The sequence below is a fragment of the Halomonas aquatica genome, from assembly GCF_040196335.1.
Taxonomy (GTDB): Bacteria; Pseudomonadota; Gammaproteobacteria; order Pseudomonadales; family Halomonadaceae; genus Halomonas; species Halomonas aquatica.
The window spans coordinates 340,082-453,512 of the sequence record NZ_JBEGCJ010000002.1 but is presented as its reverse complement, the minus strand read 5'-3'; the positions used below and the strand labels follow the sequence as shown (position 1 = coordinate 453,512).

The window sequence follows — 113,431 nt, the reverse complement described above, 5'->3', positions numbered from 1 at the left end:
ATCGCGTCTAGCGTGAACCAGCCGGAAACGAAAGACCCCGCCGGAATCGATGTCCGGCGGGGTCTTTCATGTTGAACAGGTCGACAGGCAACCGCCCGCGCTGGCGCGACAGCCCCCGGCCGTGCTGGCGTCTACGCCTCGACGACGGTGTAGGAGTGGGTGATCTTCACGCCGCCCTTGACCAGCATGATCGAGGCGCTGCAGTACTTGTCGGCGGAGAGCTCCACGGCGCGGGCGACCTGCTTCTCCTTGAGGCCGCGGCCGCTGACGGTGAAGTGCACGTGGATCTTGGTGAAGACGCTGGGCACCTCGTCGGCGCGCTCGGCCTCGATGCTGGCCACGCAGTCGGTAACGTCGGCACGGGCCTTGTCCAGGATGTTGAGGATGTCGAAGGCGGTGCAGCCGCCCATGCCCATCAGCATCAGCTCCATGGGCCGCGGGCCGGTGTTGCGGCCGCCATTGTCGGGCGAGCCGTCGATGACCACGCTGTGACCGCTGCCGCTCTCGGTGACAAATTGACGACCGTCGGTCCATTTCACGCTGGCTTTCATGGGATCGGCTTCCTTGGGTTGAATTCGATGACAGCAGGCCTGGCAGCATACCAGCTGCCGAGCGGCGGCTCAGCCCCCCCCCGGCGGTGATGACCGTTACTGGCGAAGTCGGCGGTCGAGTTCGGCCAGACGCTGGGGGGTGCCCACGTCGATCCAGGCGCCTCGGTGGTGGGTGCCTCCGATACGATCTTCGGCCATGGCGCGCCTGAGCAGCGGGGCGAGGGGAAAGGCCCCGGGGGATTCACCGGCCACCAGGGCCGGGTCGATCACGCTAAACCCGGTGAAGGTCAGTCTCGGCTCGCCGGACTCCCGGACCCGTCCCTGGGCGTCAAGGTGGAAGTCGCCGCCCGGATGGTGGTCGGGATTGTCCACCAGCACCAGATGCGCCAGGTCGTCGCCCAGGTCGGGCAGCCTCGACGGATCCAGGTCACACCAGATGTCGCCGTTGACCAGCAGGAAGGGGGCGTCGCCCAGCAGCGAAAGGGCCTGGTGGATGCCGCCGCCGGTCTCCAGGGGAGCCTCCTCGCGACTCCAGGCGATGGACACGCCATGGGCCGAACCGTCGCCCAGCGCCGCGATGATCTGCTGTGCCCGGTAGCTGACGTTGATCACCACCTCGGTGATGCCCGCCGCGCGCAGGCGGTCGAGGTGGTGGACGATCAGCGGGCGACCCGCCACCTCGAGCAGTGGCTTGGGGCAGTGGTCAGTGAGCGGGCGCATGCGGGTGCCGAGCCCCGCGGCCAGGATCATCGCCTTCATGCGCTTTCCTCCAGGCGCGCCATCAGCGCCGGGCGGAAGGTATCGGCGAGCCAGCTGCGCAGGCCCTGGTGGCCGGGCAGGTCGACGAGGCTGTCCTCCAGGTGGTCGAGGAAGTGCGGCAGGCGCTCGAGGTAGCCCCGGCGAGCATCGCGCAGGGTCAGCCGGCAGAAGATGCCCAGTACCTTGAGCGAGCGCTGGGCGGCCATGGCCTGCACCCGGGTAAGGAAGGTCGCGGCGTCGACGCTCGCGGGCAGCCTTCCGTCGACGACGGCCCGGGCACGGAAGGCTTCGGTCCAGGCGGCGAAACGCGCCTTGGAGAAGCGGCAGTAGCGCCCGCGCAGCAGCGAGATCAGGTCATAGCTGAGGGGGCCCGCCACGGCGTCCTGGAAGTCGATCAGGTGCAGGGCGTCGTCCTTCACCATCAGGTTCATTGCGTCAAAGTCACGATGCACCGCGACCACCGGCTGCTCCAGGGCCTCGGCGATCAGCGCCTCGCGCAGTGCCGCCCAGTCCGGCGGCGGGGCCATGTCCAGCCACTCCCCCAGGCACCAGTCGGGGAAGAGGTCCAGCTCGCGGCCCAGCAGGGCGGCGTCATAGGCGGGCAGGCCATCGACGGGGGCGCGATTCTGCAGCCCGTGAATCAGCGCCATGGCCCGCTCGTGCCAGGCCAGGGTGGCGGGGTCGTCCTCGTCCTTCAAGCAGTCCTGAAGTGGCGTGTCGCCCAGGTCGTCGAGCTCGATGAAGCCTGCTGCCAGGTCCACGCCGTGCAGGGCCGGAACCGGCAGGCCGGCCGCGCGCCACTGTTCGGCGATGGCCACGAAGGGGTGGCTGTCTTCCCGGTCGGGAGGGGCGTCCATCAGCATGCGGGTCGTGCCATCGGGCAGTTGCAGGCGAAAGTAGCGCCGGAAGCTGGCATCGCCGGCGGCCAGCCGCAGGTCGATGGCCTCTCGAGAGAGCCCGTGACGTTCGGCCGCCCAGGCATGCAGGCGCTGCGTTCGCGTGGGGTCGTTGGCCTCTGGCATCGTCGTCTGGCTCCTTGGTGAGGGTGCGGATGCGGTTGACGGCCTCGTGGGGTCCCCGCATGCTGAGTTCCCGACATCGTCGGCGATGGCAGGACACACGCCGGCGGCACAGGCCGGGTGCGGCCTGTATAATACCGATTCACCCCGCCAAGGACATCGTGAGCATGGGCAAGCGACTCTCGTGGACATGGAAGGCCCTGGCAGGCCTGGCTGGCGCCGGCCTGGCGAGCGGGCCACTTTCGGCGGCACCTCCCGAATCGCTGCCGGCGGACCAGCTGGACTGGCAGCCCTGGGGCGAGGCACGCCCCGTCGGCGAACTGTGTCGCGGCCGCTACGTGATGCCGGACTACCTTCTGCCGCCGCCCTCCGGCGAGAAGGTCGCGAGCGAGTCCGACAACGTCGATTACGGTGCGGATGGCGAGACCCGGCTCGGCGGTGAGGTGCTCCTGCGTCGCGGCGACGCTCAGCTCGAGGCCCCTCGAGTGCGGGTGCCCGACAGCCGCGAGACCGCCTATGCCGAGGGCCCGCTCACGCTGCGCGACCGTGGCCTGCTGGTGCGTGGGGCATCCGCCGAGCTCTCCCTCAACAGCGACGCCGCGAGCATCGACACGGCCCACTATGTGGCGCATCAGCAGCGCCTGCGTGGCGACGCCGTTCGCCTGGCCCGCCTCGAGGACGGCCGCTATCGTCTCACCGAGGCGAGCTTCACCACTTGCGAGCCGGGCAGCGACGTCTGGCGCCTGGTGGGCAACGACATCCTGCTCGACCGTGAGCGCGGCGTCGGCACCGCCAAGCACGCTCGTCTGGAGGTGGGCAAGGTGCCGGTCTTCTACTGGCCCTGGTTGCGCTTTCCCCTCGACGATCGGCGTCAGACCGGCTTCCTGTGGCCGCTGCTGGGGCTCTCCGCGGACTCGCTCGACTATGCCCAGCCTTTCTACTGGAACATCGCACCGGATCAGGACGCCACCCTGACGCCGCGCTGGATCAGCGACCGCGGCCTGCTGCTGGGTGGCGAGTATCGCTACCTTTTCGAGGATGATGCCGGCCAGGTCGAGGGTGCCTACCTGGCCGATGACGACGGCGATCCCGATGGCGACCCGAGCTACGCGGGCGAGGATCGCTGGTACCTCGATTACCGGCACGCCGGGCGCCTGGATGCCCGCACCCCCTACCGGCTGCGCTATGGGGCGGCCAGCGACGGCAGCTACTTCGATGATTTCGGCCAAGGCTTCGGTGAGGGTGAAGTCTCCAGCATGCCGCGCCTGGCCCAGATCGACCACCATGGCGACGTCTGGCAACTGCAGGCCAAGGCCCAGGGCTACCAGAAGCTCGACGACCCACTGCTGCAGCGCGACAAGCCGTTCTATCGCCTGCCCAGCCTGACCGCCGATGCCGGCTGGTCCCAGGGCAGCGGCTTCTACCAGCAATGGCGCTCCAATGTCACCTACTTCTGGCGTGACGTGGACGAAACCACATTGCCGGGAAAGGAGCGCTACGACCGAGAATCGGCGGTGGGAACCCGCCTGCACCTCGCGCCGGCCACGGGCTGGCGCATGGACGAGAGCTGGGGCCACCTGGAGCCGCGAGTCGAGTGGCTCGCCACCGCCTACCGGCTGGATTACGGCGAGCGAGAGACCGATAGGGATGAGAGTCTCACCCGCAACGTGCCGGTGAGCACCGTCGACGGGGGGCTGGTCTTCGAACGGGAGTTGGCGCTGGGGGGACGCGAGTACCGCCAGACCCTGGAGCCGCGTGCCAACTACGCCTACGTGCCGGCGCGGGACCAGACCGACTTCCCGGACTTCGACACCGCCGAGCGCGCCTTCTCCTGGAACCAGCTCTGGTCGCCCTACCGCTTCTCCGGAAGCGACCGGGTGGGCGACCTCAACCGCGTCTCTTTAGGCCTCGAGTCACGGTTGCTGTCGGACGCGACCGGGCGCGAACAGCTCTCTTTGGGCGTGGGGCAGGCCTACTACCTGGAGGATCGCTCTATCGGCATGGACGGGGATCCTGACAAGTATGATCGCGATGATTATGCGAATTTCAACGACTACTATCGCGCCACTCGCGAGCGCTCGCCGCTGGTTGCCCGGGCCGACTGGCGGATCACCGACCAGTGGCGGACCCGCTGGCAATGGATCTATGACGACAACTTCGAGCAGACCGAGAGCACCTCGCTGGGCCTTCAGTACCTGGCACCGGCCGGCCACGTGGTGAACCTCGGCTATCGCTGGCAGCTCCAGGACTTCGATCCCTCCTTTGAGGACGAGGACCGGCTGACCTACAACCGCGAGGAATACGATCTGTCCTTCGCCTGGAAGGCCAGCCGGCAGGTGGACCTGATAGGTCGCTTCACCTATGACAACACCAAGGACCGGGCCCTGGACCAGCTGGCGGGTGTCCAGTGGAACGACTGCTGCTATGGTCTGCAGCTGGTCTGGCGCGAGTGGATCGACGATAACGGCACCGCCAACACCACCGAGGATGATCTCACCGACCGGGGGGTCTTCCTGCGCTTCGTGTTCAAGGGGCTGGGAGGCCTCGGCGGCGAGGCCGAAAGCTACTTCGAGCAGGCGGTGCCGGGCTACCGAGCCGCCGCCCTGGGCCGGCCCTGAAACATTCGACAATGACGAGAGGAAAGAGAGACATGCGCAGCCGACGTATCGCCACCCTGGCGCTGGCCCTGTGCCTGGCCAGCCTCCCCCTGGTGGGGCAGGCACAGGAGTCAGCTTCCACGGAGCGACAGCAGCTGGATCGCATCGTGGCGGTGGTCAATGATGGTGCCATCATGGCAAGCGAGCTCGAGGAGCGTGTCGCCCAGGTCAGCAACCAGTTGGACGACCGGGGGCAGGGGGTGCCGCCCGACGATGTCCTGCGCCAGCAGGTCCTGGATCGCATGGTCGTCGAGGAGATCCAGCTGCAGATGGCCCGTGAGGCCAACCTGAGCGTCGATGACACCGAACTCAATCGTCAGGTGCGGGCCATCGCCGAGGGCAACCGCATGACGCTGGAGCAGTTTGCCGATGCGCTCGAGGCTGACGGCCTGTCACTGGGCGTGGTTCGCGACCAGGTGCGCCGGGAACTGCTGATGCGCCAGCTGCAGCAGCGCCGGGTCGCCAGCCGGGTCGATATCTCCGAACGCGAGGTGGATCGCTTCGTGGAGCAGCAGGGCGCCAGCCGTGACCAGGCCCGCCAGGCCCTGTTCCAGCGCAAGGTCAACGCCGAGATGGAGGAATGGATCCAGGAGATCCGCAGCCAGGCCTTCGTCGACGATCGCCTCATGGAGCGTTGATGTCGCCGGCTGATGCGCCCGTGCTGGCCCTGACCTGCGGCGAGCCGGCGGGTATCGGGCCGGAGCTGGCCGTGATGCTGGCCGACGACGGGGTGATCCCGGCCCGGGTGGTGGCGGTGGGTGACCCGGCCCTGCTAGCCGAGCGAGCCGCCATGATCGGACGTGAGGTCCGGGTCCTGGAGCTCGATCGTGACGAGCCTCCCCCCGCGGCGCGTCAGGGCGTGCTGCCGGTGTGGCCCGTGACGCTGCGGGCCGCGTCGCGCCCCGGCGAGCTCGATACCGCCAACGCCGACCATGTGCTCGAGACCCTGGATGTGGCGCTTGCCGCCTGCCGGACCGGCCAGGCGGCCGGCATGGTCACCGCCCCGTTGCACAAGGGGGTGATCCTGGAAGCCGGCCATGCGGGCTTTACCGGCCACACCGAGTACCTGCGAGATGCCTGCGGGGTCGACGAGGTAGTGATGATGCTGGCCACCGACAGCGCCCTGCATGCCCGCGAGGCGAACTGGCAGGGTAATGCCGCATTGCGGGTGGCGCTGGCCACCACCCACCTGCCGCTGCGCGAGGTGGCGGATGCCATTACCGGTACCCGGCTCAAGCGTCTGCTGCACATCCTTCATGCCGACCTGCGTCGCTGGTTCGGCGTGGAGCAACCGCGTATCGCCGTCTGCGGCCTCAATCCTCACGCGGGGGAGGGCGGCCACCTGGGTCGCGAGGAGATCGATGTCATCGTTCCGGCCCTCGCGGCACTGCGCGCCGAGGGGCTGACCCTTGACGGCCCCCTGCCTGCCGATACTCTGTTCACCCCGCGACACCTCGAGGGCGTCGACGCGGTGCTGGCCATGTATCATGACCAGGGCCTGCCGGTGCTCAAGTATGCCGGCTTCGGTCGTGCCGCCAACATCACCCTGGGCCTGCCGCTGGTGCGTACCTCGGTGGACCACGGCACGGCCCTCGACCTGGCCGGCACGGGGCGTGCCGACCTCGGGAGCTTGCGTGTGGCGGTGGCCCTGGCCGCCGAGATGGCGCGGCGTGCTTAAAGGGGCGTCGGGGATAGAACGAAGCGGAGGTCCTGTTCCTGTGATGGAATCGGCAGTGCCAAGGGTTTAGCTTACAGCGCTTCCGCGATGGACCGGCACCCCGGTGTTTCTCGCCGTATCAGCCCCGAACAAGATTCAGAAGAAGATCACAGCGACAGAAGGACGACCCTGAATGGCATCCCCCTCCCCGGTTCACCGGGCTCGCAAACGCTTCGGCCAGAACTTCCTGCGCGACCCCGGCGTCATTTCGCGGATCGTGCGCGCCATCGGCCCCCGGCCCGGCGACCGGATGGTGGAGATCGGGCCCGGTCAGGGCGCCCTGACTGAGCCGCTGCTAGATGCCGCCGGCGGCCACCTCGAGGTGATCGAGCTCGACCGTGACCTGATTCCAGGACTGCGGGTGCAGTTCTTCGACAAGCCCGGCTTCATCATCCACGAGGGCGACGCCCTGAAGGTGGACTTCCGGGCCCTGAGAGGCGACGGGCCGGCGCTGCGGGTTGTGGGCAACCTGCCCTACAACATCTCCACGCCGCTGATCGCCCACCTCCTCGAGGCCGGCGATGCCGTGGCCGACATGCACTTCATGCTGCAGAAGGAAGTGGTCGAGCGCCTGGCCGCGACTCCGGGCGGTCCCGACTGGGGGCGGCTGTCGGTGATGGCCCAGTACTACTGTCGAGTCTACTCGCTGTTCACGGTGCCGCCGGAGGCCTTCGTGCCCCGCCCCAAGGTGTATTCGGCCATCGTTCGCCTGACCCCTCACGAGGCCCTGCCACATCCGGCCCTCGATGAGGGGCTACTTTTCAACCTGGTGCGCGAGTCCTTTGGTCAGCGGCGCAAGACGCTGCGCAATAACCTCAAGGGACGCATCGACGCCGCCGCCCTCGAGGCGCTCGACATCGATCCGGGCCGCCGCCCCCAGACGCTCGGCGTCGAGGAGTTCGTGCGTATCGCCAACCACCTGGCCGCGGCCGGAGAAGGAGAGGCCTCATGACCCAGACGGCTCCCGAAGGGCTCGACAGTGCCATTCGCGTCGACGTATCGCCGGACTTCCGCCTGGACGAGTCCGCCCCCGATGAACAGCGCTTCGTGTTCAGCTATTCCGTCACCGTGCACAACGACTCCGGGCACAGCGTTCAGCTGCTCGCCCGTTACTGGAAGATCACCCAGGGCAGCGGCAAGGTGCAGGAGGTGCGTGGCAAGGGCGTGGTGGGCCAGCAACCGCTGATCGGCCCCGGAGAGAGCTTTCGCTACACCAGCCGAGCGATCCTCGACGGCCCGGTGGGGGTGATGGAAGGCGCCTATACCTGCGTCGACACCGCCAGCCAGCGTCCCTTCGAGGTGGCCATCGCCCCCTTTCGGCTGGCCGGGCCCAACCAGGTGCACTAGGGTCGATGACACGCATCGCCAAGGAGCCGACATGACCACCTATGCCATCGGCGATCTTCAGGGTTGCCACGAGGAGTTCGTCGCCCTGCTCGAGCGGCTCGACTTCGATCCGCGTCGTGACCGGCTGTGGCTCGCCGGCGATCTGGTCAACCGTGGCCCCGGCTCTCTTGATTGCCTGCGCGAGGTGATGGCACTGGGCGAAACCGCCATCACGGTGCTGGGCAACCACGACCTCCACCTGCTGGCGGTGGCGCGGGGAGGTGCCCGAGAGAACCGCAAGGACACCCTCTCGACGATCCTCTCCGCCCCGGACCGCGAGCGCCTGCTTGACTGGCTGCAGTCGCGGCCGCTGCTGGTGCGTCGGGAATCGCCGGAGCATGGCGACATCGTCATGATCCATGCCGGCCTGCTGCCGCAATGGTCGGTCGAGCAGGCCGCGAGGCGCGCCGAGGAGGCCGAGGCCCGGCTCGCGGGCGAGGGGGCCGGTGCCTTCCTCGAGCAGATGTACGGCAACGAGCCGGCCTGCTGGCGCGACGACCTCGACGGCATCGAGCGGCTGAGGATGATCATCAACGCCTTCACCCGCATGCGCTTCATCGATGCCGCCGGTTGTCTCGATTTCGCCGCCAAGGAGGGGCTCGACAGCGCGCCGCCGGGTTTTGCCCCCTGGTTCCAGTATCCCCGCCACGACGACCCCTGGCTGCTGTTCGGCCACTGGGCCGCGCTGCAGGGCGAGACGCCGGCGAGCAGGGTGCGCGCCGAGGCGCTGGACACCGGCTGCGTCTGGGGCAGCCGCCTGACCGCCCTGGACCTCGAGAGCGGCCAGCGCGTCAGCGTGCCCAGCCGCCAGGGTTGAGCCCCACTCATTATCTACCATGAGGCTTCCATGACGACCTTCCAGCATCTCGATATCCCGACCCTGACCGGCTGGCTAGAGGGAGACCAGGCCCTCACCCTGGTCGATATCCGCGACCCGCAGAGCTTCGCCCAGGGCCATATACCCGGCAGCCGACGCCTGGACAACGACACGGTCGGCGCCTTCATCGAGGGCGCCTCACGCGAGGCGCCCCTGGTGGTGGTCTGCTATCACGGCCACTCCAGCCAGCAGGCGGCGGCCTGGCTTGCCGGCCAGGGCTTCGACGAGGTCTACAGCCTCGATGGCGGCTTCACCGACTGGCAGCTTCGCCATCCCGATCGTGTGGAGCACTGAGACATGAGCCCCAGCGAGGATCCCCATCTGCAGGGACTCGAGGTCTACCGGGTCGGCGGGGCGGTGCGTGATGCCCGCCTGGGATGGCCCGTCAAGGACACCGACTGGGTCGTGGTGGGCGCCACCCCCGAGGAGATGCAGCGACGGGGCTTCAAGCCGGTCGGGCGTGACTTCCCGGTCTTCCTGCATCCCGAGAGCCATGAGGAGTTCGCCCTGGCGCGCACTGAGCGCAAGTCGGGCCATGGCTACACGGGCTTCGTGGTCCACGCGAGCCCCGAGGTGACGCTGGAGGAGGACCTGGCGCGACGCGACCTGACCATCAACGCCATGGCCGAGACCCCGATGGGTGAACTGGTCGACCCCCTCGGGGGCCTGGCCGACCTCGAGGCGCGTCGGCTGCGTCATGTCTCGCCGGCCTTCGTCGAGGATCCTCTGCGGGTGCTGCGCACGGCGCGCTTCCTGGCCCGCTATGCAGAGCTGGGCTTCGTCATCGCCGAGGAGACCCGAGCGCTGATGTGCGAGCTGGTGGAGAGCGGCGAGCTTTCGCATCTGGTGGCCGAGCGGGTCTGGGCCGAGACCGAGAAGGCGTTGGGAGAGCCCTGGCCGGAGGTCTATGTCCAGGTGCTGGATGACTGCGGGGCCCTGGTCGTGCTGATGCCGGAGCTGGCGGCCGACCACGCGGGCCTGGACGAGGCGCTTGGCCGGCTGCATCGACTCCCGGAGGACATCGAAGCCGAGGCGCAGACACGCTGGCGCTGGGCGCGTCTGGTGGAGCACCTGGATGACCGTGAGCGCGATGCCCTATCCGAGCGGCTGCGTCTGCCACGGGCTCATCGCGAGTTGGGCACTCAGGCGGCCAGTACTCGCACCCTGTGTCGTGAGGTCGCGTTGAACGGGCTCTGCGGCTCGCAGGTGATGCGCTGGCTAGATGCCATCGATGGGTGGCGCCGCAGCGATCGGGTGGCGCCCCTGGTAAGCCTGGTGAGCCTGGACGACCCGGCCCTGGCCGAGGACCTGGCCCTGGCCTGGCGGCTGGCCGTTCAGGTCCTGCCGAAGGCGCTGGTGGCCGAGGGCTATCAGGGGCGTGAGCTGGGCGATGAACTCGCCCGGCGTCGCCGGGAGGCCATCGACGGAGCGCTCGGGAGCCCGGGCGCAAGGTCGTGAGGGCTACTCCGCGGAGGAGAGCCGCCGGCCCTGCCAGCTGAAGTCCACCGGCCAGAGTCGCTGATGGCCGGCCTCGAAGCGGGCCCAGTGGTCGCTATAGGTCTCGCCGGTGAGCGGATGGCGTGCCTCGGGCAGCAGCTCCGCCAGCGGCTGCAGCACGAAGGCGTGGTGGAGGATCTCGCCGCGGGGCAGCTCGACGCCGTCATGGGTGCCACTGAGGTGGCCCACCGTGAGAAGGTCGATGTCCAGGGTCCGGGGGCCGAACTTGGGGAGGTCCTTGCGGCGGCCGTTGGCGGCCTCCAGCCGCTTGCACCAGGCCTGTAGTGCGCCCACCGAGCGGTCGCTCTCGAAGGCCACCACCAGGTTGTAGAAGTTGCGGCCATCCTCGAAGCCCACCGGCTCGCTCTCGAAGATCCGTGAGATGGAAAGCGGACCGAAGCTTTCGGCCAGCGCATCCAGGCTGGCCTGCACGTGGCGCTCGCGCTCGATGTTGCTGCCGATGCTGACGGTGACCCTGGCCATCAGGCGTCTCCCGGCCGGGTGCCGCGCTCGATGGAGACGCCCACCGCGCCGGCAGCCGACACGGCGCCGGGCTTGCGCACGGTCAGGCGCAGCCAGGCGATGCCGAAGTCGGCGCGCAGGGTCTCGGCCAGGCGCTCGGTGAAGGTCTCCACCAGGGCGAACCGGTGCTCGCCGGCGAAGGCGTTGACGCGCTCGCTGATGGCGGCGTAATCCAGGGTCAGCGCGATGTCGTCACCCGCCGCGGCGGGGCGGATGTCGGTGCCCAGCTCCAGGTCGAGGCGAAGCGTCTGGGTGATGCTGCGCTCCCAGTCGTAGACGCCGATCACGGTGTCCACCTCGAGCGCGTCGATCAGCACAAGATCCATCGTGGCTCCCTGGTCGTTGGGTGATGCGGACCCGGTGACGCCCGGTCCCGCTTGCAGGCGGCGATTGTACGCCAGCGCGTGCTCCGGCGACACCGCGCTCGTGCGGCCTGTCGTCCGAGGCCCCCGGCTGGCAGAATCGAACTATCCCCCCTGGAGGAGGCCGCCCGTGGAGGCGCCATTCGACCTCATCCTGCCGCTGATGGTGATCGGCTATCTCAGCGGTACCTGGCTCGGTGCCCTCACGGTGTGCCGGCTGGCCGGCGTGGGCGATCCGCGGCTGGCGGGCTCCTGTAATCCGGGGTTCTCCAACGTGCTGCGCCTTCACGGCTATCGGCTCGCCCTGGCCACTCTGGCGGTGGATGCCGTCAAGGGCATGCCGGTGCTGTGGCTGGCCATGTGGCTCGGCCTGCCGCCCTGGGCGCAGGGGATGGTGGGACTCAGCGTTCTGCTGGGCCACGCCTATCCGGCCTGGCACCGCTTCCGCGGCGGCAAGGCGGTGGCCAGTGCCTTCGGCGTGATGCTGGTCCTCACGCCCTGGGTGGCGCTCTGCTGTGCCGCGTTCTGGACCCTGCTCGCATGGCGGATGCGCACGGCGGCCATCGCGTCGCTTGCCAGCGCCGCCATGGCGCCGCTGGCAAGCCTCTGGCTGGCCCCGAATTTCGTGGGCGTGGTGATCGTCTTCACGCTGCTGGTGCTGGCGCGCCATGTGTTCAATATCCAGCGCCTCGGGCGCGGCGACGAGCCCGGGCTTTGAGCCGGCACGCGGCGGCTTTCACGCTCCGGCGGGTGCCTCGAGCGAGTCCATCGGCCAGCGCGGCACCGCCTTCATGATGCCGGTCTCGTCATGTTCCCCGGCCATCAGACGCTGGGCCCCCACGTAGGCAATCATGGCCCCGTTGTCGGTGCAGAAGCGTCCTCGCGGATAGTAGGCCCGGGCGTCGCGCTTGTCGCATTCACGCTCGAGTCGCTCGCGGAGCCGCACGTTGGCGCTGACACCACCGGCGACCACCAGGCGCTTGAGGCCGGTCTGGTCGAGGGCGCGGCGGCACTTGATCACCAGTGTGTCGACCACCGCCTCCTCGAAGGCGCGGGCCACGTCGGCATGGGCCTGGTCGTCCAGCTCGCCCGCCCCCTCCAGCTGGCGGATGGCGGTCAGGGTGTGGGTCTTGAGCCCCGAGAAGCTGAAGTCCAGGCCCGGTCGGTCGGTCATGGGGCGTGGGAAGCGGAAGCGGCCGGGGTCGCCCTGCTCGGCCAGTCGGGCTACATGGGGGCCACCGGGATAGTCGAGCCCCAGCATCTTGGCCGCCTTGTCGAAGGCCTCGCCCGCCGCGTCGTCCACTGACTCGCCGAGCAGTCGATACCTGCCCAGTCCCTGCACCTCGACCAGCTGGGTATGGCCGCCGGAGACCAGCAAAGCCACGAAGGGAAAGCCGGGGGGCGCGTCCTCCAACATGGGGGCCAGCAGGTGGCCCTCCATGTGGTGGACGCCAAGCACCGGGATATCCAGCGCCCGGGCCATGCCGTGGGCGGTACTGGCGCCCACCATCAGGGCCCCGACAAGGCCCGGGCCGGCGGTGTAGGCGATGGCGTCGAGTGCCGTGCGCGACAGACCGGCCTCGTCCAGCACTTGCTGGATCAATGGCAGCAGGCGCCTTGTATGGTCGCGGGAGGCGAGCTCCGGCACCACGCCGCCATACTCGGCGTGCATGGCGATCTGGCTGTAGAGGGCGTCGGCCACGAGGCCGCGCTCCGTGTCGTAGAGAGCGACGCCGGTCTCGTCGCAGGAGGTCTCGATGCCCAGTACGCGCATGATGGAGGCTCGTTGATGCGGAGATGGCGGCATTCTACGCATTTTGCCCCTCCTCGGCAGCAGGCAAACGATTTGCACGAGCTCGGCAGGACGACTAGAATACTGTCCGCTGCAAGACTGGGTCGTGCACCCAGGGGTCATGCCCTGAATTTCCTCGCATCGTTCCGGTTCGCCTGGCGAGTCCGGAGCTCTCTGCGTGGTGATCAGGTGGCCCACGGGGTGTGCGTACAAACCGAACTCAAGTTACCCAAGGTAGGTGAGTGCTTAATGCCTTCTGTCAAAGTACGTGATAACGAGCCGTTTGACGTCGCGCTGCGTCGCTTCAAGCGTTCCTGTGAAAAGGCCGGTGTCCTCTCGGAGGTGCGTCGTCGCGAGCAGTACGAGAAGCCGACCGCAGAGCGCAAGCGCAAGGCGGCGGCTGCCGTCAAGCGTCATGCCAAGAAGCTTCAGCGTGAGCGCAAGCGTTTCGAACGGCTCTATTGATCCGTACTGGAGCCGGTGAGGGCCTTCGGCCCCTGCCGTCTCAAGAGGGACGCCAAGCGGCCGCCTAACGGTGGCCGCTTGTTTTTCGTCGTCTCTTTCCCGCCGCCCGCAGGTTGCCCCCATGTCCGGTCAGATCCCTCAACGCTTCATCGATGACCTCCTGGCCCGCGTCGACGTGGTCGAGGTGGTCGGCGAGCGCGTGAAGCTGAAGAAGGCCGGCCGCAACCACTCGGGGCTGTGCCCCTTCCATCAGGAGAAGTCGCCGTCGTTCACCGTCAGCGCCGACAAGCAGTTCTATCACTGCTTCGGCTGCGGTGCCCACGGCAATGCCCTGCGCTTCCTGATGGAGTACGACAAGCTGCGCTTCCCGGAGGCCGTGGAACAGCTGGCCGGGCGACTCGGCATGGAGGTGCCCCGCGAGGGAGCCGATGATCCTCGTGCCCAGGCGCGCGAGCGCAAGCGCAAGGAGGGGGTCAACCTGCTGGAGCTCTCGGCCAGCTTCTATCGGGAGCGGCTGAAGATGCCGGAAGGGGAGGCCGCCCGCCGGTACCTGGCCGACCGAGGGCTGTCGCCGGAGGTCCAGCAGACCTTCGGCATCGGCTGTGCGCCGGTCGGCTGGGAGGCGCTCAAGCGTCACCTGTCGGAGCGCGGTATCGCCGAGGCGGTGCAGATCGAGTATGGCCTGCTGGTCCATCACGAGGACAGCGGCAGGACCTATGACCGTTTCCGCGACCGGGTGATGTTCCCGATCCGCGACATCCGCGGGCGCACCATCGCCTTCGGCGGCCGCGTGCTGGGCGATGCCAAGCCCAAGTACCTCAACTCGCCCGAGACGCCGGTGTTCCACAAGGGGCGCGAACTCTACGGCCTATTCGAGGCGCGCCAGGCCGAGGCGCGCCTCGAACGGGTGGTGATCGTCGAGGGCTACATGGATGTGGTGGCGCTGGCGCAGTTCGGCATCCGCAATGCCGTGGCCACCTTGGGCACCTCGACCAGCGAGGATCACCTGAGTCGGTTGTTTCGGATGGTCGGCGAGGTGGTGTTCTGCTTCGACGGTGATCGTGCCGGTCGTCAGGCCGCCGCCCGGGCCCTGCAGACGGTCTTGCCGCAGATGATCGATGGTCGCCAGGCGCGGTTCATGTTCCTTCCCGAGGGGGAGGATCCGGACACCCTGGTACGCCGGGAGGGGGCAGAGGCCTTCGCGGATCGCATCACCTGTGCAAGCCCTTTGTCGGAATTCCTCTTCGATCACGCGGCAGAGGGGCGCGACCTGGCAACCATCGAGGCGCGAGAGCGTTTCGCCAGTCAGGTGCTCTCGGCCATCGGCAAGTTGCCGGAGGGGGTGCTGAAGTCCCTGCTGCTGGGTGAGCTCTCGCGGCGAACCGGCGTCGACCAGTCGCGATTCGAGGCCCTGGTCAGGCCTCGCGAGGTGCCGGAGGTGGAATCATCAACACCACCGGAGGCCGAGCGTGGCGATGGGGTCGTGTCGAACCCGCAGCAGAGGCCGGGCAAGGGGCGACAGGCCCTGAGCTTGATGGCGCGTGTCCTGCAGCTGCTGGTTCATGATCCTCGGCTGGTCGAGCGTCTGCCCGAGGAGACCGACTGGTACCCCAGGGAGGATCCCGAGGCGCGACTGTGCCGCGAGGTGGAGCGTCTCCTGAGGGCTGGCGGCTATCGCAGTGCCCAGGTATTGCTGGCCCACTTTCATGGCACCCCTGAGGGAGAGTGGCTGGCCGGCTTGGCTCGCCGGGAACTGCTGATTCCTCAAGGATCGCGGGCCGCCGAACTGGACGGTCTGGTCGAGCATTTCCGTCGGCATCGGCTGAGGCCCTCGCGTCAGGAGGAAGTCGATTCCTTGCTGTCAAAGCAGCAACGGGGGGAGCGGCTCTCGCAGGAGGACCGGCAGCGCCTGATGGTTCTTCTCGCCGATCTGAAGGGGTGAGGCGGGCCACTGGCATGGCTGAAAGGACGCGACCGTAAGAACACGGATGCGGACATCGGCGAGGGGGTTGAATTTTCTCCCGACATCACCACATACGAGTCATGTGCTGTTTCAAGGCGCAACCTGACAAACTAACACACCTGAAAGACCGCGCAAATAGACCGAACTGGCAGGAAGGTGGCCTTACCCGCTATACTTTTCTGCTTATCGAGTTTTCACCGCTTCAGGTGCTTCATTCTTCTTCGTCGAGATAGGGTTTCTATGGCTGGAAATGCGCAGCAACAGTCACGTCTGAAGGAGTTGATCGCGCGCGGCAAGGAACAGGGCTACCTGACCTATGCCGAGGTCAACGACCACCTTCCCGAGGATATCGCCGACCCGGATCAGGTGGAAGACATCATCGGCATGATCAACGACATGGGCATCAGCGTCGTCGAGGAAGCCCCCGATGAAGACACCCTGATGATGTCGGATCACTCCACCGATGAGTCGGCGGCCGAGGAGGCCGTGGCCGCCCTCGCCGCCGTGGAGAGCGACGTCGGCCGCACCACCGATCCGGTGCGCATGTACATGCGCGAGATGGGGACCGTCGAACTCCTGACTCGCGAGGGCGAGATCGAGATCGCCAAGAGGATCGAGGAGGGTACCCGCGAGGTCATGTCGGCGCTGGCCTACCTGCCCGGTGCCGTGGAGTCCATCCTTGACGCCTATGATGCCACTCAGGACGAGGAGGCTCCGGGCCGCCTCTCCGATCTCTTTTCGGGCTTCATCGACCCCGACGAGGGGATTCCCGGCGTGGCCGAGGCGGAAGTGCCCGAGGAAGACCCCAATGACGAGTCCGACGGGGATGACGACGACGATACCGAGGCGGAGGAAGAGAACGTCGGCGGTCCCGATCCCGAGGAGTCCCGAGCCCGCTTCGAGCAGATCCGCGAGCTGAACGCCTCGGCCCAGGCGGCCATCGAGGCCCACGGTCGTGCCTCGAAGGAGGCCCAGGAGGAGCTCGCGCGTCTCGCCCAGATGTTTTCGCCGATCAAGCTGGTGCCCAAGCATTTCGAGCGTCTGGTGGGCCAGGTTCGTATCAGCGTCGAGCAGGTGCGTGCCCAGGAAAAGGCGATCATGCAGCTGTGCGTGAAGAAGGCAAGGGTGCCCCGCAAGACCTTCATCAAGGCCTTTCCGGGCAGCGAGTCGCGTCTCGAGTGGCTCGACGAGTTCGGTGCCGCCTACCCGAAGTATTCCACACGCCTTGAGCCACTGCGGGTGGACATCCACCGCTCCCAGCGCAAGATCGCCTTCGAGGAGGAGATGATTCAGCTGCAGGTGCCTGAGATCAAGGAGGTCAACCGCCGTCTCTCCATCGGTGAAGCCAAGGCGCGCCGGGCCAAGAAGGAGATGGTCGAGGCCAACCTGCGCCTGGTGATCTCCATCGCCAAGAAGTACACCAACCGTGGCCTGCAGTTCCTGGACCTGATCCAGGAGGGCAACATCGGCCTGATGAAGGCCGTGGACAAGTTCGAATACCGTCGTGGCTACAAGTTCTCGACCTATGCCACCTGGTGGATACGTCAGGCGATCACCCGCTCTATTGCCGACCAGGCTCGCACTATCCGCATCCCGGTGCACATGATCGAGACCATCAACAAGCTCAATCGCGTGTCGCGGCAGATGCTTCAGGAGATGGGTCGCGAGCCGACGCCCGAAGAGCTCGGTGAGCGTCTCGAGATGCCCGAGGACAAGGTTCGCAAGGTCCTCAAGATCGCCAAGGAGCCGATCTCCATGGAGACGCCCATCGGTGACGATGATGACTCGCACCTGGGGGATTTCATCGAGGACGGCACCATCCTGCTGCCCATCGACTCGGCGACCGGCGAAGGGCTGATCGAGGCAACGCGCAACGTGCTCGGCGGCCTCACCGCCCGCGAGGCGAAGGTGCTGCGGATGCGCTTCGGCATCGACATGAACACCGATCACACTCTCGAGGAGGTCGGCAAGCAGTTCGATGTCACCCGCGAGCGGATCCGTCAGATCGAGGCCAAGGCGCTGCGCAAGCTGCGTCATCCCAGCCGCTCCGAACCGCTGCGCTCCTTCCTCGACGAGTAGTCACAAGAAGGGATCGGGCGGGCATTGTGCCCTCCCGAAGAAACAGGCCCCGCAGGCATCGCCCGCGGGGCCTGTTTCGTCGGGAGGAGGTGTCAGCTGGTGCGACGCGCCCGGGCCCAGTGGCGGGTCAGCAGGAACAGCTCGATCATGGCGATCAGGATCAGCGCATAGCCGAACAGCTCCACCCCCTCCTCGGCGGCATCCTTGAAGATGCGCGCACTGTCCTCGCGAATCGCCTGCCACATCTCGCCTCGGCCATGGAGTCGCGAGAAGACATAGGTGGTCAGGAAGCCGGCGGCGAACAGGCCGAAGGAGAAGCTGCTGGCATAGCCCACAAACTGTGCGGCGAATTCCCGCCGGTGGCGGATCACGCTGTAGAGGCAGGGCAGGATGATCAGTGCCACCAGCAGCTGCCAGGCTCCGTCAGCGACGTGGGCATCGAGCAGGGCATCCTGCTCGCGGACCAGGGAGCCCGCCACGAAGGCGAGCAGCATCAGGCTCACGTGCGGGAGTTCGCGAAGCCCTACCCTCACGTAGAGCAACAGGAGTGTCGAGAGCGCCAGCAGAACGCTCTGGGCCAGCTCGGTGAAGCCCCGTTCCGAGAAGCGGGCCTCGGGCTGGTAGAGGGCCTCATAGTAGGCGCCCTGGGAGATGCCGGCTACCAGCAGGATATAGAGAGTGGCCCTCAGGCAGGTGGCGGGGAAGCCGATCGGCATCGGGCGTTCGGGGGGCAGGCGGGGAGACATCGCGAATCAACTCAATCATAACATCCAGGTAGCGACCAGTTTAGCGTCTCACCCCCGGCGTGCCTACTCGACCGGCATGCCTGGCGGGTTGGCGCGTCGGGCCTCCTCGACGATACAGTCATGCACCGCGGCCACCCGGCGGTCGTCCAGCCCGCCCGGCGCATGGACGATACCGTAGCGCATGCCGGTCGTCCGCGGAGAAGGGCGGGGGCGCAGACGGGAAAGATCCGCTCCTCCATCAGCGGCGTGATGGAGAGCCCGGGGGTGTGCCCATCGTTGAGGGCCAGGTCGAAGTCGCCGTCGCGCTGCGAGCCGCTGCTGTCCTCGGTGGTGAAGTGCAGCTCGATGTCGGGAAAGCGTGCCTGCAGCCGGGGCAGGCGCGGCATCAGCCACTTGTGCAGGAAGGAGGGCGCCGAGCGCAGCCGGATCACCCCGCTCATCACCCCGCTGCGCAGGCGGCACACCTCCAGCCCCACGGCCTGGCAGGCCTCGTCCACCACCGCCGCCAGGCGCCGCCCCTCTTCGGTCAGCTCCAGTCGGCGCGGCAGTCGGCGCGGCAGTCGGCGGAACGGCCTGAACCCCAGCCGCTGCTCGAGCTGCTGGCTCACCGCGCCGGTGGTCACGTGCAGTTCATCGGCCGCCCGCGTGAAGGAGAGGTGGCGGGCTCTGACGGCGAAGACCTTCATCCAGGCGTGGGTCTGGGCATTCAGGTGACGGCTCATGGTTTAGAAATTCTATATCATGCGCGAGATATTCTTGATTGCCGGGGGGGCATATCACCGCCATGCTGAGGAAGACTCTCGGCAAGCGTCGAGTGGCTTTAGCCTGACTGACGCATAGGCGTCAGCCGGACAGCCCCCGACCCTTGATGCCGGCACGCGCCGGCTCTCGACACGAGGCATCCCTATGGCAATCAGCGTCTTCAACCTGTTCAAGATCGGCATCGGCCCGTCCAGCTCCCATACCGTCGGCCCCATGCAGGCCGCCCACGACTTCTTGCAGGTGCTCAAGCTCCGCGAGCTGATTGAGCGCGTGACCCGGGTCGAGGTTCACCTGCACGGTTCCCTCTCCGCCACCGGCAAGGGCCATGGCACCGATCGTGCCATCATCATGGGCCTGATGGGCGAACGCCCCGAGCTCATCGACCCGGCCATCGTCGCACCGCGCATCGAGGAGCTGCTGGAGTCCCGGACCCTGCTGCTCGACGGCCGCCTGGCGATCCCCTTCCAGTGGAACCGGGACCTGCAGTGGCAAGACGAGAGCCTCGCTTACCACCCCAACGCCATGACCCTGGTGGCTCATGGCGACGCCGAGGAACTCTACCGCGACACCTTCTACTCTGTAGGGGGTGGCTTCGTGATCGATGCCGACCAGGCGGCCCGCGGTGAGCTCGACCGTGATACCACGGTGCTGCCCCATGACTTCAACAGCGCCGCCGAGCTGATGGCGCTGTGCCGATTGCACGACCTGCGCATCAGCGAGCTAATGATGGAGAACGAGAAGGCCTGGCGCGGCGAAGACGAGATCCGCGCGGGGCTGCAGCGCATCTGGGAAGCCATGCAGGCGTGCGTCAACCAGGGGCTGGCCGCCGAGGGTATCCTGCCCGGCGGACTCGGGGTCAGACGGCGCGCGGCCACCCTGCATCGTCGGTTGCAGGATTCTGACGGCGATCATGGCCTGATCGCTTCCACCTTCTCGGCGATGGACTGGGTCAATGTCTTCGCCCTGGCCGTCAACGAGGAGAATGCCGCCGGTGGACGGATGGTCACCGCGCCCACCAATGGGGCGGCGGGCATCATCCCCGCGGTGCTTCACTACTATATGAAGTTTCAACCCGATGCCTGCGAGCGTCATGTGGTGGACTTCCTGCTGACTGCCGGCGCCGTGGGCATCCTGTGCAAGAAGAATGCCTCCATCTCCGGTGCCGAGGTGGGCTGTCAGGGGGAGGTGGGGTCGGCCTGTGCCATGGCGGCCGCGGGTCTCACCGAGGTCATGGGCGGCACCGTGGAACAGGTGGAGAATGCCGCCGAGATCGGCCTGGAACACAATCTGGGACTTACCTGCGATCCGGTGGGCGGCCTGGTGCAGGTGCCCTGCATTGAGCGCAACGCCATCGCCTCGGTCAAGGCCATCAACGCCGCCCAGATGGCGCTGGGGGGCGATGGCGAGCACTTCATCTCGCTGGACAAGGCGATCCGCACCATGCGCGACACCGGCGCCGACATGCAGGACAAGTACAAGGAGACGTCCCGCGGCGGTCTGGCCGTCAATGCCATCGAATGCTGACGACGTCCCGAGCCGGCGACCGGTCTGGCCGCCGCGCACAGCAGGCGCGATGTCCCGGCGGGGCATCGCGCTTTTTTTGTCGCCCATGTTCGTCCGTCATAGTTTGCAAGCTATTGATAGCGCGAGCGTCTACACCATTGGTCGAGTTCCGTCCTTCACCTGTTGCCCTGGCGTCGCCACTCATCTAGTTTACGTTAACGTAAAGTGTAGAGTGTTATTCGGGGCTGCCTGACAACTCACTACGGGCCCTCGCTGCCGCTACAGCGCCAGAACAACGACAACGGCCGACAACAACGACAACAACGACAACAGCATCAACGGCGGATCGCGCCAGCGATCCAGAGAGGACGAACCATGACCCAGGCGTTCATACTGGAAACTCGCGGTTTGACCAAGGAGTTCCGTGGTTTCACCGCCGTGGACGACGTCAATCTGCAGGTCCGGGAAGGGCATATCCATGCCCTGATCGGCCCTAACGGGGCCGGCAAGACCACCGTCTTCAACCTGCTCACCAAGTTCCTCCCGCCCACCCGCGGCGAGATTCTCTATCGGGGAAAGCCGATCACCAGCATGCGGGCCAACGAGATCGCCCGGCTGGGCCTGGTTCGATCCTTCCAGATTTCCGCGGTGTTCGCCCACATGACCGCCATGGAGAACGTGCGGGTGGCGCTGCAGCGTCGTCTCGGCACCTCCTTCCACTTCTGGAAGTCCGAGCGCAGCCTCGAGCACCTCAACGATCGGGCCCTCGAGTTGCTTGACGAGGTCGGCCTGCGCGACTACGCCGATGTGCTCACCGTAGAGATGCCCTACGGGCGCAAGCGGGCGCTGGAGGTGGCGACCACCCTGGCCCTCGACCCCACCGTGATGCTCCTCGACGAGCCGACCCAGGGCATGGGCGCCGAGGATGTGGACCGCATCGTCGAGCTGATCAGGAGTGTCTCGAAGGGCCGCACCGTGCTGATGGTGGAACACAACCTCAGCGTGGTCAGCCGTCTGTGCGACCGTATCACCGTGCTGGCCCGCGGCAGCGTGCTGGCCGAGGGCGACTATGAGGCCGTTTCCCGCGACACGCAGGTCCGGGAGGCCTACATGGGCAGTGATGCCGCGGCGGAAGAGGAGGCCAGCGCATGAGTCAGGCAGCAGAGAAGCTCACCGAGTACCAGGACCGGGACGGTGCTGAGATGCTGAGGATCAGCGACCTGCATGCCTTCTACGGCGAGTCGCACATCCTGCATGGCGTCGACTTCGACGTGAAACGCGGCGAACTGGTGACCCTTCTGGGGCGCAACGGCGCCGGGCGCAGCACCACCCTCAAGGCGATCATGAACATGGTCGGCCAGCGCACCGGTTCCATCGTGATCAACGGCAACGAGACCCTGGCCATGAAGCCGCACCGCATTCCTCGGCTCGGCGTGGGCTACTGCCCCGAGGAGCGTGGCATCTTCGCCAGCCTCGACGTCGAGGAGAACCTGCTTCTGCCTCCCACGGTGAGCAGTGGCGGCATGGGCATCGACGAGATCTATGCGATGTTCCCTAACCTCTACGAGCGTCGCCGCAGCCAGGGCACCCGGCTTTCGGGCGGCGAGCAGCAGATGCTGGCCATGGCGCGCATCCTGCGCACCGGGGCGCGGCTGCTGCTGCTCGACGAGATCACCGAGGGGCTGGCGCCGGTCATCGTCCAGGCGCTGGGCGAAGTACTGGTCAAGCTCAAGGAACGGGGCATGACCATCGTGCTGGTGGAGCAGAACTTCCGCTTCGCAGCACCCCTGGCCGACCGTCACTTCGTGATGGAACACGGCCGCATCATCGAGGAGATCAGTGCCGCCGAGCTGTCCTCGCGGCGTGAGCACCTCAATTCCCTACTGGGGGTCTAACGGCCGCGCCGTGCTGCCCCCGGTTCATGCAACACAACCCATGCATCACAACGCACCTGCATCGACAACAACAAACAGCCCCCCGGGGCCACGGAGATAAACATGACCTTCAACAGGAAGATCCTCGCCAGCAGCATCGCCCTTGCCGCCACCACCCTGGTCGCGAGCGGCGCCCAGGCAGAGATGACCGACGATGAGCTGCGCATCGGTTATCTCGCCGACATGTCCGGCACCTATCGCGACCTGGCTGGTCCGGGCGGCCTTGAGGCACTGAACATGGCCGTGGAGGACTTCGGCGGTGAGGTCAACGGCGTGCCGATCGAAGTGTTCAGCGCCGATGACCGCAACAGCGCCGATGTGGGTGCCAACACCGTGCGCGGCTGGGTCGACCAGGAGAACGTCGACCTCGTCGCCGGCATGGTGGCCTCCTCGGTCTCCATCGCCGTGAGCAAGGTGCTGGAAGAGGCGGGTGGCCTTGCGATCATCTCCGGCTCCGCGGCCTCGAGCATCACCAACGAACACTGCACCCCGAATCACATCCACTGGGTCTACGACACCTATCCGCTGGCCAACGGCACTGCCAAGGCCGTCGTTGACCAGGGAGGCGATACCTGGTTCATGCTCACCGCCGACTACGCCTTCGGACATGCCCTGGAAGGCGATGTCACCAAGGTGGTGGAAGAGAACGGCGGCGAGATCATCGGGGGCGTGCGCCACCCCTTCCCGACCAGCGACTTCTCCTCCTATATCCTGCAGGCGCAGGGCTCCGGGGCGAAGATCGTCGGCCTGGCCAATGCCGGCTCCGATACCGTCAACGCCATCAAGACCGCCAGCCAGTTCGGGCTGGTGCAGTCTGGCCAGCAGCTCGCCGGCTTGCTGATCTTCCTCAATGACGTCCACGCCATGGGCCTCGAATCCACCCAGGGCCTGCTGCTCACCACCGGCTGGTACTGGGACATGGACGACCAGTCTCGCGAGTGGGCCGAGCGTTACTTCGAGCGCGTGGGCAGCATGCCGACCATGGTCCAGGCCGGCGTCTACTCCAGCACCATGCACTACCTCAACGCCGTGGATGCGGCGGACACCGACGAGTCCCAGGCGGTCCGCGCCCAGATGGCCGCGACGCCCGTCGAGGACTTCTTCTCCCGCAATGGTCGCATCCGCGAAGACGGCCGCATGGTCCACGACATGTACCTCGCCGAGGTGAAGTCCCCGGAGGAGTCCACCGGCGAGTGGGATCTCTACAAGATCAAGAGCACCATTCCCGCCGACGAGGCCTATCGTCCGCTCTCCGAAAGCCAGTGCAAGCTGGTCCAGAACTGAGCAGGGCCAGACAGGGCGGCGGCCTCGGCCGTCGCCCCTCTGACGGGAGGACCGTGACATGACGATGATTTTCGGGGTGCCGTTGGCGGTGTTCATGGGCCAGTTGATGCTGGGCCTGATCAATGGCGCCTTCTATGCCCTGCTCAGCCTGGGGCTGGCGGTGATCTTCGGGCTGCTGAAGATCATCAACTTCGCCCACGGGGCCCAGTACATGCTGGGCGCCTTCGCGGCGATGCTGGCCCTGGAATATCTTGGCATCAACTACTGGGTTGCTCTGCTGCTGGTGCCGCTTGTGGTGGGGGGTCTGGGGGTGGTGCTCGAGCGCCTGATCCTGAGACGCATTGCCCACCTCGACCATCTCTACGGGCTGTTGCTCACCTACGGCCTGGCGCTGATCCTGGAAGGGTCGCTGATCAATATCTTCGGGGTATCCGGGTCGAGCTACCCCACGCCCGAGGCACTCCAGGGCGGCATGAACCTCGGCTTCATGTTTCTGCCGATCTATCGTGCCTGGGTGCTGGTGGCGGCTATGGTGGTCTGCGTGGGCACCTGGTTCATCATCGAGCGTACACGGCTCGGGGCCTACCTGCGTGCCGGGACCGAGAACCCGGCCCTGATGCAGGCCTTCGGCGTGAACGTGCCGCAGCTGATCACCCTGACCTACGGTTTCGGCGTGGCGCTGGCCGCCTTCGCCGGGGTGCTGGCGGCGCCGCTCTATCCGGTATCGCCGACCATGGGCTCGAGCCTGCTGATCGTGGTCTTCGCCGTAGTGGTGATCGGCGGCATGGGGTCTATTCTCGGTGCGATCATCACCGGCCTGGCCATGGGTCTGATCGAGGGCCTCACCAAGGTCTATTACCCTGAGGCGGCCAACACCGTGATCTTCCTGGTGATGATCCTGGTGTTGTTGATGCGCCCCGCGGGACTCTTCGGCAAGGAGGCATGACGTGATGGCCACGACACAAGCACTGACCCCCGCCATGCAGCGCCAACGCAACGCGCGGATGCGGCGCAACTTGCTCTACCTGGTACTCCTGGCACTCGCCCTGGTGGCACCGCTCGCCATCTACCCGGTATTTCTGATGAAGGTGCTGTGCTTCGCGCTTTTCGCCTGTGCCTTCAACCTGCTGCTGGGCTATGCCGGACTGCTCTCCTTCGGCCATGCGGCCTTCCTGGCCACCGGGGGCTATTTCACCGGTATCATGCTCTCGAGCTACCCGGGCCTGACGCCCGAGGCGGGTATCCTGATCGGTACCCTCGCAGCGGTGGTGCTGGGCACCTTCTTCGGCGTACTGTCCATCCGTCGCCAGGGGATCTACTTCGCCATGGTGACCCTGGCCCTGGCGCAGATGATGTTCTTCTTCTTCATCCAGGCACCGTTCACCGGGGGCGAGGACGGCCTGCATGGCGTTCCCCGGGGGGAACTGTTCGGGCTGATCAGCCTGAGTGAAAACCTCCCGATGTACTACTTCGTGCTGGCGATCTTCGTGATCGGCTTCGCCATCATTCAGCGCACCGTGCACTCGCCCTTCGGGCAGGTGCTCAAGGCGATCCGCGAGAACGAGCCCCGGGCGGTCTCGCTGGGCTACAATGTGGATGCCTACAAGCTGGTGGCCTTCGTCATCTCCGCGGGCCTGGCGGGCCTGGCGGGTTCCACCAAGACGGTGGTGTTCCAGTTGGCCTCGCTGACCGATGCCCATTGGCACATGTCTGGCGAGGTGATCCTGATGACCCTGCTGGGCGGGGTGGGCACGCTGTTCGGCCCCGTGGTGGGCGCCGGCCTCGTGGTCAGCCTGCAGACCCAACTGGCCCAGTCGCCCCTGGGGAACTGGGTGAGCGTGATCCTCGGTGCGATCTTCGTGATCTGCGTGCTGAGCTTTCGCAGCGGCATCGTCGGCGAGATCGGCAAGCTGGTGCGCAAGAACTTCAAGTAGGGCCGAGAGGCCACGCCGACATCGGGCGCCCTTCGGGGCGTCCTTTCCATTATATGGGGCGATCAGCTATACGGGGTGATCAACGACGTCCCGGCAACTGCCCGTCGATATGCTCGGCCAGGAAATCGATGAACTGGCGAATCTTTGGCGAGCGGTGGCGGTGGCGCGGGGTGACGGCCCATACCGCGGTGTCGTCGTGCCGGTAGGTATCGAGGACCGAGATCAGCTCACCACTGGCCAGGTGGGGATCCACATAGTAGTCGGGAAGCTGAGCCAGCCCCAGGCCCTTGAGCGCGGCATCCAGTAGCGCCGGTCCCGAGTTGCCCTCCCAGGGGCCCACGACTCGTACCTCTCGGCGCGCACCCTCGACGGCGAAGCGCCAGTGATCTCGCGAGCCCACCAGGCAGCGGTGATGGGCGAGTTCGGAGAGGGCATGGGGCTGTGGCCTGCGGGTGAAGTAGTCCGGCGCGCCGACCACGTATTCGCGGCGCTCGCAGAGCCGGCGGGCGATCATCGAGGAGTCCTCGAGGTGGCCCATGCGGATGGCGATGTCGAAGCCTTCGTCGATCAGGTCGACCTGGCGATTGGTCAGGTGCAGACGGACCCCCAGTTGCGGGTGGCGGGACTGGAAGTCGTTGACCAGGGGGGCCACGAAGCGCTCCCCGAAGGTGGTGGCAGAGGTCAGGCTCAGGATGCCGCTGGGACGGGCCTGAAGGTCCTTCACGGCGGCCTCGGCCTCGCGGAAGCCGTCGAACAGGTGATGGCAGTGCTGGTAGTAGAGGGTGCCGGCCTCGGTGAGGCGGATCCGGCGCGTGGTACGGAAGAGCAGGGTGGTGCCCAGTTGGCTCTCGAGCTGACTGACCTGGCGGCTGACATGGGAGCCGGAGACCCGAAGTCGGCGTGCGGCGGCCGCGAAGGTCCCCTGGCGGACGACCTCGACGAAGGCCTCGACCCGATCCCAGCGTTGCATGATGACTCCTTCCGACAGAATTGTTGCTGTATGACAATAATGTCCTGCATTTGATGCAGTTTATCCAGGGAGGGGGATTGCCTAGACTGTCGTCAGAATCACTTCACGCCGAACGAGGAAGATGCCATGAAGTCACGTGCCGCGGTCGCCATGGAGGCCGGCAAGCCCCTGGAGCTGGTCGAGATCGATGTCGAGGGCCCGAAGGCCGGCGAGGTGCTGGTACGCATGGCCGCCACCAGCGTCTGTCACACCGATGCCTACACCCTCTCCGGGGCCGATCCGGAGGGCAACTTCCCGGCGGTGCTGGGCCACGAGGGCGCCGGCGTCGTCCAGGAAGTGGGGGCAGGCGTGACCAGCGTGCGTCCAGGTGACCACGTCATCCCGCTCTATACCGCCGAGTGCGGCCAATGCAAGTTCTGCCTCTCCGGCAAGACCAACCTGTGCAGCTCGGTGCGTGCCACCCAGGGCAAGGGCGTGATGCCCGACGGCACCTCGCGCCTGTCGCTGGATGGCAGGATGCTGCATCACTATATGGGTACCTCCACCTTCAGCGAGTACACGGTGCTTCCCGAGGTCTCGCTTGCGGTGGTCTCCAAGGAGGCCCCGATGGACAAGATCTGCCTGCTTGGCTGCGGGGTGACCACCGGGATCGGGGCGGTGATGAATACCGCCAAGATTGAGCCGGGGTCCACGGTCGCCGTCTTCGGGCTCGGTGCGATCGGCCTGGCGGTGATCCAGGGAGCGGTGATGGCCAAGGCCAGCCGCATCATCGCCATCGACGTCAACCCGGATAAGTTCACGCTGGCCGAGCAGTTCGGTGCCACCGACTTCGTCAATCCCAAGGACCACTCGGATCCCATCCAGCAGGTCATCGTCGACCTGACCGACGGCGGCGTCGATTACTCCTTCGAGTGCATCGGCAACGTGAATGTCATGCGCCAGGCACTGGAGTGCTGCCACAAGGGCTGGGGCGAATCGGTGATCATCGGCGTGGCCGGGGCCGGCGAGGAGATCTCCACGCGGCCGTTCCAGCTGGTCACCGGCCGGGTCTGGAAGGGCTCCGCCTTCGGCGGGGTGAAGGGGCGCACCGAGCTGCCGGACTACGTCGAGCGCTACATGAACGGCGAGATCAATATCGACGATTTCATCACCCATGACATGCCCTTCGAGAAGATCAACGAGGCCTTCGAGCTGTTGCACCTAGGCGAGAGCATCCGCACCGTCCTGCACTATTGATGATGCGCCGCTTTTTATTCACGCCCGAAGCCGCGTGATGGGTTATTCGCGCCCGAAGCCGCGTGATGGGTTATTCACGCCCGAAGCTGAGTGACGGGCCAAGAGGGCAGCACCTGAGCACCCAGCGCCAATTTGCTGGTACATCCGAGTGACAGGGAAGGCTTTGGTTTTCCGGCCTTCAGGAGAAAGATTCATGAGCATGAGCGAACACCTCGAGCTGGTCTCTGCCAACAAGAGCTTCGGCGGCTGGCACAAGCGCTATCGCCACCGTTCCAGGGCGCTGGACTGCGAGATGACCTTCGGCATCTACCTGCCGCCTCAGGCGGAGACCGAGCGGGTGCCGCTGATGTGGTGGCTGTCCGGCCTGACCTGCACCGACGAGAACTTCATGCAGAAGGCCGGGGCCCACCGGGTAGCCGCCGAGCTCGGCATCGCCATCGTCTGTCCGGACACCAGTCCACGCGGCACCGACCTGCCCGGCGAGGACGATAGCTACGACTTCGGCAGCGGCGCGGGATTCTACGTCAACGCGACCCTGGAACCCTGGAAGAAGCACTACCGCATGTACGACTACGTGTCCGAGGAGCTGCCCTCGGTGGTGCGCCAGCATTTTCCGGTCAACGGCCGCGAGTCGATCAGTGGCCACTCCATGGGGGGGCACGGTGCCTTGATCCTGGCGCTGCGACGTCCCGGCCATTATCGTGCGGTGTCGGCCTTCGCGCCCATCGTCAATCCCAGTGAGAGCCCCTGGGGGCAGAAGGCCTTTTCCGGCTACCTTGGCGAGGACCGTGGGCTGTGGACCCAGTATGATGCCTGCGAGCTGGTGGCCCGCGGGGCTTCGAGCCAGTCGCTATTCATCGACCAGGGCGAGGCCGATGACTTCCTCGAGAAGCAGCTCTGTCCCGAACGCCTCGAGGCCGTATGCGCCGAGCACGACCATCCTCTGACCCTGCGGCGCCAGCCAGGCTACGACCATAGCTATTTCTTCATCGCCAGCTTCATCGAGGAGCACCTGCGCTACCATGCGGAGCGCCTGAAGAAGCGCTGAGCGGGTATTCTTGAGTGGGCGAGGGGAGCCGATGGTCGAGTGGGGGCGTGCAATGAAGCGGGACTGGCAGCGGTGGGTCTGGCGTGTGCTTTGGCGCACCGTGCTCGGCTTCGTGGTGTGCTCGGTGGTTCTGGTGCTGCTGCTTCGCGTGGTCCCGGTGTTCGGCTCCATGGTGATGGTAGAACGCAAAGTCCAGTCGTGGATTGCCGGGGAATCCCTCGACATCCGCCACCAGTGGCGTCCCTGGGAGAGCCTCTCCGATCAGGCCAAGCTGGCGGTGATCGCCGCCGAGGATCAGCGCTTCCCGCGTCATCACGGCTTCGACATCGCCGAGATGCGTCGCGCCTGGGAAGCCAGCCGCAACGGGGGGCGTCTGCGCGGAGCCAGCACCATCAGCCAGCAGACCGCCAAGAACCTCTTCCTGTGGACCGGCCGCAGCTGGGTACGCAAGGGGCTGGAGGCCTGGTTCACGCTGCTGATCGAGGTGCTCTGGCCCAAGCAGCGTATTCTCGAGGTCTACCTCAATATCGTGGAGTGGGATACAGGGGTGTTCGGTCTTGAGGTCGCCTCTCGCCACTATTTCGGCGTCTCCGCCAGTCAGCTGAGCGAGGCCCAGGCCAGCCGACTGGCGGCCATCCTCCCCGACCCCCGCGGCCGTGATGCGGCTCGTCCAGGTCCCCTGGTGGAACGGCGCAGTGTCTGGATCCGCCAGCAGATGCGCAACCTCGGCGGTACCGCCTATCTCGAACGGCTTTGAATCGTTGGGCTCTGAGTGCCTGCCGAACGGCTTTTCACCACCAGCACCACCCCGGTGATGGCGATGGCCATGCCGACCAGTGACAGGGGCGGCAGGCGCTCGTCGAACAGCCACCACGCCTCCAGGGCCGTCATCGGTGGAACCAGGTAGAAGAGGCTCGCCACCCGCGAGGCCTCCCCGCGCCTGATCAGTGCCATCAACAGCAGGATGGCGCTGATCGACAGCACCAGCACCAGCCAGCCCAGCGTCAGCAGGAAGGTAGGCGTCCAGTCGATCTCCCGCGTCTCGAACAGCAGAGCGCCCAGTCCCATCAGCGTCCCGGTGGCGAGATACTGCACCACGGTGCCGGAGAGCAGCGGCATGCCGGTGCAGAAGCGCTTCTGGTAGAGGGTGCCCAGCGAGATGCCGACCAGGGCCACCAGCACGCTGGCCAGGGCGCCGATACCGAAACCCTGGAACAGACTCTCGCCCGGGTCGAGCTTGCCGCCCAGCACCAGGGCGATGCCGGCCAGTCCCATCACCAACCCCAGCCATTGAGTCGCGCCCAGTCGCTCACCCAGCAGGGGGCCGGCGAGCCCCGCGGTCAGCAGGGGCTGGAGCCCTACCAGCAGGGCGGCCAGCCCAGCCGGCATGCCCTGGTAGATGCCATAGAAGACGCCCCCGAGATAGGCGCCGTGGACGAGCAGGCCCGAGACCGCGATATGCCCCCACAGCCCGGCACTTCGTGGCCAGTCTGCGCGCATCAGCAGGATCATCGGCACCAGCAGCGTCAGGGTCAGTACGCAGCGCACGAACAGGAAGGTAAAGGGCTCGGCATGGGGCAGGCCGAACTTGGCGCCGATGAAGCCGGTGCTCCACAGAGCCACGAAGACGATTGGCATGGCAGTCAGGGCTGCCTGGCGGTGACGTTCCGATGTCATGTCGGGGCTTCCGGGGTCGGAGAATGGGGGCTTCAGGGGTCCGAGAAAGGGGCATCATCGCGGGTGAGGGCACGGGAAGCCAATCTCGGGGATTGTGCTTTGGTCGTAGTTACTTCGTTCTCGGAGAATTGGTCAGACCATATTTTACTTGTATATACAAGCCATTGGACCTGTTTGTCGTATGGACTGACCAATGGTCTAAGGTCGGTAGCGTTGAAAGTTCCTGTTGGCCGGGTGCATGATCTTCAATAGCTTCCGCTGTGGAAGACGTTTCCAGATAAACGATTTCTTCTCAGGTCTCACAGGAGGTGAGGCCGGTTTGTCGGCAGGTCTTCCGGATCACCGGCATACCCAGATGGCCCAGGGATGACAACAAAACAAGAAGGTCCGGTCGACGCTCGTGGAATAACGGGCGCGCTCATTACAATCAGGAGTCAACGCCATGCAAGACGATAAGCAGACACCAAGCATCTCACCGGTCGATAACGCGGGCGTCAAGGAAGCGTTCAAGACCCCCAGTCGCCGTAATTTCCTCAAGGCCGCCGCGGTTGGCTCCGCCGCCGCCGTGACCGCTCCCTGGATTGGCAACGTTCAGGCCCAGGAAGGTATCAACATCCGTATGCAGTCGTCCTGGCCGCCGGGAACCCCGGGCTATCGCATCTTCGAGAAGTGGGCCAAGGGCGTGGGCGAGGCGACCAGCGGCGAGGTCACCATCGAGCCGTTCCCTGCGGGTGCCGTGGCCGGTGCCTTCGAGGTGGCCGATGCCGTGCGTAACGGCGTGCTCGACGGCCAGAACTGGTTCACCGTCTACTGGCCCGGCAAGATGCCGGCCGGCGTGTTCCTGACCGCCTATCCGATGGGCCTGTCGCTGCCCCATCAGTGGGACATCATGTTCGGTGCCTACGGCGGCTTCGACCTCGCCAAGGACCTGTACCGCAAGCAGGGCCAGGAGCTGCTGGGCTATGTCCACCATGACATGAACCTGATCCACTCCAAGAAGCCGCTGCGCAGCTTCGACGACTTCAAGGGCGTCAAGCTTCGCATGCCGGGCGGGATCGTGGCCGAGACCTTCGCCGCCGCTGGCGCGCGTACCACCCTGCTGCCGGGCTCCGAGGTCTATCCGGCCCTGGAGAAGGGCACCATCGACGCGGCCGACTACACTGGCGCGGCCAACAACTTCGAGCTGGGCTTCTGGCAGGTGGCGGACTACATCATCATGGGCCCGCCCTCCACGCCCTGCCTGCACCAGGCCGTCGACCTGATGGATATCTCGGTCAACCGCCGCGTCTTCGAGCGCATGTCGACCCAGACCCAGGACCTCATGCACGACCTGGTGGCCGCCTACTCCCGCGAGCACTACGCGGCGATCCAGAAGGCCAACGCCGAAGCCTGGCCGAAGTACAAGGAGAAGGGCGTCGAAATCATTCACCTCACCGAGAATGACGCCGACCGCTTCCGTGAAGTCGCCGTGCCGCTGTGGTTCAAGTGGGCCAACAAGGACAAGGACGCCGCCCGCCTGTTCAAGGCACACCTCGACACCATGATGGACCCGGCAGTGGCGCTGATCACCCCGGAAGACATCAAGGACTACGAACTCAACCTGTAACCTGACCTGCTCCACCATCACGGGTGTTGTGGCCTGCGGGCCGCAGCACCCGGCTTGGGTGAGTGACCACTACTAATCCCGCATCCCGCCGACTCGAGGTTCCGTTGCCATCGCCGGGAGGTGATGGTGCCGCGGAGGAGTATCCATGAATTTTGAGATTGATTTTGTCCTGCCGCACTGGCTCTACTGGTCGATGCTGCTGCTGTTGCCGCTGGTGGTGATGTTCTTCGTCGACCGCAGCTTCCGTCGTGGCGGTTCCGTCGACGGCGGGGACACCGCCGAGGTGCCCGCCGGTGAGGAAGTCGAGGTCGGCTACCAGCCCCCCGGCAATCTGTTCACCACCATCGTCGACCGTATTTCAGGGTTTTCCGGCCGTTACGTGGCCTACTGGGCGCTGATCGCCCCCTTTGCCTTCGCCTATGAAGTGCTGGTCCGATACGCGTTCAACTCGCCGACCAACTGGGTGCATGAGTCGATGACCCTGATGTTCGGCATGCAGTACCTCATCGCGGGGGCCTTTGCCCTGCGTGAAGGCGGACACGTCCGCGTCGATATCCTCTATCAGCGTGCCAGGCCTCTGAACAAGGCGGCGCTGGACCTGATGACATCGATCTTCTTCTTCATCTTCACCCTCGCGCTGATGGTGACCGGCTGGAAGTTCTTCTCACAGTCGGTGAGCGATGCATACTTTTTCGGTTCCAGCTACGCCAACGAGACCTCCTTCACCGAGTGGGCGATCCAGTTCTACCCGATCAAGTTCATGCTCTTCTTCGGCGCGTTACTCTTGCTGCTCCAGGGCTTCGGCCAACTGGTCCGTGACGCTCAGTCCTTCCGTTATCACTGGCGCCTGCATGAGGGTGGCAGGACCTTTGCCCAGGTGCTGCTCATCATCGCCATCGTGATCGCGGCCTGGACCCTGTTCGAGATGGTCAACATCGCGGTGACCGACTATGACAGCCTTGCGGGGAGCATCGAGAACAGCCTCGGCTCCGTCGGCATCGGTGCCCTGACGCTGGTGATGTTCGGCTCGCTGATGGTGGTGCTTGTGGCGGGCCTGCCGCTGGCCTTCGTCACCGGTGGCCTGGGTGTGGTCTTCCTTTACCTGGTCGGCGACCAGGCCATGCTCAACCTGATGCCGTCGCGCATCTTCCCGATGATGACCAACTACCAGCTGTCGGCCATCCCGCTGTTCATCTTCATGGCCTCGGTGCTGGAGAAGGCCGGCATCATCGAGGAGCTGTTCGACGTCGTCTACAAGTGGATGGGCGGCCTGCGGGCAGGCCTGGCCATTGCCACCGTCATCGCCTCCACCCTGCTGGCCGCCATGGTCGGCGTCATCGGCGCCGCGGTGGTGACCATGGGCCTGATCGCCCTGCCGGCGATGCTCAAGCGCAACTACGATCCTGAGATCGCCATCGGCTCGATCATGGCCGGCGGGACCCTGGGCATCCTGATCCCGCCGTCGATACTGGCGATCATCTACGGCGTCATCGCCCAGCAGTCGGTCGGCGAGCTCTATCTCGGCTCGCTGATTCCCGGCCTGCTGCTGGCCTTCATGTACGGCTTCTACTGCTGGCTGCGCGGCACCCTGAACATCAATATGGCGCCGCCGATGCCTGTCGAGGACCGGGTCGACATGAAGGAGAAGCTGCGCCTGCTGCGTAACATGCTGGCGCCGATCATCCTGGTGATCCTGGTGCTCGGCGTCATCTTCACCGGCATCGCCACCCCGGTAGAGGCGGCCGGCATCGGTACCTTCGGTGCCCTGATCGTGGCGGCGATGCACCGTCGCCTGACCTGGCCGAACCTGCACGCCGCCTGCATGACCACCCTGGTCGCCTCGGCGATGGTGATGTGGATCATCTTCGGTGCCAGCATCTTCGTCGGCTTCTACATCCTTCAGGGTGGCCAGCAGTTCGTGCAGGAGCTGATCTCCGGCGCCGGCCTTGGTCCCTATGCGGTGCTGGCCTTGATGATGGTGCTGTTGGTAGCGCTGGGCATGTTCCTCGACTGGGTCGGCATTCTGCTGCTGGCCGTTCCGATCTTCGTGCCCTTGATCCAGGGACTGAGCTTCGATGGCGTGTTCGGCCTGCCCGGCGTCGACCCGACTGATGTCTCGCTGTGGTTCGGCGTCATCTACCTGGTCAACATGCAGATGTCCTTCTTGAGCCCACCATTCGGCTATGCGCTGTTCTACATCAAGGGGGTGTGCCCGCCGCACATCACCATGGCGCAGATCTTCAAGTCGTCCTTCCCCTTCCTGGGCATCCAGGCGGTGGGCCTGCTGCTGGTCATCCTCTTCCCGGCCCTGGTGACATGGCTGCCCAACCTGGCCTATGGCTAGCAGGCAGTTCCACTGTCACAATGCACGACGCTCCCTTCGGGGAGCGTCGTCTTTTCAAATCATTACACGACAACACTGAACCCTGTGGGCGATCGCTCGTCTCACGAGGGCACACACACGACTTTCTGGAGGTATTCATGCAACGGATGACTGCACTGTTCTCGGCCGCGCTGCTCTCTCTCGGCCTTGCCGCCACCCAGGCCCAGGCCCAGCAGGACGAGGCTGCGGCGGACAACGCAGAACAGCCGCAGGCCACTGCGCCGGCCCAGGACTTCTCGGATGATCAGCTTCAGCAGTTCGCCGATGCGTCCAAGGAGATTGCCGTGATCGCCCAGGACTTCACCCAGCAGCTGCAGGCGGTGGAAGGCGAGGAGGCCCAGATGGAGGTCCGCAAGGAGGCCAATGACGTGATGGTCAAGGCCGTGCAGGACAGCGGTCTCGAGGTGGATACCTTCAACGCCATCGGCAAGGCCATTCAGCAGGACCCGGAGCTGATGCAACGCGTGCAGGAGATGGCCAAGGTCAGCGCCTCCACCGAGGACCAGAGTTCGTAAGAAGAGTGTCTCACCCTGTGGCCGTTCGTCGGCCACCGAAAGGCCACCCCGTGCATGCCACGGGGTGGCCTTCTTCGTTTTGGCCCTGCGTCATGGCATGCCTGCCGAGAGGGCGCTTGCGCAGTGGGCTCTCCTTCGACAGGCTCGATCGACTTTACAGCGCCAACAGGCCATTACAGACTGGTCCTTTCACCACCGCTCGGAAGTCATGGCCATGGAAGTGGAACTGCTTGAGATTCGCCAGCACATGGGACGGTTCGCGCCCTTCGACCGGATCTCGGACGAGCTGCTCGACGAGGTAGCCGGTCAGGTGGACGTGGCCTATTTCAAGGCCGGCAGCGACATCCTGGTGCTCGATGACGAGGTTCAGGGTTTCTGCTACATCCGCAGTGGGGCGGTGGAGGTGTATCGCCGTGGCGGCGAACTCTACAACCGCCTGGGCGAGGGCGACATCTTCGGCCACTTCAGCCTGCTGCGGAACCGTCGAGTCCGCTTTCCCGCCCGGGCCATGGAAGACAGCCTGATCTACTTCATTCCTGAGTCGGTCTTCTACCAGCTCTGCGAGGCCGACGCGCACTTCGCCGACTTCGTCGAGGTGGAGCGCCCGCGGCTCGAGTCGACGGTGGAGCAGGACAAGCAGCAGAACGACATGATGGTCACTCGGATCCGCAAGCTGCTGACCCGCTACCCCCTGATGCTGGAGGCCAGCACCACCGTCCAGGAGGCCGCCCGGCAGATCACCGAGGCCCAGGCCTCGGCGGTGCTGGTGCTCGATGTGCCGAGCGACAACCCCCGCTATACCTTCCGCGACAGCGAGGGTCGGGCCTGGCAGGTCACGGGCATCCTCACTGACAGCGACTTCCGCAAGCAGGTGGTGGCCGCGGGGCGCCCCGCCGACACTCCGATAGGGGAGGTGACAGGTCACCGTCTGGTCGCCGTCCAGTCCGACGAGTCGGTCCATGAGGCCATGCTCTGCATGCTGCGCAACAACATCCATCACCTGCCGGTCATGCACCGTCGCTCGCCGGTCGGTATCGTCCATCTCTCCGACATCATCCGTCACGAGACCCACTCGAGCCTCTACCTGGTCAGCAACATCTTCCACCAATCCAGCATCGAAGGCCTTGCCCGGTTGACTCCCGACGTCCAGGAGGCCTTCGTGCGCCTGGTCGAGGATGGCGCCGATTCACGCATGGTCGGCAGCGCGCTCTCCACCATCGGGCGCAGCCTGTCGAGGCGCCTGCTGGAGCTGGCCGAGGCGGAACTGGGGCCGCCGCCGGTGCCCTACTGCCTGATGGCGCTGGGCTCCATGGCCCGCAACGAGCAGTCCATCGTCACCGACCAGGACAATGCCCTGGTGCTCTCCGACGATTTCGATCCCGCCCTTCACGACGACTATTTCCTCGTCCTGGCCCAGCGGCTCAGCGATGGCCTGGCCGCCTGCGGCTATCCCTACTGCAAGGGCGACATCATGGCTACCAACCCGCGGTGGCGTCAGCCGCTCTCGGTCTGGAAGGGCTATTTCCGTGACTGGATCCAGGAGCCCACCCCGGAGCGTCTGTTGCACAGTTCGATCTTCTTCGATCTGGACACCGTCTTCGGCGACAACCCGCTCGTCGAGGAGCTCCAGGACCTGATCGCCGAGCAGGCGCCCAAGTCACCGCTCTTCCTGGCCGCCATGGCGCGTAATGCCCTGAACCGCACACCGCCCCTGGGCTTCTTTCGCACCTTCGTGATGGAGAAGGACGGCAAGCACAACAACTCCATCAATCTCAAGCGCCGGGGCACCGCACCCATGACCGACCTTATCCGCATCCATGCCCTGGCCTGTGGTTCACGGGCCCAGAACAGCTTCGACCGCCTGGATGACATCGACCGCACCCAGCTGCTTGCCCCCGGGGTCAGCGACCGGCTGCGCTATGCCTTCGAGTTCCTTAGCATGTCGCGCATCCGCCACCAGATGATCGATCTCCAGCACGAGCAGGTGCCGGACAACAACATCGAACCGGAAAACGTCTCCGATACCGAGCGCCACAACCTCAAGGATGCCTTCCAGGTGTTGAGCAACGCCCAGAAATTCCTCAAGTTCCGTTATCCCATGCCGTCGCGGTCACGCTGAGATGCGCCTTCCCCGACGCAGGCGGCCGCCGCCGGCGCCAGGCTGGCCCGAGTTCCTGGCGAGCCGAGCCGAGCAGGTGCAGGACCCGGCACTGGCAAGCTTCTTCGCCGCCGGGGCCGTCGCGCCCGACACTCCCATCGGTGAGGTGCCCATGGTCGCCCTGGACATGGAGACCACCGGCCTCGACGAACGTCGCCACGCCATCGTCAGCATCGGCCTGGTGCCCTTCACGCTGCGGCGCATCCTGCTCTCCGAGCGGCGCTACTGGGTGCTCAGGCCCCCACGGCCGCTGGAAGAGAAGTCGGTGACCTTCCATCACATTACCCACTCCGACATCGCGAATGCCCCGGACCTGGACGAGATCCTCGACGAGCTGCTGGAGGCCCTGGCGGGACGCCTGGTGGTGGTGCACTTCCGGCACATCGAGCGCCCCTTCCTGGATGCCGCCGTGAAGGCGCGACGGGGGGAGGGGCTGTTGTTCCCGGTCATCGACACCATGTCGCTGGAGGCAAAACGGCATCGCCAGTCGCTGCTGGCGCGTTTCAGGCGCTGGATCGGCCGGCCGCCGGCCTCCATCCGCCTCTATGACAGCCGGGCGCGCTATGGCCTGCCGGTCTACTCGGGCCACCATGCCCTGATTGATGCCCTGGCCACCGCCGAGCTGCTGCAAGCTCAGGTGGCCACGCACTTCAGCCTCGATACCCCGGTCGGCGAGCTCTGGACCTGACAGTGTCCCCAGTGGAGATCGTGAGTAGCAGGCATAAGAAAGGCGGCACTCAGGCCGCCTTGCTGTTGCTTACCGACGCCGATGGCGCCGGGTTGAAGGTTTCCGCTACTTGGCGCGTGGCTCGCTCATCAGACCCTTGACGACTGCGTAGCAGCCAAATATCAGCACGATGGTGAACGGCAGGCCGGTGGACACCGCCGCACTCTGCAGGGCACTGAGGCCGCCGCCCAGCAGCAGGGCGATGGCGATCGCGCCCTCGATGACGGCCCAGAAGACACGCTGCGTCTTGGGGGCATCGACCTTGCCGCCGGCGGTGATGGAGTCGATCACCAATGAGCCGGAGTCGGAGGACGTGACGAAGAATACGATCACCAGCACGATGCCGACGAAGGAGGTGATCTCGCTCAGAGGCAGCTGGCCGAGCATCACGAACAGCTTCAGTTCGAGGGCCGCGTCCTTCGCGCCCTGGAATCCGTCGCTGATCAGCTGGTCGATGGCGGTGCCGCCGAAGGCGGTCATCCACAGCACGGCAACCAGGGTTGGCACCAGCAGCACGGCGATCAGGAACTCGCGCACGGTGCGGCCGCGGCTGACGCGGGCGATGAACATGCCGACGAACGGTGACCAGGAGATCCACCAGGCCAGGTAGAAGGCGGTCCAGCCCTGGCTGAAGTTGGCATCATCACGACCGAAGGGCATGGAAAGCGCCGGCAGGTGGACGGCATACGCTATCAGGTTCTCGAAGAAGCCCGTGGCGATCAGCAGTGTCGGACCCACGATGATAACGAACACCAACAGCAGGAAGGCCAGTATCATGTTGAGCTGGGAGAGGCGCTGCACGCCCTTGTCGACGCCCAGCATGATCGAGACCAGGGCCATGGCGGTAACGCCCATGACCAGCAGCACAATGGTCACGTTGGAGTTGGGCACGTCGAACAGGTAGCTCAGGCCCGCGGCGGCCTGGGAGGCGCCCAGGCCCAGGGAGGTGGCCAGGCCAAACAGGGTGGAGAAGACCGCCAGGATGTCGATCAGGTGGCCGGGCCAGCCCCAGATGCGCTCCCCCAGGATCGGGTAGAAGATCGAACGCATGGTGAGCGGCAGGCCCTTGTTGAAGGCAAAGATGGCCAATGCCAGGCCGACGATGGCATAGCTACCCCAGGGGTGCACGCCATAATGCAGAATGGTCGAAGCCATGCTCAGGTCGATGGCGGCGGCCTGATCACCCGCGGCGGCCCCCAGTGGCGCCCAGTCGGTGCGGACTCCGTTCTCCACGGTGGTCCCGCCCATGGCGGTGCCGAAGTGCGTCAGTGGTTCCGATACCCCATAGAACATCAGCCCGATGCCCATGCCCGCGGCGAAGAGCATGGCGAACCAGCCCGCGTAGCTGAATTCGGGTCTGGCATGAGCACCACCGATGCGTACCCTGCCCAACGGCGACAGCGCGATGCCCAGGCTGACCAGCACGAAGATATTGCTGCCCAGCAGGAACACCCAGCTCAGGTTGCCGGTGAGGAAGCTGAATGTCGCGTCGAAGATCGGCGCCACCTGGTTCTGCAAGGCCAGGGTGATGATCACGAAGAACAGGATCAGCAGGGACGATATCGTGAAGACCTTGCCATGCAGGTCAACGTTGATGCCCAGCGGTGAGGCGGTGATATTGTCCTGGCCGATCACGTAATCGGTATCGATGAGGTTCGCCGGCCCTTCCGGTGCCGGAATGCCCTCCATGCCCGTATTCGGCTCCTTGGCACTCTTGTCGTTGGGATCGTTAGCCACTCGTCATCTCCCTTGGGTGTTGAAGATTGGGTGAACGTTCAGGCGGAGGGTCTGACCAGGAAGATCGAGGCCTTGGTGTGGGTCGCCAACGTACCGCCGCGGGAGGGGATCACCGCATCCACGTGCTTGGGAGGATGAGTCGTCATGATGACCAGGTCGGCGCCCACGTCATCGGTCGCCTCGATCAGGGTGTTGTCGAGGTCCGCGATGGCTCGATCAGTTCCATGTGTGCCAGGTCGATCGGTACCATGATCTTGCGATACATGTCTGTCTCTCCCTGTTGACGGCGAAAAACTTCCGGTGCATCCGGTATTGTCGCTTATCAACCTCCTGCCCGAGACGTCTTCAACGCCCCGCACAGTGAATAGCTCGCACTGTACATGATCAGGGTCGACCTTTGCAGGCATATGTCTCTTGATTGCGACAAAATGCCGTGCAGGTGCGGCAGGACGGGTCGAAGAATGAACCGGGAGAATGAACTCGACAGAATGAATCAGACAGTATGAAAAAAGGGGAGAGCCGGATGGTCTCTCCCCTTGGGGCCGGGCCCGATGCATTGATCAGGCCACTAGATGGTATTTCAGCCGTTCAGCCCGATCTGGGCTCGCTCATCAGGCCCTTGACGATGGCGTAGCAGGCCGCCAGCAGCACCACCGTGAAAGGCAGGCCGGTGGTGATCACCGCTGTCTGGAGCGCCGCCAGGCCGCCGCCGAGCAGCAGGGCGATGGCGATGGCACCCTCGATGAGGGCCCAGAACACGCGCTGCGGCTTGGGGGCATCGACCTTGCCGCCGGCGGTGATTGAGTCGATCACCAGCGAGCCAGAGTCCGAGGAGGTGATGAAGAACACCATCACCAGCACGATGCCCACGAAGGAGGTGATCTGGGTCAGCGGAAGCTGGCCGAGCATCACGAACAGCTGCAGCTCGAGAGCGGCGTCTTGCACGCCAGTGAACCCATCGCTGATCACCTGGTCGATGGCGGTTCCGCCGAAGGCGGTCATCCACAGCACCGAGACGGTCGATGGCACCAGCATCACCGCGATCAGGAACTCACGCACGGTGCGGCCACGGCTGACGCGGGCGATGAACATGCCGACGAACGGTGACCAGGAGATCCACCATGCCCAGTAGAAGGCGGTCCAGCCCTGGCTGAAGTTGGCATCCTCGCGACCAAAGGGCATGGAGAGCGCCGGCAGGTTGACCAGATAGGAAGCCAGGTTATTGAAGAACCCGGTGGCGATCGCAAGCGTCGGGCCGACCATTATCACGAAGCCCAGCAGCAGGAAGGCCAGCGCCATGTTGAGCTGGGACAGGCGCTGAACGCCCTTGTCGACACCCGCCAGAATGGACATCAGCGCCACGAGGCTGATGCCCATGATCAGCAGCACCATGGTGACGTTGTTGTTGGGAATGCCGAACAGGTAGCCGAGACCCGCCGCGGCCTGGGAGGCGCCCATGCCCAGCGAGGTGGCCAGGCCAAACAGGGTCGCGAATACCGCCAGGATATCGATCAGGTGCCCCGGCCAGCCCCACACGCGCTCACCCAGGATCGGGTAGAAGATCGAGCGCATGGTCAGAGGCAGGCCCTTGTTGAAGGAGAACAGCGCCAGTGCCAGGGCCACCACCGCATAGATCCCCCATGGGTGCAGGCCCCAGTGGAAGATGGTCGCGGCCATGCCCAGATCGATGGCGGCGGCCTGGTCACCGGCGGCGGCACCCAGGGGCGCCCAGTCGGTGCGCATCCCGTTCTCCGTGGCGGTGCCGCCCATGGCGGTGCCGAAGTGCGTCAGCGGCTCCGACACCCCATAGAACATCAGCCCGATGCCCATGCCCGCGGCGAACAGCATCGCGAACCAGCCTGTGTAGCTGAATTCGGGTTTGGCATGTGCGCCGCCTATCCTGACCTTGCCCAGGGGCGTGAAGATCAGCCCGATGGCAAGTATCACGAAGATGTTGGCCGCCAGCAGGAAGAACCAGCTCATGTTGCCGGTGAGGAAGCTGAAGATCGCGTCGAAGATCGGCGTGACATAATCCTGCAGCGCCAGGGTGATGATCACGAAGAACAGGATGACCAGAGACGATATCGTGAACACCTTGCCGTGCAGGTCCACGTTGATGCCGAGCGGTGATGCGGTGATATTGTCCTGGCCGATCACGTAATCGGTATCGATAAGGTTCGCCGGCCCTTCCGGTGCCGGGATGCCCTCGGAACCGGTATTCGGCTCCTTGGCACTCTTGTCGTTGGGGTCATTAGCCACTAGTCATCTCCCTTGCAGTTGATGGGTGGTAAAGCGTTCTTGGGTCACTTTCCGGCGGAGGGTCTGACCAGAAAGATCGAAGCCTTGGTATGGGTCGCCACCTTGCCCCCATGGGAGGGAATCACCGCATCCGCATGTTTGGGCGGATGGGTCGGCATGACGACCAGGTCGGCGCCGACGTCATCGATCGCCTCGATCAGGGTGTTGTCGAGATCCGCAATGGGATCCGGGCTGACGATGGTCTTGCTGCTGACCGGCTGGCCATGCATATTGCCCCGTTTCTGGGCGAAGGCCTCGAGCTTCTCTGCGTACTCTTCGGGTGTGTGAGCCACGCTTCCCGGCGTGCTGGCTGTGACGCCGACATAGCACACCTCGGCCTGGTAGTGCTTGGCCAGGTCCGCTGCCGCCTGCAGCGATGGCTCGATCAGCTCCAGGTGTGCCAGATCTACCGGCACCATGATCTTCTTGAACATGCCTGCGCCTCCGTATTGCTAAGGATGTTGCTAAGGATGGTGGTCTGGGACTGTGCTGTGGTGCATCCATTGTGCCCGCTTGGCGTCGAAAGGCCAGACGGTCTTTCAACGACAGGGCTCTTTCCCTCTACGGTAACTGAACGCACCACCCTTTCCAGTGCAGGTATTGCCGGCCCCGAATTGGGCCGGGGCCTGCTGTGAATAAGGGCCCTGATGCGAAAAGGGGAGACCTGTTCTCGTGCCCCCCCTTCCCGTTATCGAATGGTCAGGCTCGCCTGGGGCGAGCCTGCTGCCCTCACGCCTCGGGCAGCCACTCCTTCACCACGTCCTGGTTCTCCTCGACCCACTTCTTGGCAACTTCGTAGGGCTCGGCGTCTTCAGCCTGGTTCCCCAGCATGACCTCACCCATCTGCTCGGGGGTCCACTCGAAGGCATCCAGGATGGCGTAGGCACCCGGCAGGTCCTCCTTCAGGCCCGCACGAGTGACGGTGTGGATCTGCTCGGCGCCGCCGTAGACGTTCTTCGGATCCTCGAGGTACTTGATATCCCAGCGTGCGAACATCCAGTGTGGCGTCCACGATGTGACCACGATGTCCTCTTCATTGTTGAGGGCGCTGGCCAGGGCCGCGGTCATGGTGGCACCGCTGCCGCTCTGGAGGTCCAGCTCATCGATCTCGTAGGACTCGATGACCTTCTCGGTGAGACTCATCAGGCCGGCGCCCGGATCGATGCCGGTGATCGTGCCATTAAAGGTATCGGCGTTCTCTTCGAGATCGGCGATGGTGTCGACGTCGGTGTAGGCGGGCACGACCAGTCCCAGCTTGGTGCCGTCCAGATTGGGGCCCAGGTCGACGACATCGTCACTTACCCGCTCCAGGTAGTTGGCGTGGGTGGTCGGCAGCCAGGCGGCGACCATGGCGTCGGCATCTCCGCTCGCGATGGACTGCCACATGGCGGCGGCGGAGAGCGAGGTGATATCGACCTCGTAGCCGGCCTGTTCCAGCACGGCGCGGACCACATTGGTGGAGGCGACCTCGGAGGACCACTCGACGTAGGCCAGCTCGATGGTGCCCTTGTCCTGAGCCTGGGCGGAGCCAGCGGCGATGCCGGTACCGGCGATCAGCGCCAGGCTGGCGAAACGAATGCGACGGCTAAGCGGTTGCTTGGTCATGAATCTATACCTCTTTCAAGAATGTGCAGTGCTACCTTGATACATTTCCCTGATGATTCAAGGGGATGCTATCAACGGCTTACTTCTTGCGGCCCTTGCGAAGGGACTGGGTCACGCGGTCAAGCAGCATGGCGAGGATCACCACGGCGATGCCGGCCTCGAAGCCGTCGCCCGGCCGCAGGCGCTGGATGGCGCGCCATACCTCGCTCCCCAGGCCATCGGCACCGATCATGGCGGCGATCACCACCATGGAGAGGGCCAGCATAATGGTCTGGTTGATGCCGGCCATCAATGTGGGCAATGACATCGGCAGCTGGACCTTGAAGAGCTTCTGGCTGCGGGTAGCCCCGTAGGCATCGGCGGCCTCGATCAGATCACCGGGCACCTGACGGATGCCCAGGGTAGTGAAGCGGATCGCCGGCGGCATGGAGAAGATCACCGTGGCGAAGATCGCCGAGACCGAGCCGATGCCGAAGAAGGGGATCGCCGGGATCAGGTAGACGAACGCCGGCATGGTCTGCATGAAGTCCAGCACCGGCATGATCGTCCGGTAGAGTCGCTCGGAGAGCGCGGCGGAGATGCCCACAGGAAGGGCAATGAGCACCGCGACGAAGGTGGCGATCACCACCAGGGTCAGGGTCTCGATCATCGGGTCCCACAGATCCAGGTTCCAGATCAGTGCCATGCCCAGAGCGGCACCGATGGCCAGGCGATAGCTCGCCACCCACCAGCACAGGCCGACGATGATCAACAGCAGGGCCCAGGGCGGCAGCCAGAACAGGCCGTCGTTGAGTCCGTCGATGCCGGTCTGGGTGACCTGGGAAATGGCGCGGGTCACGCCCGAATATTCAGTGGTCAGCCAGTCGAGACCGCCCTCGATCCACTGGCCCAGCGGGATGCTCGGGAATTCGGTAGCCATTACTTTTCTCCTGCCTGTGCCAGTTCATCGAGGACGGTGCCCTTGATCACCACGCCCTGTAGCCGCTTGTCGGCATCCACCACGGCGATGGGGAAGCTCTTATCGCTGAACATGGCGAAGAGGTTGTGCAAGGGCTCCTCGGGGCCGACCGAGCGGAAGTCCTGGGTCATGATGTCCCGGATGCTGTCCTTGCCCTCCTTTGCCGCCTGCTCCACGGCGTTCACCTCGGCGAGCCCCAACAGCTTGCGCTCGCGGTTGGTGACCCAGATGGAGTCCAGGCCGTTCTCGCTCATCTTGTGCAGCGTGGTGCGCGGACCGTCTTCCTCGCGGGCGGTGGCCCGTACCGGACGCATGGCGTGCTCGGCGGTGAGGATCTTCGACATGTCCACGCCCTCGGTGAAGCGCGCCACATAGTCGTCCGCAGGCTGGGTGAGGATCTCCTCAGGGGTGCCGATCTGCACGATCTCGCCATCCTTGAGCAGGATGATGCGGTCGCCGATGTTGATGGCTTCGTCCAGATCATGGGTGATGAAGACTGTGGTCTTCTGCATGCGGTGCTGCAGCTCGAGCAGCTCCTGCTGCATGTCGCCACGGATCAGCGGGTCAAGGGCCGAGAAGGCCTCGTCCATCAGCAGTACGGTCGAATCATTGGCCAGTGCCCTGGCCAGGCCCACACGCTGCTGCATGCCGCCGGAGAGCTGATTGGGGTAGGCATCCTCCCAGCCGTCCAGGCCGACCTGGTGAAGGGCGTTGCGGGCCACCCTGGTTCGCTCTTCCTTTTCCACACCACGAATCTCGAGGCCGAACTCGGCGTTCTGCTGTACCGTGCGATGGGGAAAAAGGGCGAAGTTCTGGAACACCATGGAGAAGTGCCGGCGACGGCACTCCAGCAGCGCCTTGTCGTCCAGCTGAGGGATATCCTCGCCATCGATGACGATCTCGCCCTCGGTGGGCTCGATCAGGCGGTTGAGGCAGCGGATCAGGGTCGACTTGCCGGAGCCGGAGAGCCCCATGATCACCAGCAGCTCGCCCTCGTAGACATCGAAGTCGATGTTCGACAGGCCAAGCGTCTGGCCGGTCTTGTCGAGGATCTCGGGGCGCTTCAGTCCCTGGTCGCGCATTTCGAGGGCCTTCTTGGGCTGACTGCCGAAGACCTTGCTCAGGTTGCGTACCCGAATCTTGACGTTTCGATTCTCGTTCATTGGCTCTGCCTTTTGTCGGCTCCCTGTCGTCCGGCGGAGAGCGCCGAAGGGTCGAGTGTCGTGACGTAAAAAAACGACATCACTTTGCCAGACGGTAACGTTGACCGTGGCGTGAGATGGCGATGGAATGCGCTCTACCCTAGCGGTGTTTGAATGACCAATCAAATAAAACACCCTATTTGGCAAAGTATGCTTAGCAAAATGAGGCGGGGAACAGCGATCCAGAAAGGGCTGAACGGGAGGAAAAAACCAGCGTGAATGCATCGATGCAAGGCGCCACAGCAAGCCGGGAGTGAGGTGACCAGCCACCGCCGTCGGCTGGCTCGATACTACATCAGGATCGCCAGCAGGATCGGCAGGTAGACCAGCGACAGAAGGGTGGAGCAGAACACCAGATTCGCCACGTACTGCGGCTCGCGACCGGATTTCTGGGCGAAGAGGTAGTTGAATACCGCCACCGGCATGCTCATCTGCAGCACCAGAATGGCCAGCGCCATGGGCGGAAGCGCGAGCAGTGTGCCGATGCCCCAGGCGATCCCGGCCGCCGCCGGGATACGCAACAGGCTGAAGCCGATGCCGGCCCCGAGATTGCGGGCATGCATGCTGGCCAGCGAGACACCCAGGGTGATCAGCATCAGCGGTACGGTGAAGCCCGAGATCAGGTCGACGCTGTTGTAAAGCCAGCGGGGTAGTTCGGTATCGGTGAGCAGCAACCCCAGGGCGATCAGGATGGCGTAGACCACCGGTGTCCTGGCCAGCGACTTCAGCGGGTTGCCGCTGCTCGTCAGGAGGGTGCCAAGGGTGAACTGAAACAGCGCGACCGTGACCATCACCGTGATACCGAACGCGAAGCCGGGGCTGCCGAAGGCGTAAAGCACCACCGGCAGGCCCATGTTGCCGGTGTTGGGATACATGGTGGGGGCCAGCAGCACTCTCCAGTCCTTCTCCAGCAGCCTGGCCAGCAGGAAGGCGATGCCGCCCATGATGGTAAGCACCAGCGCCGTGGCCAACATGGTGCGCCCGAAGCTGCCGGCGTCGATCTCTGCGCCTGCGAGAGAGGCCAGCACCAGGGCCGGGGTGCCGATGTTGAACACCAGCCGTGTGACGAAAGCCACTGGAAAGTCGTGACCGAGGCGTACCCAGATGAACCCCAGTCCCGCCCCGGTGAGCACGGGCGCCATCACGGCGAAGAGTTCGGCGAGCATGTGGCATCCTTGCTTAGCGATGGGGGAGGACTCACCAAAACCCGGTCGATGACCGGGCAACGAGAACGGAAGGCGGCCGAGCCTTTATTCGCTGGTCCGCTCGGCGGCCTCCTGGGTCTGTTCGCCTACGTTCTCCAGGGCCTTACCGATGCTGTTCAGGGCACGCGAGGCGCCCTCCTGCGTGGTTTCCCAGGCGCTGGCGGCGCCTTTCTTGGTTTCTTCCCAGGCCTGCTGGGCACTTTCCCGGGCGCCTTTCCACCAGTCGTTGGTGTATTCCGGCTGCTGGGCAAGCTGCTCTTCGTTCAGGTCGACATTCACCCGGTACTCGATTTCCTCGAGGCTATTGCCGTTTCGGGTCTCCACGGTGAACTTGCCGACCTCGATCACGAACTGCTGGTTGCCCTTGAGATCGAGCAGATTGCCGGTGTCGATGACGAGGGCGCGCACCGTCATGTCGTTATCGAGCAGGATGTCCTCGACCTCGCCGATCTGTTCGTTGTCGGAGGTGGAGTAGACACCGGCATCGAGTAGCTCATTGCTGGAATAGAGGCCCTGGGACGCGGCCATGACGCCACCGGAGAAGGCCAGCCCCCCGGCGAGCAGGGCGCTCAGGATGGCGTTTTGGATGGTGTGGCACAGCGGCTTGCCGTGGTTCATGCGTTCTCTCCTTGAAACGTTGTCAGGTTCGCGAGCGTGAAGCACGCTCCGCGCTTTGAGTCGACGCGGCCCTCGCGGGTTCACTACCTTCCGGTAACGGACTGTTACGGTTCATGCCCTGACGTGGTCGCGATTCGCCGATCAGGGGGATAGGCACATGGACGGAGAGGAGGCGACCTCATGGCACAGGCGGGCATTCGGCAGCAGGTCCTCATCCTCGGCTTCCCCTCTGGGCCTGCGCGACGAGGAGGACACATTGGTGAACGCGGAGGCCTGGGTGCTGGCCTCGCCCAGCTGCTTTCGCTATCATACGGCGGCGCCGCTCGGCGCTTCCGGAAAGGGCCTATAGCTCAGTTGGTTAGAGCAGGGGACTCATAATCCCTTGGTCGCTGGTTCGAGTCCAGCTGGGCCCACCAGTCTATCCCTATGAAATCAGCGCTTTCCCCACCTCTCCTTGTGGCGTGACGTGGCATGTACTAGCATCCAATAACACAGCCTATGTTGGTAAGGATGTTGGTAAGCCGCCATGCCGAAGAAAGCCCATCCCCTATCCGCCCTTGAGGTGAAGCGCCTCACCACCCCCGGCTTCCATGCCGTTGGCGACGTGGCTGGCTTGCTACTGCGCGTCGATAAGAGCGGCGCCCGTTCATGGATTCTACGCTACACCACTGGTGAGACGCGCCTGGCCCAGAGCGGCAAGCCCTACAAGGTTCGCCGGGATCATGGTCTAGGCGGCTATCCCGATACGTCGCTGGCCATGGCCCGTGACAAGGCCCGCAAAGTTCGCGAGATGCTGGCCGAGGGCATCGACCCCCTGAGCCAAAAGAAGGCCGCCCAGCAAGCGCGGTTGGCAGCCGAGCGTCGCCGGTTGACCTTCGCCCAGGCAGCCGAGGCCGTCATTAAGGTGAAGCAAGCCGAGGCCAGTAGCCCCAGGCATTCCCAGCAATGGCGGCAAAGCCTGGAGGCATACGCCTTGCCGGAGCTGGGGGCCATGAGCGTGGCCGATATTGAGCTGGTCCACGTCAAACAAGCCCTTGAGCCTATCTGGCAGAGCAAGCCCACCACCGCCGCCCGCGTGCGCCAGCGTATCGAGTCGGTGCTGGCATGGGCGACCGCCCACGGGCATCGCGCCGGCCCCAACCCGGCGGCCTGGAAAGGCAACCTGGACGCGGTGCTGCCAGCGACCGCCAAGATAATGAAGAAGGCCCATCACCGCGCCATGCCCATTGATGACATGCCGGCGTTTTGGGCGCGCCTGAGCGAGCGTGGCGACACGGCATCCAAGGCTCTGGCGTTCACTATCCTGACGGGCAGCCGTTCCGGCGAGGTGCTGGGCGCACGTTGGGAGGAGATTGACGTGGCCGGGGCGGTTTGGACGGTCCCGCCTGAGCGCATGAAGGGCCGCCGCGAGCATCGCGTACCGCTGGCGCCTGCTGCCGTCGAGCTGCTGCGATCACTGCCCCTGGCCGATGAGGGACTGGTATTTCCTAACAAGATGGGGCGCAAGCTGTGCGACCGTGCGCTGATTAACGTGCTGGACGATATGGGCGACCGCGAGCGCACCACCGTCCACGGATTCCGTAGCAGCCTGCGTGATTGGATGGCCGAGCGCACCGCGACCCCGCATGACGTGGCCGAGATGGTGTTGGCCCACGCGATTGGCAACCAAGCCGAAGCCGCCTACCGCCGGGGCGACCTCCTGCCCAAGCGCACACGCGTGATGAAGCAATGGGCCGCCTTCCTGGCCACCCCGGCCAGCGCCAGCGGCAAGAAGGTGACGGCGATCCGCAAAGCATCCACCGAATGACCGATTTGGCCGGCTAGGGCCGTACACCCGAAAACGCGGCGACTCCACCGCGCCCGCCGACCAACCTTCCCTGGAGTGAGCGCAAAGGAGTAGCGCCTATGGCCATGCAATCACGGCTGTACCACTTAAAAAGTTGGCTGACGCTAGAGGATGCAGCGGCCCATCTTTCAGCGGTGCTTTCAGAGGAGGTGACAAGCCAAGATATTCTGCATTTGGCGCTTGAAGAGCGTATAAAACTTTCTGTTCTGTTTCTTGCCCCGGTATATGCTATCGAGGGTGAAGTCACAAGTCTCATGGATACGCGCGTGGTTATTCACCCCCCCCCCGGAAGCCCGTTGCTTTTTGTTGGAAAAGAACCAGTTGGAAAGATGGAGGAGAAAGCTGCAAATGCATTTGGCAAGACGCTTTCAGAAGTGATTTCTGGCGATCAGGAAATGCGTGGATGGCTTGAGAGTGGTGAGTTGCGAGCAATTCCGATGGCCGCTCAAATGGGGGAAAATACTTTTGTCAATTGGCATGGAAGTGTTGTGACAATCGATGGCCTGTGGGACTTACCCCTCCTAGCTGGTGAGAGGTTTAGCGTTGAGGAGCTTTATAGCAGTCAGGTAGGGGGCGAGGCCGACTTAGATGTATGGACCCCGAATGGTGTCTGGATAGAGAAAGAAGGCCGCATCTACTCCTTGCAAGAAAGGCTTTATGAACAGGGTGTTGGCTTCAAGACGCTTGAGGAATTGACGAGCTGGGATAATCACCACCGCAATCCCTCCAAGTGGATGGATATGGATCGTCTACCGAGTGACAGTCGCATAGTAATTCGCCGGAAAAATCTGGACTCCTTTATCGCAAGCCTTGAGGAACAAGCCCTAGAACAGCCCACCGAAGGCGAGGAGTTGCGAGCCCTTGAGACTCTGGGGCTTCTGGCGGAAGCGCTTGCACAACAACACCCTGGCTTGTATGACAACAATGGAAAACCCAAAAGATCTGGCATAAACAGCATCATGCAAGGCGTTGTAGAGGAGTACGCTAATCCAGCTAATCCTCAGCCTATAAATCGTATTGGCTTAGGCAAGACGACGCTGGACGACACTTTGAAGGACGCCATTGAGGCATGGGGTAGGAGAAAGCAAAAGGCGTGATGCTTTTCCAATGGAAACTGATTTTTCCAATTGGAACACTCCCTCTGACTGCCACGCCATGCTGCCCGTGAATCCACAACGCGAGGCAGCGCCATATGACAAGCCCCACCCGAGCCGCCACTACCGGCGGCCACGACACCCCCGCCCCGGAGAAGCAATGCGCCAGCAATGCCTGGCGTGCCTGGCTGTCCGTCAAGCAACTGGCCACCCGCTACGGCGCCCATGAGGCCACGATCTGGCGCTGGACGAGAGAGGGCCGTTTTGTCCAGCCGGTGAAGCTGGCCGGCAACCTGACCCGTTGGCCGCTGAGCGAGGTCGAGAGCTGGGAGCAGGCCCAGCGGGAGGCGTCGTCATGAAGGCGCTTTACCACTACACCAGCGAGCGCCAACACCTGCCCGTGATTCTCGCCAGCGGCGAGCTGAGAGGCCGCGCTGATATGGCCGGCGCGCGCCCACTGATCTGGTTCTCTGCCCACCCATTCTGGGAGCCCACCGCCACCAAACCGCGCTGGATGGGCGGCCTGCTTGTCCCGCAAACCTTCGAGGAATACTACGACGTATTCGGTTGCGTGCGCTTCGCGCTGCCCACCTGTGATGGACGGCTGATGGACTGGCGCCGGGCGTGCAAGTTTGCGGGCATACCCAAGCGCGACCGCTGGGCGCTGGAGAGCGTGGGCGCTAAAGAGGGCGGCCACCCGCGCCACTGGTTTGCACTTGCCGGCCCGGTACCCCTGGCCGAGCTGAGAGCCGAGCAGCTGGTGGGCAGCCAATGGCAGTCCCTCAGGGTAGAGGAGGGCGCCAGCCATGTTTGAGCTTTCGCATCTGCTGGCCGGCGCATGGCGCTGGATCACTGGCCAAGGTGGACAAAGTGAACAAGGTGGACGCAAGGAGGGCGAGGCATGACACCCGAAACGCAAAAGGCCCGGCTCCCCCTCAGGAGCCGGACCCATACCAAAGCGCCACCCAAAGCGCCCCCCAAGCATAGCACCATCGAGGCCGCATTGGCCGAGGCACTGGCCCGTCATGGCGTGACGCTGGCGCCCAGGGCGTCGGGCCGGTTCGAGCGGTTCGACGCGCCCGACAAGCCCAAGGGCAACGGCAACGGCTGGTATCGCATCCACTCACCCCTGGCCGCGAGCTTGGGTATCTGGCACCTGGACGTTAACGAGGTGGTGACGCTTCACGGCGCCAGCGATCCCGAGGCCGCCGCCCAGGCCCGGCTGGAAGCCATGCGCGGCCGTGAGTGCCACGACCGCGAGCGCCAGCAGCGAGAGGTCCAGGCAGCCGAGAAGGCGCGCCGCTGGTGGGCCGAGGCCCGTCCCGCCGATCCGGCCCACCCCTGGCTCGCCCGTAAGCGGCTACCGCCCCACGCCTTACGCCAGCGTGGCGAGATGCTGCTGATGCCCATGTACTTCGAGGGGGATCTGGTCAACCTGGAGCGGATCTTTCCCGATGGCAGCAAGCGCACCTTATCCGGCGGTCGCGTCAAGGGCGTGGCGAGCCTCATAGGCGAGCTGGCTGGCGCCGAGCGCGTGCTGGTGGCCGAGGGCTGGTCTACCGCCGCTGCCTTGCATGAGGCGATGGGCGCCCCTGTGGTGGTGGCCCGCAATGCCGACAACCTGGCCCCGGTCGCACGGCGCCTTCGCCAACGGCTGGCGGCTGAGGTGGGCATTACCCTCTGCGGCGACGATGACCGCCACCTGCCAGCCCAGGGCAAGGCCAACAAGGGCGCGGTTGAGGCCCGCCACGCTGCCCTGGCTATTGGCGGCGACCTGCTGATGCCGAGCTTCTGTGAGTGCTGCGACACCTGTACCGACTTTGCCGACGTGCGCCTGTGCCGGCGGGGAGGTGGCCATGGTGAGTGAATACCGCGATCCCGATACCGTCGATATGTTCGGGCAGCCGCCGGCCACTGAGCCCACCCATACCCCGCTGGACGTGTCCAAGGTGTCCCACGTTTCCCCGCCCAGCAATGACGCGGCTTCCCGCCGGGACACTACCGGGACACCACCCGAGCCCAGGTGTCCCATCGCCCGCGAGGTGGATCCCCGCGAGACGGCGCCCGCCAAGGTGAAGGAGCCCAGGCGCCCCACCTTCGCCTGCTACCTGCACCCCAGCCAGTTCGGTCCGCCGGGGCTGTACTACCACGGGCAGCGCCAGCCCAGGGGCGACGGCGACCCGGCGCCGTTCGATGAGTGGGTATGCAGTCCTATCGAGTGCGAGGCCGCTACCCATGACGAGCGCCACGATAACCACGGGCTGCTGATGCGCTTCAAGCCGCCCTATGGGCCGTGGCGTGAATGGGCGATGCCCCTGGAGCTGCTGAGTGGCAGCGGCGAGGAGATGCGCCGTGAGCTGATGCGGATGGGCGTTCGTATCAGCCCCGACGGCTTCAAGCTGCTGCACCGCTGGGCATCGCAATGTCTGCCCGAGGAGGTGGTGGTGGCGGCGACGCGCGTGGGCTGGCACCACGTCGAGGAGCGTCTGGCGTTCGTCATGCCCCGGCGCACCATCGCCCAGTGCGCGCTGGCCCACCGGATCACCTTCCAGAGCGAGAGCGCCAGCCAAGATCACTTCGCCACCGCCGGCAGCCTGGCGAGCTGGCGCGATCACATTGGCCGGTTATGCAGCGGCAATCCGCTGATGGTTCTGGCCGTGTCCACTGCCCTGGCCGGTCCCCTGCTGCACCTGACCCACCGGCAGGCCGCCGGCATCCATCTGGTGGGCGATTCATCCAACGGCAAGACGACGCTGCTGGAGGTCGCGGCGAGCGTCTGGGGCGGTCCCGACTTCAAGCGTACCTGGCGTGCCACCGGCAACGGGCTGGAAGGCATCGCCGCCGCCCTGAGCGACACGGCGCTGATACTGGACGAGATAGGTGAGGCCGATGGCCGGGACATTGGTGCCACCGTCTACGCGCTGGGCAACGGCACTGGCAAGGCCCGTGCCAGCCGTAACGGCAGCGCCCGCCGGCCCTATCGCTGGCGCATCGCGTTGTTGAGCAGCGGCGAGCGCACCCTGGCCGCCCACATGAGCGAGGCCGGCAAGCGCCCCATGCCGGGCAGGCGGTCCGACTGCTGGATGTACCCGCCAAGCGAGCACACGGGGCCTTCGACCATCTGCATCACCTGGCCGATGGCCGCGCCTTCGCGGATCACCTGAAAGGGGAAGTGACGCGACACTATGGCCACCTTGGACCGGCGTTCATCGAGCGGCTGGTGGCCGAGCAGAGCGACCTGGCAGCCGAGGTGGATGAATTCGCCCAGGTGGACGGCTTCGCCACGACCCGCCCGTTACAGGGCCGGGCCGCCAAGGTGCTGGCGCTGATCGGGCTGGCCGGCGAGCTGGCGACCCGCTACGGGCTGACGTGCTGGCAGGAGGGCGAGGCGCTGGCCGCCGCTATAGAGGCGTTCCACGCATGGGCCATCGGGCAGGGCGGCGTGAGGTCCGAGCATGAGCAGATACTGGCCAACGTGGCCGGCTTCATCGAGCGACACGGTGATGCCCGGTTCAGCGGCGTCGAGAGCGACCCGGCCCATACCCCCATGGTCCGCGACCGCGCCGGCTGGTGGCGCGACGATGCCGAGGGCCGCACCTACCTGTTCAGCGGCGAGGGGCTGGCCGAGGCGCTGGGCGGTTTCGACCTGAAGCGCGGCACCGAAGCCCTGGATACCGCCGTCTGGCTGGTGGAGCGGGAGAACGAGAACCGATCCATACGGCTGACGATTCACGGCAGTCGTCTCCGCGTCTACGCGATCCGCCCGGCTGAGGAGGGCGAGGTATGAGCGCCACCCGCTTCGATGACCTGCTGAGCCGCTTTCGTGGGACACCACTGGACACCCCCTGTCCCGAAGGTGTCCCGCCGCAAACCCGCACGGTTGAGCCGTTGGGACACCTTGGCCCTGTGGGACACCAGAATAGACAGGAGAGGCAGGGCGAGGACGGCCCGGCGCATGAGATCGAGACACTGCTGGCCGCCCTGGCTGACGTGGGCCGCGACATTGGGGCGGACCTGGAGCGCCAGCTACGCGAGCGGCTGGCGCCCCTGAGCCGGGAGGTACGGGCCGAGCTGGTCGCGGTGATAGATGACGCCTTCGAGGTGGCGCCGAGCCTTGAGGCTGCCCGCCAGCAGACCCGGCGGTTGTTAAGGAATGCTAAGGCGCTGGAGGCCGCCAAGGCGGTGTGGCCGGCCCACCCTGACCCCTCGCTCCTCACCGAAGCCCAGGGGCCAGCGGCGGGTCCCGTCGAGCCCGTGGCGCCCTGGCTGGCGCATATCGCCCGTCACTGCAAGCTGGTGCCGGATGACCACTGGTATCTGCTGCACCACCTGGCCACCCGATCCGATGCCGAGGCCATGCGCCTGGCCCATCGCTACGTTGAGGCGTGGGCCGCTGGTGTCGCCGCTGAGCCCCAGACCCATCGCCGGGACAATGCCGGCAGACGGGCCGCTAATGCCTTCCTGAGAGGTGCTGACCAATGAAGCGACGTCATCCCAAGGCGCGGCCATCCAAAGTCGCCCAGGACGCCTACCGGCGATTGATGAGCGGCAATGATGATTCTTCCCGACTAGAAAAGGGCGGCATGGACCTGGAGACGCTTCCGGCTATCGACCTGGACACCCTGCCGGAGCTTGACCTGGAGCCACCTGCTATCGACCTAGACCACGACACCAGAGAGGAGGGCGAACGATGAGCAAGAATCCACGGCGGCTGGGCCGGCCCGTGCGGCTGATCGTGAGCGTCGAGGCTGAGGTGGTGGAGGCTATCGACCGGCTGATGACCCAGGGGCGCCACCATGGCCATCGCAATCGAGCCGAGTTTGTCCGGCAGGCCATCGAGCAAGAGCTGGCGCGGTGCCGGTCTGATGCTTTCCGCACCCCCGTAAAAGGGCGGCTGGTTGAAAAACAACCAATAGAAATCCCTGAATTCAAAAAAAACAAAAAGTTTCTTACGCTAACACTGTTAACTTTCTTGAATTAGGCGTAGTCTTCGGGAGCTTTGATTCGGCAGCGTGATAGGCAATGCAAAGAATGCTGCCAAATAGCCCGTTTTGATTCTGGCTTAAAGAACAAGAAATCAGGTTCTAAAAAATATAAAAATACTGATCTTCCGAATGATGCATCGCCGGCTACCACTCCTTAAAACTTATGTAATATATAGGTATCCGTGGTGCTTAAAAAAATTCGTTGGCATGTTGCGAGAGTATTTCATGCACCAGTTCATGGCGAGAACTGGCATCCTAGCCGAGGCGAGATCGCGCTCACACTAGGTGCTCTTCTTTTCACGCTCACAACCATGCTTCTCGCCGGACATGAGCTGGTAATGTTGATCACCGGCGATGTTCTCTCCGGAGATTGGGCAAGCTTGGCCCTGAATGCTATTTTCTCCCTGATCATGACAGTTCTCATCTACGGCGGCCTCGTCTATCAGCTCTCCCGCCTCTCATATCTCTTCCGTGCCAGGCAGCATCATCCTGTTAACCGCCGCGCCTTGGATCGCGTGTTCGACGAAACTGCACCACCGCTTTCCATTCTTGTTCCCTCTTACAAGGAGGAGCCAAGAATCGTCTTCACCACCCTCATGTCCGCGGTGTTCCAGGAATATCCCAATCGACGCATTGTACTGCTGATTGATGACCCCCCCTTTCCGACCGATCCGGATGATATTCACCAGCTCGATAGGAATCGTGACATACCTGCGAAAATCAGGGCTCTGATTGATCCGCCCTGCCATCAATTCCAATCTGCCTTCGAGGTCTTTGAGAATCGTGTCGAGCGAGGTCCGCTCACAGAGACCGAGGAGCGTCGCCATCTGCAGGACCTCTACCAGCAGGCCGCTTACTGGTTCACCGCACAGAAAGAAGCATGGCCACGCCAAGATCATGTAGACGTTCTTTTCTGCAAGAAGGTACTCGCTGCTCAGGCAGCATCGATGCAGGAAAGGTGCAAAGAGTTGGAGACTTGCCCGGTTCCGGCTGGAGAATCATTCGCAGTGTTTGCCCGGCGCGAATATTGCCGTCTCGCGAGCTTGTTCAAGGTCGAGGTAACGACATTCGAGCGTAAGCGCTTCGAAAATCTTTCCCACGAACCCAACAAGGCAATGAATCTCAACAGCTATATCGGTCTTATAGGAAAGTCCTGGCGCGAAGTGCGCACTCCCGATGGGTTGATGCTGGAGCCTGGCGAACCAGGCGCAGGTGACATCGAGGCAGCTGATGCAACGTTTCTGATCACCCTGGATGCAGACAGTATCATCCTACCTGACTACGCCCTGCGTCTGGTTCATGAGATGCGCCGGCCAGGGAATGAGCGTCTGGCAGTTATCCAGACACCCTACAGTGCGGTTCCCGATGCACCGGGAACACTTGAGAGGATCGCCGGAGCCACGACCGACATCCAGTACATCATCCATCAGGGCTTTACAGGATGGCAAGCGACCTATTGGGTCGGGGCCAATGCACTACTTCGTTCGACCGCCTTGCATACGATCGTTCAACACGAAAAGGAAAGAGGCTATACTGTCAGCCGTTACATTCAAGACCGTACTGTCATCGAAGATACGGAATCAAGCATTGACTTGATTGATCTTGGCTGGACGCTGCACAACTATCCAGAACGCCTAGCCTACAGCGCGACACCGCCCGACTTCGGTTCACTGCTTATCCAACGCCGCCGTTGGGCAAATGGCGGACTAATCATCCTGCCGAAGCTGCTGCGCTATCTCGCACGAGGTCCCGGCAAACTTCGCCGTTTTCCCCAGGCGTTCATGCGCATCCACTATCTGGCTTCGATCGCCCTCGTCAATGCCGGACTCCTGATCATTCTTGCCGCACCCCTGACCAATGCCATCCAGAGCATCTGGTTGCCCCTGACGGCGTTACCCTATTTCGCCCTCTATTCCCGGGATCTGATCGGTCTCGGTTATCGCGTCAGCGATATTCTGCGTGTCTATGCGCTGAACCTAGTGCTGATTCCCGTCAATCTGGGTGGCGTAGCCAAGTCTCTGAATCAAGCCTGGACCAAGGAAAAGATCCCCTTCGGGCGGACCCCCAAGGTTCAGGGACGCACAGCATCTGCCCCGTTCTATGTGGCCGCAATCTATCTGATCTTGGCTCATTGGCTTATCGGAGCGGGCTTTGACTTCGCCTCCGAGCGATGGGTACACGGTGTCTTCGCAGCCACCAATGCCGCTCTGCTTTTTTACGGTCTAGTCATCTTCGTAGGATTACGTGAAAGCATTGAAGACATGACGGCAGGTTTCCGAGGACGGCAGCCAGAGGTCTCACCGCCGGCGATAGGCGAGGCGCAATTTGAGTCTGTTCCCGACCCGTCTTTGAAGCCATTTCAGGTGGTTCCCAGCAAGGCTGTTGGATGAAGAATCCTCTTGTGACAACAGGAATCGTAAAATGGCTGAACGTCATCTTGTTAGGAGCCGTCATTGCTCTCGCTGCAGAGATGGTAGATGCGCAAGAGACGCGGGGGCAGTCGAGCATTGCCTCACTACTGGGCGAACTTGACAGACATCCCGAAAACCTCGATACCCGCGCTCATCTGGCCCGTGCGCTTTCCTGGTCTGGAGCTCTGCTGGAAGCGCTCGAACAGGCGGAGCGGGTTCTGGCGATCGAACCCAAACATCGCCAGGCGCTGCGGGTCAGGGCCGATGCCTCGACATGGAATGGCGACTTCGCCACTGCATTGCCTGACTACCGTCGCTATCTGCAAAGCTATTCCGATACGGATACATTGCTAGCTTATGGACAGGCACTGATCTTCGCTGGCTACTTCGATCAGGCGAGCGAGATCGCCAGTGCTATTCCAACTGACGTGGCTTCGGCCGGTAGTGAGGTGGCAATCCCCGCTTTCAAAACGCGTTTTGAGGAATCGCGATTACCAGCCCTGCTGCTGGGAAGGACCCATTACCGCGACAACGATGATTCGAGCCGACAAGAGAATAGGGTCAAGCTCGAGGGTATGTACGGAAACATCGATCTCAGCGTGCTAGTAGAGTCAGTGAATGCCGACAGCCTCCAAAAAGATAGCGAGGCGAGGACACTGCAGCTGGGTGCCGAGTCGCGGCTCACTGACTGGCTGATTGTAAATGCCGCTGTTGGCGCCACGGAGGTCAGCGATATCGATAGCGATCTTTATGCAGTTGCTCGTCTGAGCGGCGCGGGACGATACGAAGACCTAGGCTATCGGCTTCGCCTGGAGAGAGAGGTCTTCGTTGAAACGGCCACGATTCTCAGCAACCGTATTCGCCGTAACGAGCTGGATCTGGACCTGGACTACGCCATCAGTGATCGGCTACGTCTAGAGGGTGAGATATTGCAGACGCATTATTCCGATGACAATGTTTCTACGGAGGTCGAAATCACGCCACAAGTCGTTTTGCGCCTGCGTGATCCCGGCATTCGGCTCGGCTATCGACGAACTTGGCTGAAATTCGATCGGCAGAGCGGTGGGGGATATTTTGACCCGGACCATCTGGGTGCCGATCGCCTGATGCTCTTCACCACCATTTACCGTCCACGGCTGCGCGGCGATGCAGAGCTCTTCGTGGGTCGGCAGAGTTTCACCCGATTCGAAAACCAGTTGAATCAATTTGTCGCTGGGGGGAGTGCCAGGCTCGACGTGGACCTTAGCCCTCAGCTAACACTACGTACCGAGGTAGAGGGCGGCAATTTCGACTTTCGTTCGCCAAGCGGCTTTACCTACTGGCTAGCCACCTTGAATTTGGTGGTTCGACTTTAGAATCGCCTCGAGTATTCTAGACACCCGTCAGGCTGTGGGTATAACGCCGTTCGTACTCGACGGGTGACAGGCTGACCTTCACTCCAGAAACCGGTCCACCGGCAATGTGGGATTTCCGCTACGTTTACCCTGATAGCCGAAGATCTCGTGATGAAGCGACATCGACATACCGAAGAGTAGGTCATCACCATCCTCAAGGCCCATTAGCGAGGCGTCTCGGTGGCCAACCCATGCCGGACAGATTGCAGCGAGAAAGGGCGAACGATGAGCAAGAATCCCAGCCGCACGGACCTGCCCGTGCGGTTGATAGTGAGCGTCGAGGCTGAGGTGGTGGAGGCTATCGACCGGCTGATGATCCAGGGGCGGCACCACGGCCATCGAAATCGCGCAGAGTTTGTCCGGCAAGCCATCGAACAAGAGCTGGCGCGGTGCCGGTCTGATGATTTCTGTAGCCCCTAAAAAGGGGCGGCTGGTTGAAAAACAATCAACAACTATCAAAGGGCGCCCCAAGCTGGGCGCCTTCGCTGTGCCTGGCTATCTGATGATTTTCGGACCAGTACGCGCGCGAGCGTTTCTATTCACGCCCACTTTAGAAATGCCGCCGCCTTCACGTACTGGCTTCACGCACTCTCTTCGCGCACCAGCCACCCTGTTAAGGCTTGTTAAGGAGAAGGGGGTACGCGTGAGATGCGCGTTGACGAAAAAGGCGGCGCGTGATCTAAACTGGGCATCCATGATAGGGAAAAGATTATAAATATAAAGGAGCGTTAAATGTTTAGATTATTTTTATGTTCTTTGTGTTACCTGGTTTTGTCAGGTTGTTCTGCAGTTTATGAAAATGGTAACTTTGGTGGTTTTAAAAGATCGTTAAATTACACTTCACATGGTTACTCTGTAGTTAAAGATCCCACTGGTAATGCGCCAACTGAGTATATTCAGCGTTTTGAACTTAGAGATGGCGAATGTGCTACTGAGTTGGGTTGGTCTGATTGTCGAAATAATAGAGAAAGAACTGAGCTTAGCCAAGTCGGTGAGAACTTCGGCAAAGGGTGGTATGGCTGGTACATCTACGTTCCAGAGACATATGAGAACATTTATCCTGTTAAAGTTGCACTAGGCCAATTCCATCAGAGGTCCCTCACCACCCCTGCTATAATGTTTCAAAATTTCTACGGTGGTCTTCATGTTGATGTTCAGCGAACAGGTAATACCATTGATCATCAAGAAATAATTGATAAAGATGATTTCAAAGGGCGTTGGCATAAGATAGAGCTTAATGTTTCATGGAGTGAAGACGGCTTCATTAAGGTGTATGTCAACAGAAAGTTAAAATACTCCTTTGAAGGCGATAATCGTACTAGCAGTGGGACCTATTTCAAATACGGGATATATCGGACTCATGTTTCCAGATATTTAGGTGAAATACCGACTCAGATTGTCTACTACACAGGATTGCGTAAAGGTAAGACTAGAGAGGATCTTGAGGTTAATTAAAATTATTGCTAAAGACTCGCGAGAGGGCGTCTGCATACTTTGACGAGGTTGGGAAAGGCTAAGGTGCTGGCGGACCTAGAAAACCTGAGGTTGACGCCCGTTGCTGGCGCCTGCTGATGTTCGCAAATTTTAGCATCCGGGCTGGCCGTCCGTGGCCTGCCGCTTCCGTGCGGACATCCCTCTGGCGCGCCCACTAGGCGACCGTGGCCGCGAGATAAAGCGCCACTCTCAGCGTGGCCCACACCTTTGCTGTCTGCTGTAGGGCATTGCCGACACAAAAGGTGCTCCCCCCTACCCTGCCGCACTAGCAGTTGAAGCACCCTTGTAGAATTGACTTTCAGTCAGGTAGTCAATCGCCTTGAGGCTCAGACCCCTCGTTATTGAATCTTGTTGTTTGCCACTTGGCTAACCGGTTGGTTCGATAGCCAGCCTTCCGCGAGCATGCTGCGCAGGATCTCCTTGGCAATCATGCGCGCACCAATTTCGTTAGGGTGGTCGTCGTCGAAGTAAAGTGGTCGGCCGTCCGGAAGCTGGGCGATGCAGCGATCAGGAATGAAGTTGTCGCAATACAGCTCTGCCGGCCGGACACGAAGTAGGTTTTCATTGTCAGGGATGGCGTCAAGGTAGTCGCGTGCGTTGGCGCTTCGGTCTAGGTAGACCTGATGACTGGTGGAGAGGAGGGCCGAACTCTCTCCCTCCAGTAGGGTCTTTCGAGCTAGATATGCGGGGACGTCCCAGCCGACCTCTGGGACGGGATAGACTATGACGATACGGTGGTTGGCTTGAAGTAGCCCAGTTACGGTTGCACCAACGGCCTGCCCGATCTGATCGATTCGATCATCCTCAGAACCGCCATTCCAGCCGTCAGGAAATACTGTTGCGTCGATACCGTACTCTACTCCTCCCTCCCGGTTGTTGAAGCGCGAACCTTCAGCATTCAAGGGCCATCGAGCGACTAATACGACGGTACTGGGCTCGGCTTTGTTAGTCAGGTAGCGGAATATTGCATCTTTATGTTCTGGGCACTTCCGGTCACCAAGACGGTGAACACCAGTTGTCGGCTGGCAACCACTATGTGTTAAAGGTTTTACCGAAATCATCTTTGGCTGAAGCCTCTCGCTCAACTGCCATGCGAGTTCAACTCCGTGGCTGTCGCCCCAAACATAGATCGGCGGTTGGCTATCCTCCCCGATCACACAGGCTTCCTGGGGTGAATCTGGGTTGTGGCAGGCACCCCGATAGGGGCTCTTATTGTCCTTCCAAGCCGCCAACTCAACCGCAACAGCATTTCGCGAGGTATGCCCCTGATTTGCCGAACCCAGTCCACCGACGACACCGATTACAAGGCAGCCAGCTAAGGCGGCGGATAGGACTTGCATCCTGGGCAGCTTGAGTCGCTTTCGGGCGGGGATCTCGATGGCCAGCCAGGTCAGCCAGGCCAATGCGAAGGTAAGAACTGTCAGGAACCAATAGACCCAGATCGGCACACCATCGAAGAGACGGATTCGCGCGAAGGCGAACAGCGGCTGATGCCAGAGGTAGGCGCTATAGCTGATCAGGCCGATGCCGACTAGCAGTCGCAGGCTGAGTAGGCGGCCGGCCAGGGTGTCACGATCGGCAGCAAGGATGATCAGCGCGGTGCCGAGGACAGGGATCAGGGTCCATAGGCTCGGGAAGGGTGTCGTTTCATCGAAGATGAGAACGGCGTAGGCGATCAGGGCGAGGCCGAACAGGCCAGATACTTCGCGCAGTTTTCTGTTGGTCGGCGCGCTGGTGTTCTTGTCGGGGAGTCTCTGTGCGTCCGAGTGATGCAGGTAAAGTGCCACCAGTGCGCCAACGCCGAGTTCCCAGGCGCGTGACGGCAAAAGGTAGAAGTTGTCACTTAGGTGCGCGAGCCCGAGGCTGTAAAGTGTGCCGAGGCTGATGATTAGGAAAAGGTGCTCGGGAACAAAGCGGCAGAGCACGAGGAGTAGCGGCGGGTACAGGATGTAGAACTGCTCCTCGACCGCCAGTGACCAGGTGTGCAGCAAGGGCTTGAGTTCTGCGGGCTCGGCGAAATAGCCGCTGTCACTTGAGAACAGGATGTTAGAAGTGAAGGTGGCGACACCGACCAAGCTTTGGCTGAAGTCCTTGAACTCGGTTGGCATCATCCAGAGCCAGGCGAAGGGAATGCAGGCTAGGCAGACGACGAACAAGGCAGGGAGGATGCGCAGGGCTCGACGCTCGTAGAAGCGCCACATGGAGAAGCGGCCTTGAGCCATCTCCTGATAGACGATGGTCGTGATGAGGTAACCGCTGATGACGAAGAAGACGTCTACGCCGACGAAGCCGCCGGAGAATGTCGAGAAGCCGGCGTGGAAGAGGATGACCGGGAGGACAGCGACGGCGCGAAGACCATCAACTTCAGGGCGGTATTGCATGGAAGATCCATTTGCCTAGCTATGAGGATTCGCTGGTGCCGCGTAGAGCGGTCATAGTAGATGCTTTCACTCTTTAAGTTAAGCTTGGGTTGAGCATTCCTGGCCCAAACCCGCATGGTTGAGCGGCTGCGATGTACTGAAGCTGCTGGTTTGATGTTGAGTTTTGTTGAGGTGCTGGCGCTGGTTCGCACCCCGGTTCGCGCGGTTGGTACGCACAACAGGTACGCACCCGGCGCCGGCAGGGCGGGGGGATGGTGAAACCTGGCGCCGTTTGCACCCGCGACCGGAGTGGCAGCTTCGTTATATCGCTAACCGAGTTTTTTCCTCGCGCGTGCGCGCGCGTGACGTAGTGAATGTCGCATAACGTGGCAGCCAAGCGCATTGTAAGATGTTGGTAGGCATGTTGGTAAACAGTTTTCTTATAATTCAAGTTATTGATTTTTAAGAGATAACAGCGGACTCATATTCCCTTGATCGCTGGTTCGAGTCCAGCTGGGCCCACCATCCTGTCAGATCACCCGCCCATCCCGCCTTGCCGGTAGAAATGCCTCTGCCCGCATTGCAAACCCCATTGGGGCTGCTATGTTCAAGATTCGTCTAATGTTCGGCCCGTACGGAACGCTCGCCAGGATTGCTGTGGATAGGTGGTACCAGGGAGGAAGGCTTCAGGGGTAGGAGGTCGGCCTTGAACAGTACATAAAATAGGCACAAGAAACTGTTTTGATATTCAGGGAATGCTCATGAAAGGAAAGATGATGAGTAATAATACGCCAAGGGATAACAGTGTCAGCAATGCTAGAATTTAGATAATAAATACGTTCTTTTTTGTATTCCACTATCTATTCTGGCTGTTATGTTGCCATTGTTAGCTTGGGGTTCATTTTTCATTCCCTCGGACGAGCTCTTGAGTATTTGGTTTCAGAAGAGTGGTTCTCTGACGGTGCTTTTTGCACTCTGGGTGGAGTTTCAGTCAATGAATATTAATGAGTATTTAGATCCTTCAGGTACAATAGCCAGTCAGCAAAAATAGCTGACTATCAAGTATAAAAAATATATAAAGTGATGCAGTTTTTTTTGCGGTATCTTTGGCTTTATGCGGTGCATTAATTTGGGGTTGCGGCGATATAATAAAATAGAAAGGTGGGTGATATTAGTGGATCAATATAGAGGGCGTTGCGAGTCTCTTAAGAGTTAGAGCTGTCGTTTTCATGTAAAAAAGACAAGCGGCGTAAGGCGTGCTTATCAGACACTTTAATCTCCGTCAAGGCATGACGTTACTACATCTTGTATTCATCAATATGGGAGGCCATTTGAAGATTATGGCGGTGTTCGTCAGCTTCGGTGATGGTTGAACCTGGATAAGCGGGAGCCCCCTTGAATCAGGCCAGAAGAACTCCTACGCTGGGGGTGTTTTGCTTCCGGTGTGCATGAGGGCCGCCGAAGCCTGACATCCCCCTTCATCACGGCTTTGGCACCTGTCCCTGCTTCCCATCCAGCCTGTTTTCCTCCTGGCCGGGCATGGCGTTTCATGAATTCTCGGGTAAGCCTTCGCCAAGCCCCCCCCCAGTCCCCCTTCATTCGAGGCTACATGGTGAACAGAGCAACTACGGGTTTCGAGCAACAACGAATGGTCATCGCGTGGCAGGTTAGTCGCCTGCAATCGAAACGCGCCGGAATCCATGGTGCTTGTCTGGCGGAGGCGGGATGATGGTCAAGTCCATTTCGAGCACAGGGTTTGCTCTGTTCGGTGCGGCGCTGATCGCGATCACTTACGGTCTGGCGCGCTTCGCCTTCGGTCTGTTCGTGCCTCCTATCCGCGCCGAGCTGGAGCTGACGTCCTACGTCATCGGTATCATCGGCTCGCTGCCGCTCATCAGCTTCTTGTTGGCCACGCTGGTCGCACCGCTCTCCGCCGATCGGCTCGGTGCTCGTAACACGGCGACGGTGTCCGGGGCTTTCGGTGTCGGGGGGCTGGCTCTGATCAGCCAGGCCGCTGGCGCCCTGTCGCTTGGCGTGGGCGTGTTTGCGTGCGGCATTTCCACCGGCTTAATGATGCCTGCGCTTACGGCCGCCATGCAGGCCCTGGTGAAACGTACTCTGCACGGACGCGTGAGCTCGATCATGAACGCGGGGACCAGCATTGGCGTGGTCGTTGCCGTACCTGCCGTTCTGTTCATGGCCGGCAACTGGCGTTTCGCGTACCTGTCCTTTGCTGTCCTGGCCGCCGCCGGGGTGGTTGCCACCTGGTTCTTCATCCCTTCGGTGTCCCGGGTCCTGCCCGCGAACGCCGCGCCGCCGCCTCCGATCAGCCTCCTGCAGTGGTCACGACTCTTCAGGCTCTCGATGTTTGCATTCGCGATGGGCTTGGTCTCCTCCGCGTACTGGATATTCGCACCCGACCTGGTAGTCACTCTCGGCGACCTGCCGCCAGGCTCAACCGGGTGGCTGTGGCTGGCGGTTGGCATCGCCGGTCTCGGAGGTGCCGTGGTGGCTGACCTGGCCGATCGCAACAACCCTGCCATCACGCAAGCACTCATGCTGATGATGCTCTCTGCGAGCCTGGCATTGCTCGCTGCCAGCCCCGGTCAGATTTTGATCGCGGCATTTTCCGCGCTGGTCTTCGGCCTGGCCTACATGAGTCTGACCGGGCTTTACCTGATGACCGGTATCCGCCTGTTGCCGGGCCGATTGTCGATGGGTCCGGTACTGCCATTCATGGCTGTCTCGCTCGGGCAGGCGATCGGCTCGCCCCTTGTCGGTGTGCTGGTGAAGGAAGTCGGTTACGCCAATGCGTTCGCCATCTTCTCCGCGGTCGGCATCCTGGTGGCCATGCTGTCGCCTCTGTACCCCCGCTATATTGACCATGCTCCGGAGGAAGAAGAAGAGGTGGTTGTGGAAGAGACCGGCCTCCAGGCGGCTTACGATTACCAGCTTCAGGATGAGGCTGGCGAGCCACTAAGGCTCGACACTGAAGATGAGGAAGAATCGGAAGTCACGGAGGCCACGGAGGCCACGGAGGCCACGGAAGCGACAGAAGCGACAGAAGCGACAGAAGCGACAGAAGCGACAGAAGCGACAGAAGCCAAGGAAGACCGGGAAAGCACAGAAGCCGCGGAAGCTAAGGAAGCTACGGAAGGCGGGGGCACGGAAGGCACAGAATCCAAGGGTAGCGGGGAAGGCACGGAATCCTCAGAAACCTCGGAATCCACAGAAGCCACGGCGGGTGCTGAAGGCACGGAAGGAACGAAAGGCACGGAACAAGATGAAGATCCGAAGTCGACATCAAAAACTACAAAATCAGAAACACCCAAAGATGATGATCGTTGAGGTCGCTCTCTTTCGGCGCAGTGCGCAACATGTCAGGGCCTGGGTCGTCGGATGCGCGTCCCGCCGTCTCTCCCCTGACGAGTCGCTCACGCTGACCTTCTGAGCGTCCGGACCCAGCGACTCCCAGGCGCCGTGCTCTTGGGCACGGCGTCGGCATCCTCCGGCACCACCAGCATCAACGGACCCGATCAGCTGACCTTGATCGGCTCCCCGTTGAGCCGCGCCACCTGCAGACAGTACCTCTCTCGCCGCCGGGCGGTCGTGTCATGGGGCCAGGCGCTCTATCACGGCATCCAGGAAGCCCTGCATGTCCACGACCGTTTCCGAAGCGGGGTCGGTGGTCTTGCCCTTGAGATCGCCAGTGATGATGCCATCGGCAACGGTATCGATCAGCGCGGCCTTGAGACGGGTGGCATAGTCGACCAGGGCCTCGTTGCCCTCGCGCTCGCCCAGAGTCTCCAGGGCATTGGCCACGGCGAAGATCAGTGCGGAGGAGTTGAAGTGCGCCTCCTTGCCGTCGGTCTCCAGGTATTTCAGGTAGAGGTCATGGGCGGTGCCGTGGGGCGCCTCGAAGAGCATGGTGCCGTTCTTGCTCTCGATGATGGAACTGGCGGTGGCCAGGCTGCCGCCCAGCGCCGCGGAGATGTCCGAGAAGATGTCGCCGTCCAGGTTCTGCGCCGGGTAGAGGGCGTTGCGGGGCGGATCGGTGATCATCTTGATGAGCTGCCTGGAGGGCCGCATGATCATGAACGAGGGAGGCGGGGTGTCGGCCTTCGCCAGCTCGCGGCGAACGTCGGTGATGGCGGTGCTGAACACCTCGTCGTATTCCATGTACTCGCGCTTGAGACCGAAGTAGACCTCCTTGTCCTTGCGCGAGGCATCGCGGAACACCTGGGTGACCCAGTCCTTGATGGCCTCGTGGTCGTTGGACATCAGCAGGATCGGGTCGCCCTGCTTGACGTGGCGCGCATGCTTCTCTTCACCGTCGATGATGACCTTGAGGATGCCGTCCTCCACCGCGGGAGCATTATAGCTGCCGTACTGGTCGCCGCCACCGGCACTCATCCGCGATAGCGAGACGTGCGCCTTGCGGGTGGGAATGCCGTGGAGCTTGAGCTGTTCGACCAGCTTGTAGAGCTTGCGGCCGGTGGTGTTGTCCGGCACGCCCCACAGCGCCCGTTGCGGCGGGTTGGCGACGAGGCGGGCGGCCTGGGCGTCGATCAGCTCGTAGTGGTAGGAGAGCCCCAGCGCCTCGACCTGCGCGCGGTAGTCGCTCTCGTAGATGCCCTCGATGGCGGCCCGCATCACGCCGTCGTAGCCGGAGATCACGGTGTCCTTCAGGCCCAGGTAGATGTCGCGCTTCTCGTCGATGGCGCGCTGGAAGAAGCGGTGCGCCCAGGCCTTGATCTGGTCGATGTCGTTGGTGGCGAGCAGCCAGGGGTCGCCCTTCTTCACCTCTCGGCGGTGCAGCTCCATCGGGTTGCCACTGGCGCCCACGAACAGCAGCTTGACGATGCCGGTGGCGCTGGAGAGCTCGTTGAAGCTCTCCTTGATGCCGCCGGTCGCCATGGTGTCGACCTCGATATCGCGGCCGATCCACTCGGGCTTGTTGAACTGCAGGTTGCGAAACTCGATGTCCTCGCGGGTGATGTTACCGCCGATGCCCTTGCGGATGGCGCCGTTGGGCGACTTGGTGGCCAGCGGGTGCAGCGTGGTGCCGTCCAGCTCCGGGTGGGCGGCCAGCAGTTCGCCGAGCTGGTTGCGATTCACCGTCATCCCGGCGTTCTTCACGCCCACGCCATGCTGCTTGAGGGCCTCGATGGCATCGATTACGGCCTGGCCGTTGGTGACCAGGCGGTTCTCCGCGGTCAGGTCGATCTCCACGAGGTCCACGTCCAGCCGGGACGTCACGAAGGTCTCGAGGATGCGTTCGAAGGCCACCTGGGCCATTTCGTCGCCATGCAGGATGACCAGGGGGGCTGACACGTTGATCTTGCTGCTCATCACGCTTCCTTTGGTTGAGGTGATGGAAGGGGGCGGATAAGGGAATGGCCATAGGGTACGCCTGCCGCCGTTCCTCTGCCAGGGATCAGCCCGCGGGCCGCGGCCCGAGCAGGATGATGCCGGCCCCGAGCAGGCAGAGGGCCGTGCCGAGGAGGTCCCAGCGGTCGGGCAGGCGCTGCTCGACCAGCCACAACCAGGCCACCGAGGTGGCGATGTAGACCCCGCCGTAGGCGGCATAGGCACGCCCGGCGTAATCGGCCCCGGACAGGCTCAACAGCCAGGCGAAGAGCGCCAGGCTGGCCAGCCCCGGGATCAGCCACAGGGCGGGTTTGTCCAGTCGCCACCAGGCCCAGACGCTGAAGCAACCGGCGATCTCGGCCAGGGCGGCGGCGATGTAGACCGCCAGCGTGGTCATCTCAGTGATGGCCCTCGGGATCGGTGGCCCAACGCTCGTCCGGATGCACCTCATTGGCCGGCAGTACCGGGTCATAGCCCTCGGCACGCAGCGCGGCGATCACTTCGCGAGTGTGGTCGCTGCCCAGTGTCTCCAGGGTGGCCTCCACCTCGGTGGCGCGCAGCGAGAGGTCGGTGAAGGTGCGCTGGTGGGCGATCTGGATGACGTTGGCGCGCTGCTCGGCGAGCAGGCGGGTCAGCTCGGCCAGCGAGCCTGGCACGTCGGGGATGCCCACCCGCACCCGCACGATGCGATTGGAGCGCACCAGGCCGCGCTGGATCACCGAGGAGAGCGCCAGCATGTCAATGTTGCCGCCGCACAGCACCAGCCCCACCTTGCGGCCTCGATAGCGTTCCGGGTCGGTGAGCAGGGCGGCGAGCCCCGCAGCGCCGGCGCCCTCGGCCACGCTCTTCTCTATTTCCAGCAGCATCAGGATGGCGCGCTCGATCTCCGGCTCGTCCACCAGCACGATGTCGCTGACCAGCTCGCGCACGATCTCCCGGGTCAGGATCCCGGGCTGCTTCACGGCGATGCCTTCGGCCAGGGTGGCCAGGCCGCAGTGGATATCCTCGCCGGCCAGTGCCTGCTTCATGGCCGGGAAGCGCCGAGTCTGTACGCCGATCACCTCGATGCCGGGCTTCATGGCCTTGGCTGCCACGGCATTGCCGCTGATCAGGCCGCCGCCGCCGATGGGAATCACCAGGCAATCCAGATCGGGCACCTCCTCGAGCATCTCCGGGGCGATGGTGCCCTGGCCGGCGATGACCCGCTCGTCGTCGTAGGGGTGCACGAAGACCAGGTTGTGCTCCTCGGCGAGGCGGTGGGCATAGGTGCCGGCTTCGTCGACCCCGTTGCCCTCGAGATGCACCTCGGCCCCGAAGTCACGTGTGTTGCGCACCTTGAGGTTGGGAGTGTGGCGGGGCATGACGATGGTGGCGTGGATGCCCAGCCGGGCGGCGTGGTAGGCCACGGCCTGGGCGTGGTTCCCCGCGGACATGGCAATGACGCCCCGGGCGCGCTCCTCGGGCGTGAGCGAGAGCAGGTGGTTCAGGGCGCCGCGCTCCTTGAAGGAGGCGGTGAACTGGTGGTTCTCGAACTTGATGTAGACGTCGCAGCCGGTGAGACGGGAGAGCGTGCTGGAGTGCAGGCAGGCGGTGTGTTCCACGCTACCCTCGAGGCGGGCGGCGGCCTGGCGGACGTCGTCGAGGGTCACGCTCATGGGAGGTTCTTCTCCTTGTGGTGGGTGTCGTGGAGGGTGTCGTGAGGGCCTTCATCGCCTGGGTGGTCGGGCAGGCGCGCCGCCAGTGCGAACACGTGGGGGTCTTCCACGCCGAGTTCGTGAAGGGCCTCGGCCAGATAGACCAGGTAGTCACGGTTGGGGCCGCTGGGCCCGTGGGAGGCGGCGATCTGCTCGGCGATGGCGTCGAGCGGGGCGTCGCCGAGGAAGGCGGTGTTGTCCTCGGTGGCGAGGTACACCAGGCCATCGGCGCTGTCCGGCGACGCGCCGTCGTCGAAGTGCAGCCGGGTCACCTCGCGCAGGTAGCCGTTCTTCTCGCGCACGTCCAGGGGCTCCAGCACTTCGGGAGTGATGCGATAGGCCATGCCATGGCAGATGGCCCCAGGCTCCCGCACCAGGGTCGCCACTCGGCCCGGCGCATCGGGGGTGCCGCGGTGGTCATGGGAGCCCTGCCAGAAGCGGCGCACCCAGCCGTGGATGTGGGCCTCGCGACGCTCCAGCCAGGGAAAGTTGGCCTTCCAGATCAGCGAGCCGTAACCGAACAGCCAGATCTCGTCGTGGCCGTCGAAGTGGGTCATGCGTCGATTGCGTTCCCGGGTATCGTTACTCATAGGCGCTGGAGCCAGTTCATGGCAGTGGATGGTCCTCCATGATGCGTTGCCGGGCGGCGCTTGTCGAAGCCCGATGCCAGCATCGACGCCGATACACCCCGGGGGTATGGTGTCGAGCGTTCGACGGACAGGGGAGCAGCGGTGGACACGTTATGGATGGCACTCTCGACGGGCCTTGGCCTCGGGCTCTCACCCTGGGCCTCGGGAACGGTCGGTACGTTGCTTGGGCTGCCGCTCGCCTGGTGGCTGCTGGGGCGAGCGAGGCGCCTGCAGTTCGTGCTGGTGGCGGCGCTGCTGGTGGCGGCCATGCCGATCTGCCAACAGGCCGCGACCGCACTGGGCATCAAGGACGACGGGCGCATCGTGCTCGACGAGATCGTCGCCTTCCCAGTAGCGGTAGTCGGCCTGTCCGCGATGCGCCACCCCGTGGCCCTGGCCGGAGCCTTCGTGGTCTACCGCGTGTTCGACATCGCCAAGCCGCCGCCGGTGAGCCAGGCGGAGGCCCTGCCCGGTGGAGTCGGCATCGTGCTCGACGACACCGTGGCCGCGGCCATGACCTGGCTGGTCATGGCCGGCGGCCTGGTCCTGTGGCGCCGCCGGTCCGGCTGAGGCACCGCCACCCCGGCGCTGCCGGCCGGGGACGCGAGACCTTGAGAGCCAGCGTGACCCGGTCACGCCTCCGGCAGGTGTGCGGGGAGCTTTTTCAGCTGTTCGAGGGGCACGGGGCGTGAGAACAGGAACCCCTGGAGCAGGTCGCACTGGCGGTGCATGAGGTCGGTCTGCTGTTCAGGGGTCTCGATGCCCTCGGCTACCACTTTCAGGCCCAGATGATGCGCCATGGTGATCACCCCCTGGGCGATGGCGGCATTGTCGCGGTTGTTGATGATGTCATGGATGAAGCTTTGGTCGAGCTTGACCTTGTTGATCGGCAAGTCCCGCAGGTAGCGAAGGCTGGAGAAACCACTGCCGAAGTCGTCGATCGCCACCTGCACGCCGAGGTTGCGGAGTGCCTGCAGTACCTCGATGGCCCGGTCGGTGCCTGACATGAGTACACCCTCGGTCACCTCGAACTCCAGCCGGTGGGGCGGCCATCCGGTCGCCGCGAGGATCTGCTCGACTTCCTCGAGAAAGCCTGTCCGGCGAAATTGCAGTGGAGAGATGTTCACTGCCACCGGCAGGTCAGCCTCGCCATCGGCGAAGAGGGTGGCCATGTCCTGGCAGGCCCGGTGCAGCACCCAGCGGCCGAGGGCGACGATCTGGCCTGTCTGCTCGGCCAGCGGGATGAAGAACCCCGGTGAGATCATGCCCTTGTCGGGATGCTGCCAGCGCACGAGCGCCTCGACGCTGCGCACCTGTCCGGTGCGGGTGTCGACGATGGGCTGATAATGCAGCAGGAACTGCTCATCGCGGATCGCCTCCTGCATCTCGAGACGCATTTCCACCTGCTCACTCATCAGGCTCGCGACATTGTCGCCATACCACTGCCATGTATTGCGCCCCTGCTGCTTGGCGTCATGCATGGCCAGGTCGGCGTGCTGGATCAGTTCGCGGGCCTCGAGCACCGGCTCGAGGCTCGAGGCGATGCCGATGCTGGCGCTGATATGAAGCCGGTGTTCATCGAACTCGAAGGGCAGCGACAGGGCGGTGAGGATCGCTTCGGTTCTTTCCAGCACCTCGTTCTTGAAGGAAAGTCCGGTCAGCAGGATGGCGAACTCGTCGCTGCCCAGCCGCGACAGGATGTCCCCCTGGGCCAGCAGGGCCTCCAGGCGATGGGTCACCTCCACCAGCAGCCTGTCGCCGACATGATGCCCGAGGCCCTCATTGACCGGCTTGAAGTCGTCCAGGTCGAGGTAGAGCAGGGCAAGCAAGTCGTCCTTTCGGCGAGCCTGGCGGTATTGCTGGACCAGGCGTGAGGTGAACTGCTGGCGGTTGGGCAGCCCGGTGAGCAGGTCGTGGCTGGCCTGGTGGGCGAGACGATCCTCATACTCCAGGAACTGTGAGACATCCTGCTGAATACCGACGATGTGGGTGCAGTGCCCGGCTTCATCGAGGACGGGGCCGAGGTAGAGCTGGTTCCAGAACGTCGAGCCGTCCTTGCGGTAGTTGAGCAGCGTCACCTGGATCTCGCGACGTTCGGCCAGGGCGAGGCGCAGATGTGCCACCTTCTGCGGGTCGGTATCGGGTCCCTGAAGGAAGCGGCAGTTGCGACCCAGTGCCTCTTCACGGCCATAGCCGGTGAGGGCCAGGAAAGTATCGTTGACGTAGACTATGGGCAGGTCCGGCCGGGTGGCGTCGGCCATGACCACGCCATTGTGGCTGGCATCGATGCCGCGGGCGAGCAGGCGAAGCTGCTGTTCCTGCTGGCGGCGCAGCGTGATGTCAAGGCCCACTCCATAGACGCCCACGACCTCGTCATTGACGACGATGGGCAGGTTGGTGACCTCCAGGGTGAAGGGCCTACCCTCGGCATCGACGCTGTTAAAGATATGCTGCTGCGTTTCTCCCTTGCAGACCCGCTCGAAGGCGGCGTCGATGGTGGGCAACTCCTCGTCGGAAACGAAGCTGGCATAGGGCTTCCCCTTCAGCCATTCCTCGCTGAAGCCGGTGATCCGGGTGGCCGAGGCATTGCAGCTGATGAACCGGCCGTCCAGGTCGAATTCGAACACCGCATCGGGATGCTGGGTGAACAGCGAGCGGAAGCGCTGCTCCACCTCGTCGCGGGCCTGGCGGTCACGGTGGCGCCCGATGGCCAGGGCGACCAGGCCCGCGGCCCGGTGCAGCAGCGCTTTCTCAACATCGCTGGGTGCACGAGGCGTTCGGTAATAGGTCGCGAAGGTGCCGAGCACTTCGTCCTCAGCCGAGATGACCGGCATGGACCAGCAGGCGGCCAGCCCCTCCTGACGCGCCAGTTCATGCCCGCCCTGCCAGTTGGGGTCCGCCTGGATGTCCTGGCTGATCACCATCTCCCGCCGGGCGGCCGCTGCCGCACAGGTGCCGATATCCTTGCCGATCTGCACATTCTGTGCGACGTCATGAAAGGCTTGGGAGAAGCTGTCGCCCGCCACCAGACTGAGGGTCCGCTGATCGGGGTCGAACACCATGATCGAGATCAGCGCATCGGGGAGTTGGCGGTCGATCATCCGCGAGATCGCCGGGAGGGTGACCTCCAGTGGCATGTGCCGGGCAATCAGCTCCTGTACGGACTGCTGATCTTCCAGTAGTGCGATTTCGTCCTTCACCTGTATTGCTCCTTGCGCCCGAGCGCTTAGCTGTTAACAGCATCTCAGGACTTGCATTGACAAGCATTAGTTATTTTTCACGGGAAATTGACTTAACCCGTTCAGACAGGTGACGCAGAGGGTCCGTTGCCTCACCCGTGGGAGGGGTGCTCGATGGGGCCGGGAAATCTCACGTCGAGGCCGCTCGCGGCAACCACGCCGACCCGATAGGCTATGGGAACGATGAACTTCCCCTACCCCTGTGGCTAAGAGGCTTGCCCATGACCGTGATGATAATCGGCCTGTTGATCTTTCTCGGTGTGCACTCGGTGCGCATCCTGGCCGACGACTGGCGTACCGCCCAGATACAGCGTAGAGGCGAGATGCCCTGGAAGGCGGCCTATTCGGTGGTCTCGATCATCGGCCTGACCCTGGCGATCTGGGGCTATGGCCAGATGCGCCTGGATCCGGTGTGGGTCTGGCAGCCTCCGGTGGGCCTGCGCCATGCCGTATCGCTGCTGATGATCCCCGCCTTCGTGCTGCTGGTGGCGGCCTATATGCCCAGCAACCATATCAAGGCGAAGCTGGGCCATCCGATGATCCTGGCCGTGAAGCTCTGGGCCTTCGCCCACCTGCTGGCCAACGGTCGGCTGGGCGACATCGTGTTCTTCGGGGCCTTCCTGCTGTGGGCCGTGTTCGACTTCCGCGCGGCCCGTCGTCGTCCCCGTCCTTTGGTCGCCAAGCCGAGCATGGCCGGCACCGTTTCGACCGTGGTGATCGGCCTGGCGGTCTACTACCTCTTCGCCTTTCATCTGCATGCGTGGGTCACCGGGGTGCCGGTGATGTGATCCCGGCCACGTCACGACGGAAACGGGGCGCAAGGCACCCTGAGCCTTCGGCTGGGCCTTTTCCTATATGGTGCTACGCTGATTGAGTCGCCACTGAATCGTCATCCAGGGGTCATGCCGTCGTCACATCGTCGCGCGATAACGGAGTACGCCCTACCCACCATGGAGAGCTCGTCATGTCGATCACACGTCGCCGTTTCCTCAAAGGCAGCCTGGCCGCCGGGGCCGCTGCCAGCGTGCCATCCTTCTACATCAACACGGTACTGGCGCAGGAGCAGACGCTGCGCATCTATGCCTGGGCGGGCTACTTCAGTGACCGGATGCTTGCGGACTTCACCGAGAAGACCGGGATCAAGGCCACCTTCACCCCCTATGGCACCAACGACGAGCTGATGAACTCGCTGCGGGCCAGCGACGGCAGCGGCTTCGACGTGATCATGCCCACCGTGGACCGCGTCCCCGGCTATCTCGACTACAACCTGGTGCAGCCGCTGGACCAGTCGCGTATCAACTGGAGCGGCGCCCTGGAAAGCGCCATCGAGGGTTCCGAGACCGGCGGCGTGGTGGACGGCAAGCGCTATTTCGCGCCCAGCGACTGGGGCACCGAGGCGATCACCTGGCACCGCCGCTTCGCCGATGTCGATCGCGCCAACCTCAGCTATGCCGACCTGTGGAATCCCGAGCACGGCCAGGGCGTCACGGTGCGCGGCCATTCGGCGCTGGTCGGCATCGGCCTATGGCTGGAGCGTGAAGGCCGGTTGCCGTTCCCGCTGCTCGATTCCTACAAGAACGAGGAGGCGATGCGCGCCAACTTCGAGGTCATCCTCGAGGAGGCGGTCAAGCACAAGTCCATGCTGGCGCAGTTCTGGAACACCGAGAACGAGGCTCAGGCGGCCTTTCGCACCAACGGCGCGATCATCGGCCAGACCTGGGATTCCACCGCCTTCCGCCTGCAGCAGGAGGGTGAGGATATCGCCTACGGCGCGCCGAAGGAGGGGGCACTCGCCTGGATGGAGGGCTTCGTGATCCCCCGCAACGCCCAGAATCCTGACGCCGTCTACGAGTTGATCAACTGGTACTACACCCCCGAGGCCGGGGCCATGTTCGTCGAGGCCACCGGCTACAATTCCACCGCCAAGGGGGCCACCGCGCTGCTGCCGGAGGCGACGCGCAACTTCTTCACCGAGTCCTACACTGAGGAAGACCTGGCCAATCTCTGGTGGTGGCCGATCCAGGAGCCTTGGTATGTGGCGCTGCGCAACGAATACCAGGACCGTTACCTCTCGGCATGATGTCGAATGAATCCACATCCGAGGTGACCATGGACGGCAGCGTCCGCCTGGAGGAGGTGGTGATGCGCTTCGGCGACTTCACTGCCATCGAGAAGACGTCGCTCGAGATCGGGTCGGGGGAGTTCTTCAGCTTCCTCGGCCCCTCGGGCTGCGGAAAGACCACTCTACTCAACATGATCAGCGGCTTCCTGACCCCAAGCGAGGGGCGGGTGCAGATCGGCGGCGAGGCCATGGGCGGGGTGCCGGTGAACCGCCGTCCCACGGCGATGATCTTCCAGAACCTGGCGCTCTTCCCGCTGATGACGGTGTTCGAGAACATCGAGTTCGGTCTCGAGGTGCGCGGAGTCGACAAGCAGGCGCGCCGCGAGGCCTCCGAGCGGCTGCTGGCGCTGGTGGCGCTGGAGGGCAGCGGGCCGAAGATGGTCACCGAGCTCTCCGGCGGCCAGAAGCAGCGGGTGGCCATCGCCCGGGCGCTGGCCGTGGAGCCGCGGGTGCTGCTGCTCGATGAACCACTCTCGGCGCTGGATCTCAAGCTTCGCCAGCACATGCGCGCCGAGCTCAAGGCGATCCAGCGCAAGACCGGCATCACTTTCATCTATATCACCCATGACCAGGGCGAGGCGCTGACCATGTCCGATCGGGTGGCGGTGATGTCGGCGGGGCGCATCCAGCAGGTGGCCGACCCCATGACCCTCTACCGTTCGCCGGCCACCGGCTTCGTGGCGGCCTTCGTGGGCGAGAACAACCGGCTGGAGACGACGCTGATCGAGCGCCAGGGCGAACAGGTACGCCTTGACGGCGGGCTGCTGGGTGAACTGGCCGGCCGTGCCGCGGCCTCGACCCGCCTGGACAACGGTGACCGGGCCGCGCTCTACATCCGCCCCGAGCACCTGCGGCCGGTCGACGACGAGGCCGACGGCCCGACCTTCGCGGCCACGCTCGAGGCGGTGCACTTCGAGGGCGCCTGGGTCATGGTGGAGGCCAGGCTCGATGCCTCCGGCGAGATGCTCAGGGCCCAGCTGGGCCATGAGCTATCCCGGCAGTATGTGGACGCCCTGGTCGCCGGTCGTCGCATGACCTTCGGCTATGATCCCGAGGATGCGGTGGTGCTGCCTGACGATGGCAGCCCTCGGGTCGACGAGGCGACCGGCGAGGTGATGGAGGCCCGGAATGTTTAGTCAGCTGCGGTCGCGTTTCGGCAGCCCCCTGGCCATGGCGATCCTCGGCCTGCTGGGCATCTGGCTGATCGTCATGGTGACCCTCCCGCAGCTGCAGATGATCGACTACTCGCTGCGCCCCAACCTGCTGCCGGCCCAGCAGGGGGGGCCGGAGGATGGCTGGACGCTGGCCAACTATGCCACCCTGGCCGCCAACGATATCCATCGGGCGATCTTCTTCAAGACGCTGTGGTCCAGCGTGCTGGTGACCCTGCTGACCCTGGCGGTGAGCTACCCGCTGGCCTGGTATCTGGCCAAGGAGGCCACTCCGCGACAGGCGGCACTTTGCATCCTGCTGCTGATCATCCCCTTCTGGATCAACGAGATCCTGCGTACCTACTCCTGGTTCATCATTCTCGCCTTCCGCGGGCCCCTGAACGAGGTGCTGATGATGCTGGGGCTGATCGACCGGCCGATCCGCTTCCTCAGCGGCGACGCCGGGGTCATGGTGGGCATGGTCTATGCCTACATCCTGTTCATGGTCTTTCCCGTCTACAACGCCATCGAGAGCCTGGATGACAACCAGGTGCGGGCCGCCCGGGATCTCGGGGCGGGCACCATCCGTACCCATCGCCGCATCGTCATTCCCCACGCCAAGCCGGGGATCGCCACCGGCTGCATCATGACCTTCATGCTGGCGGCGGGCAGCTATGCGGTACCGGCGCTGCTCGGCTCGCCGGGCAGTCGCTGGTTCACCCAGATCATCTACAACTGGTTCTTCGAGGGCGGCAACTGGAACCAGGGGGCGGCCTATGCCTTCCTGCTGCTGGTGCTGTGCATCGGCTTCATGTCGCTGATCATGAAATTCTTCAAGGTGGGTCTGGGAGACATCGCGAAATGACGGGGAGCAGGGTGTGAGCTCGCAGCGACTGATGGCCCTGGGCCTGCGCTTCTATGTGGTGGTGTTCTTCATCTACCTCTTCCTGCCGCTGGTGATCATGGCCGCGGCCACCTTCAACGACAGCCGCTTTCCCACCGTGACGCCCTGGGATGGCACCACCCTCAAGTGGTTCGGCGAGCTCGCCGCCGACGGCGGCATGTGGCAGGCGCTGACCAATAGCGCCATCGTCGCCGTCGGCGTGCTGTTGCTGGCGGTACCCATCGGCATTGCCACGGCGCTGTTCCTCAATACTGTCTCGAGCCGTGCCAAGCCGTTTCTCTATGCACTGATCCTTTCGCCGCTGCTCACCCCGGGGGTGATCATCGGCATCTCGACGCTGATCTTCTGGCGACAGTTGGGGGTCGGCGGGGGCATCTTCCTCACCGTGCTCGGCCAGGCCACCTTCATCGCCGCCTACGTGATGCTGATGGTCACGGCGCGTCTGCAGCGCTTCGACCGGACCATGGAGCTCGCTGCGCTGGACCTGGGTGCCAGCCAGTGGCAGATGTTTCGGCGCATCCTGTTGCCCTATCTCAAGCCGGCGATCCTTTCGGCGGCGGTGATCGCCTTCCTGCAGTCCTTCGAGAACTACAACACCTCGCTGTTCGTGGTGGGCTACGACACCACCCTGACCGTCTACATCGCCTCCAAGGTGCGCACCGGCCTCACGCCGGCGGTCAATGCCCTGGGCCTGATCCTGATACTCGTCACCGTGCTGCTGGCCGTGGCCTACGAGATCAAGCGCCGCCGCGAAGCGGCGCGCACGGTCAAGGGCGTCTAGCACGCTTCCTGCGTTATGCTGGCCCCGACCGAGAGTGAGGGCCCATGTCTCACGACCATCACCACCACTCGCATCACAAAGACCATCACACCGGGCAAGATAGCCAGCGTAGGCTCTTCTGGGCGATCCTGCTGACCGGCGGTTTCATGGTCGCCGCCGAGGTGGTGGGGGCATCCTCTCAGGGCCGCTAGATCAGCTTGCTTTGACGCCGCTGGGCCATGGACTCGGGCGGGTCGAAGCGGTCTGGATCGGCGAGGTCCCAGTAGTCACGGAACACGTCATGGCGGGATGCGCCGCCCTGCAGCAGCGTGTCCGGGGCGAGGATGTCATAGAGCTCGTCGAAGCTCTTCACCTCATGGGCGGAGAGCCGATGCATCACGTGCTCGGGGCCTAGCTCCTGCGGGTGGGAGAGGCCGGCGGCTGCCAGCATCTCGGCCAGCGCCGAGAGAGTATTGGCGTGGAAGCGCTGCACCCGGCGTGACTTGTGGTCGACGTCCAGGCGGCTGCCGCGCAACGGGTCCTGGGTCGCCACGCCGCTCGGGCAGCGGTCGGTGTGGCAGGTCTGGGCCTGGATACAGCCCAGGGCAAACATGTAGCCCCGGGCGGCGTTGCACCAGTCGGCGCCGAGTGCCAGGACGCGAGTGATATCGAAGGCGCTGATCACCTTGCCGGCGGCGCCGATGGATACCCGCTCGCGCAGCCCGGCCCCCACCAGGGTGTTGTGCACCAGCAGCAGGGCCTCGGTCAGCGGCATGCCCAGGCGGTTGATGAGCTCAAGCGGGGCGGCGCCCGTGCCGCCTTCACCTCCGTCGACCACCACGAAGTCCGGGTGCTCCCCTTCGTCCAGCATTGCCTTGACCAGGGCGAACCATTCCCAGGGATGCCCTATCGCCAGCTTGATGCCCACCGGCTTGTCCCCGGCTAGTTCGCGCAGCCGTCGGATGAAGTGGATCAGTTCGCGGGGCGTGGAGAAGGCCGAATGAGCGGCGGGGGAGACCACCTCCTGGCCCATGGGGACGCCGCGGGTCGAGGCGATCTCGGCAGTGACCTTGGTGGCCGGCAGGATGCCGCCGTGGCCCGGCTTGGCGCCCTGGCTGAGCTTGATCTCGACCATCTTTACCGCGTCCTGGGTGGCCTGCTCTCGAAAGCGCTCGGGGTCGAACCGGCCCTGTTCGTCACGGCAGCCGAAATAGCCGGAGCCGATCTCCCAGACCAGATCCCCGCCGAGCCGGTGGTAGGGGGAGATCGCGCCTTCCCCGGTGTCATGGTAGAAGCCGCCCAGCCGCGCGCCCTGGTTAAGGGCGCTGATGGCGTTTCCCGAGAGCGCCCCGAAGCTCATCGCCGAGATGTTGAACACGCTGGCTCGATAGGGCCTGGTGCGCGCGGCACCGATGGTGATGCGAAAGTCCGGGTCGTCGATGCGGGCCGGTGCCAGTGACGGGCTCATCCACTCGTAGCCTGTGGCTCGCATGTCGCAGAGCGAACCGAAGGGGCGCTTGTCGCTGAGATCCTTGGCGCGCTGGTAGACCAGCCGGCGCTGCTCCCGAGAGAAGGGGATGGCCTCGCTATCGGACTGGATGATGTACTGGCGGATCTCGGGACCGAAGGATTCGAGGTTGTAGCGCAGGTGGGCGAGGATCGGGTAGTTGCGGCTCACCGTGCGCTTGCGCTGGAGGATGTCATGGCTGCCCAGGACGACGAGCAGGCCGAAACCCAGCACGCCCCACCACCAGCCGGGGTCTTCCAGGACGCCGATGAGGCTGACGGCGAGGCCCAGCAGACTGATCACGAAGGCGCCGTAACGCAGGGGGAGAGGGGGCATGTCGCGCTCCTGATGAAGGTTGGTAACGCCATTGCGCGGCCGCGCCAGGTGACTGTCAATTCGCCCGGCAGTCGCGGTACCGGCTAGCCTCTAGGGTCCGTACTGGCATACCGATGAATTCTGCGACGCTCAGAACCCCGAGCCGACAAGCCCCACCACGCTGACCAGGATGAGTACGCTGCCAAGCACCCTGAAATAGAGGTTCGTCTGACTGGCGAGCATGTGCCGATGGGCACGCTCGCCCAGCAGGTGACCGATCAGTGCGCAGGGTAGCAGCCAAAGGTGGTGGATGAGCTGCAGATCGACCCCCGCGATCAAGAACGACACCATCTTGATCAGCACCAGGATGAACCACAGCACGAAGAGGGTGTCTCGCAGCTGTTGGGTGGCAACGCGGGCGGCGAAGACCGCAACGATCAGCGGCGCGCCGATCAGGGAGGTCCCGCTGACATAGCCGCCCAGCACCAGCAGCACCGCATCGACGACGCGGTTGTGGTTGCGGAAGGGCTTGTCGAGCACGTAGCCGACCGCGTAGACCATCACGATCACGAAGATGATGTTGGTCAGGACCTGGCCGGGCAAGGTGAGCAGGCCGACGACCCCGATCAACTTGGGAATGATCATGATCTTCATCGCCTGGCGCAGGTAGCCCCAGTCGATGTTGCTGGAGGCCGGGGCCTGGCCGTCGTTGGCGATCACCAGTTGCCGGTGGCCGCGCCAGGCGATCCAGCTGGAGAAGATCATCAGGTGCACCGCGATGATCGGCAGGAAGACCAGCGGCTCGTCGAGCACCAGCAGCAGAAAGGGCAGCGAAAGCACGGCCCCGCCGAAGCCGAGGCTGGTCCTGACGAAGCCGCTCCACACGAAGATCAGCCCGATCAGGGCGTACTCCCAGGACTCGAGCCCTGTCATTGCTCTTCCTCTTCCTTATTCGTTTATCGTTTGGTCATCCCGGCAGCGTCCCCAGACCCGGGCAAGCACCTCCAGGGCCTCGGCGATCACCGCCTCCTCGCCTCTGTCGCGTCGCCAGATGAAGCTCAGCGCGCAGGGCAGGCGCATATTCTCGGCGACCGTCAGGCCGCGTTCCTGGCGCTCTGCCATGGCCAGGGCGTCACGGGCCAGGCTGAGACCGATGCCGGCGCGCACCAGGTCGAGCATACAGGCTTCCTGGTCCACCTGGGCCACGCCCTTCGGGGCCACCCCCAGCGGGTCGAGCAGGCCATGGAGCAGGCGGTGATGCACCGAGTTGGGTGGCGTGGTGATCCATGGCAGGGTGGCCAGGGCGGCCCAGTCTGCCCCGGCCAGACGTTTATCCCAGCCGGCCGGGGCGATCACGTAGTAGTGAAAGAGGGTGAGCTCACAGTGGGCGACCTCCGGCGCCTGGGGGCCTTCGCCGGGCGTCGCCAGGAAGAACCCCACGTCCAGGTCGCCCCGGCGCACCCACTCCAGCACGCTGCCGCTCATGCCGTGGTGCAGTTCCGTCTCGAGTTGCGGCGCCCGCTCCACCAGACGGTGCAGGAAGGCCCCCAGGCGAATGAACTCGGGGTCGACGATGGTGCCGATCTTCAGCCGGCCACGCAGGGTGCTGTGCAGGGCGCGGGCGTTCTGCTCGAAGGCGGCCATGGCCGCGAGCGCCTTCTCGGCGGCGGGTACCAGGGCCTGGCCATCTTCTGTGAGCGACAGCCCCCTTGGGCGTCGCTGGAACAGCGTGAGACCCAGGCTTTCCTGGAATAGCTTGAGCTTGAGGCTGACCGCCGGCTGGGTCAGGTGCAGACGCTCGGCGGCGCGAGAGACACTGCCTTCCCGTGCCACGGTGACGAAGGCACGCAGGGTCTGAATGTCCTGCATGGTGGCCTCCTCGGCATGAAGTGATATCAGCTTAATTTATAATTAGGTTTTGAATAACTCAATTGATCCTCGTGACGGCAGGGCGCATCGTGACCTTCATGGACCCCCTCCTGCTATGCAGTGGTGATGAGCCCTTATATCCTTAATAACGACGACAATGAGGCTCCCATGAGCACCCACAACATCCAGCATTATATCAATGGACAAATGTCTGCCGGCGAGTCCGGCCAGGCCCAGGATGTCTTCAACCCGGCCACCGGGCAGGTGACGGGCCGAGTGTCACTGGCTTCCCACGCCGATGTGGACGCGGCCGTGGCCGTCGCCAAGACCGCCTTCCCGGCCTGGGCCGATACCCCGCCGATCCGTCGCGCCCGGGTGATGTTCAAGTTCCTGGAATTGCTCAACGCTCACAAGGACGAGCTGGCCGAGGCGATTACCCGCGAGCATGGCAAGGTGTTCACCGATGCCCAGGGCGAGGTGGCCCGCGGCATCGACATCGTCGAGTTCGCCTGCGGCATCCCGCAGCTGCTCAAGGGCGACTACACCGAACAGGTCAGCACCGGCATAGACAACTGGACGATGCGCCAGCCGCTGGGCGTGGTGGCGGGTATCACCCCGTTCAACTTCCCAGTCATGGTGCCGATGTGGATGTTCCCCATCGCCATCGCCGCCGGCAATACCTTCGTTCTCAAGCCGAGCCCTCTGGATCCCGGCGCTTCTCTGCTGATTGCCGACCTGCTCAAGCGGGCCGGGCTGCCGGATGGCGTTTTCAACGTGGTGCAGGGCGACAAGGCGTCGGTGGAGGCGTTGATCGACCATCCTGACGTCAGGGCCCTCTCGTTCGTCGGCTCCACACCTATCGCCAACCTGATCTACGAGCGTGGCGCCCGTAACGGCAAGCGCGTCCAGGCCCTGGGCGGTGCCAAGAACCACATGGTGGTGATGCCTGATGCCAACCTCGACAAGGCCGTCGATGCCCTGATCGGCGCGGCCTACGGCAGTGCCGGCGAGCGCTGCATGGCGATCAGCGTGGCGGTGCTGGTGGGTGACGTGGCCGATCAGCTCGTGCCGCGCCTGGCCGAGCAAGCGAAGGCGCTCAAGGTCAAGAACGGCATGGAACTCGATGCCGAGATGGGCCCCATCGTCACTGCCCAGGCCCACCAGCGGATTACCGGTTACATCGACAAGGGTGTGGCCGAGGGCGCCGAGCTGGTGGTCGATGGCCGCGACTTCGATGCCTCCGTGACCGGCGAGGGCTGTGCCGAGGGCTTCTGGATGGGCGGCAGCCTGTTCGACCACGTCACGCCCGAGATGACCATCTACAAGGAGGAGATCTTCGGTCCGGTACTGGTCTGCGTGCGGGTGCCCGACATCGCCACCGCCATCCAGCTGATCAACGACCACGAATTCGGTAACGGCGTGAGCTGCTTCACCGAGAGCGGCAGCGTGGCGCGCGAGTTCGGTCGACGCATCCAGGTGGGCATGGTGGGGATCAACGTGCCGATCCCGGTCCCCATGGCCTGGCACGGCTTCGGCGGCTGGAAGCGCTCGATGTTCGGTGACACCCATGCCTACGGCGAGGAAGGCGTCCGCTTCTATACCAAGCAGAAGTCGATCATGCAGCGCTGGTCCGACTCCATAGATGCCGGTGCCGAGTTCGTGATGCCGACGGCCAAGTAACATCTCCCTCCAACCACCGACAGGCATGCCAGCCGGTCAGCTGGTGTCCGCCAGCTGACCGCATACCGTCATCCAGGTGACGGCAGGCCCGGCATGCCGAGCGAGTGCATGCCATGGCTGAACAATCCAACGACAAGCAAGCCTTCGATTATATCGTGGTCGGCGCCGGAACCGCCGGCTGCCTGCTCGCCAATCGCCTCAGCGCCGACCCGACCAACCGGGTGCTGCTGATCGAGGCTGGTGGCCGCGACAACTACCACTGGATCCACATTCCGGTGGGTTACCTCTACTGCATCGACAATCCGCGCACCGACTGGCGCTTCCGCACCGAGCCCGACAAGGGGCTGAACGGTCGTTCCTTGATCTATCCGCGTGGCAAGACACTCGGCGGCTGCTCCAGCATCAACGGCATGCTGTACCTGCGAGGCCAGGCCCGTGACTACGACGGCTGGGCCGAGTTGACCGGCGACGACGCCTGGCGCTGGGATAACTGCCTGGCCGACTTCATGAAGCATGAGGATCACCATCGCCTGGATGATGGTGGCGACGCCGATGCCGCTCATCGTGACTATCACGGTCACGGTGGTGAATGGCGCGTCGAGAAGCAGCGTCTTAGCTGGCAAGTACTCGACGACTTTGCCACTGCCGCCGTGGAGGCTGGCATCCCACGAACCCGCGACTTCAACCGCGGTGACAATGAGGGCGTCGACTACTTCGAGGTCAACCAGCGTTCGGGCTGGCGCTGGAACACGTCCAAGGCCTTCCTGCGCGGGGCCGAAACACGTGAAAACCTGACCCTTTGGCACTCCACCCAGGTGCTGGGGCTCAAGATGGAACGAACAGGCGAGAAAGACGAGGGCGGCGAGCCGCTCTGCAGCGGCGTGAAGGTCGAGCGTGAAGGTGAGAGTGTCGTGGCGACGGCCAGCCGCGAGGTCATTCTCTCGGCCGGTGCCATCGGCTCACCACAGCTGCTGCAACTCTCGGGGATCGGCCCTGCGGATCTGCTGGCCGAGAACGGCATCCCGCTGGTGGCCGAGTTGCCCGGCGTGGGTGAGAACCTGCAGGACCACTTGCAGATCCGCTCCGTCTACAAGGTGAAGGGGGCCAAGACCCTCAATACCATGGCCAACTCGTTGGTGGGGAAGGCAAAGATCGGCCTGGAGTATGTCTTCAAGCGCTCCGGGCCCATGAGCATGGCGCCCTCCCAGCTTTGTGCCTTCACTCGCAGTTCCGACGATCAGCCATATCCCAACATCGAGTACCACGTTCAGCCGCTGAGCCTTGAGGCCTTCGGGCAGCCACTCCACGACTTCCCGGCGATCACCGCCAGCGTGTGCAACCTCAACCCGACCAGTCGTGGCACGGTGCGCATCAAGAGCGCCGACCCCCGCCAGGCGCCCGCGATTGCTCCCCACTATCTGAGCACCCCGGAGGACCGGCAGGTCGCCGCTGACTCGCTGAGGGTCACGCGACGCATTGCCGGGCAGCCCGCCTTCGCGAAATATTCGCCGGAGGAGTTCAAGCCGGGACTGGAGTACGAGAGCAACGAGGATCTGACGCGGCTGGCCGGTGACATCGGCACTACCATCTTCCACCCGGTGGGCACCGCGAAGATGGGCCGAGACGATGACCCCATGGCGGTCGTCGACTCCCATCTTCGGGTGAGAGGCGTCAAGGGGCTGAGGGTCGTCGATGCCAGCATCATGCCGACCATCACCAGCGGCAACACCAACTCACCGACGCTGATGATCGCCGAGAAGGCCGCGGGCTGGATCCTTGCCTCACGATGACCCCATCACGCCCTGGGTGGGTGTCCGGGGAGTCCGGGGTGTCAACAGAGGCTTCGCGTTGCCAGGCGAGGTGCCATGTTGGCTCTTCCGATCAAAATAAGGTTTGACGTCCCCCCCCGGGGGGCGCAAGATGCTCGCAGTTGGTTAGCAAGTGGAACATCGCAAGTGGTCATCGAAAGCTCATAGCGTCGATTTCCCGGTGCAAGTTTCTTGTTTTACCCACTGCAATTCGGGTATTTCCCGGCACAATCAAACGCTATTCGAGGAATTCGATAATGGCTACCGGTACTGTCAAGTGGTTCAACGACACCAAGGGCTTCGGCTTCATTTCTCCGGACGACAACGGTGACGACCTGTTCGCTCACTTCTCCGAGATCAAGGCTGAAGGCTTCAAGTCCCTGCAAGACGGTCAGAAGGTTTCCTTCGACGTCACCCAGGGCAAGAAAGGCCTCCAGGCTTCCAACATCCAGGTCATCGACTGAACGTCGACCGACCTTGATGTGACTGCCTGACGGCAGTCGAGAAGGGCCCGCAAATGCGGGCCTTTTTCATTGGTGCGCACTACTGTTTTTTATTCCAAAAAAATATTTCTAGATTTCTAAAAATAACTTTTTAGAATAAGTCGCGGCGGTCACAATGGGTCCTGTCTCTTCGTGATCGGATCTGTCCCCATGCCGCTGGATGCCTGGCTCTCCCTTGCTATCGTCATCGCTGTCTTTCCGTTGATGGCCTTCTCGCGCATCGGGCCCGACATCGTGCTGCTTGGCGCGGTGATCCTGCTGCTCACTCTCGGCGTGATCGAGCCGGCCCAGGCGCTGGCGGGCTTCTCGAGCACTGGCCTGTTTACCGTGGCCTTCATGTACGTGCTGGTGGCCAGCATCCGAGAGACCGGCGGCATCGACCTGATCATCCGCCATGTGCTGGGACGCCCCCGCAGCGAGGGCCGGGCGCTGCTGCGCCTGCTGCTGCCGGTGGCCTCGCTCAGTGGCCTGCTCAACAACACCCCGGTCGTGGCGACCTTCATCCCGGCCGTGCTGAGCTGGAGCCGGCGCGTGGCCGTGCCGGCCCATCGCCTGCTGATGCCGCTCAGCTTCGCCTCGATCCTCGGCGGCACCATCACCCTGTTCGGCACCAGCACCAACCTGGTCGTCCATGGCCTGCTGATCGATCGTGACCCTTCCCTGGCCATGGGGCTTTTCGACATCGCCTGGGTGGGCGTGCCGGTGGCCCTGGCAGGCCTGGCCTACCTGGTCCTGCTTGGACCGCGTCTGCTGCCGGCGCGGCGAGGGGCGGAGGCGGTCTTCGAGAATCCCCGCGAGTTCACCATCGAGATGGAGGTGGATCCCGATGGTCCGCTGGTGGACCGGTCGGTCGAGGAAGCCGGCCTTCGTCACCTGCAGGCGCTGTTCCTGGTCGAGATCGAACGGGATGGTAACGTCGTCAGCGTGGTGGGGCCCGGTGAGCAACTGAAGGGCGGCGATCGGCTGGTGTTCGCCGGCACCAGTGAGGGAGCGGTGGAGCTGCAGCAGATCCGCGGGCTCGTCCCGACCCGCCAGGGGGCCTCGAGTCTCGAGAAGGACTTCAAGGAGCGCCGCCTGGTGGAGGCGGTGGTGTCCGACCAGTGCCAGTTCATCGGCCGTCGCATCCGTGATGGCCACTTCCGTACCCTTTATGGTGCCGCCGTGCTGGCGGTCTGCCGCGGCGGTGAGCGGGTCGCGGGTAACCTCGGCCAGATCCGCCTGCAGCCCGCCGACGTGCTGCTGCTGGAGGCGCGCCCACCCTTCATCGAGCGTCATCGCCAGTCGCGCGACTTCCTGCTGATCAGCAAGGTCAACGGGTCCGCTCGCCCGGTCCACGAGAAGGCCTGGCTGGCCTGGAGCATCCTGGCCGGCGTGGTCTTGCTGGCCACCCTGGGGGCGATGAGCATGATGAATGCCGCCATGCTGGGTGCGGCCCTGGCACTGGCCACCGGCTGCTGCACCGTGGGGGCGGCCAAGCGAGGGCTGGACACCCAGGTGTTGCTGACCATCGCCGCTTCCTTTGGCCTCGGCGCGGCGCTGGAAAGCTCGGGGGCGGCGGCCACCCTGGCCGACGTTGCTCTGGGGCTGGCAGACGGCAACCCCTGGCTGTTGCTTGGCGCGGTCTATGTGGTGGTGACCTTGCTGACCTCCCTGGTGACCAACAACGCCGCCGCGGTGATCTCCTTTCCGGTGGTCATGGCCAGTGCCGAAAACCTCGGCGTGAGCCCCATGCCGTATGTGGTCGTCGTGATGTTCGCCGCTTCGGCCAGCTTCCTGACGCCCATCGGCTACCAGACCAATCTGATGGTCTTCGGCCCCGGAGGCTACCGCTTTACCGACTTCCTGCGCCTCGGCGGGCTCCTGAACCTGCTGACCGCTGGAGTGGCCCTCACCTTGATCCCGCAGTTCTGGCCCTTCTGAGGGTGCTCGCCGCGGGCCGGCGTTTGCGGTAGGGTTCGTCCTTCGACCGAGCACATTACCGGCCCTGGAGGCGATTGCATGAACCACCCCGGCGAACTGATGATCGAGCCGAGAAACGGCAAGGCGGCGGACGCCTGCGTTTTCATCCTGCATGGCCTGGGGGCCGACGGCCAGGACTTCGAGCCGCTGATACCGGCGCTGCCCCTGCCTGACGATGCCGCGGTTCGCTTCATCCTGCCCCATGCGCCCCGTCTCCCGGTGACGATCAATGGTGGCATGACCATGCCTGCCTGGTACGACATCAAGGAGATGAGCCTCGATCGTCAGATCGATGAGCCCCAGCTGCTTGCCTCCGCCGAGCGCATCCAGGCCATGGTCCGGGACCAGATCGAGCATGGCATCGACAGTCGCCGGATCATCCTGGCGGGCTTCTCCCAGGGGGGCGCGGTGGCCTACCAGGCGGCGCTCTCCTTCGATGTCCCGCTGGGCGGGCTGCTGGCGCTGTCCACCTACTTCGCCACCAGCGACAGCATCATGCTGGCCGAGGCCAATCGTGAGCTGCCCATCGAGGTCCACCACGGCAGCTTCGATCCGGTGGTCCCCGAGTCGCTGGGCAAGGCCGGCTTCGATCGCGTCCTGTCGCTGGGTTATCCGGCGCACTATCGCCGCTATCCCATGGCCCACGCGCTCTGCCCGCAGCAGATCGTTGACATCGGTCGCTGGCTCGCCGAGCGACTCGCCCATTGAGCAGCCCTCACCGATGCCCGACCGTCGATGCCCGACCGTGATGCCAACATGACGCCTGACGCCCCAACGGCTGTCATGCTGCGCGCCTGCTGGCGAAGTGCACGTCCGAATTTCCTGGTGCTGGCGCCCCTCTGCGCGGGTCTGGCGCTGACCAGCGCCTGGCTCGATGGTCATGACCCTGGGGGGCTCTCGGCCCTGCTGGTGCTGGTCGCCGCCCTGCTGGCCCACGCCGCGGTGAACCTGTTCAACGAGCATCACGACTTCGCCAGCGGCCTGGATGCCACCACCTACCGCACCCCCTTCTCCGGCGGCAGTGGCTCGCTTCCCGAGCATCCCGAGGCGGCCGGGGCGGTGTGGCGCGCGGCGGTCGCCTGCCTCGCCGGGGTGGTGATGATCGGTGTCTGGTGCCTGTGGCGCGCCGGCCCCGTGATGCTGCTTTATGGTCTGCTCGGCATGGCGCTGGTGGTGGCCTACACCGGCTGGCTGACCCGTCGTCCCTGGTTGTGCCTGATGGCACCGGGAGTGGGCTTCGGGACCCTGATGGTGGTCGGAGCCAATCAGGCTCTCACCGGAGGTTTCTCCTCCACGGCGCTGGCCGTCTCGATGGTGCCTACCCTCATGGTCAGCGCCTTGCTGCTGGCCAACCAGCTGCCGGATATCGAGCCCGATCGCCTGGCAGGTCGTTATCATCTTGCCATCATGCTGGGCGCCCGGCGTGCGTCTCGCCTGGTGGCCGTCCTGGTGCTCAGCGCCTTTCTGGTCGTCCCGCTGGCCTGGTGGGGTGGCTGGCTTCCCGCCGAGACCTGGCTGATGTGGCTGGCCGCGCCCGCAGCACTGCGACTGATCAAACGCCTCTGGCGCCTGCCCAGCGACGTGGATGCCGGCGAGATGACGCTGCTGCTGCCGTTGCTGGGGCTCAACGTCGCGCTGCTGCTGGGCAGCCTGGCGCTGCTCAACCTGGGGCTCTGGCTTGCCGCCTGATGCCTCGACGAGCATCGCCTCGATGCCATGGGGCCGTGAAACCTGAACACGTCACTTGATCGTTGTGACGATCAGATGGCTGCGTGCATGTCTCATCGGTCATGCTGAGCTAAGCTGATACATTCAGGAGGGGCAGGAGTGTCCTTCGGAAGCCTTCGTGAGAATCCCAGGGGATGGGCATGACACGAATCTGTGACACTTGGCGACAATGGCGATCAGCCTGGCGGGAGCAGACACCGCTGGCAAGAACCTTGCTGGACTGCTTTCCAGGCGTGGCCATGCTCATCGATGCCGACGGCATCGTCCTGAGTGTCAATCCCGGCTTCGAGAGCTTCAGTGGCCATCCTCCCGGTGCGCTGGTCGGCCGCCGAATCACCTGCCTTGACATGGACCCCCTGCACGGCGACATCAGCCATGCCCTGGCCCAAAGCGTGGCGGGTCGTGCGCCTTGGCGAGGCCTGCTGCTGTGTCGCCGGGCTGATGGGCAGTTGATCCATCAGGACGCTGTCTTCCAGCCGCTGGAGACCCTTTCGGGCGAGAAGCTGAAGCTGCTGGTGACCCTGCACGACATCACTGAACTGCACCAGTGCGCCCTGCAAGACCACGCCTTTCTGGAGCGCCTCCAGGGGACCCTCGCGCAACTGCCTGGGGTGGTCTTCCAGCTTTGCCAGTCGGCCCGGGGAGATTTCGACTTTCTCTATCTGAGCGACGGGCTTCAGGCACTCGCCGGCCTCTCGCCGCGGACCGTGATGGACAACGCCAATGCGCTGTTGACGCGGGTCCACACCAAGGATCGGGAAGTCCTGAACACCTCGATGGCCCAGTCGGCCATTAGCCTGGACATCTGGGAGCTGGACTTCCGCCTCGATACGCCAGACGGCGTCCGCTGGATCGAGGGAAGGGCGACACCTCAACGACGCCACGATGGCCTCACCTTGTGGGACGGACTGCTGCTGGACATCACTGCTCGCAAGCGGGAAGAGCAGCGCACCCGGCGTCTGGTCAGCACCGACATGCTCACCGGGGTGCTCAATCGACGGGCCTTCTTCGACTATGCCGAGGGTGTGCGAGCTCTTGCCACACGCCAGCAACGAACGGTGCCCCTGGCGATGCTCGATATCGACCATTTCAAGGTTCTCAACGATACCCATGGCCATGCTGCCGGCGACCTGGCCCTGCAGGTGTTCGCCATGACCTGTCGTAACTGCCTGCGCCCCTATGACCTCTTCGCCCGTATTGGCGGCGAGGAGTTCGCCGTCCTGCTGGTGGACACTTCTCCGGAAGAGGCCTTGGGCGTGCTGGAGCGTCTGCGCGAAGCGGTGGAGGCGATCGATCTGGATTACAAGGGCGATACCCTGAGCCTGACGGTGAGCCTGGGTCTGTCGGTGATTACACCAGAGGGAAGCCTCGACCTCGCGCTCTCCCAGGCCGACCGGGCGCTCTATCAGGCAAAGGATGCAGGCCGCAACCGCCTTGCCCTGGCGCCAGACTATCCGGGGGTCCATGCGCCGCATGAGCATTGAGTCGGTAGCGAGAGTGATTCGCTGATCGAGAAGGCGGTCAGCCGCGGTGCCTGACAGGCCGCCGTGACGGGAAGGCAAGAAGGGCCGGGGCCGAGAGGCGCCGGCCCTTTCTGCGTCCTAGAGGAGTTCCTCGCCGGCCAGGGCCAGGCGCGAGCGCTCGACGCTCTTGAGGGTGACGTGGCCTGCATGAGGCCAGTCGCGGAAATTCTGGACCACTGCTGCCATGCCGCAGGTATTGGCGGTCAGGTAGGGGGTGTCGATCTGGCCGACGTTGCCTAGGCAGACGATCTTGGTGTTGCGGCCGGCTCGGGTGATCAGCGACTTCAGCTGCTTGGGGGTGAAGTTCTGGGCCTCGTCGATGATCAGGAAGGTATCGTTGAGGGTGCGCCCGCGCATGAAGCCGGGGGCTCGGATCTGCACCCGTGAACCCAGCAGTTGGCGGGTGGCGTCCTGGTTCCAGGTGCTGCTTCCGTCGTGTTCGTCGCGCAGCAGGTTGTCCATGTTGTCATGGAAGGCGCCCATCCAGGGCGACATCTTCTCCTCCTCTGTGCCGGGCAGGAAGCCGATATCCTCGCTCATGGTGATCGGTGCCCGGGTGAAGACGATGCGCTCGAAGCGCTTGCTGTCCAGGGTCTGCTGGAAGGCCGCGGCAAGGGTCATGAAGGTCTTGCCCGTGCCGGCACTGCCGGCAATGGTGACCAGGTCGATATCCTCGTCCATCAGCAGGTTGAGGGTGAAATTCTGACGGCTGTCGTGGGCGTGAACGCCCCAGATGCTGCTCCCATGGCGGTAGTTGGTCAGCAGTTCCAGGTTGGCGTGCTGTGGGCCCACCTCGCGCAGGATGGCCTCGAAGCTGGCACCGTCGTCGCTGTCGGAGACCAGCATGCCCAGGTGCCATTCACGGGGAATCTCGCCGGCGAGGCGATAGACGACCTTGTGATCCTGACGCTCGACCTTGACGTCCACCGGGAGGTTGCCCCAGAGCCCGCTGCCATCATGGCCGGCATCGGGATAGATCTTGACCCCGTCGGTCATGGCATCGCTGTCGTCGAAGGCGCGGTCGGTGAGATAGTCCTCGACCGGCACCTCCAGGGCCGCCGCCTTTACTCGCAGGTTGATGTCCTTGGTGACCAGGATCACCGAGGCGTCCGGGCGCTCTGCGCGCAGCCGACAGGTCTCGGCGAGCAGCCGGTTGTCGGGGCTGTCCTCCAGCGGGTCCAGCGGTTTCAGGTCGTTGTAGCAGAGCAGGCGCAGACGACCCTCGGGGCCGGTCAGGCGGGGAATGGGAATGCCGTCGCGGATCTGGTCGATGTCGACGTTGGCGGTAAGGTCTGACAGGGTGCGGCTGACTTGGCGGGCGGTTCGGGCGATCTCGCGAACGCCGTTCTTGTGCTTGTCGAGCTCCTCGAGCACGGTCATGGGAATGACCACCTCGTGCTCGTCGAACTGGTAGAGGGCGGCAGGGTCGTGGATCAGGACATTGGTGTCCAGCACGTAGAGCCGGGTGGCCTTCTTGTCGATGCGTACCATCGGCGCAGTTCTCCTTGTGTCATTGTGTCGACACAGCCCGCGCTCGATGTCAGGGAGGTGACAAGGGCGCTAGCGTTGTCGTCCCTCTCGAAACGTCGTGTCACCTCCTCTCTGCCTGTCTTTTGTCTTGCTGTGCTATCCGTTTCTTTCTGTGCCGTTTCTTTCTGTGCTAACCGGATGCCGCTCGGCTGGCACGCCAGCCTGACTTGAGCATGGATGCTGTTCGTCAATGCTGCAAAGCAATAAAATCAAGCCCCGTCAACGCTGTCTCAGCGAGTCTCCTCGACCTCCTGGAAGATGCGTTCCACGTCCAGGGTAGAGTGCTTGCCCAGCGCCTCGAAGTGCTCGGCCAGCCAGGTCTCGGTGGTCGCGCGTCCCAGGTCATGCAGGTGGCATAGAAAGGCCCATTCGGAATTGAGCTTGCTGGAGGCGGAGAGGTGCGACAGGGGCTCGTCGCCGCTGAGGTGGTGCAGCCTGGCATCCTGGTAGCCGCCGAGCTCGATATCGTGTTCACCGAGCAGCTTCTGGAGCATCACGATCGTCCGCACCTCCTTGATCAGGGCAGAATTGAAGGTGATCTCGTTGAGGCGGTTCAGGATATCCGCGGCGCTGGTCGGTAGTTCCTGGCGATACATGGGGGTGATCTGCACCAGCAGGATGTCATCGGCACTGCACTCATGCAGCAGCGGCGAGAGCGAGGGGTTGCCCATGTAGCCGCCATCCCAGTAGGCCTCGCCGTCGATCTCCACCGCCTGGAAGACGGTGGGCAGGCAGGCCGAGGCCATCACCGCATCGAGGCTCATCTCTTCCCGGGAGAAGATCCGCTGCTTGCCGCTTCGCACGTTGGTGGCGGTCACGAATAGCTTGAGGTTCTCGCAAGCACGGACCCGCGCGAAGTCGACCCGTTCGGCGACAATGTCCCGCAGCGGATTGATGTTGAAGGGATTGAATTGGTAGGGCGAGACCAGTCGACTCATCAGGTCCAGGGCGATGTAGCCCGGGGAGTGGTCGAGGCTCCAGTTGTGGTTCAGCACGTCCAGCGGAGTGCGACGAACGGGACTCGCCATGCCCGCCCGGCTCACCGCTCGCCAGAAGTCGCGCAGCGCCTGCCGAGCGGTAGATTCATCGCCGCGGGTCAGGGCATCCGCCATCACGACGCCGTTCATGGCCCCCGCGCTGGTGCCGCTGATGCCCTCGATCTCGATGCGCTCGTCTTCGAGCAGGCGGTCCATCACGCCCCAGGTGAAGGCGCCATGAGCACCCCCTCCCTGAAGGGCCAGGTCAATCGGTATTCTTTCACTCATGTCCGCTCCATTGGCCGGTGGGCCGGCCTGCCGCCGCTGCTGCATTGCATCAACCTCAGCATACCGGCGCTGGCGTGGAGCGGCCAGTCACCATCAGGCCTGGATCGTCCTTTTCATCGAGTAAGCGTCAACCGGCCAAGTTCTCGAGGATGGCCTCGGCGCTGCTCTTGTCCACCACTCCCTTCTCGGTATCGACCCCGAGATACTTGACCACGCCGTCGACGGCGATCAATGCATAGCGGTGGCTGCGGATGCCCATTCCGCCGGCGCTGGCGTCCTTGTCCATGCCGATGGCACGGGTGAAATCGGCGTTGCCGTCGGCGAACATGGTGATCTCACCGGCATTCTGGTCCTTCTGCCAGGCTCCCATCACGAAGGCATCGTTGACCGAGAGGCAGGCGATGGCATCGACTCCCCTGGCCTGGATGTCATCGGCCCGGACGACGAAGCCGGGCACGTGGGTCTCGGAACAGCTGGGCGTGAAGGCGCCCGGCACTGCGAACAGCACCACGCATCGGTCGGCGAAGAATTCGCCGGTGGAAAGGTCCCGGGGGCCGTCCGGGCCGTTGGTCTTGAGGGTGATGTCGGGAAGGGCATCACCGATCGAGAGTGTCATGGGCGTGATCCTGTGGTTGGCATGCAAGGGAAGGGCGGTGGTTCATTCCACCGGAGGCGTGGGACGGATCAGTATCTCGTTGACATCCACGTGGGCCGGTTGACCCAGGGCATAGGTCACCGCGTTGGCAATATCTCGGTCCTCCAGGGCGTACTCCGGTGGCTCATCGAAGAAGGGAGTATCGACCATGCCGGGTTCGATCAGGGTCACCCGGATGCCACTGCCGCGCAATTCCTCGCGCAGGTTGTAGCCGATGCCGGTCACCGCCCACTTGGTGGCGCCGTACATGGAACCGGGAATGGTGGCCCTGCCTGCAGCCGACCCCGTGAGCAGCACCTGTCCGCGACTGTGACGCAGTGCCGGCAGGGTCGCCTGCAGGGTCAGGCCCACCCCATAGATGTTGGTCAGGATCATCTCGCGCCAGGCCTCGTGGTCGGCACCGCTGAAGCCGCCCGGCGAGCCGCCTCGTCCCGCGTTGGCGAATACCGCATCGATGCGCCCGAAGCGCTCCAGTGCCCGCTCGACCATGTTCTGCTGGTCATCCATGGAGGTAACATCACAGTCGATGGCGAGGACATTCTCCGGCCCCAGCTCCTCGGCCAGGGCGACGAGCCTTTCCCGGGAACGGGCGGCCAATACCAGCTTGTAGCTTTCCCGCGCGGCGGCACGGGCCGTCGCCGCCCCGATGCCGCTCGACGCACCGGTAATCAGTAATACACGATGCTGCATCGTCCTCTCCTGTGCCATTGACCCGTCGGTTTTTCAGCATGGCCCAGTCCGAGACATGGGCGCAATCCTGGTGCTCAACGCAACACCACCGCCGGGTGGGGCGGTGGTAGGGGGCAGATGACGGCATTCTTCCGGGCACCATGGCAGGACTCGGCTCAGTTCATGGCCAGCTGCGCCTCGTCACGGTCGCAACGGAAGAAGTGCGAACTCGCCAGCCACTCCGGGTCCGGATAGTAGGTGAAGAGGTACTGTTCCTCCTTGATGCTGTCGATCAGCGGTGCCGCCACCTCCTGGCGAACCGCTGGACAGCCGTGGCTGCGGCCGAGGCGGCCGGTCTGCTCGATGAACGCCTCGCTGACGTAGTCGGCACCATGCATGACGATGGCACGCTCGTAGGCCAGGTCGTTGACGCCGGGCTCGAGGCCCTCCAGACGCAGTGAGTAGCCGTTGCTTCCCTGGTAGCTGTTCATCGTGCGGAACAGCCCTATGCTGGATTGATGGCTCTCCGGGACGTTGGAAAAGGACTCGGCCATGGCATTGCCCGATCCCTGGCCATGGGAGACCAGCTCCCTGAACAGCAGCTCCTGGCGCTGCAGGTCGAAGACCCAGAGACGGGGCTCGGTGGAAGGCAATGAGAAGTCGATCACCGCCAGCCGCTCGGCATCGGGGTCGGCACAGTGCAGGGCCCGGGCGGCGAGCCGAAGCACCTCGGGATCGGCCTTGGGGGCCAGGCGGGTCAGGGTCTGGTCCAGCAGGCGCTGGTGCAGCGTGTCGGGCGTATAGGCCTGGTTCAGGAAGTCGTCACTGGCCAGGGCGGGCAGGGCGCTCAGCAGCAGGCTGCTGAAGAGGGCCATTCCGGGCAGCCATCGGCTCGGGGCATTGGTCGGCATTCGGGGAACCTGTCTGGTGGCATGCTGCACCCTCTCGACGGCCGGTCCAGGGGGTCGGGGCAATCATGCAAACAAAAGGGGAGGCGTCCCTGCGGCTCCGTGACAGGGAGTATTATGACCATGAATGGCATAATGGCCAGAGCTTTTCAAACACAGAAGGAGGGAGCCATGCTCCCATCAAAAGGATTTCAGCCGCTGATTCTCGCGGTGGTGGTGGCGCTCTCGTTGGCCACCGTGGCCCTTGCCCAGGATGGGGAGCCCTTGCTCGTCCAGGATGGACAGCCCCTCCTTGTCGAGGATGCGGAGCCCACCCTGGCCGGCGCGCTCGCCGAGCGCTTGAGCGAGCAGGAGGGAGCGCTGCATGACTTCTACGCCGCGCGCGATTGGCGGTCTGCCTGGCAGGACCCCGTGACCCTGGCCGACTTCGCCGCGGCCCTGCACACCCTGGCCGCAGACGGCCTGAACCCGCAGGACTACCGGCCGGATGCGCTGGTGGCGGCCCACCGTCAGGTTCGTGCCGAGGCGAGCACCCTGGATGACCGGGCACGCTTCGACCTGCAGGCCAGCCGAGTCCTGCTGACGGTCCTTCGTCACCTTCAGCGAGGCAAGGTGGATCCCTATCGTATCGATACGGGCTGGGAGGTGCCCATCGAGCCTCTTCCCCTGGATCTCGCGGCGATATCACGGGCGGTGGATGCCCATCGCTTCGAGGAGGCCTTCGCGGCGGCGCGTCCCTCCGCGCTCCCTTACCAGCGCCTCCGGGCAGGCCTGGCGCATTATCGCCACATCGAGCGGCAGGGCGGCTGGCCGATGCTGCCGCCTCGGCCGCAGCCACTTCGCCCGGGCGACCTCCATGAGGATGTGCCGTTGCTGCGCGAACGCCTGGCGATCATCGGGGAACTGGAGGTGATGGTGGCGGACCTCTTCGAGGGGGTCGTGGCCCGCGCCACGGATCCGCGCCTCTACGATGACCGCATGGTTGCAGCCGTGAAGCGTTTCCAGCAGCGCCACCTGCTGGAGGTGGATGGCATCGTCGGCCCCCAGACGCGAGAGGCCTTGAACCTGCCCGTGTCCGCGCGCATCGACCAGATCCGCGTCAACCTGGAACGCGCCCGCTGGCTGCTGCACGGTCTGCCGGATTCCTTCGTTCTGGTGGACATTGCCGGTTATCGGATCAGCTACTTCCGCCCCGACGGGGAGGTCTGGCGCTCGCGTATCGTGGTGGGTCGGCCCTATCGACGCACTCCCTCGCTACGCTCGCGGATCACCCACCTGACGCTCAACCCCACCTGGACGGTGCCGCCCACCATCCTGCGCGAAGATGTACTGCCCAAGGTGCGCCACGACCTCGGCTACCTCTCGCAACAGGACCTCATGGTGCTGGGCCCCTCCGGACAGCGCCTCGACCCGAGGCGGGTCAACTGGCAGCGGCCCGGGAACGTCATCCTGCGCCAGCGAGCCGGCCCCCAGAATGCCCTGGGCCGTGTGGTGCTGCGCTTTCCCAACGAGCACCTGGTCTACCTGCACGACACTCCGGCTCAGGGGCTGTTCACCCGAGAGCAGCGGGCGTTCAGTTCGGGCTGCATCCGCGTACAGGGGGTGCTCGAACTCGCCCAGTTGCTCTTCGATGACACCGACACACCGGCCCACGTGGCCACGCTGGTCTCCGAAGGGAAGACCCGCAACATCTCTCTCGAGCGCACCGTGCCGGTCATCCTGCACTACTGGACGGTTCATTCTGGCGAGGATGGCCGACTGATCTTTCGTCCCGATATCTACCAGCGGGATGCGGCGCTGAAAGACGCCCTGGACAGGCCCTTGGCACCCTAGACATCGGTCCTGCTATCTCATTCATAGCCTCTCGCCTGCAGGCGAAACAGCCGAGCATAGCGGCCGTTGGCGGCCATCAGGCCGTCATGGTCGCCCTGTTCGAGGATCTCGCCGTTGTCGATCACCAGGATCCACTCGGCGGCCCGTACGGTGGAGAAACGATGGGAGATCAGGATGGTCATCCTGTCCCGGCTGTGCACGCGGAAATCGGCATAGACGGCCGCCTCCGCCGCCGCGTCCATTGCAGCGGTGGGCTCGTCCAGCACCAGAATGTCGGCGCCCTCGCGCATGTAGGCCCGCGACAGGGCGATCTTCTGCCACTGGCCGCCGGAAAGCTCCTGGCCACCCTTGAACCAGCGCCCCAACTGGGTGTGATAGCCCCCCGGCATCTCGGTGATGAAGTCGTCGGCCAGGCCGCGTCGTGCCGCCTCCCGCCAGCGAGGCTCGTCGGTGAAGGCCTCGACGTCCCCGGCGCCGAGGTTCTCGCCCACCTTCATCTGGTAGCGCACGAAGTCCTGGAAGATCACCCCGATGCGCCGGCGCAGCGTCTCGACCTTCCAGTCGCGCAGGTCGCTGCCGTCGAGCAGGATTCGCCCCTCGGTCGGCTCGTATAGTCGGGTCAGCAGCTTGATCAGGGTGGTCTTGCCGGATCCGTTGGCCCCCACCAGGGCGAGACTCTCTCCAGGCCTCAGGTGCAGGGAGATCGCCTTGAGGGCCGGCGTTGTCGCGTCCGGGTAGGTGAAGCTCACCTCCTCGAAGCGGATGCCGTCTCCCGGCACCGCTCCCCCGGTGAGGGTGCCGTGCTCGGTGGGTACCGGCTGCTCGAGATACTCGTAGAGGTTCGACAGGTAGAGGTTGTCCTCGTACATGCCGCCGATCGCCGTGAGGCTTGCCGAGAGCGCCGCCTGGCCCTGCTTGAAGACCATCAGGTACATGGTCATCTCGCCCAGGGTCAGCGTTCCTGTGACGGTCTCCGCGACCACCCAGGCGTAGGCCCCGTAGAAGGCGAGGGTGCCCAGCAGGCCTAGCAGGAAGCCCCAGGTCTCGCGGCGGATGGTCAGGCTCCGGTCCTCGTCGTAGAGCGAGTCGAAGATCTTCCGGTAACGGTCCAGCAGAAGCGGCTCCAGGCCGAACAGCTTGACCTCCTTGATGCTGTCCTCCCGGGCCAGCACCGTCTCCAGGTACATCTGCATGCGGGTCTGCGGCGAGCGCCAGCGGAACAGCCGGAAAGCATCGCCCGAGAACTTGGCCTCCGAGACGAACACCGGCAGGGCGCCTATCACCAGCACAAGGATCGCCCAGGGCGAGAACTGCACCAGCAGCACGCCGAAGCTGGCCAGCGAGATGGCATTCTGGGCCAGCCCGAAGGTCTTGTTGACCAGGCCCAGCGGGCGAGTCGAGGCCTCGCGGCGGGCTCGGGTCAGCTTGTCGTAGAATTCGGAGTCCTCGAACTGCTCGAGCGACAGGGTGCCGGCCTTCTCGAGGATCATCACGTTGACCTTCTGGCCGAGCAGGGCGCGCAGCAGCGACTGCTGGGCCGAAAGGCCGCGCTGAGCCAGGGCAATGGCGGCGACCACGCCCGCCTCCGCCAGCACATAGCGCAGCACGCTCCACCAGTCGACACGACCGGTGTCGCTATGCAGTTCCATCGCCGCCACCACGGCGTCGACGATCAGTTGGCCGATCCAGGCCGCTACCGCCGGCAGGACCCCGGCGACCAGGGTGCACGCCGCCAGTCCAAGGGTCAGCGGGCGAGAGGTCTGCCAGACCAGCGCCAGGGCGCGGTGGCTGTAGCGAAAGACCCCGAAGAAACTGGAAAATATGCCGCCCGGCCGGGGCGAGGAGGGGGCATGAGAGTGAGGTGAGGACACACCGGGTTCTCCGTTCCTTGGGCAGACCAGTGTACTCGTCGGGTCGGCCCCGCAGTAGCCGCGTCCCGCCGAGTAGCCGCAGAACGACCGCGCCCTGCTGTTGGCAGGGCGCGGTCAGGGGGAGGCAGCGGGATCAGCCCTAGTTGTCGACCGATGACTGCTGACGGGTACTGGCCACCACGGTCCCGGTCTGGCCGCTCTCCAGGGCGGCCAGCATGGGCTCTGCCTGACGCTGGAAGGCCACCAACTGATCGCCCTGAAGGCTCTGGTTTTCCGGCAAGCTGACCTTCATGGCATTGACCTGGCTGTTGTTGACCAGGACCTCGTAGTGCAGGTGCGGCCCGGTGCTGCGTCCGGTGTTGCCGGAAAGGGCGATACGCTCGCCCATGGTAACCCGCTGGCCCTTGCTGACCAGGGGCTTTGAGAGGTGGAGGTAGCGGGTCTTGTAGCCGTTGTCGTGGCGGATCACCACGTAGCGCCCTGCCGCCGGATGGTTGCCGACCTTCTCGACGCGCCCGTTAGCGGGGGCCTGGACAGCGGTCCCGATGGGCATGGCGAAGTCGGTGCCCTTGTGGGGGCTGATGCGACCGGTGACCGGGTGGTGGCGGTTGGGGTTGAAGTTGGAACTCAGCCGGTAGCGGCCCTCGAAGGGATAGCGATTGAAGGCCGGGTCGAGGCTTTCGCCGTCAGGGGTATAGAAGCGGTTGTCGTCGCCGTTGCGCACGATGGTGATGTTCATGCGCTCGCCTTCGTACTGGACCGCCAGGACCCGAGGGTCATAGCTCTTGCCATCGATGATGTCGGATTCCACCAGCACCTGAAAGCGGTCGCCGCCGCGGGTGTCGCGGCGAAAGTCGAGTTTCCTTTCCAGGGCACGGGAGAGCTTCGACACCTCTGCGCTGTTCAGGCCGGTGGCCTTGGCAGAGCGTGCGAAGCTGCCGCTGATGGTGCCGGCGAAGAGGCGTTGGGTGGCCTCGCCGGCGCGCTCGATGGTGGCGATCTCGAAGTCGTCGCCCTGGCGCTCGATCAGGTAGCCATTGCGGGCGTTCTTCATCATCCGCAGGGCGAGCAGGTCCCCCTGTTCGTCCAGCTGATATTCGAAGCGTTCACCGACCCGCCAATTCGTCAGGATGCGGGGCTCGGGCAGTGCGTCGAGAAGAGCCATGACCTCGCTGTAGCCCATCTCGAGGTGCTGCTGGGCCATGATGGCGAAGGTGTCGCCGCTCTCGACGGTATAGGTTTCCCAATGCGGAACAAAGGTCTCGTTGCTGGCGATCTCTTGCTCGAGGACGATGGGGCCCTCAGCGAACAGATCGAGATCATTCTCGGAGACCTCCTCATAGGAGGTGGCATCGGCCATGAGGCTGCCGTCGTGATCGAGCATGCCGCTGGCGATGGTCCCGATGACCACGGCCATGTGTTTGGCGCTCTCGTCGATGCTGGGAATGACGGCTTCTGCCAGGTTCCGGGGCGATGGATCGCCATGGGCGGGAAGAGCGAGCGTCTGGGGAATCTCTGGCTCGGCCTTGGCAGAGTTAATGAAGTCGACATCGACGATTTCCGAGGCAGTCAGCTCGGAGAGCGGCACGTGGACCCGAGTCGCGTCCAGGGCCTGGTTGGCCTTCTCTAAAGCATCGGCCACCGCCGTCCGCTTCGTGTTGAGTGAGGGCAGGCCGGGGCTGGCATCGGCATTCAGGGGGACGAGCACTGTGTCGAGCGCCTGCTGGTCGCGCTGGAGATCTTCGAAGGTGTTGACCACCTTCTGGGCGCCCAGCACGGTGACCATGGTGGCGACGGGTAACAACAGCAACTTGTGCGTGCGGGGCAGCGAATGAAGGATTCGCATCATAGGTAACAGGCCGTGACAGTGGAAGAAGAAAAAGTAAAGGCCTTAGAACCATACCCTATGATGTATGAGTTTTCTAGTTTGTATAGATATACAGATAAATGCCGCCGAGGTTCGTCGCGTCTGGCATCAAATAGCGAGGGTGCCCACGTCGTCTTTTGATAGCATTGTCAACGTCGGGCCGGGGAGTATCAATTCCCCGGCCCAGGGGTATTTGCTCAGTCGGTAAGGGTGCCGTCACGGTAGTCCCTCAGCGCCTGTTCCAGCTCGGTCTGCTGATTCATCACGAAGGGGCCATAGTGGGCAATAGGCTCCCCGTGCGGTTCGCCGGCCAGCAACAGGGCCTGGGCACCATCGGTGCTGTTCAGCGAGAGTTCTTCTCCGGCGCCAAGGCGGGCGAGTTGCCCCTTCGCGACCCGGGTGCCCGCGATGTCCACGCTGCCTGCAAAGACATATACCAGCAGTGTGGTGGCTCGAGTCGCCAGCGAAAACTCGCCGCCGGCGTCCAGCCGTGCATGGGCGATGGCCCCCTGGCCGGCCAGGCTATCCAGCGGGCCGTCGACGCTTTCCCCGGCCAGTGACTGCCACCACCCGCCCAGGGCGACCAGGGAGGCGTTGCTGCCTTGCAGTTCGGGCATTTCATCAGCCCGCACATCCCGGTAGGTTGCCTGGCTGAGCTTGTCCTTGGCCGCCAGGTTCAGCCACAGCTGGAAGGCATGGAGCCCATCATGGTCGGTCAGCGGCATCTCGGAATGGATGATGCCACGGCCGGTGTGCATCCACTGGGCATCTCCCGCATGGATGGTGCTCGAGTGGCCCATGTGGTCCTCGTGGGTCAGGCCGCCGTGGATGACATAGGTCAGCGTCTGGATCCCCCGGTGGGGGTGGGGGGGGAATCCGCCGATGTAGTCGTCCGGCTGGTCGGAAGCCAGTTCGTCGAGCATCAGGAAGGGGTCCAGGCCACCGCCGAATTCATGGAGGCGCTGGATGTTGACGCCATCGCCGTCCTGGCTCGGCTGGGTGTTCAGCAGGCGCTCGACCTGCCGGGTCGTCAGGGTGGTGGCCATGAATGTGTCTCCGTTCCTGTAAGGTTGTTCTGGTATTCTACGTCGGTTTTTTCGAAGATTAAGCGCATTCTTTCGCCATTGTTATTCGAGGAAATCGAAATGTCGCGAGTCACCCTGGCCCAATGGCAGATGCTGGCCGCCGTGGTCGACCATGGCGGCTTCGCCCGCGCCGCCGAGGCCATTCACAAGAGTCCCTCGACCCTCAACCACGCGGTGCACAAGCTCGAGGAACAGCTCGGCGTGGACGTGCTGGAGCCGGTGGGGCGTCAGGTGCGGCTGACCGAGGCCGGCGAGATGCTGCTGCGTCGGGCCCGCCAGCTCATCGAGAACGCCGAATCCCTGGAGGACGTCGCGAGTCGGCTGGCCGAGGGACTGGAGGCGGAGATCGTGCTGGCCATCGACCAGATCTTTCCCCCGGACGCCCTGGCTCTGGCACTGAAGGCCTTCTCGGCGTCGTACCCGCACGTGCGGGTACAGCTGCACGAGACGGTACTCAATGGAGGCGTGGAGATGCTCCAGGATGGCCATGCCGACCTGCTGGTCTCGGGCCTGGCCGCCAAGGGCTTTCTGGGCGAGGCGCTGGTGACGGTCGACTTTATCGCCGTGGCCCACCCCGAGCATGCGCTGCATCGCCTGGGTCGTGTGCTTGACCTGCGTGATCTGGAGCAGCACCGGCAGCTCGTGGTGCGCGATTCCGCCCTGCGCCAGTCCCTGGATGCCGGTTGGCTGAAGGCCGAGCAGCGCTGGACGGTGAGTCACCTCGACACCTCCATCGACATGCTCGAGCGCAACCTCGGTTTCGCCTGGGTGCCCGAGACACGCATCGCCGAGTCCCTGCAAGCGGAGCGCCTCAAGCCACTGCGCCTGGCGGCGGGCGGGAGGCGTGAGGTACCGATCCAGCTGATCCATCGTGATCAGGACCGCGCCGGGCCGGCCACCCGGGCCATGGCTCGGCATCTCCATGAGGCCGTCAGGACCAGCGCGATCAGCGAGCAAGTCTGAAAAGAAAGACCGACAGGAAAACCTGGAAAGAAAGTCTGATAAAGAAAGCCTGAAAAAATCGAATGATTGACCGGAAAAAGTGCGCTTGAGCTTCGATTTTATTGGCTTAAGCTATAGGCCATTCATTCTTTCACCTTGGAGGCCGAGATGGGGCTCTTGATCGACGGAAAGTGGCATGACCAGTGGTACGACACCAAGAAGAGCGGCGGGGAGTTTGTGCGGGAATCCGCGAAGCTGCGTGACTGGATTACCCCTGACGGGTCTCCGGGGCCGGATGACCAGCCGGGCCTGCCTGCCGAGGCGGGCCGATATCACCTCTATGTCTCCCTGGCCTGCCCCTGGGCGCACCGGGTGCTGATCATGCGGCGTCTCAAGGGCCTCGACGATCTGATCGGCGTCTCCCACGTCAGCCCGCTGATGCTCGATCAGGGCTGGACCTATGATCTCGACGAGGGCTCTAGCGGCGATGCCGTCAATGGTGTCGATTACCATCGTGAGCTTTATACGCTCACCGATCCGCACTACACCGGCCGAGTGACGGTGCCGGCCATGTGGGACAAGCAGCAGAGCCGCATCATCAACAACGAGTCGGCCGATCTGATGCGCATCCTCGGCGGTGCCTTCGATGACCTCACCGGCAATCGCCTGGACCTCTACCCGGCGGACCTGCGCGAGACCATCGACGCCGTCAATGCCGACGTCTATGACCACATCAATAACGGCGTCTACAAGACGGGCTTTGCCACCGAGCAGGACGTCTACGAGAAGCACGTCGAGGCGCTGTTCGCGAGCCTTGACCGGCTGGAGACCCGCCTGGCCGAGTGGCGCTATCTTGCCGGCGAGTGGCTCACCGAGGCCGATATCCGCCTGTTCACCACCCTGGTGCGCTTCGATGCCGTCTATCACGGCCATTTCAAGTGCAACCTGCAGCGCATTGAGGACTACCCGAACCTCTCGAACTACCTGCGCGAGATCTACCAGTGGCCGGGCATCAAGGAAACCGTGGACTTCGACCAGGTCAAGCGCCACTACTACTACAGCCACGAGCACATCAATCCGACCCGCATCGTCCCGGCCGGCCCGCGCCTGAGCCTTGAGCGGCCCCATGATCGCGAGCGCCTGCCTGGCAAGGGCATCCGCGAGAAGGGATAAACTTCACGCGCCGAAGCGGCGGCCTCAGCGTTGGGGATTCTTCGCCAGCCAGCGGTCCAGCGCGTTGGCGAATTCGCGACGGTCGGTGTCGGAGTAGCCACTGGGGCCGCCGGTGTGTTCGCCGCTGGCGCGCAGGGTCTCCATGAAGTCCCTCATCTGTACCCGGGCGCGGATGTTGTTGGCATCCAGCGCCTCGCCGCGGGTCGTCATCACCCGAGCCCCGCGTTCGATGGCCTCCAGGGCGAGCGGAAGGTCCGAGGTGATCAGCAGGTCACCGTGGATGAGGCGTTCGACGATCTCGTTGTCCGCGGCGTCGAATCCCTGGCTCACCGAGAGACCCTTGACCCACTTCGAAGGCGGCAGTGGCACGGCATGGTTGGCGACGAACCAGGTCGGCGTGGCGGTGCGTTCGGCGGCGCGGATGATGATGTCGCGCGCCACCCGGGGGCAGGCGTCGGCATCGATCCAGAGGCTCGGCATGCAAGGCTCCTGAAGGGGAGGGGGAATAAGGCTGGCCAGGCCAGCTAGACGATGGTAGCATGCGCCCTCCTCGCATGTGTTGACCCCACCATCATGACGACGCGACCTCCCCCTGACGGGCGAGGCAAGCGCCGAAACGCGAGGCTCAGCGACATGTGCTGTGCCTTGAGCGTTCGATTTGTGTAGATGGAGCGCCACCGAGATCCGCCACATGGGCGAGATCGGCGCCAACGGTCGCCACAGCGGCTCATGCGGCCATCGATTTCGATGGCATGGGCCGAATGCCAGGTGCGACCGGCGTCCCCGACTCCGATTTACGCTCTGCCCCACCGCCTTCACCGGCTGAATGGTTGCAGGGTGTCTGATGCTTCACCGCGTCAGGGGCGCCACCGATGTTACTCGCCGGCCATGCCGGCCTACCAAGGTGTGATTCATGACCTCGACTTCTGTCGCCTCGCCGAGTTTCGGCGATCTGGCCCTGCTGCCTGCCATTCTCTCTGCCGTGGAATCCCAGGGCTACGAGACCCCGTCACCGATCCAGGCGCAGACCATCCCTGCGCTGCTGGAAGGACGTGACATGCTGGGCCAGGCCCAGACCGGCACCGGCAAGACCGCTGCCTTCGCCCTGCCGCTGCTGTCTCGGCTCGAGCTGACCCGCCGTGAGCCCCAGGTGCTGGTGATGGCGCCGACCCGTGAGCTGGCCCAGCAGGTGGCCGTTTCCTTCAGCAAGTACGGCCAGAACCTCAAGGGCCTGGAAGTCGCCACCCTGTGTGGCGGCCAGGAATACCGAGAGCAGCTCTCTGCCCTGCGTCGTGGCGCCCATGTCGTGGTCGGTACCCCCGGCCGCATCATCGATCACCTGGATCGCGGCAGCCTCAAGCTCGACGGCCTGAACGCCCTGGTGCTCGACGAGGCCGACGAGATGCTGCGCATGGGCTTCATCGATGACGTCAAGCGCGTGGTCGCGGATACCCCCAAGGATGCCCAGCGGGTCTTCTTCTCTGCCACCCTGCCGACCGAGATCGAGCGCATCGTCAATCGCTATCTGGTGGATCCGGTCAAGGTGGCCATCGAGTCCAAGGTCGGTACCGCGGCCAGTATCGAGCAGCGCATGGTGCGGGTCGACGGCGGTGCCAAGCAGGAGGCGCTGGCGCGCATCCTCGAGGTCGAGCCCGTCGACGGCGCCATCGTCTTCGTGCGTACCCGGGCCGCCTGCACCACCCTGATGGAGCAGCTTTCCGCTCGCGGCATGAGCGTCGCCAGCCTCTCCGGTGACCTGGACCAGAGCCTGCGCGAACGCACCATCCAGCGCCTCAAGCGCGGCAAGGTCGACGTGCTGATCGCCACCGACGTAGCCGCCCGCGGCCTCGACGTGCCGCGCATCACCCACATCATCAACTACGACCTGCCGCAGGATGGTGAAGCCTATACCCACCGCATCGGTCGTACCGGCCGTGCCGGGCGCACCGGCATCGCGATCACCTTCGTCGGCTTCCGCGAGGGCCGCAAGGTGGGTTGGCTCGAGCAGGCCACCGGCCAGAAGATGACCGACATGCCTGTGCCCGACGAAGCCGCCATCCGCGCCCATCGCGACGAGATGTTCCACCAGCGCGTGATCGCCGCCCTGACCGCCGGTGCCGACGAGCAGCGTGCGCTGGTCGAGCGGATGGTCGACGAGGGGCATGACCCGATCGAGCTGGCCTGTGCCTTCGCGCGCATGGCTCGTGCCGACGAGCCGCCCATCGGTCGCGTGCAGGCGCCCCGCGCCGAGCGCAACGACCGCAATGCGCGTGACGGCAAGCCGAAGCGTCGTGACAGCGCCCCGCGTGAGGGCATGACCCGCTACCGCGTTTCCGTGGGCCACCAGGATGGCGTCAAGCCGGGTCAGCTGGTCGGGGCCCTGGCCAACGAGGGTGGCATCGAGGGGGCCCGGATCGGCCGCATCGACATCCGTACCGCCTTCTCGGTGGTCGAGCTGCCGAGCTCGCTGCCGGAGAGCATCCTGACCAAGATGGCCCGGGCCCGCGTCGCCGGTCGTCCCCTGGAGATCAGCGAGGATCGCGGTGCTCCCGAGCGCGCGCCCCGTCGCCGCCAGGACAGTGACGCGCCGATTCGCCGTCGCACCAGCGCCTGAGTCAGCGATTGCCGCCCCTCGGGCGGCACCCCAGCCTCATCGACAGGCCGGAGCCTTGCTCCGGCCTGTCGTTGTTGGTAACCCCGATACCTTCACCCGCGAGGAGCAACCTCTCATGTGGAAGCGGCTGCCGTTCCGGCTGCGCGGCTATCTGATCACCATGATCGGCGTGCTTTTGCTCTCGCCGGATGCCCTGCTGATCAAGGACACCTCGGTGGACGTGGCCACCTTCATGTTCTGGCGCGGGCTGATGCTTGGCCTGGTGCTGCTGCTGATTGCCGGTGCCCGCTATCGCGAGCGCCTGGGACAGGCGGTGCTCGCCTGCGGCCCGGCCGCGCTTTGGTGCCCGCTGGCCTTCGCCGCCAGTGCCTGGGCCTTCGTCGGTGCCACCCGACTTACCTCGGCGGGCAACGTGCTGGTGATGATCAATCTGGCACCGCTGGTGGCGGGCCTGATCGGGATGCTTTTCTTCGGCCAGCGGTTGCGGCGCCAGACCTGGGTCGTCATCGCCGTGTGCGTCACCGGCGCCTGTCTGATGGCCGCCGGCGAGGTGGGGCAGGGGAGCCTGACGGGCCTGGCCGTGGCGCTGATCATTCCGGTGTGCATCGCGGTCAACACCACGGTAGCCAGTGCCCAACGCGGCAGTCGTCAGCGTGGTGTCGACACCACGGTGATCCTCCCGCTGGGGTGCCTGGCGATGCTGCTGCCCGCCGCGCTGTTGGGCGGTGTCCAAATGCCGGATGGCGAGGACATGCAGCGCCTGGCGCTGATGGGACTGCTTCTGCCGCTGGCCTACTTCCTGATCCAGACCGGCGCCCGCTACCTGCCCGGCGCGGAGGTCAGCCTGGTCATGCTGCTCGAGACCCTGGTGGGCACCCTGCTGGTGTGGTGGTGGGTCGGCGAGGTGCCGGCGCTGCTGGCCTTCGTCGGCGGCGGCCTGATCGTCTCCGCGATGCTGATCAGCAGCCTGCGCGACCTGAGTCGCCAGCGTCGCAAGGCCGCCGAGGGTGCGCCGGATGCCCGGCGCCTGCGCGATTCAGCTGCCGAGCAGAGTATCGAGCGAGGCGATCCCGCCCCGCCGGTAGCCGAGCGCCACTGACCCGTGCTCGGAACGACAAGCGCTCGGCACCAACAACGACGGCGCCCCGCCTCTGAAACGAGGTGGGGCGTTTTCGCGTCGGAGAGGAGGCTCGCGGCAAGCAGCGCCTCGGGGTCGTCGTCCTGATCCTCGAGCGCATCACGCCGATGGGCGAGATAGGGCCCGCATCACCGTCACTGGCAGGCAGCAAGCAGCCTACTTTCGCTGCAGCCGCTCGCCCAGTGCCGCCATGAACCGCACCCCCGCCTCGAGCTGCTCGATATCGATGTACTCGTCGGGCTGGTGGGCCTGGCCGATGCTCCCCGGACCGCAGATCACCGTCGGCAGACCCTCGCGCTGGAACTGCCCGGCCTCGGTGGCATAGGCCACTGCGCCGGCTGGGCGCTCGTCCAACAGGTCGCGACACAGCGCCAGCACCTCGGCGTTGTTGTCGTCGGCAAGCGCCGGCACCGTGGTGTTCAGCGCCTCGGTGACGATGCCCGCCTCCGGCGCACGCCGGCGCATCCCGGACTCGAGGTCGGCGGCGGTCTCTTCCACGCGTCCCAGCAGCTCCTCGAAGCGGTCGCTCGGCAGGTGGCGGATCTCCCAGTCGAAGCTGCACTCCCGGGCCATGATGTTGATCGCCGTGCCCCCCTGGATCTTCCCCACATGCAGGCTGGAATGGACCACGTTGAAGGCCTCATCGACACGACCCTCGGCCTTGAGGTCGGCCATCACGTCCTCGATGCGGGTCACCAGGCGTGCGGCCACATGAATGGCCGAGACCCCCTGGTTGACCTGGCTTGAATGGGAGGCGCGGCCGGTCACGGTGGTGCGCAGGTTGGTGGCGCCCTTGTGGGCCACCACCGGGTGCATCATGGTCGGCTCGCCGACGATCACCGCCGCCGGCCGGGGGTGGTCGGCCAGCAGGCGTTCGATCATGCGCGGGGCGCCGATGCAGCCCACCTCCTCGTCGTAGGAGAAGGCCAGCCAGATCGGCCGCGCCAGGTCGAGGCCCACCCAGCGTGGCACCTCGGCCAGCGCGCAGGCGATGAAGGCCTTCATGTCGCAGGTGCCGCGGCCATAGAGGCGGCCATTGCCCTTGTCGAACAGAGTGAACGGGTCCGTTGACCACGGCTGGCCGTCCACCGGCACCACGTCGGTATGGCCGGAGAGCACCACGCCACCCTCCCGGGCCGGTCCGATACGTGCCAGCAGGTTGGCCTTGCGGCCATCGTCGCTCTCTATCCGCCAGTGCTCCACGCCATGCTCGTCCAGATAGCCCTCGACGAAGGCGATCAGGTCCAGATTCGAGTCACGGGAAACAGTGGGAAAGCCCACCAGGCGTTCGAGTAGCTCGGTGGCGGTCATGTTCAGGCTCCCGGGTAGCAGTGTCGGGCAAGCCTATCATGCCCGATCGGGTGGCTGGGCCGCTTCTCTCCACTCCGGGCGAGGGGTGGCTTATGCTGTGGGGGAACGCTGCAGGAGACGACCATGGATTCACGGGCAGAGAAGCGCGCTTCCGAGGCTTCGCGAGGCGGCGAGTCATGGCACAACGGGCAGAAGCTCAGCGATCGCGTCTATGGCGACATCATCGATCGCATCATCAACCGTGACTTCGCGGAAGGTGCGCGTCTTCCCTCCGAAGAGCAACTGGCGTCTCGCTACGGCGTGTCCCGCCCGATCGTGCGCGAAGCACTGGCCCGGCTTCGGGATGATGGCCTGGTGCGTTCGCATCGCGGCTCCGGCAGTTTCGTCCAGCGCCGTCCTGATCGTGCCATGCTCGAGTTCGCTCCGCTGGAGAGCCTGGCGGACATCCAGCGCTGCTTCGAGTTTCGGGTCGCCGTTGAGCCAGAGGCCGCCCGGCTGGCGGCTCTCAAGGCCACTCGCGAGGACAGGACGGCGCTCACGCGGGCACTGGCAGTACTCGAACAGCGCATCCGAGACAACGCCCTCGGGGTGGATGCCGACTTCGGCTTCCATCTCGCCATCGCCCGGGCCACACACAATTCCTTCTTCGCCGACACGCTGGTCTCGCTCGAGGCAGCGATTACCTATGGCCAGAACCTGGCGCGGGGGCTGGGTCTGAAGCGCCCGGAGCAGCATGTTCCTGAGGTCCAGCAGGAGCATCGCGACATCCATGACAGCATCCTGGCCGGCGATGATGAGCGTGCCGGCCAGTGCATGCAGCGGCATCTGCGCAATTCGCGGCGGCGTGTCTTCGACGGGTAAGAAACTTGACAACCTTTACAACTTGACTAGCTTCAGTTCAGGGCTTCAGTGACGGGGATGAGGTCCTGTGGCCCGGTAGCTGGGTGCGACAACACCAACAACGAGAGGACTCGGCTGCCAAAACCAAAAGACGATCACGACATAACAATCTGGAGCATGCCATGAAGTTCACGAACAAGAAGCTGGCGCTGGCCATGACGGCCATTGCCGCAGTGGGTCTGGCTGGAGCCGCCCATGCCGAGTATCCGGAAGAGCCGATTTCCTACGTGATTCCGTTCAACCCGGGTGGTGAGTCGGATATCACGGCGCGTTTCCAGGAGCCGCACCTGGAGGATATCCTCGGCGTTAGCGTCAATGTCTCTCACCGTCCCGGTGGCGGCGGTGCCGTTGCCTGGAGCGAGTTCCAGAACAATGCCGAGCCCACCGGTTACGAACTGATCGGCGTCAATATCCCGCACATCATCGGCCAGCCGATCCAGCGCTCCAATGCCGGTTTCGAGACCGACAACTGGGAAATCATCACCTTCTTCCATTCCACGCCCAATGCCCTGATCGTCCCGGCCAATAGCCCCTTCGATACCCTCGAGGACCTCGTCGAGTATGCCAGGGAGAATCCCCAGGCCGTGACCCTGGGCGGCAGCGGTACCTACAGCGCCAATCACCTGGACATGCTGCGCCTGGAGCGTGAGGCCGACATCGACCTGACCTATATCCCCTTCAGCGGCACCGGGCCCCTTCCGGCGGCGCTGGAAGGCAACCACGTTGCCGGTATCTTCAACTACACCATGCTCGGTGTGCAGATGGAGGATCGGGTCAAGGTACTGGCCGTGGCCTCCGAGGAGCGCGTGCCGGCGCTGCCCGATGCGCCCACCTTCAAGGAACAGGGCTACGACATCGTGGGCGGTGCCTATCGGGGTGTCGCGGCGCCCAAGGGCACGCCGGATGAGATCATCACGGTGCTCGAGGATGCCTTCGCCGAGACCAACCGTCGCATCACCGAGAAGCAGGAGCCTCTGGGCTTCGTGATGGAATACATCACCGGTGACCAGGTCGACGAGATCATCTCGAAACTCAGGGAAGCCTACGCCCCGATCCTCGAATCAACCGAGTAATCCTGCCGTTCCTCCCGCCAAGGCCCTGATCACGGGGCCTTGGCTTTTCCCGTGTTCATCGTTGCGGCTCCCGACGGAGCCGTCGGGAGTGCTGATTCATGGAAATGATGCTCGAGGCACTGGCTTCCCTGATGACCTTCGAGAGTTTCATCACGGTACTGGTCGGGGTCTCGGCGGGGCTGTTGATCGGCTCCTTGCCCGGCCTCACGGCGACCATGGCGCTGGCCGTACTTCTGCCGTTCACTTTTTCCATGGAGCCTCTCCAGGGCCTTATCGCCCTGGGAGCCGTCTACATGGGTTCCATCTATGGTGGTGCCTTCACCGCCATCCTGATCAATACGCCGGGGACGCCATCGTCGATCGCCACGACCTTCGATGGCTATCCAATGGCGCGCCAGGGTCGAGCCTACGAGGCGCTTGCTGGGGCGACCATCGCCTCGGTGATCGGCGGCTTGGTGGGGGTAGCCTTTCTGCTGGTGCTGGCGCCTCCCCTGGCGCGC

General features: G+C 64.2%; 100 protein-coding genes and 1 tRNA gene (2 of these 101 cut by a window edge). 63 read left to right on the top strand and 38 right to left on the bottom strand.

Translation table 11 applies throughout. From position 1 onward, the window contains the following. On the top strand, positions 1 to 11 hold the end of the coding sequence (gene coq7, locus ABE960_RS05230) for a 2-polyprenyl-3-methyl-6-methoxy-1,4-benzoquinone monooxygenase (RefSeq protein WP_349761182.1). Its footprint begins 634 nt before the window's first position; 11 of the gene's 645 nt are visible here — the last part of the coding sequence; its start codon lies off the left edge, out of view; it ends in the stop codon at positions 9 to 11. A 120-nt stretch (positions 12 to 131) separates the two neighbouring features. Here coq7 and ABE960_RS05225 read toward each other — a convergent pair whose 3' ends face one another. The 3 genes from ABE960_RS05225 to ABE960_RS05215 form a co-directional block, all read right to left on the bottom strand. Beyond that, positions 132 to 551, bottom strand: a complete 420-nt coding sequence (locus tag ABE960_RS05225) for an OsmC family protein (RefSeq protein WP_349761181.1) — start codon at positions 549 to 551, stop codon at positions 132 to 134. Positions 552 to 647: 96 nt separating this feature from the next. After that, on the bottom strand, positions 648 to 1,310 hold the full coding sequence (gene murU, locus ABE960_RS05220) for an N-acetylmuramate alpha-1-phosphate uridylyltransferase MurU (protein ID WP_349761180.1): 663 nt from the start codon (positions 1,308 to 1,310) through the stop codon (positions 648 to 650). Continuing rightward, entirely contained in the window at positions 1,307 to 2,332 is a 1,026-nt protein-coding gene (locus tag ABE960_RS05215) for an aminoglycoside phosphotransferase family protein (RefSeq protein WP_349761179.1), read from the bottom strand. The genes murU and ABE960_RS05215 overlap by 4 nt, the downstream gene beginning before the upstream one ends. Positions 2,333 to 2,496: 164 nt before the next feature. On the opposite strand from ABE960_RS05215, the gene ABE960_RS05210 reads away from it, so the two are divergent. The 8 genes from ABE960_RS05210 to ABE960_RS05175 all read left to right on the top strand — a co-directional run bounded on the left by ABE960_RS05210 (position 2,497) and on the right by ABE960_RS05175 (position 10,424). Continuing rightward, complete coding sequence (locus ABE960_RS05210; protein WP_349761178.1) at positions 2,497 to 4,947, top strand: LPS-assembly protein LptD; 2,451 nt, start codon at positions 2,497 to 2,499, stop codon at positions 4,945 to 4,947. A gap of 32 nt (positions 4,948 to 4,979) precedes the next feature. Further along, positions 4,980 to 5,624: a SurA N-terminal domain-containing protein gene (locus ABE960_RS05205; protein ID WP_349761177.1), complete on the top strand. Its 645-nt coding sequence runs from the start codon at positions 4,980 to 4,982 to the stop codon at positions 5,622 to 5,624. Then, complete coding sequence (gene pdxA, locus ABE960_RS05200; RefSeq protein ID WP_349761176.1) at positions 5,624 to 6,664, top strand: 4-hydroxythreonine-4-phosphate dehydrogenase PdxA; 1,041 nt, start codon at positions 5,624 to 5,626, stop codon at positions 6,662 to 6,664. Before ABE960_RS05205 ends, pdxA begins: the two co-directional genes overlap by 1 nt. A 172-nt stretch (positions 6,665 to 6,836) precedes the next feature. Next, positions 6,837 to 7,655, top strand: a complete 819-nt coding sequence (rsmA, locus tag ABE960_RS05195; protein ID WP_349761175.1) for a 16S rRNA (adenine(1518)-N(6)/adenine(1519)-N(6))-dimethyltransferase RsmA — start codon at positions 6,837 to 6,839, stop codon at positions 7,653 to 7,655. Further along, positions 7,652 to 8,050 carry a Co2+/Mg2+ efflux protein ApaG gene (gene apaG, locus ABE960_RS05190; RefSeq protein WP_349761174.1) on the top strand — a complete coding sequence of 133 codons (399 nt, stop codon included), beginning with the start codon at positions 7,652 to 7,654 and terminating at the stop codon, positions 8,048 to 8,050. Before rsmA ends, apaG begins: the two co-directional genes overlap by 4 nt. 31 nt (positions 8,051 to 8,081) lie before the next feature. Beyond that, positions 8,082 to 8,906 carry a symmetrical bis(5'-nucleosyl)-tetraphosphatase gene (locus ABE960_RS05185; protein WP_349761173.1) on the top strand — a complete coding sequence of 275 codons (825 nt, stop codon included), beginning with the start codon at positions 8,082 to 8,084 and terminating at the stop codon, positions 8,904 to 8,906. Positions 8,907 to 8,936: 30 nt separating this feature from the next. Beyond that, positions 8,937 to 9,260 (top strand): thiosulfate sulfurtransferase GlpE, encoded by a 324-nt coding sequence (gene glpE / locus ABE960_RS05180; protein ID WP_349761172.1) that lies wholly within the window; start codon positions 8,937 to 8,939, stop codon positions 9,258 to 9,260. Between the two features lie 3 nt (positions 9,261 to 9,263). Further along, entirely contained in the window at positions 9,264 to 10,424 is a 1,161-nt protein-coding gene (locus ABE960_RS05175) for a tRNA nucleotidyltransferase/poly(A) polymerase-related protein (protein ID WP_349761171.1), read from the top strand. Between the two features lie 3 nt (positions 10,425 to 10,427). Here the strand turns inward: ABE960_RS05175 and folK are convergent, their stop codons facing one another. Beyond that, positions 10,428 to 10,946, bottom strand: a complete 519-nt coding sequence (gene folK / locus ABE960_RS05170) for a 2-amino-4-hydroxy-6-hydroxymethyldihydropteridine diphosphokinase (protein ID WP_349761170.1) — start codon at positions 10,944 to 10,946, stop codon at positions 10,428 to 10,430. Continuing rightward, positions 10,946 to 11,311, bottom strand: a complete 366-nt coding sequence (folB, locus tag ABE960_RS05165; RefSeq protein WP_349761169.1) for a dihydroneopterin aldolase — start codon at positions 11,309 to 11,311, stop codon at positions 10,946 to 10,948. The genes folK and folB overlap by 1 nt, the downstream gene beginning before the upstream one ends. A gap of 166 nt (positions 11,312 to 11,477) precedes the next feature. Between folB and plsY the strand changes: the two genes are divergently transcribed. Next, the gene (gene plsY / locus ABE960_RS05160) at positions 11,478 to 12,065 is read left to right on the top strand and encodes a glycerol-3-phosphate 1-O-acyltransferase PlsY (RefSeq protein WP_432765338.1); all 588 of its coding nucleotides are present in this window, start codon (positions 11,478 to 11,480) and stop codon (positions 12,063 to 12,065) included. Between the two features lie 18 nt (positions 12,066 to 12,083). On the opposite strand, the gene tsaD is transcribed toward plsY, so the two are convergent. Next, positions 12,084 to 13,121, bottom strand: coding sequence for a tRNA (adenosine(37)-N6)-threonylcarbamoyltransferase complex transferase subunit TsaD (tsaD, locus tag ABE960_RS05155; RefSeq protein ID WP_349761168.1), 1,038 nt, complete (start codon positions 13,119 to 13,121; stop codon positions 12,084 to 12,086). 267 nt (positions 13,122 to 13,388) lie between these two features. On the opposite strand from tsaD, the gene rpsU reads away from it, so the two are divergent. The 3 genes from rpsU (at position 13,389) to rpoD (ending at position 17,646) form a co-directional block, all read left to right on the top strand. Continuing rightward, positions 13,389 to 13,604: a 30S ribosomal protein S21 gene (gene rpsU, locus ABE960_RS05150; protein WP_013333229.1), complete on the top strand. Its 216-nt coding sequence runs from the start codon at positions 13,389 to 13,391 to the stop codon at positions 13,602 to 13,604. A gap of 121 nt (positions 13,605 to 13,725) precedes the next feature. Beyond that, positions 13,726 to 15,546, top strand: a complete 1,821-nt coding sequence (dnaG, locus tag ABE960_RS05145; RefSeq protein ID WP_349761167.1) for a DNA primase — start codon at positions 13,726 to 13,728, stop codon at positions 15,544 to 15,546. Between the two features lie 261 nt (positions 15,547 to 15,807). After that, complete coding sequence (rpoD, locus tag ABE960_RS05140) at positions 15,808 to 17,646, top strand: RNA polymerase sigma factor RpoD (RefSeq protein WP_349761166.1); 1,839 nt, start codon at positions 15,808 to 15,810, stop codon at positions 17,644 to 17,646. A gap of 92 nt (positions 17,647 to 17,738) precedes the next feature. Here rpoD and ABE960_RS05135 read toward each other — a convergent pair whose 3' ends face one another. Then, positions 17,739 to 18,392 (bottom strand): hypothetical protein, encoded by a 654-nt coding sequence (locus ABE960_RS05135; protein ID WP_349761165.1) that lies wholly within the window; start codon positions 18,390 to 18,392, stop codon positions 17,739 to 17,741. An 11-nt stretch (positions 18,393 to 18,403) separates the two neighbouring features. Beyond that, entirely contained in the window at positions 18,404 to 19,114 is a 711-nt protein-coding gene (locus ABE960_RS05130) for a LysR substrate-binding domain-containing protein (RefSeq protein WP_349761164.1), read from the bottom strand. Between the two features lie 184 nt (positions 19,115 to 19,298). Here ABE960_RS05130 and ABE960_RS05125 point away from each other — a divergent pair, with 184 nt between their 5' ends. The 6 genes from ABE960_RS05125 (at position 19,299) to ABE960_RS05100 (ending at position 25,809) form a co-directional block, all read left to right on the top strand. Beyond that, positions 19,299 to 20,678: an L-serine ammonia-lyase gene (locus ABE960_RS05125; RefSeq protein WP_349761163.1), complete on the top strand. Its 1,380-nt coding sequence runs from the start codon at positions 19,299 to 19,301 to the stop codon at positions 20,676 to 20,678. A 354-nt stretch (positions 20,679 to 21,032) separates the two neighbouring features. Continuing rightward, entirely contained in the window at positions 21,033 to 21,809 is a 777-nt protein-coding gene (locus tag ABE960_RS05120; RefSeq protein ID WP_349761162.1) for an ABC transporter ATP-binding protein, read from the top strand. After that, positions 21,806 to 22,552 carry an ABC transporter ATP-binding protein gene (locus ABE960_RS05115; protein ID WP_349761161.1) on the top strand — a complete coding sequence of 249 codons (747 nt, stop codon included), beginning with the start codon at positions 21,806 to 21,808 and terminating at the stop codon, positions 22,550 to 22,552. Before ABE960_RS05120 ends, ABE960_RS05115 begins: the two co-directional genes overlap by 4 nt. Before the next feature lie 102 nt (positions 22,553 to 22,654). Beyond that, positions 22,655 to 23,875, top strand: a complete 1,221-nt coding sequence (locus ABE960_RS05110) for an ABC transporter substrate-binding protein (protein WP_349761160.1) — start codon at positions 22,655 to 22,657, stop codon at positions 23,873 to 23,875. A gap of 58 nt (positions 23,876 to 23,933) precedes the next feature. Next, positions 23,934 to 24,821, top strand: coding sequence for a branched-chain amino acid ABC transporter permease (locus tag ABE960_RS05105; protein WP_349761159.1), 888 nt, complete (start codon positions 23,934 to 23,936; stop codon positions 24,819 to 24,821). A 4-nt stretch (positions 24,822 to 24,825) separates the two neighbouring features. After that, entirely contained in the window at positions 24,826 to 25,809 is a 984-nt protein-coding gene (locus ABE960_RS05100) for a branched-chain amino acid ABC transporter permease (RefSeq protein WP_349761158.1), read from the top strand. Between the two features lie 79 nt (positions 25,810 to 25,888). Here ABE960_RS05100 and ABE960_RS05095 read toward each other — a convergent pair whose 3' ends face one another. After that, positions 25,889 to 26,779 carry a LysR family transcriptional regulator gene (locus ABE960_RS05095; RefSeq protein ID WP_349761157.1) on the bottom strand — a complete coding sequence of 297 codons (891 nt, stop codon included), beginning with the start codon at positions 26,777 to 26,779 and terminating at the stop codon, positions 25,889 to 25,891. 126 nt (positions 26,780 to 26,905) lie between these two features. Here ABE960_RS05095 and ABE960_RS05090 point away from each other — a divergent pair, with 126 nt between their 5' ends. The 3 genes from ABE960_RS05090 (at position 26,906) to mtgA (ending at position 29,820) form a co-directional block, all read left to right on the top strand. Then, the gene (locus ABE960_RS05090) at positions 26,906 to 28,015 is read left to right on the top strand and encodes an S-(hydroxymethyl)glutathione dehydrogenase/class III alcohol dehydrogenase (RefSeq protein ID WP_349761156.1); all 1,110 of its coding nucleotides are present in this window, start codon (positions 26,906 to 26,908) and stop codon (positions 28,013 to 28,015) included. Positions 28,016 to 28,208: 193 nt separating this feature from the next. After that, entirely contained in the window at positions 28,209 to 29,063 is an 855-nt protein-coding gene (fghA, locus tag ABE960_RS05085) for an S-formylglutathione hydrolase (protein ID WP_349761155.1), read from the top strand. A 52-nt stretch (positions 29,064 to 29,115) separates the two neighbouring features. After that, positions 29,116 to 29,820: a monofunctional biosynthetic peptidoglycan transglycosylase gene (gene mtgA / locus ABE960_RS05080; RefSeq protein ID WP_349761154.1), complete on the top strand. Its 705-nt coding sequence runs from the start codon at positions 29,116 to 29,118 to the stop codon at positions 29,818 to 29,820. Here mtgA and ABE960_RS05075 read toward each other — a convergent pair. Beyond that, positions 29,802 to 30,740 carry a DMT family transporter gene (locus ABE960_RS05075; protein WP_349761153.1) on the bottom strand — a complete coding sequence of 313 codons (939 nt, stop codon included), beginning with the start codon at positions 30,738 to 30,740 and terminating at the stop codon, positions 29,802 to 29,804. The genes mtgA and ABE960_RS05075 overlap by 19 nt on opposite strands. 442 nt (positions 30,741 to 31,182) lie before the next feature. On the opposite strand from ABE960_RS05075, the gene dctP reads away from it, so the two are divergent. From dctP to ABE960_RS05050, 5 genes are all read left to right on the top strand, one after another. Then, entirely contained in the window at positions 31,183 to 32,346 is a 1,164-nt protein-coding gene (gene dctP, locus ABE960_RS05070; RefSeq protein ID WP_349761152.1) for a TRAP transporter substrate-binding protein DctP, read from the top strand. A 145-nt stretch (positions 32,347 to 32,491) separates the two neighbouring features. Further along, complete coding sequence (locus ABE960_RS05065) at positions 32,492 to 34,690, top strand: TRAP transporter large permease subunit (RefSeq protein ID WP_349761151.1); 2,199 nt, start codon at positions 32,492 to 32,494, stop codon at positions 34,688 to 34,690. 137 nt (positions 34,691 to 34,827) lie between these two features. Then, a complete protein-coding gene (locus tag ABE960_RS05060; RefSeq protein ID WP_349761150.1) occupies positions 34,828 to 35,244 on the top strand; it encodes a DUF4168 domain-containing protein in 417 nt (138 codons plus the stop codon). Positions 35,245 to 35,458: 214 nt separating this feature from the next. Next, positions 35,459 to 37,363: a DUF294 nucleotidyltransferase-like domain-containing protein gene (locus tag ABE960_RS05055; protein ID WP_349761149.1), complete on the top strand. Its 1,905-nt coding sequence runs from the start codon at positions 35,459 to 35,461 to the stop codon at positions 37,361 to 37,363. A 1-nt stretch (position 37,364) separates the two neighbouring features. Continuing rightward, entirely contained in the window at positions 37,365 to 38,090 is a 726-nt protein-coding gene (locus ABE960_RS05050; RefSeq protein WP_349761148.1) for a 3'-5' exonuclease, read from the top strand. Between the two features lie 105 nt (positions 38,091 to 38,195). On the opposite strand, the gene ABE960_RS05045 is transcribed toward ABE960_RS05050, so the two are convergent. The 8 genes from ABE960_RS05045 to ABE960_RS05010 all read right to left on the bottom strand — a co-directional run bounded on the left by ABE960_RS05045 (position 38,196) and on the right by ABE960_RS05010 (position 47,752). Then, positions 38,196 to 39,818, bottom strand: a complete 1,623-nt coding sequence (locus tag ABE960_RS05045) for a BCCT family transporter (protein ID WP_349761392.1) — start codon at positions 39,816 to 39,818, stop codon at positions 38,196 to 38,198. 636 nt (positions 39,819 to 40,454) lie between these two features. Continuing rightward, a complete protein-coding gene (locus tag ABE960_RS05040; RefSeq protein ID WP_349761147.1) occupies positions 40,455 to 42,125 on the bottom strand; it encodes a BCCT family transporter in 1,671 nt (556 codons plus the stop codon). Between the two features lie 44 nt (positions 42,126 to 42,169). Then, positions 42,170 to 42,598 carry a universal stress protein gene (locus tag ABE960_RS05035; RefSeq protein ID WP_349761146.1) on the bottom strand — a complete coding sequence of 143 codons (429 nt, stop codon included), beginning with the start codon at positions 42,596 to 42,598 and terminating at the stop codon, positions 42,170 to 42,172. A 295-nt stretch (positions 42,599 to 42,893) separates the two neighbouring features. Continuing rightward, the gene (locus ABE960_RS05030; protein WP_349761145.1) at positions 42,894 to 43,769 is read right to left on the bottom strand and encodes a glycine betaine ABC transporter substrate-binding protein; all 876 of its coding nucleotides are present in this window, start codon (positions 43,767 to 43,769) and stop codon (positions 42,894 to 42,896) included. 79 nt (positions 43,770 to 43,848) lie between these two features. After that, the gene (locus tag ABE960_RS05025) at positions 43,849 to 44,688 is read right to left on the bottom strand and encodes an ABC transporter permease (RefSeq protein WP_349761144.1); all 840 of its coding nucleotides are present in this window, start codon (positions 44,686 to 44,688) and stop codon (positions 43,849 to 43,851) included. Continuing rightward, positions 44,688 to 45,890, bottom strand: coding sequence for a quaternary amine ABC transporter ATP-binding protein (locus ABE960_RS05020; protein WP_349761143.1), 1,203 nt, complete (start codon positions 45,888 to 45,890; stop codon positions 44,688 to 44,690). Before ABE960_RS05020 ends, ABE960_RS05025 begins: the two co-directional genes overlap by 1 nt. Before the next feature lie 329 nt (positions 45,891 to 46,219). After that, complete coding sequence (locus ABE960_RS05015; protein WP_349761142.1) at positions 46,220 to 47,095, bottom strand: AEC family transporter; 876 nt, start codon at positions 47,093 to 47,095, stop codon at positions 46,220 to 46,222. A gap of 84 nt (positions 47,096 to 47,179) precedes the next feature. After that, on the bottom strand, positions 47,180 to 47,752 hold the full coding sequence (locus tag ABE960_RS05010) for a PRC-barrel domain-containing protein (protein ID WP_349761141.1): 573 nt from the start codon (positions 47,750 to 47,752) through the stop codon (positions 47,180 to 47,182). Positions 47,753 to 48,091: 339 nt separating this feature from the next. Between ABE960_RS05010 and ABE960_RS05005 the strand changes: the two genes are divergently transcribed. The 13 genes from ABE960_RS05005 (at position 48,092) to ABE960_RS04945 (ending at position 59,443) form a co-directional block, all read left to right on the top strand. Further along, a tRNA-Ile gene (locus ABE960_RS05005) sits at positions 48,092 to 48,168 on the top strand. A 110-nt stretch (positions 48,169 to 48,278) separates the two neighbouring features. After that, positions 48,279 to 49,559, top strand: coding sequence for a tyrosine-type recombinase/integrase (locus tag ABE960_RS05000; protein ID WP_349761140.1), 1,281 nt, complete (start codon positions 48,279 to 48,281; stop codon positions 49,557 to 49,559). Positions 49,560 to 49,657: 98 nt separating this feature from the next. Beyond that, positions 49,658 to 50,695 carry a hypothetical protein gene (locus tag ABE960_RS04995; protein WP_349761139.1) on the top strand — a complete coding sequence of 346 codons (1,038 nt, stop codon included), beginning with the start codon at positions 49,658 to 49,660 and terminating at the stop codon, positions 50,693 to 50,695. A gap of 95 nt (positions 50,696 to 50,790) precedes the next feature. Next, positions 50,791 to 51,051 (top strand): helix-turn-helix transcriptional regulator, encoded by a 261-nt coding sequence (locus ABE960_RS04990; protein WP_349761138.1) that lies wholly within the window; start codon positions 50,791 to 50,793, stop codon positions 51,049 to 51,051. Next, complete coding sequence (locus tag ABE960_RS04985) at positions 51,048 to 51,506, top strand: hypothetical protein (protein ID WP_349761137.1); 459 nt, start codon at positions 51,048 to 51,050, stop codon at positions 51,504 to 51,506. Before ABE960_RS04990 ends, ABE960_RS04985 begins: the two co-directional genes overlap by 4 nt. Positions 51,507 to 51,695: 189 nt before the next feature. Next, positions 51,696 to 52,559 (top strand): toprim domain-containing protein, encoded by an 864-nt coding sequence (locus tag ABE960_RS04980; RefSeq protein ID WP_349761136.1) that lies wholly within the window; start codon positions 51,696 to 51,698, stop codon positions 52,557 to 52,559. Further along, positions 52,549 to 53,856 (top strand): DUF927 domain-containing protein, encoded by a 1,308-nt coding sequence (locus tag ABE960_RS04975; protein WP_349761135.1) that lies wholly within the window; start codon positions 52,549 to 52,551, stop codon positions 53,854 to 53,856. Before ABE960_RS04980 ends, ABE960_RS04975 begins: the two co-directional genes overlap by 11 nt. Before the next feature lie 8 nt (positions 53,857 to 53,864). Then, positions 53,865 to 54,479, top strand: coding sequence for a hypothetical protein (locus tag ABE960_RS04970; protein ID WP_349761134.1), 615 nt, complete (start codon positions 53,865 to 53,867; stop codon positions 54,477 to 54,479). Further along, positions 54,476 to 55,174 (top strand): hypothetical protein, encoded by a 699-nt coding sequence (locus ABE960_RS04965; protein ID WP_349761133.1) that lies wholly within the window; start codon positions 54,476 to 54,478, stop codon positions 55,172 to 55,174. The genes ABE960_RS04970 and ABE960_RS04965 overlap by 4 nt, the downstream gene beginning before the upstream one ends. Beyond that, entirely contained in the window at positions 55,171 to 55,386 is a 216-nt protein-coding gene (locus ABE960_RS04960; RefSeq protein WP_349761132.1) for a hypothetical protein, read from the top strand. Before ABE960_RS04965 ends, ABE960_RS04960 begins: the two co-directional genes overlap by 4 nt. Beyond that, on the top strand, positions 55,383 to 55,673 hold the full coding sequence (locus ABE960_RS04955; RefSeq protein WP_349761131.1) for a ribbon-helix-helix domain-containing protein: 291 nt from the start codon (positions 55,383 to 55,385) through the stop codon (positions 55,671 to 55,673). The genes ABE960_RS04960 and ABE960_RS04955 overlap by 4 nt, the downstream gene beginning before the upstream one ends. Positions 55,674 to 56,015: 342 nt before the next feature. Then, positions 56,016 to 58,067, top strand: coding sequence for a glycosyltransferase family 2 protein (locus ABE960_RS04950; protein WP_349761130.1), 2,052 nt, complete (start codon positions 56,016 to 56,018; stop codon positions 58,065 to 58,067). Further along, positions 58,064 to 59,443, top strand: a complete 1,380-nt coding sequence (locus ABE960_RS04945) for a tetratricopeptide repeat protein (RefSeq protein WP_349761129.1) — start codon at positions 58,064 to 58,066, stop codon at positions 59,441 to 59,443. Before ABE960_RS04950 ends, ABE960_RS04945 begins: the two co-directional genes overlap by 4 nt. Before the next feature lie 78 nt (positions 59,444 to 59,521). Here ABE960_RS04945 and ABE960_RS04940 read toward each other — a convergent pair whose 3' ends face one another. Then, positions 59,522 to 59,953, bottom strand: a complete 432-nt coding sequence (locus tag ABE960_RS04940; protein WP_349761128.1) for a hypothetical protein — start codon at positions 59,951 to 59,953, stop codon at positions 59,522 to 59,524. A 261-nt stretch (positions 59,954 to 60,214) separates the two neighbouring features. On the opposite strand from ABE960_RS04940, the gene ABE960_RS04935 reads away from it, so the two are divergent. After that, positions 60,215 to 60,937: a heparin lyase I family protein gene (locus ABE960_RS04935; RefSeq protein ID WP_349761127.1), complete on the top strand. Its 723-nt coding sequence runs from the start codon at positions 60,215 to 60,217 to the stop codon at positions 60,935 to 60,937. A 377-nt stretch (positions 60,938 to 61,314) separates the two neighbouring features. On the opposite strand, the gene ABE960_RS04930 is transcribed toward ABE960_RS04935, so the two are convergent. Next, a complete protein-coding gene (locus tag ABE960_RS04930; protein WP_349761126.1) occupies positions 61,315 to 63,357 on the bottom strand; it encodes an acyltransferase family protein in 2,043 nt (680 codons plus the stop codon). 1,704 nt (positions 63,358 to 65,061) lie between these two features. On the opposite strand from ABE960_RS04930, the gene ABE960_RS04925 reads away from it, so the two are divergent. After that, positions 65,062 to 66,684: an MFS transporter gene (locus ABE960_RS04925; protein ID WP_349761125.1), complete on the top strand. Its 1,623-nt coding sequence runs from the start codon at positions 65,062 to 65,064 to the stop codon at positions 66,682 to 66,684. Positions 66,685 to 66,948: 264 nt separating this feature from the next. On the opposite strand, the gene ABE960_RS04920 is transcribed toward ABE960_RS04925, so the two are convergent. The 4 genes from ABE960_RS04920 to ABE960_RS04905 form a co-directional block, all read right to left on the bottom strand. Beyond that, the gene (locus ABE960_RS04920) at positions 66,949 to 68,688 is read right to left on the bottom strand and encodes an isocitrate/isopropylmalate family dehydrogenase (RefSeq protein WP_349761124.1); all 1,740 of its coding nucleotides are present in this window, start codon (positions 68,686 to 68,688) and stop codon (positions 66,949 to 66,951) included. A gap of 85 nt (positions 68,689 to 68,773) precedes the next feature. Then, positions 68,774 to 69,103 (bottom strand): YnfA family protein, encoded by a 330-nt coding sequence (locus ABE960_RS04915; RefSeq protein WP_349761123.1) that lies wholly within the window; start codon positions 69,101 to 69,103, stop codon positions 68,774 to 68,776. Between the two features lies 1 nt (position 69,104). Then, positions 69,105 to 70,361 carry a threonine ammonia-lyase gene (locus ABE960_RS04910; protein WP_349761122.1) on the bottom strand — a complete coding sequence of 419 codons (1,257 nt, stop codon included), beginning with the start codon at positions 70,359 to 70,361 and terminating at the stop codon, positions 69,105 to 69,107. Then, a complete protein-coding gene (locus tag ABE960_RS04905) occupies positions 70,358 to 70,990 on the bottom strand; it encodes a gamma-glutamylcyclotransferase (protein WP_432765337.1) in 633 nt (210 codons plus the stop codon). Before ABE960_RS04905 ends, ABE960_RS04910 begins: the two co-directional genes overlap by 4 nt. A gap of 156 nt (positions 70,991 to 71,146) precedes the next feature. Here ABE960_RS04905 and ABE960_RS04900 point away from each other — a divergent pair, with 156 nt between their 5' ends. Beyond that, complete coding sequence (locus tag ABE960_RS04900) at positions 71,147 to 71,599, top strand: phosphatidylglycerophosphatase A family protein (RefSeq protein WP_349761120.1); 453 nt, start codon at positions 71,147 to 71,149, stop codon at positions 71,597 to 71,599. 62 nt (positions 71,600 to 71,661) lie between these two features. On the opposite strand, the gene ABE960_RS04895 is transcribed toward ABE960_RS04900, so the two are convergent. Further along, positions 71,662 to 74,229 carry an EAL domain-containing protein gene (locus tag ABE960_RS04895; RefSeq protein WP_349761119.1) on the bottom strand — a complete coding sequence of 856 codons (2,568 nt, stop codon included), beginning with the start codon at positions 74,227 to 74,229 and terminating at the stop codon, positions 71,662 to 71,664. A gap of 260 nt (positions 74,230 to 74,489) precedes the next feature. Here ABE960_RS04895 and ABE960_RS04890 point away from each other — a divergent pair, with 260 nt between their 5' ends. The 5 genes from ABE960_RS04890 to ABE960_RS04870 all read left to right on the top strand — a co-directional run bounded on the left by ABE960_RS04890 (position 74,490) and on the right by ABE960_RS04870 (position 79,226). Then, positions 74,490 to 75,056, top strand: coding sequence for an NnrU family protein (locus ABE960_RS04890; protein ID WP_349761118.1), 567 nt, complete (start codon positions 74,490 to 74,492; stop codon positions 75,054 to 75,056). 176 nt (positions 75,057 to 75,232) lie between these two features. Continuing rightward, positions 75,233 to 76,348, top strand: coding sequence for an extracellular solute-binding protein (locus tag ABE960_RS04885; protein ID WP_349761117.1), 1,116 nt, complete (start codon positions 75,233 to 75,235; stop codon positions 76,346 to 76,348). Continuing rightward, on the top strand, positions 76,345 to 77,526 hold the full coding sequence (locus tag ABE960_RS04880; protein WP_349761116.1) for an ABC transporter ATP-binding protein: 1,182 nt from the start codon (positions 76,345 to 76,347) through the stop codon (positions 77,524 to 77,526). Before ABE960_RS04885 ends, ABE960_RS04880 begins: the two co-directional genes overlap by 4 nt. Next, positions 77,519 to 78,406 carry an ABC transporter permease gene (locus ABE960_RS04875; protein ID WP_349761115.1) on the top strand — a complete coding sequence of 296 codons (888 nt, stop codon included), beginning with the start codon at positions 77,519 to 77,521 and terminating at the stop codon, positions 78,404 to 78,406. The genes ABE960_RS04880 and ABE960_RS04875 overlap by 8 nt, the downstream gene beginning before the upstream one ends. Positions 78,407 to 78,437: 31 nt before the next feature. Then, entirely contained in the window at positions 78,438 to 79,226 is a 789-nt protein-coding gene (locus ABE960_RS04870; RefSeq protein ID WP_432765346.1) for an ABC transporter permease, read from the top strand. A 187-nt stretch (positions 79,227 to 79,413) separates the two neighbouring features. Here ABE960_RS04870 and ABE960_RS04865 read toward each other — a convergent pair whose 3' ends face one another. The 3 genes from ABE960_RS04865 to ABE960_RS04855 all read right to left on the bottom strand — a co-directional run bounded on the left by ABE960_RS04865 (position 79,414) and on the right by ABE960_RS04855 (position 82,896). Then, positions 79,414 to 81,048: an FMN-binding glutamate synthase family protein gene (locus ABE960_RS04865; protein WP_349761113.1), complete on the bottom strand. Its 1,635-nt coding sequence runs from the start codon at positions 81,046 to 81,048 to the stop codon at positions 79,414 to 79,416. 129 nt (positions 81,049 to 81,177) lie between these two features. After that, positions 81,178 to 81,960: a TSUP family transporter gene (locus tag ABE960_RS04860; RefSeq protein WP_349761112.1), complete on the bottom strand. Its 783-nt coding sequence runs from the start codon at positions 81,958 to 81,960 to the stop codon at positions 81,178 to 81,180. A gap of 15 nt (positions 81,961 to 81,975) precedes the next feature. After that, positions 81,976 to 82,896: a LysR family transcriptional regulator gene (locus ABE960_RS04855; protein WP_349761111.1), complete on the bottom strand. Its 921-nt coding sequence runs from the start codon at positions 82,894 to 82,896 to the stop codon at positions 81,976 to 81,978. Positions 82,897 to 83,064: 168 nt separating this feature from the next. Here ABE960_RS04855 and ABE960_RS04850 point away from each other — a divergent pair, with 168 nt between their 5' ends. The 7 genes from ABE960_RS04850 (at position 83,065) to ABE960_RS04820 (ending at position 92,058) form a co-directional block, all read left to right on the top strand. After that, positions 83,065 to 84,576, top strand: a complete 1,512-nt coding sequence (locus ABE960_RS04850) for a CoA-acylating methylmalonate-semialdehyde dehydrogenase (RefSeq protein ID WP_349761110.1) — start codon at positions 83,065 to 83,067, stop codon at positions 84,574 to 84,576. A gap of 113 nt (positions 84,577 to 84,689) precedes the next feature. Then, positions 84,690 to 86,366: a GMC family oxidoreductase gene (locus tag ABE960_RS04845; protein ID WP_349761109.1), complete on the top strand. Its 1,677-nt coding sequence runs from the start codon at positions 84,690 to 84,692 to the stop codon at positions 86,364 to 86,366. Between the two features lie 275 nt (positions 86,367 to 86,641). Continuing rightward, positions 86,642 to 86,848 (top strand): cold-shock protein, encoded by a 207-nt coding sequence (locus ABE960_RS04840; RefSeq protein WP_106230015.1) that lies wholly within the window; start codon positions 86,642 to 86,644, stop codon positions 86,846 to 86,848. Positions 86,849 to 87,037: 189 nt separating this feature from the next. Continuing rightward, positions 87,038 to 88,807 carry an SLC13 family permease gene (locus ABE960_RS04835; RefSeq protein ID WP_349761108.1) on the top strand — a complete coding sequence of 590 codons (1,770 nt, stop codon included), beginning with the start codon at positions 87,038 to 87,040 and terminating at the stop codon, positions 88,805 to 88,807. Between the two features lie 78 nt (positions 88,808 to 88,885). Continuing rightward, positions 88,886 to 89,554 carry an alpha/beta hydrolase gene (locus ABE960_RS04830; protein WP_349761107.1) on the top strand — a complete coding sequence of 223 codons (669 nt, stop codon included), beginning with the start codon at positions 88,886 to 88,888 and terminating at the stop codon, positions 89,552 to 89,554. A gap of 27 nt (positions 89,555 to 89,581) precedes the next feature. Further along, a complete protein-coding gene (locus tag ABE960_RS04825; RefSeq protein WP_349761106.1) occupies positions 89,582 to 90,535 on the top strand; it encodes a prenyltransferase in 954 nt (317 codons plus the stop codon). 173 nt (positions 90,536 to 90,708) lie between these two features. Next, entirely contained in the window at positions 90,709 to 92,058 is a 1,350-nt protein-coding gene (locus ABE960_RS04820) for a sensor domain-containing diguanylate cyclase (protein WP_349761105.1), read from the top strand. A 117-nt stretch (positions 92,059 to 92,175) separates the two neighbouring features. Here ABE960_RS04820 and ABE960_RS04815 read toward each other — a convergent pair whose 3' ends face one another. From ABE960_RS04815 to ABE960_RS04795, 5 genes are all read right to left on the bottom strand, one after another. Beyond that, positions 92,176 to 93,588, bottom strand: a complete 1,413-nt coding sequence (locus ABE960_RS04815; protein ID WP_349761104.1) for a PhoH family protein — start codon at positions 93,586 to 93,588, stop codon at positions 92,176 to 92,178. Between the two features lie 269 nt (positions 93,589 to 93,857). Continuing rightward, the gene (locus tag ABE960_RS04810; protein WP_349761103.1) at positions 93,858 to 94,892 is read right to left on the bottom strand and encodes a patatin-like phospholipase family protein; all 1,035 of its coding nucleotides are present in this window, start codon (positions 94,890 to 94,892) and stop codon (positions 93,858 to 93,860) included. A 127-nt stretch (positions 94,893 to 95,019) separates the two neighbouring features. Next, positions 95,020 to 95,508, bottom strand: coding sequence for a peroxiredoxin (locus ABE960_RS04805; RefSeq protein WP_349761102.1), 489 nt, complete (start codon positions 95,506 to 95,508; stop codon positions 95,020 to 95,022). Positions 95,509 to 95,550: 42 nt separating this feature from the next. Next, positions 95,551 to 96,237, bottom strand: a complete 687-nt coding sequence (locus tag ABE960_RS04800) for an SDR family oxidoreductase (protein WP_349761101.1) — start codon at positions 96,235 to 96,237, stop codon at positions 95,551 to 95,553. A gap of 155 nt (positions 96,238 to 96,392) precedes the next feature. Then, positions 96,393 to 97,127 carry a murein L,D-transpeptidase catalytic domain family protein gene (locus ABE960_RS04795; RefSeq protein WP_349761100.1) on the bottom strand — a complete coding sequence of 245 codons (735 nt, stop codon included), beginning with the start codon at positions 97,125 to 97,127 and terminating at the stop codon, positions 96,393 to 96,395. 168 nt (positions 97,128 to 97,295) lie between these two features. Here ABE960_RS04795 and ABE960_RS04790 point away from each other — a divergent pair, with 168 nt between their 5' ends. Further along, positions 97,296 to 98,957, top strand: a complete 1,662-nt coding sequence (locus ABE960_RS04790; RefSeq protein ID WP_349761099.1) for a L,D-transpeptidase family protein — start codon at positions 97,296 to 97,298, stop codon at positions 98,955 to 98,957. A 17-nt stretch (positions 98,958 to 98,974) separates the two neighbouring features. Here the strand turns inward: ABE960_RS04790 and ABE960_RS04785 are convergent, their stop codons facing one another. From ABE960_RS04785 to ABE960_RS04775, 3 genes are all read right to left on the bottom strand, one after another. Further along, positions 98,975 to 100,828, bottom strand: coding sequence for an ABC transporter ATP-binding protein (locus tag ABE960_RS04785; protein ID WP_349761098.1), 1,854 nt, complete (start codon positions 100,826 to 100,828; stop codon positions 98,975 to 98,977). A gap of 139 nt (positions 100,829 to 100,967) precedes the next feature. Then, a complete protein-coding gene (locus ABE960_RS04780; RefSeq protein ID WP_349761097.1) occupies positions 100,968 to 102,677 on the bottom strand; it encodes a peptidoglycan DD-metalloendopeptidase family protein in 1,710 nt (569 codons plus the stop codon). A gap of 215 nt (positions 102,678 to 102,892) precedes the next feature. Beyond that, a complete protein-coding gene (locus tag ABE960_RS04775) occupies positions 102,893 to 103,741 on the bottom strand; it encodes a pirin family protein (RefSeq protein WP_349761096.1) in 849 nt (282 codons plus the stop codon). A 99-nt stretch (positions 103,742 to 103,840) separates the two neighbouring features. Between ABE960_RS04775 and ABE960_RS04770 the strand changes: the two genes are divergently transcribed. Beyond that, on the top strand, positions 103,841 to 104,743 hold the full coding sequence (locus tag ABE960_RS04770; protein ID WP_349761095.1) for a LysR family transcriptional regulator: 903 nt from the start codon (positions 103,841 to 103,843) through the stop codon (positions 104,741 to 104,743). Between the two features lie 147 nt (positions 104,744 to 104,890). Beyond that, a complete protein-coding gene (locus tag ABE960_RS04765; RefSeq protein ID WP_349761094.1) occupies positions 104,891 to 105,895 on the top strand; it encodes a glutathione S-transferase family protein in 1,005 nt (334 codons plus the stop codon). Between the two features lie 24 nt (positions 105,896 to 105,919). Here the strand turns inward: ABE960_RS04765 and ABE960_RS04760 are convergent, their stop codons facing one another. Continuing rightward, positions 105,920 to 106,375 carry a YaiI/YqxD family protein gene (locus ABE960_RS04760; protein WP_349761093.1) on the bottom strand — a complete coding sequence of 152 codons (456 nt, stop codon included), beginning with the start codon at positions 106,373 to 106,375 and terminating at the stop codon, positions 105,920 to 105,922. 433 nt (positions 106,376 to 106,808) lie between these two features. Between ABE960_RS04760 and ABE960_RS04755 the strand changes: the two genes are divergently transcribed. Beyond that, the gene (locus ABE960_RS04755) at positions 106,809 to 108,509 is read left to right on the top strand and encodes a DEAD/DEAH box helicase (protein ID WP_349761092.1); all 1,701 of its coding nucleotides are present in this window, start codon (positions 106,809 to 106,811) and stop codon (positions 108,507 to 108,509) included. Positions 108,510 to 108,624: 115 nt separating this feature from the next. Next, positions 108,625 to 109,608: a DMT family transporter gene (locus tag ABE960_RS04750; protein ID WP_349761091.1), complete on the top strand. Its 984-nt coding sequence runs from the start codon at positions 108,625 to 108,627 to the stop codon at positions 109,606 to 109,608. Positions 109,609 to 109,803: 195 nt separating this feature from the next. On the opposite strand, the gene argE is transcribed toward ABE960_RS04750, so the two are convergent. After that, positions 109,804 to 110,958, bottom strand: a complete 1,155-nt coding sequence (gene argE, locus ABE960_RS04745) for an acetylornithine deacetylase (RefSeq protein ID WP_349761090.1) — start codon at positions 110,956 to 110,958, stop codon at positions 109,804 to 109,806. Between the two features lie 123 nt (positions 110,959 to 111,081). Between argE and ABE960_RS04740 the strand changes: the two genes are divergently transcribed. The 3 genes from ABE960_RS04740 to ABE960_RS04730 form a co-directional block, all read left to right on the top strand. Further along, positions 111,082 to 111,819, top strand: a complete 738-nt coding sequence (locus ABE960_RS04740; protein WP_349761089.1) for a FadR/GntR family transcriptional regulator — start codon at positions 111,082 to 111,084, stop codon at positions 111,817 to 111,819. A gap of 161 nt (positions 111,820 to 111,980) precedes the next feature. Next, entirely contained in the window at positions 111,981 to 112,931 is a 951-nt protein-coding gene (locus ABE960_RS04735; RefSeq protein WP_349761088.1) for a Bug family tripartite tricarboxylate transporter substrate binding protein, read from the top strand. A gap of 98 nt (positions 112,932 to 113,029) precedes the next feature. Continuing rightward, positions 113,030 to 113,431: the start of a tripartite tricarboxylate transporter permease gene (locus ABE960_RS04730; protein WP_349761087.1), read on the top strand. The gene runs 1,137 nt beyond the window's last position; the window shows 402 of its 1,539 coding nt (coding positions 1–402); its start codon is at positions 113,030 to 113,032; its stop codon lies beyond the right edge, outside the window.

What these genes read in the sequence shown, in the direction of transcription:
- folK (WP_349761170.1), bottom strand. Translation starts at nt 10,946, where the DNA reads ATGGCCAGGGTCACCGTCAGCATCGGCAGCAACATCGAGCGCGAGCGC.
- rpsU (WP_013333229.1), top strand. Translation starts at nt 13,389, where the DNA reads ATGCCTTCTGTCAAAGTACGTGATAACGAGCCGTTTGACGTCGCGCTG.
- ABE960_RS05065 (WP_349761151.1), top strand. Translation starts at nt 32,492, where the DNA reads ATGAATTTTGAGATTGATTTTGTCCTGCCGCACTGGCTCTACTGGTCG.
- ABE960_RS05125 (WP_349761163.1), top strand. Translation starts at nt 19,299, where the DNA reads ATGGCAATCAGCGTCTTCAACCTGTTCAAGATCGGCATCGGCCCGTCC.
- ABE960_RS04875 (WP_349761115.1), top strand. Translation starts at nt 77,519, where the DNA reads ATGTTTAGTCAGCTGCGGTCGCGTTTCGGCAGCCCCCTGGCCATGGCG.
- rsmA (WP_349761175.1), top strand. Translation starts at nt 6,837, where the DNA reads ATGGCATCCCCCTCCCCGGTTCACCGGGCTCGCAAACGCTTCGGCCAG.
- ABE960_RS04960 (WP_349761132.1), top strand. Translation starts at nt 55,171, where the DNA reads ATGAAGCGACGTCATCCCAAGGCGCGGCCATCCAAAGTCGCCCAGGAC.
- dnaG (WP_349761167.1), top strand. Translation starts at nt 13,726, where the DNA reads ATGTCCGGTCAGATCCCTCAACGCTTCATCGATGACCTCCTGGCCCGC.
- ABE960_RS04735 (WP_349761088.1), top strand. Translation starts at nt 111,981, where the DNA reads ATGAAGTTCACGAACAAGAAGCTGGCGCTGGCCATGACGGCCATTGCC.
- ABE960_RS04920 (WP_349761124.1), bottom strand. Translation starts at nt 68,688, where the DNA reads ATGAGCAGCAAGATCAACGTGTCAGCCCCCCTGGTCATCCTGCATGGC.
- ABE960_RS04935 (WP_349761127.1), top strand. Translation starts at nt 60,215, where the DNA reads ATGTTTAGATTATTTTTATGTTCTTTGTGTTACCTGGTTTTGTCAGGT.
- tsaD (WP_349761168.1), bottom strand. Translation starts at nt 13,121, where the DNA reads ATGCGCGTACTGGGCATCGAGACCTCCTGCGACGAGACCGGCGTCGCT.
- folB (WP_349761169.1), bottom strand. Translation starts at nt 11,311, where the DNA reads ATGGATCTTGTGCTGATCGACGCGCTCGAGGTGGACACCGTGATCGGC.
- ABE960_RS05175 (WP_349761171.1), top strand. Translation starts at nt 9,264, where the DNA reads ATGAGCCCCAGCGAGGATCCCCATCTGCAGGGACTCGAGGTCTACCGG.
- ABE960_RS04850 (WP_349761110.1), top strand. Translation starts at nt 83,065, where the DNA reads ATGAGCACCCACAACATCCAGCATTATATCAATGGACAAATGTCTGCC.
- ABE960_RS04830 (WP_349761107.1), top strand. Translation starts at nt 88,886, where the DNA reads ATGAACCACCCCGGCGAACTGATGATCGAGCCGAGAAACGGCAAGGCG.
- rpoD (WP_349761166.1), top strand. Translation starts at nt 15,808, where the DNA reads ATGGCTGGAAATGCGCAGCAACAGTCACGTCTGAAGGAGTTGATCGCG.
- ABE960_RS04840 (WP_106230015.1), top strand. Translation starts at nt 86,642, where the DNA reads ATGGCTACCGGTACTGTCAAGTGGTTCAACGACACCAAGGGCTTCGGC.
- ABE960_RS05135 (WP_349761165.1), bottom strand. Translation starts at nt 18,392, where the DNA reads ATGTCTCCCCGCCTGCCCCCCGAACGCCCGATGCCGATCGGCTTCCCC.
- ABE960_RS04950 (WP_349761130.1), top strand. Translation starts at nt 56,016, where the DNA reads ATGTTGATCACCGGCGATGTTCTCTCCGGAGATTGGGCAAGCTTGGCC.
- ABE960_RS05020 (WP_349761143.1), bottom strand. Translation starts at nt 45,890, where the DNA reads ATGAACGAGAATCGAAACGTCAAGATTCGGGTACGCAACCTGAGCAAG.
- ABE960_RS04990 (WP_349761138.1), top strand. Translation starts at nt 50,791, where the DNA reads ATGACAAGCCCCACCCGAGCCGCCACTACCGGCGGCCACGACACCCCC.
- ABE960_RS04995 (WP_349761139.1), top strand. Translation starts at nt 49,658, where the DNA reads ATGGCCATGCAATCACGGCTGTACCACTTAAAAAGTTGGCTGACGCTA.
- ABE960_RS04770 (WP_349761095.1), top strand. Translation starts at nt 103,841, where the DNA reads ATGTCGCGAGTCACCCTGGCCCAATGGCAGATGCTGGCCGCCGTGGTC.
- ABE960_RS05075 (WP_349761153.1), bottom strand. Translation starts at nt 30,740, where the DNA reads ATGACATCGGAACGTCACCGCCAGGCAGCCCTGACTGCCATGCCAATC.
- ABE960_RS05030 (WP_349761145.1), bottom strand. Translation starts at nt 43,769, where the DNA reads ATGACCAAGCAACCGCTTAGCCGTCGCATTCGTTTCGCCAGCCTGGCG.
- ABE960_RS05050 (WP_349761148.1), top strand. Translation starts at nt 37,365, where the DNA reads ATGCGCCTTCCCCGACGCAGGCGGCCGCCGCCGGCGCCAGGCTGGCCC.
- ABE960_RS04825 (WP_349761106.1), top strand. Translation starts at nt 89,582, where the DNA reads ATGCCCGACCGTGATGCCAACATGACGCCTGACGCCCCAACGGCTGTC.
- ABE960_RS04880 (WP_349761116.1), top strand. Translation starts at nt 76,345, where the DNA reads ATGATGTCGAATGAATCCACATCCGAGGTGACCATGGACGGCAGCGTC.
- ABE960_RS04775 (WP_349761096.1), bottom strand. Translation starts at nt 103,741, where the DNA reads ATGGCCACCACCCTGACGACCCGGCAGGTCGAGCGCCTGCTGAACACC.
- ABE960_RS04985 (WP_349761137.1), top strand. Translation starts at nt 51,048, where the DNA reads ATGAAGGCGCTTTACCACTACACCAGCGAGCGCCAACACCTGCCCGTG.
- ABE960_RS05045 (WP_349761392.1), bottom strand. Translation starts at nt 39,818, where the DNA reads ATGGAGGGCATTCCGGCACCGGAAGGGCCGGCGAACCTCATCGATACC.
- murU (WP_349761180.1), bottom strand. Translation starts at nt 1,310, where the DNA reads ATGAAGGCGATGATCCTGGCCGCGGGGCTCGGCACCCGCATGCGCCCG.
- ABE960_RS05015 (WP_349761142.1), bottom strand. Translation starts at nt 47,095, where the DNA reads ATGCTCGCCGAACTCTTCGCCGTGATGGCGCCCGTGCTCACCGGGGCG.
- ABE960_RS04945 (WP_349761129.1), top strand. Translation starts at nt 58,064, where the DNA reads ATGAAGAATCCTCTTGTGACAACAGGAATCGTAAAATGGCTGAACGTC.
- ABE960_RS04795 (WP_349761100.1), bottom strand. Translation starts at nt 97,127, where the DNA reads ATGCCGACCAATGCCCCGAGCCGATGGCTGCCCGGAATGGCCCTCTTC.
- ABE960_RS04890 (WP_349761118.1), top strand. Translation starts at nt 74,490, where the DNA reads ATGACCGTGATGATAATCGGCCTGTTGATCTTTCTCGGTGTGCACTCG.
- ABE960_RS04755 (WP_349761092.1), top strand. Translation starts at nt 106,809, where the DNA reads ATGACCTCGACTTCTGTCGCCTCGCCGAGTTTCGGCGATCTGGCCCTG.
- ABE960_RS04870 (WP_432765346.1), top strand. Translation starts at nt 78,438, where the DNA reads ATGGCCCTGGGCCTGCGCTTCTATGTGGTGGTGTTCTTCATCTACCTC.
- ABE960_RS04965 (WP_349761133.1), top strand. Translation starts at nt 54,476, where the DNA reads ATGAGCGCCACCCGCTTCGATGACCTGCTGAGCCGCTTTCGTGGGACA.
- ABE960_RS04860 (WP_349761112.1), bottom strand. Translation starts at nt 81,960, where the DNA reads ATGACAGGGCTCGAGTCCTGGGAGTACGCCCTGATCGGGCTGATCTTC.
- ABE960_RS04780 (WP_349761097.1), bottom strand. Translation starts at nt 102,677, where the DNA reads ATGATGCGAATCCTTCATTCGCTGCCCCGCACGCACAAGTTGCTGTTG.
- ABE960_RS05210 (WP_349761178.1), top strand. Translation starts at nt 2,497, where the DNA reads ATGGGCAAGCGACTCTCGTGGACATGGAAGGCCCTGGCAGGCCTGGCT.
- ABE960_RS04800 (WP_349761101.1), bottom strand. Translation starts at nt 96,237, where the DNA reads ATGCAGCATCGTGTATTACTGATTACCGGTGCGTCGAGCGGCATCGGG.
- ABE960_RS04855 (WP_349761111.1), bottom strand. Translation starts at nt 82,896, where the DNA reads ATGCAGGACATTCAGACCCTGCGTGCCTTCGTCACCGTGGCACGGGAA.
- ABE960_RS04955 (WP_349761131.1), top strand. Translation starts at nt 55,383, where the DNA reads ATGAGCAAGAATCCACGGCGGCTGGGCCGGCCCGTGCGGCTGATCGTG.
- glpE (WP_349761172.1), top strand. Translation starts at nt 8,937, where the DNA reads ATGACGACCTTCCAGCATCTCGATATCCCGACCCTGACCGGCTGGCTA.
- ABE960_RS05105 (WP_349761159.1), top strand. Translation starts at nt 23,934, where the DNA reads ATGACGATGATTTTCGGGGTGCCGTTGGCGGTGTTCATGGGCCAGTTG.
- ABE960_RS04930 (WP_349761126.1), bottom strand. Translation starts at nt 63,357, where the DNA reads ATGCAATACCGCCCTGAAGTTGATGGTCTTCGCGCCGTCGCTGTCCTC.
- ABE960_RS04900 (WP_349761120.1), top strand. Translation starts at nt 71,147, where the DNA reads ATGGCACTCTCGACGGGCCTTGGCCTCGGGCTCTCACCCTGGGCCTCG.
- ABE960_RS05100 (WP_349761158.1), top strand. Translation starts at nt 24,826, where the DNA reads ATGGCCACGACACAAGCACTGACCCCCGCCATGCAGCGCCAACGCAAC.
- ABE960_RS05025 (WP_349761144.1), bottom strand. Translation starts at nt 44,688, where the DNA reads ATGGCTACCGAATTCCCGAGCATCCCGCTGGGCCAGTGGATCGAGGGC.
- ABE960_RS05115 (WP_349761161.1), top strand. Translation starts at nt 21,806, where the DNA reads ATGAGTCAGGCAGCAGAGAAGCTCACCGAGTACCAGGACCGGGACGGT.
- fghA (WP_349761155.1), top strand. Translation starts at nt 28,209, where the DNA reads ATGAGCATGAGCGAACACCTCGAGCTGGTCTCTGCCAACAAGAGCTTC.
- ABE960_RS04820 (WP_349761105.1), top strand. Translation starts at nt 90,709, where the DNA reads ATGGGCATGACACGAATCTGTGACACTTGGCGACAATGGCGATCAGCC.
- ABE960_RS04845 (WP_349761109.1), top strand. Translation starts at nt 84,690, where the DNA reads ATGGCTGAACAATCCAACGACAAGCAAGCCTTCGATTATATCGTGGTC.
- ABE960_RS05120 (WP_349761162.1), top strand. Translation starts at nt 21,033, where the DNA reads ATGACCCAGGCGTTCATACTGGAAACTCGCGGTTTGACCAAGGAGTTC.
- ABE960_RS05205 (WP_349761177.1), top strand. Translation starts at nt 4,980, where the DNA reads ATGCGCAGCCGACGTATCGCCACCCTGGCGCTGGCCCTGTGCCTGGCC.
- ABE960_RS04910 (WP_349761122.1), bottom strand. Translation starts at nt 70,361, where the DNA reads ATGAGCGTGACCCTCGACGACGTCCGCCAGGCCGCCGCCCGCCTCGAG.
- ABE960_RS05225 (WP_349761181.1), bottom strand. Translation starts at nt 551, where the DNA reads ATGAAAGCCAGCGTGAAATGGACCGACGGTCGTCAATTTGTCACCGAG.
- mtgA (WP_349761154.1), top strand. Translation starts at nt 29,116, where the DNA reads ATGAAGCGGGACTGGCAGCGGTGGGTCTGGCGTGTGCTTTGGCGCACC.
- ABE960_RS04975 (WP_349761135.1), top strand. Translation starts at nt 52,549, where the DNA reads ATGGTGAGTGAATACCGCGATCCCGATACCGTCGATATGTTCGGGCAG.
- ABE960_RS04765 (WP_349761094.1), top strand. Translation starts at nt 104,891, where the DNA reads ATGGGGCTCTTGATCGACGGAAAGTGGCATGACCAGTGGTACGACACC.
- ABE960_RS04885 (WP_349761117.1), top strand. Translation starts at nt 75,233, where the DNA reads ATGTCGATCACACGTCGCCGTTTCCTCAAAGGCAGCCTGGCCGCCGGG.
- ABE960_RS04915 (WP_349761123.1), bottom strand. Translation starts at nt 69,103, where the DNA reads ATGACCACGCTGGCGGTCTACATCGCCGCCGCCCTGGCCGAGATCGCC.
- ABE960_RS04865 (WP_349761113.1), bottom strand. Translation starts at nt 81,048, where the DNA reads ATGCCCCCTCTCCCCCTGCGTTACGGCGCCTTCGTGATCAGTCTGCTG.
- ABE960_RS05095 (WP_349761157.1), bottom strand. Translation starts at nt 26,779, where the DNA reads ATGCAACGCTGGGATCGGGTCGAGGCCTTCGTCGAGGTCGTCCGCCAG.
- ABE960_RS05035 (WP_349761146.1), bottom strand. Translation starts at nt 42,598, where the DNA reads ATGTTCAAGAAGATCATGGTGCCGGTAGATCTGGCACACCTGGAGCTG.
- apaG (WP_349761174.1), top strand. Translation starts at nt 7,652, where the DNA reads ATGACCCAGACGGCTCCCGAAGGGCTCGACAGTGCCATTCGCGTCGAC.
- ABE960_RS05055 (WP_349761149.1), top strand. Translation starts at nt 35,459, where the DNA reads ATGGAAGTGGAACTGCTTGAGATTCGCCAGCACATGGGACGGTTCGCG.
- ABE960_RS04750 (WP_349761091.1), top strand. Translation starts at nt 108,625, where the DNA reads ATGTGGAAGCGGCTGCCGTTCCGGCTGCGCGGCTATCTGATCACCATG.
- ABE960_RS05110 (WP_349761160.1), top strand. Translation starts at nt 22,655, where the DNA reads ATGACCTTCAACAGGAAGATCCTCGCCAGCAGCATCGCCCTTGCCGCC.
- ABE960_RS04760 (WP_349761093.1), bottom strand. Translation starts at nt 106,375, where the DNA reads ATGCCGAGCCTCTGGATCGATGCCGACGCCTGCCCCCGGGTGGCGCGC.
- ABE960_RS05185 (WP_349761173.1), top strand. Translation starts at nt 8,082, where the DNA reads ATGACCACCTATGCCATCGGCGATCTTCAGGGTTGCCACGAGGAGTTC.
- pdxA (WP_349761176.1), top strand. Translation starts at nt 5,624, where the DNA reads ATGTCGCCGGCTGATGCGCCCGTGCTGGCCCTGACCTGCGGCGAGCCG.
- ABE960_RS05090 (WP_349761156.1), top strand. Translation starts at nt 26,906, where the DNA reads ATGAAGTCACGTGCCGCGGTCGCCATGGAGGCCGGCAAGCCCCTGGAG.
- ABE960_RS04925 (WP_349761125.1), top strand. Translation starts at nt 65,062, where the DNA reads ATGATGGTCAAGTCCATTTCGAGCACAGGGTTTGCTCTGTTCGGTGCG.
- ABE960_RS05060 (WP_349761150.1), top strand. Translation starts at nt 34,828, where the DNA reads ATGCAACGGATGACTGCACTGTTCTCGGCCGCGCTGCTCTCTCTCGGC.
- ABE960_RS04905 (WP_432765337.1), bottom strand. Translation starts at nt 70,990, where the DNA reads ATGAGTAACGATACCCGGGAACGCAATCGACGCATGACCCACTTCGAC.
- ABE960_RS04815 (WP_349761104.1), bottom strand. Translation starts at nt 93,588, where the DNA reads ATGGTACGCATCGACAAGAAGGCCACCCGGCTCTACGTGCTGGACACC.
- ABE960_RS05010 (WP_349761141.1), bottom strand. Translation starts at nt 47,752, where the DNA reads ATGAACCACGGCAAGCCGCTGTGCCACACCATCCAAAACGCCATCCTG.
- ABE960_RS04835 (WP_349761108.1), top strand. Translation starts at nt 87,038, where the DNA reads ATGCCGCTGGATGCCTGGCTCTCCCTTGCTATCGTCATCGCTGTCTTT.
- ABE960_RS05000 (WP_349761140.1), top strand. Translation starts at nt 48,279, where the DNA reads ATGCCGAAGAAAGCCCATCCCCTATCCGCCCTTGAGGTGAAGCGCCTC.
- ABE960_RS04790 (WP_349761099.1), top strand. Translation starts at nt 97,296, where the DNA reads ATGCTCCCATCAAAAGGATTTCAGCCGCTGATTCTCGCGGTGGTGGTG.
- argE (WP_349761090.1), bottom strand. Translation starts at nt 110,958, where the DNA reads ATGACCGCCACCGAGCTACTCGAACGCCTGGTGGGCTTTCCCACTGTT.
- ABE960_RS04740 (WP_349761089.1), top strand. Translation starts at nt 111,082, where the DNA reads ATGGATTCACGGGCAGAGAAGCGCGCTTCCGAGGCTTCGCGAGGCGGC.
- ABE960_RS04810 (WP_349761103.1), bottom strand. Translation starts at nt 94,892, where the DNA reads ATGAGTGAAAGAATACCGATTGACCTGGCCCTTCAGGGAGGGGGTGCT.
- ABE960_RS05130 (WP_349761164.1), bottom strand. Translation starts at nt 19,114, where the DNA reads ATGAGCCGTCACCTGAATGCCCAGACCCACGCCTGGATGAAGGTCTTC.
- ABE960_RS05215 (WP_349761179.1), bottom strand. Translation starts at nt 2,332, where the DNA reads ATGCCAGAGGCCAACGACCCCACGCGAACGCAGCGCCTGCATGCCTGG.
- dctP (WP_349761152.1), top strand. Translation starts at nt 31,183, where the DNA reads ATGCAAGACGATAAGCAGACACCAAGCATCTCACCGGTCGATAACGCG.
- ABE960_RS04805 (WP_349761102.1), bottom strand. Translation starts at nt 95,508, where the DNA reads ATGACACTCTCGATCGGTGATGCCCTTCCCGACATCACCCTCAAGACC.